The following is a 109212-nucleotide window of genomic DNA, read 5'->3' as shown; positions in this document are numbered from 1 at the left end:
GATTTGGCCTATGCTAACGAAGATTCTTCTTTGGGTGGCAAATATCCCGCTTCTTTGTTTCATTACTTGGGAGAATATTTCTCTATCTGTGTCGTCTAATATTCCCACAAGATTTTTTCCGTCAGCATACATTTTAGGCACTAGAGTCCTCAATGTATATTTATTACTTGGGGCATAATCATTGTAATAATAATCTCCTTCATCTTCTTTGATTTCTTCGTTTGAAAGTTGTAATTTTCCTCGATTATTTGAAAAAATCGGATAGTCAACAAATGTGCTAGGTTCTTCAATAATCATATTCTGCACTTTACCATCGTATTTTTTCATAATTGTATCGCCGATTAAAATGAGTAAATCATCGAAAATTATCTTTTCAATTTGTGTTTTGGTTTTAGACCTGATATAGCGGTAATTTGATAGCAAACTGTTTTTGTCTTCACTCCATTTTTTGAGTTCTTCTATCCGATCAGAAATGATTTCTTCAGGAGTTTCTTTTTGGTACGTGTCTTTTAAAGACGGTGCTCCAAATTTAGAAAAATAATCTTTAAAAAATTCATATTCAGCGAGTAACTCCTTGGGTTTTTTGGAGGATGGGGATTTATAGTCTTTTATTGCGCTTTTAACCCAGCGTTTTTTAGTTTGATTTATTCTTTTACGATTATATCTTAAAGTTTCCTGTATATTTGCGTTTTCGTTTCCAAATGAACTGTCAAATACTCGTTGTACTAAAGAAACTTCGTTTTCAACGTCTTTGCAATAATATAAAGGATCTTTATCAAGATAATTCAGTTTTTCAGTAAAACTGTTCCATATTTGCATTATGAAGTACTTTGGTAATTTATTCTTCATATAATCACCACCATTATCTTTGATGTATCTATAAATTGATTGTATCACAACGATAATTGTTAATATAGAGACTAGGGAAGGAATAAGGGCAACATATTAAGAAAAAAATAGAAGAAATAAAATAAAATTTTTTTATTTATATATATAATAAAAAAATTGAAATATGATTTTTAGAGAAAGAGGGTGTTATGTTTGGGAAAGAGATTAATTTTCAGTCTGGTTTCAGGATTTTTACTATTGGCCGGATGTACTCATATAACGAGTAATGATCAACATTCCACTAGAGAAAAAGATGTTTCTAAAGAATCTTTTAAAGATTTAATAAATCAAGTGAAAAAAATAAGAGAAACAAATAAATTAGACAATCTTAAAAATGTGGCTTATAAAAATTCTCCATATTTTAATTACGTCAGTTTTCTAATAAAAAACAAAAATATTGAATCAGGAAAGACAAGTGTTAAATTTTCTAATTTTAAAGTCGTTAAAAAACAAAACAATATCGGAGTTGTTTATGTGGATGAACATATGGTTACAGAAGGGAAAGGTTCAAATTTAGATTCAGATGCAAGTTATTACTACTTCTTCAAAAAAGAAAATAAAGAGTGGAGAATTTATGATTATCTTCCATCTACGGCAGTTAATAATATTGATGATTTAATCAAACGATATCAATGATAAAAAAATAAGAGGCTTAAGAGCCTCTTATTTATCTAAGAAAGAATTAAATTGCCAGATGCGGTCTTCGAAATAAGTAATAATGCCGACAAAGAAGTCTTCTGAAGCAGGATCATTAGCAGCGTCCGCTAATTCGATGCCTTTTTTTAATTCTTGCACAAGTTGAGTATAATCTTTGACTACAGATTCAACCATACTTTGAGCATCTTTCGCTTCTTTTTGATCTTCTTTAAGAGTTGTTAACTCCAAATACTCTTTTAGAGAAGTTACTGGTTTACCTCCAACTTGCATCAAACGCTCTGCAAAATCATCAACTAAACCAAAAGAGTATTTGAATTCTTCTCTTAATTCGTTATGAAGAGTGAAAAACGAATTCCCTCTAACGTAGAAATGATAATGATGGAGCTTTTCAGTTAAAACTGCAAAATTTGCTACTTGTTGGTTTAAAAAAGAGTGTAATTCTTTAGACACAAAACATCACCTCGTATTTAGAAAACGTGTTAAGAGTATAATCTATAATCATAAAAATTGAGAAAAAACAATAAATAATATTTACGCTGTTTTCACAAACCTTGTTGCTTTCTGATATAATTTAGAAAAATCTATGGAGGTGTCCATTGTTGTCTAAGTGTGTAGAAGTAGATGGTAATTGGAAGAAATTCTATGAAGCTGATCCATCAGATAAATTGCTGTTATTACACGCTACGAGTCTAGAAAATGCGAAGCAAATATGGGAAAAGGGTTTCGAAAGAACCGACAGCAATTGGTTGGATTCAGAAAATGGATATGTTTATTTAGCGGGTAGCCGATATAATTTAGGTACATACCTTCGTTATAATGATAATGCGATCATTAGAGTTTCTGTTAGGAAGGAGTTACTATTACCTGATGATAATAGTGTAGACTGGAGGGAATATATAAAATTACATCGAGATGAATTGAAGAACGAAAAGATTAACATAAAAAAACCATCTGCGTTTGATACTTTCAAACATATCGGTCAAGTTAAGGCTAGAATTGAAGACATTGAAATTATTGACTATATAAAATTGTAGGGTGCTCGAATCAGAGTACTTTTTTTAATATTTTTTTGCAAAACAACAATCTTTACGAAATTAGCCAATATTAAAGAATTATACTCTTAATGGTAGTAAATAAAGAAACACACTTCAATTGAGAAGTGTGTTTCTTTATTTAATTTATATACTTTCCTAAAATGATACGATCGTATATGCCTTTCCAGCTTTGGAAATTTTGTTTCACTGCTAAAAAGTCTTCATCTTCTATTTCTTTGAGATGGTTAAAGAACTCTTTATCTGCACAAACACCTTCATCTTGCTCACCGATGAATACAAATAGTGCGTCAGGATTAAATTTATTGAGTGTTTTTAAAGAATTATAAGTTTCGCTTCCTTTGTACGGCCAACTAATTATAACTACATCGACTTGAGAAGCGTATTTTTCGACAGCTTTTACAGCATCTATTTTCTCGATATCAACTAATGTATCATTCCATTTAGAGTGATGTTCGTGCCAAGAAAAATTGTCTGTTGCGATTATATTAATGTCTTTTAAACTTAAAGCGTAGGAAAGCCAACCGCGTCCAGCCATTAATTCTAAACACTTTCTTCCGTTTAACCATTCGGCAAATGGGTTAATCCATTTCCAAGAAACAAAACCGAACATTCCTTTTTTTATATATGCATCGCGTAAAGTAAGCTCTTTTGTAAATCCTAATGGATCCCAATTATCGGAAGTCGGAATATCCACCCAAAACTTAGGCATTTCTTCTGGAACTTCTATAGAATTCAAATCAAAATTTTCTTTTAAAAATAAATTGAGATCAAATGTTTTAAAGAGGTTTTCTATGGTGTCTTTCACTCTAGGTCTCCTTTTGTTGCTTTTGTTTTTCTAAATTATACACTAAGGATAGCTTAACAAAGAAAAAGACTCCAAAAAACGGAGTCTTTATGATTATACGACAATCGAACCTATTGCTCTAAACTTGTTATATCTGTGTTTGATAATATCTTCTTTGCCCATTTTTGAAAGTTCGATGATTGATGATGATATTTTATGTTTAATGTATTCGGATTGAAGTCCGACGTTTTTGTGAGCTCCCCCCAATGGTTCCTGTATGATTCCGTCGATGATTCCTAATTCAAGTAAATGGTCAGGAGTTAGCTTTAGGGATTCAGCTGCGATTTGCGCTTTGTTGGAATCTTTCCAAAGAAGGGAAGCGGCTCCTTCGGGGGAGATGACACTATAGTATGTGTTTTCTAACATATAAATATGATTTCCAACACCAAGTCCTAATGCTCCACCGCTTCCTCCTTCACCAATTACAATACATATAATCGGAACACTGAAACCTGACATCTCGCGCAAATTACGAGCAATTGCTTCCGACTGTCCTCGTTCTTCGGCTTCTTTCCCAGGATAGGCTCCGGCTGTGTTAATAAAACAAATGATTGGCCGATTAAATTTATTTGCTTGTTGCATTAACCTAAGTGCTTTTCTATATCCTTCGGGGTGAGGCATACCAAAGTTTCTTCTGATGTTTTCTTTTGTTGTTTTTCCTTTTTGGTGGCCAATAACAGTAACTGGTATGCCATCGAACAAACCAATTCCTCCAATTATTGCTTCATCATCTCCGTACAATCTATCGCCGTGCAGCTCAGTGAAATCGGTTATTAAGTGTTGAATATAATCAAGAGTAGTAGGTCTTTCAATATGTCTCGCCAATTGAACTTTATCCCAAGAAGATAGGCTTTCTTGAGAATTTTTCTTTAGTGCTTCTAATTTTTGTTTTAAAGCGAAAATGTCATCTGATAAGTCTAAATTTTGTTCTTTTGAAATACCCTCTAATTCGGTGATTTTTTGCTCTAATTGTTCAAGTTCTTGAATAGTGTTTTTCTCTTTAGATTTACTCAAAACAAATACCCCTTATTAAGAATGAATTTTTAAGATTTTAGATAATGTGTTTTTCATTTCTTTTCGATGTACGATCAAATCTAACTGGCCTTTTTCTAATAAAAACTCTGCTGTCTGAAAATCATCGGGAAGATCCTCTCTGATTGTTTGCTCAATAATACGTCTGCCGGCAAATCCAATCGTTGCATTTGGTTCAGCGATATTGATGTCTCCTAATGAAGCAAAGCTGGCGGACACACCACCGGTAGTCGGATGGGTTAAGTATGAGATAAATAGTAGGCCTTCTTGATTCAATTTTTCTAAAGCGGCACTCGTCTTTGCCATCTGCATTAAACTGAGTACACCTTCTTGCATTCTCGCTCCGCCAGAAGCGGTAAAAATAATGATGGGGTACTTTTTCTCAATGGCTTTTTCTATTGCTCGTGTAATTTTTTCGCCAACTACTGAACCCATACTTCCCATTCGGAAATTCGAGTCCATAACTGCGATAACAGCAGGGGATCCGTTTATTGTTCCTTCTCCGGTTTTAACTGCTTCATTCATTTTGGTTTTCTTAATGTCTTGTTTGATCTTTTCTTTATAGCCTTGAAATTCTAAAGGATCTGAAGATGAAAGTTTAGCATCATATTCTTTAAACGTTCCTGGATCAATTAAGTAATCAATTCGTAGATTTGCTGAGATAGGAATATGAGCGTTACATTCCGGACAAATAAAGAAGTTGTTTCGTAATTCTTTAGCAGTTTTGATGGTATTGCAAGAAGGACATTTTTCAAATGTACCCTTTGGAATACTATCAATAATCTTTGATTTAACAGTCTTGGTTGTATCTTTAATATACTTTTTAAACATAAAAATGCTCCTCGATAAAAATGAATGATAATCCACTTTTACGGTTCGAAAAAAAAGTGCGAAAACCTTTGTGGGATAAGTAAGGAAAGAGGACTGAAACGGTGGAATTGATTAAAAACGTAATAAAAAGAACCATATGAAATGGTTCTTAGAATGTTATAAATGAATTATGTGTTAGATTGTAATACAGTTTATTTTAATGGCTAAATAAGTTACCTCCGTTAACGAAGTGTTAGAGATAAAAGCAACCCGACCCTATTTCTTCGCAGCTAAAGCCGCTGTCTATGTCGAAATGGTATTTCTCGAGATATTCCTTGCATTTTTCAATAGCGAGTTTTATATTTTTTTCTTCGAAAACTTTTAGAACCTTATCATCTACATCTGTAAGATAGTAACATTGTAAATCATTATTTAATTTGTGAACAATTAATTTGTGCTCATTATGTTTTTGAGTGAATTTCTCAGCTTCCCTCAAAGAAGTGAAAACAATTTCTTTTCCTTCTAAGGAAAGCGGGGGAGGGCTGAACAGTAGATCTATTGGATTTCCGTTTTCTCCTGTGCTTTTCCCTCTTACTACATATTGTTCATTCATAGTATCGCTCGCTTTCATTTATATTTAATTGATTGTTGATTCCTTTAAATATGTAGGGTAACCGTGTTTATGAAAATATATAATTTTTCCTAACCATAGTGGTTCCAAACATAATAAATAAAGCAAGAAGAATCAACTAATATTGATAAACAGGTGACAAATAGAAGTAAGCCAAAAACAAATTTTTCAAAACGTTTTTTTGTACTGAAGAAACCATAAGTAAAAACGCCTAAAAAAATGATGCCAATGACAATTCCAAATAAATAAAACATATGTATTTGGCCTTTCTAGGATTTTTATTTTGATCTTATTCTACCTTTTCTCTTAAAAGATCATCAACTGTCATATTTTTTGCATTTTCTATTTCTGTAGAAAAAGTTGTGAGGAATTGTGATAAATCTTCATCAATAAGTTGAAAGAAATCACCTTCTTTTGTTTCAACAAATTCCATTTGATTGGCGAATGCGAAATCTGACACAACTGTTGAGTCGGTAACCCAATTAGAAGGTGTGGCTAATTCATTTTCGTTGTTTTTCATCTCATTATAGTAAACATTTGTGTAGCCAGCTTGAAACGCTACTTTGCTCAAGAAAAATTCATTAAATAACATAAAGAGATCGCTCCTATCCTTTTTTTATTATTATATGAGATAAAAATTAATAGAAGAAAAAAATCCAGAAAAAATATAAACGCTAATGAGAGGGACAATAAAAAAAGCCCCTTAAAAAAATTAAGGGGAAATAGAAGGATAGAGCATTTGAAAAAGAAAAATATTCACTTTTTAAAAATAACATAAATTTTCCTTTGAAACAAATGGAATGTCAAAAAAATAAATATTTTTGAATGTTTACTAAATACTTTACGAATCCATCTGTCTTCACCTAAGTTTTATCATAAGTTCAACAGAACACCTTGTGACTTCAGTCGTGGAATGAATGACAAACTATCGATTTGTTGAGTTCATATTAAGGCGCTCTTGTATAAACAAAAGAATATTCACTAAGCTTTCTTGTTTGTATATAGAAAATTTCTGTCTTTTGAATTCGCCTTTGGAGTGATAATAAATGATCTCACCGCTATCATCTATTTGATTGATCAATAAATAAAATGAGAGAGGAGTTGCTAAAATTGATCCGTCATTATCGCGATAGATAATCTGGCATAACAATTTCCCATCCTCGTCATCATATAAAAAGTCATAATGATTGGATCTTGAAATGTCTTCAATATATTTTAGCATTATGTTTTTAATTGAATTGGTATGATCCATTTAAATCTCCTTTTTTAGAAAAGACTGTCCGTATTATATGATTATTTGGAGTGAAAAAACATCGCAACAAAGAAAAAAATCCATCTTAATGATGGATTAATTTTTTTTCTTGCAGCGGAAACCGCATTTTTCATTGCAATCTTCGCAATCGCACAGTAAAGAATCGCAAAATGTTTGGATTTGTTCTTTGTATTTAGCGCTTAATACAGTTACTGTAATGCCAGTAGCAAGACCTAAAAGATATTTTTTCATACAAACACCTCCTCTGGGGACAGTGTAAATAAAAAATAAAATATTGGAAGAAAATTTGCGTTTTTTATTGTTCTGTTTTCTAAATGATAATTGTAAGGGATCCAACAGGAGGAAAAAGAAATTAATATTAAGGTCAACATTTTTTTGTTTTTTTTCAAAAAACCTGAGTTGTCCTATTAGAATATGTAAAACCAAAAGAAAAGGATGATTAATATGTTAATAAAAGCTATGGATATTTGTGAAGAATTTGCGAGCATAAGCCATTTAGATTGTGGGAATTGTCATAGCGAAAACGTTGTATTGACAGGTGCATATAAGGTCGGTAAAACAAGCTTCTATGCTGAAGTGAATTGCAAAAGTTGTGGAAAGACATCTGATTGTGGGGATGGAGAGTTTCTTACTGAAGTAGCAGCTTTTGATGGAGAGCGTTTTATTCCAATTGTTAAAGAGAAACAAATTACAAACATTCAACGCCGAGTCATTGAAGTGATGGGTGAATGGGATAATGTGAGACTATCTAGAGAATTTGAAGGATGGGTAGTTAATTCATCAGAAAAAGAACTGAATAATCGCTTCTTTGACGATGTTGCTACTGAAGAAGAATATCAAACTGGAATTAAAAATGGAGAGATAAAAAAACGCATTATAGATGGAAAGGAACAGTGGGAGGCGTCTAGATTAATGGACGAACTTAAAGTTTATTTCTTGAATTCTTCCGATGAATATTTAGAAAACCTATACTTCGATGATATTGCTACAGAAGAGGAATACCAAAAAGACAAACTGAATAAGTAAAGGGGATCTAAAAAAACATAATGAAACAAGACATAACTGTATTAATAAGAGAATTAAGGAGCGAATATATAAAAAACGGATTAGCAAATAATTATGAAGAAATTAATTGTGGTTTGTGCAATGATTTTGCTGAAGAAATTGAGTATCGTTTTAATGGTACAGTTGAAATATTGTCAAATGATCATTTCGTTGAAGAAAGGGAAGGATTAGATGGATGGAATGGAGATGAACAAGACAAATGGGTTAAGAAATGGCTGAAAGTGTATGATTCTATGCCACCTTATCCTTTGACTGTTGAGAAATTAACTGATGAAATTAGAGGTTATCATTGTTGGGTTTATTCCGATGGATTGCACTATGATGCAGAATGTCCTGAAGGCGTCAAAAATATGTTTGACTTACCATTTTTCCAAAGATACTTAGCTTGTGAACAATAAAAGTTTATAAAAATATATAAGTATGAAAAACACAGGAATTCCTGTGTTTTTTTATAAAACTGCATTGTTTTACCTTTAAAAACGTTCATATGCAAATATATAATATCTAAAATAAAAACAAATATTAGGAGTTGTTTCTTTTGGAATTTGAACAAATTAAAGAATTAATTGGTGTAATAAATAATAGTGAAAAAATCGAGGAGTTTTCATTAAAAAAAGGGCAAACAGAAATTAAAATAAAAAAAGTATCCGAATTAGTAGAAGGAAAAACAGAACGTACCAAAACATCGCCTGTTGTTTATGTTCCGGAACAAAAAACTGATAGTGAGAGACAAGTTGTCGTTGAAAAAAAAGAAGAAGTCCAATCTAATTTGAAAGAAAATCTGTATCAAGTTACATCGCCTATGGTAGGTACGTTTTATGCTAGTCCTAGTCCAGAAGTAGATAATTATGTTTCTGTCGGTTCAAAGGTAAATAAACAGTCTGTTGTATGCATTGTTGAAGCAATGAAGTTATTCAATGAAATACAAGCTGAGGTAGACGGAGAGATAGTTGAAGTTTTAGCGGAGAACGGGCAACTTGTGGAATTCGGACAACCTTTATTCTCAATTAGTTTGAATGGAGGAGCAATATAATGTTTAGTAAAATTTTAATTGCTAATAGAGGTGAAATTGCAGTTCGGATTATTCGGGCTTGCAAAGAATTAGGTATCGAAACAGTAGCAGTTTATTCAGAAGCTGATAAAGAATCGATGCACGTTCAATTAGCAGATGAGGCATACTGCATAGGGCCTACTTCATCTAAAGATAGTTATCTCAATGTGACAAATATCATTTCAGTCGGAACATTAACAGGATCCGAAGCAATTCATCCTGGTTATGGATTTTTATCTGAGAATGCTGATTTTGCGGAGTTGTGTGAGAACTGTGGCATTACATTCATTGGACCGCATTCGGATGCAATCAGAAAAATGGGAGACAAAAACGAAGCAAGAAATACAATGAAACAAGCAAATGTTCCGATTGTGCCTGGAACAGAAGACATCATTACGGATATTGAGGAAGCTATTAAAGTTTCAAAAGAGATCGGTTTTCCGGTTATTATCAAAGCTACAGCTGGTGGTGGAGGTAAAGGGATGCGTGTGGCAAATGATATTGAAGAATTGAAAAAATCAATTGCACAAGCACAGAAAGAAGCGGAAGCAGCTTTCGGTAATGCGGGAGTTTATCTAGAAAAATATGTTGGATCTCCTAGACATATTGAAATTCAAATTATGGCTGATAAGCACGGGAATGTGATTTATCTGGGTGAGCGTGATTGTTCGATTCAGAGAAGACACCAGAAGCTGGTGGAGGAAGCGCCATCGCCAGCTCTGTATGAAGGATTAAGAAGACAAATGGGGGAAGCGGCTGTGAAGGCCGCTAAGGCAGTTAATTATCACGGAGCTGGAACGATCGAATTTCTGTTAGATAAAACTGGTGATTTCTATTTTATGGAGATGAATACGCGAATTCAAGTGGAGCACCCAGTTACAGAAATGATTACAGGTGTGGATCTCATTAAGGAACAAATATCTGTGGCGTATGGAAATAGATTGTCTATCCGTCAATCAGAAGTGAAAATTGAGGGACACGCTATTGAATGCCGTATTAATGCCGAAAACCCAGCGAAAAACTTTATTCCTTCGCCAGGTTCAATTGAAATGTACTTGCCGCCCGGTGGTAATGGCGTAAGAGTTGATGGTTTTTGCTATAGTGGATATAAAGTCTCTCCATTTTATGACTCGATGATAGGCAAGTTAATTGTTCACGGAAAAGATAGGGAAGAGGCAATAGCAAAAATGAAAAGAGCTCTTGAAGAATTTGTGATTGATGGAGTTAAAACAACGATTCCTTTTCATTTGCGATTAATGGATAATGCGCTATTTAAGTCTGGAGAATTTGATACCAAATTTTTAGAGAAACATAAAATCGAAAATAGATGAATAATAGAAAACAGTGTAATCATAGATTACACTGTTTGTTTATTTAAATGTATGTAAGGTGAAAAACTAACCTAAATGCATTAAGGTTGATCCATCTTCAGCTAATTTGGCTGTATATAATTGCTTGTCTCCGTCAAAAGTTAAATCAGTGGCAATAGTGTTAATATTGTCGTCAACTAATGTAGTTACACCTTTAGCATCTTTTTCGATCCAAATTCCATATTGAATAGATAATTTTTCGAGTTCTTGTAAAAAATCAGTAATCTTCTTTTCCATTTTAAAATCATTCCTCTCCTAATTTGTTTCCAAATAAACTGAATATATAATAATGCGATTTTCGCAAAATATGTGAAAAAAATAAAAAAGCAGCTGCATAGTAGTGCTGCTCTTGTTTAGATTATTTGTATTGCTTTGTTAGGACATCAACAACATACATCAGATTTTCTTTATTGAAGGAAAGATTAGAGAACACGGTTTGGTTATTGCGGCCATCAAGTATGGTGGTACCACTTAGCTAATGGGTCTTCTTGAATCCATAGGCCGTGTTTTGCTGAAATCTTCTCAAGATCGTTATAATATAAATTAACAATTTATTTGGATTAGAAATAACCTCTAGGATAAAGTTCCCAAGTCTTGTTTGTTGTTAATTGGAAACGAAAAATAGACCTCCCTTGAGATTGAAAGCCTGAAGGGATAGGTCTATAATGAATTACTTATGAGCAGATGGCTCATAGGCAACTTTTTACCGGGGTGCTACCAACACCCTAGTTTTTTAATATGCTATACAATGTGTACAGCATCGTTATAAACAGATTATAACATATCTCCAATGAAATGCAATTCACACTTTTTTTAAAAATTAAAAAGATAGTGTACCATCTAATTCTTTCATTAAGTCGGTTTCGAATTGACTGCTGGATGATGAATGTTGTATGAGTTCTAAAATCATATAAGTTACAGCTTTTGTGGTTAATTGACGTTCGTTGAATAAATCTTCACCTGATATTGTTCTTTTAAGATCTTTTTGATTTGTATCAGGAAGTTCGATGTCTACTTTAACTTTAACATCTGTGACATTTTCATAAGAGAGGTTGACGGTTGTGGGGTAGATGAGACCGTTGAAAACAATTTCTTTGGTAAAGGATTTTGTTGATTTCCTCAAATTAATACACTCCTTGTATGTGATATGAAGGAATTATATTATCGAAGTCAATAAAAAAAGAAGAGAAGAATTAAAAAACAAGTAGGTCACTTGTTTTTTACTAGCTTAAGCCATCTTTATAATGCTTTGGCCAGTTTTTATCTCCAATATGCTCTACTTCTTCGGCAGTTTTTTCGAGTTCTTTGATTAACAATTGTTTTAGTTCCGTAATTGTTGCAAGATAAGCGGCTTCTTCTTTGCTGTTTGGTTTGATGCCGCACAGTGCATTCATAGCAGTAAGCCTACGGTGATAATCTATGGAAGTGTCAATCGATTCTAAGTAATGAGATATAAATTTTGCTAATGGTTTATATTTATCAGGAAAACGATCATAAAGTTCTTGTATCTTTTTGTGTTGCATAAAGTATTTTCCTCCTTTTGAAAATCAAAATATAAGAAGTTATATCTTGAAATAAAAAGAAGTCAAATATTTTTGAAGAAATGCTAAAATAAATCTAATAAATGAATGTTTACTTGATCTTAGAGTGAATTTAGGATTTGTTTTATCAATTTTTTTAAAAATATATTATAATGTTTGTAAAAGAAAAGGAGGTTATATTTTTGAAGGTTGTAAAACAATATGAAGATAATTGGGATATAATTTTAGATGGGAAGACAGTGGGTCGTATAGAAAAATACGGTTTAATCTCACCTAGAAAAACCCTATATGTTAAAAATAAAAGTGTAGGTCAAGTTTTGAACCAAAAAGATGCAATCCAAAAATTAAATGAATTCTTTGAGAAAAATAAGAAAGATATCATTGAACTTGAAAAAAATATTAAAGAATTAGAATTGGGAATATCACAAGTTGAATATCAAATTTGTATTGATGTATTGAAAAAAGAAAAAGACAGGTTAAATGAGGAGTTATTAAATCTAAGATCTTACGATTTGATTTAATGATTTTTAAGACTAAACTTAAGTTAAAGGAGAGAAGAAAATGGCGAAGAATGATTGGTTTGACAATGATACTGGTACATATTTTAAGGTGGGAGAAACAGTTACTTGGTATGGTGATCCAGAAGAAACTAAAGGAGAACTAAAAAAGATTGAAGATGAAAAATTTGTGGTCTTATGGGAGGATGGTCAATATATTGATTATCCAAATGATCATCAAGAAGCAATCCGAAAATATTAAATTGAATATTTACGAAAATTAGGTTCCTAATCGTGCAGAAACCAATGGTTCTTGACCGCGGGAAATTAAGAAAAATTAGTAAATAAACGCTGTTTTCGTACAGAGTGTTTTTCGGTAAATTTTCCATCGGATATGTGTTGCTGTTTCAACTTACCTATTAAAGCGACAGAAGATGTTAATGAGTTAATGCCATTAGTAGATAAGTGGATAACTTAAAATATATAACAGAAGAGGGCTTTACGCCCTTTTTTTATGCATTAGTTCCACATTTCCGCCGTAGAATAGTTTGACTTTGTAATAAAAGTTGTCTCACACGTGAGATCATATAGGAATTATTGAAGAAGGTATGACATTTCTAAAACGTCAAAAAAGTGTCAGTGGGGGAAGTATAGATATTTTAGCCAAGGAATCTAAGGGGGGCGCTTGTGTTAAAAAGAGAAGAGAGGCGCTAGACCTAGTGCTAAAACAAAGATACTAAGAGAGGCAGACTTGAAGGTCTTAAAACGGCATAAGGCGTCAATTTAAATCTCTTGCTTAAAGAAGGAATCGGCGTAAAAGTTATTAATATGACATTATTTATGACATCATTAATGAGAGTCGCCCTGAAGTGAAAAAGCCATACAGAGGGCAATACTACTTAGAGGATCTTAGTATAATGGTAGTGTTTGAACACAAAAATACAAAAGCCTGTATGTACTATGAAAAATAAATAGACTGCCCCTTATTACCTGAAGATTAGGAGGCAGTCTATTAAATTATTGGTATAGACCTTCGAATCCAAAAATTAGGCTTCCGACGACTCCAACAATAATAAGACACAGCGCGAAAACATACCATTTTTTCCGGCTCATATTTTGACCCTCGCTTTAACCAAACTTAAGTTCCATTTAAAATATGCTAGTAGGATATTTACAAACACTCTGCCTAAATCCCAACCAGCTCTCGCAATAAGCGCGCTTAGTCCAAAAACAAGAGCCCAATTGAAAAAAGCGGTAAGAAAAGTAGTGTGGGTAAAAACAGAAAAAGATACTGGGATACCGATTAATCCAGAACAAATCAAACTGATTATGATACCGGCAGCAAGAATTGTTGGGGAAAGAATAAGGAAAAAGTTGATAAAACTAATACCTATAATTACATTAAGAATTTTAAAGAACCTAGTAAATGAAGCTTTCTCTTTAGAGTTTTCAAGTAAGTAATCAGCCACAAGTGTTTTGGCCAAAGATTTTGGGGAGCCAAGATGTCTAGATACGATGTGGTTATCGCGGCCATCCGCTTCCCCCATATCAAAGACTTCCTGGATATCATCGATGATATCTGCTCTTTCTTTTTTTGGTAGTGACTTTAGTTCGTGGTTCAGTTGCTTTAAATAAGTATTTTTCAACATTAGCTAATCCTCCTTTATTAGTTCAAACACTTGTTCTGTAAGATTCAGCCATTCTGTTTTGAGCTCTCCATAGTGCGCTCTCCCAGTTGATGTTATCTTGTAGTATTTGCGTTTTGGCCCTTGAGGAGATAGAGCTGTGTATGTACTAAGATATTGATTTTTGGTTAATCTTCTTAAGATCGGATAAATTGTTTCTCCGGTGACTGGGAAGCATTTAGAGATTTTTTTAATAATGTCATATCCGTACCAGTCTCCTTTCTGAATTAGTGATAATACACATAACTCAATTGCACCTTTTCTCATTTGGCTATTCATAATATCATCCCATCTGACTTTGTTAACAACTATAGTGTAATACACAGTAGTTGTGTTTGCAATTGTTATTTTCAATTCCGAGGTTGTAGGAGACAAGTATGCTGCTATGCAAATAAATAAGCTACCCCGCTTTTTTAACACGATAATCTGCTATAATATGAAGAGTTAATTTGATTAAATGTATTAAAATCACAAAGGAGAACTGCACTTTGAATTTAAATAAACAGATCTTTGAATTTTCATTAACTAACGGAAAAAGAGCAAAAATAAATGTGCCGGCTTTGCTTAATAAGACAGACATTCAAATTTTAAAAAACCAATTGGATGTTATGGAATTGCAAACAAAAACGAAATCGGAACAGGATCAACGAAATGAACTAAAAAAAAGAAGACTCAAAAAAGTCGCTTTAAATCGAATCACTATGTAATTAGAACATCAAGTCAGCTCTTATTTATAAGAGGAGTTTCCTTTCCTAGAATTTACATATATTTTTTGCTGGAGGAATTAATTAATGTTAAAAGAAGAACGATTAATCGAAGTGTTTGATAAATTCATTGATAGAGCAAAGCGATATAAGCTGATGCTATCGAGAGAGAAGATGAATTAAACATAGCTCAATATAGAGGTGAGCAAAAAGTCTTGCAAGAGATTAAATCATACATTGCAAAAATATCTGAAGAAGATATTTAATATGAATAAATGGAATAAATCGGAATCCGATGATGGAGCAGAAGTCTTTTATAAGATTAATGATCCTGATGCAAATGGTGACATTAAGATTTATTTCAAAATTGAACAACCAGAAGGACCTGCAAAGGAATTTCAGTTATACGATGATGAGTTAGCGCGAGTGTACAATCAATTACAAGAAATGAAAAACAAAATATAACTCTGATAAAGAGCATTTTTGGGAAGTCCGGCTTGTTAGATGAGAACAGCCCTTGCCAGTACCCTTGTATTAGGTATGATTGCAATTACTATTTTTAATTCTAAGGTTGGGGGGGAGAAACTTGCTACATTACAAAAAGAACTCTTTCAACATATTGAGAAAAGTATATGGGTTAAACGAAAAAGGGCACTTGCAAATAACTGATTACAAAGAATGCGAAGAAAAGGCAAAAAGTGAGTTACTTTTAGACAGATAGAGAAATTCTATGTGGCCTTTATTTAAAAGTGTGTTATAATGGAATCGAATTCAGCAGTGTAACTTTACAACAAGTAAAGTGTGTGCGGCAAAAAGAAATGACCCGGGTGCGGACGGGCCATAAAATGCATTGTACTATTAATTAGACTTATTCTTTGGTAATGGGGTAGGTCGATCTCTTAATACCAAGGATAATTAAAGCAACTAATGCTAAACAACCGAATGTAAGTAACAGATGAATAGCTTGATGGTTGTTGATAAAAACGCAGATTAATTTTAATCTGCGTTTTTATTTTTTTTAGATGGAATTTTTTTAAATATCACGAATGGTAATTGGATTATGCCGAAAACAATATTGTACATAAATTCTCTAACTCCACTTGCATTTATATAGAAAGAGAATAATTCTCCGTTGTCTTTCCAATTTGGTATAAGTCGATGTCTAACTTTATCGAATAGACCGATTTCTTCTAAATTGTTTGCGTGCCAAGTAAAATGAATCTGGTCATAGAATAGGAGTTCGATTTCATCATCGAGATCAACAAACAAATAACCTAAAGAATACTTATCCTGATATTTTAATTTGAAATTTTTAAAATCAACTTTTTTTGTTTTAGGGAATCTAATAATAATATATCGTCTATTCTCGATAACATTTCCATTCATATCAAACCATTCCATATGATCTTTCCGAATTTCCTTGGTTATTTTTACATCGCTATTATGATAAATAATAAGTTTTCTGTTGTCAAAGCAGGTTTCAGTAAAATTCAATACGGTTTTCAAATTATCTCTCCTTTTTAATGATTTTTTTACAGGGAAACAAATGATCTTTATTTATTAACATTTTAATATGTGATGATTCTTAAAATGAAAAAAGTTATTTTTATGTTATTGAAAAAAATGAAGTATAATTTAAAAAATTTGGAGTGATTTGATTCATTAGAAAAGGAACTTTAGAAAGGGCTGATATTATGGATTTAGAGATCTTTAACAAAGTTGATGAATGGGCTCAAAAGGGATTGTATATTGAGTATTATATTGTAGATCAGGTTGAAAATGGCTACGAAAAAGAAGTTGAAAAGGGGGAAATTAACCCTTTTACATATACGATAACTGTTGTGGATACTAAGAAGGGTGTAGAAATTTTTAAAAAAGGAATGTATGACAAACTTGCTGTAGGAATGAAAGAAGCGCTTCAAATTTTAGAAATAAATAGCGAATCTCCCCACCTAAATGGGTAAGCACTCATTCTAGATAGGGGGTATTCTAGGTTAATCTGAACCTAATGATCTGAAGTGGGTCGAGATATAAACTGGGTTCCGGAGATTTATGATTTATATAAAATTAGGCTGCTACAATGTTTTGTAGGAGTTAATCTAGAATGTTTTTTCTGAATTTAAAGGAAACGCGAATTGAAAAGGTAATGGTATATTGGGAATAACAAGTTTAGAGTTGTGTAGCATTAAAAAAGAGCCTATCCAGGTTGCGTCTGGGAAGGGCTCTTTTTGTTTTTTAAACTTCATTAGTCTAAGGATATAGATTCTATGGAGAGATATCTTAGAATTCCTAATTTAATTTGTATTTCTTTCTTTGAACTATAGGTTCATCTATATAAGAAATTATTAAAGATCCGCCTTTACATTTAAAGGAGGATCAGTTTTTTTTGTTAGACGCTCAGGACCGTATTGGTAATGCGATTGCTCTAAAAGCTGGAACAGAACGAGTGAGAGCTGAAGAATAGATGAAGCGATTGGTGGATTTATTCATCTATCTTCTTTGTTATGTGATGATACCGCCATAAACTATAAAAAAATTCGTAAAGATGAAATTTACACCACGAACCTGTTAATGAAAGGCAGAAGCAACGAGTAAAGGAAAATCTATCAAAAAGAGTGCTTCTGAGGGCAGAAGGGAGAGAGTAACCAAAATATTTAATTCTTATTCCGTTTTAAAGTGTGGTAGCTCAAAATCTATTTAAGGAAATTGTATGTTCTTATCTAACAAATATTATAGAAGATAATATTCAGCAATTGGTGTGAGATAGGGGTGTTGGAATGAAGAAAAAAGCAATTATAATTACATCTTCCGCTCTGATTGTAGCAGCGGGTGCAGGAATTACTGCTTACAATGTATTGAACAATCAAGATGGTTTAGAAACAACTTACTCTACAGAAGTGAAAAAGGGCGATATCCAGGTTAGTATTACTGCAAATGGTGTAGTAACTCCGACGACAGTTAAAAATATTGTACCGGCGAAAAACGGGACAATTAAACAGAATTTTTTAGAGGATGGAAAATTCGTTAAAAAAGGTGATCTTCTAGTGGCGTTTGAAGGAGAAGATGTTAGTCAAGATTTATCAAGCCAAGAAGGAAGCCTAGAAAAACTGAACATCGATCTTATGACTTTACAAAAACAATTAGAGAAGTACCAAAAGGACTTAAATATTTATTCAAGATATAACGGAACAATTGAAGAGGTATTGGTGAAGACGGGTGATAGCGTAAAAGACGGCCAAACCGTGGCGAAAATTAATGTTAACGGTGATATTAAAAATATTGAATCAAAGGTGTCTGGCGAAGTTCAACAAATAAACATTGAGAATGGCCGCTTATTAAGTGAAGGGGCCCTTATCCTAAGTATGAGTTCTAATGGGGAATTAGAAAACCAAATAAAAAAACAAAAAATAGATATTGAGAGTGCAAAAGAGAGTATTGCCTCACTAAGAGAAAAGGGCAAGATACCGGATGCTATATATGCTCCTTATGATGGGGAGGTAAAGGTGTCAAATGAAGCAGCTGTAGGGAGCGAAATTAATCTAAATTCAGTGCTGGGCACTATAACTAACTACTCTCAATTTAACCTTGTATTATCCATAGATGAATTGGATGTTCCTAAGTTGAAAGTGGGTCAGTTGGTTACAATATCGGCAGAAGCTTATCCAGGAGAAACATTCGCGGGAAAAGTGGCTCAAATTGCGAGTCAAGGAGATATTACAAATGGTGTTTCCACCTTTAAAGTTGAGGTCTCTATTGATGATCCTAAAGATTTAAAGGCTGGTATGACTGCCAATGCAAAGATTGTTGTATCTGAAAACAAGGAAGCATTGACTGTGCCGGTTGAAGCGGTTACGGAGAGCGGGAATAATAAATATGTCACTATTTTAGATGGTGAAGAAAAGAAAAAAGTGAAGGTTGCTACTGGATTAAATAATGAGAACAATATCGAGATTAAATCAGGCTTGAGAGAAGGGCAAAAGGTTGTTTTACCAACGACATCTGTTAAAAGTGATAAGTCTGTTTTAAGTGCAGTAAAAGTAAGTAGGGGAAATGATAAATGATAAAGTTGAATAATATAAATAAACATTATCCGATAGGTGATGAAGTTGTTAAAGCATTAGATGATGTGTCTTTGACTATTGATAAGGGAGAATACATAGCGATAGTTGGCCCTTCAGGTTCAGGAAAATCAACATTAATGAATATACTAGGGTGTCTTGATACACCTTCTTCCGGAATATATGAATTAGATGGAAACACAATAGAACAAATGAAAGAAGATCAGCTGTCAGATATAAGGAATGAAAAAATAGGATTTATCTTTCAAAATTTTAATCTTTTGAGTAAGTTGACCGCTTTAGAAAATGTTGAACTACCATTGATATATAGAGGGATGAAAGCATCTGAGAGAAGAAAAGTGGCAGTTGAATCTTTAGAAAAAGTTGGACTTGCTGATAGGATAGATCATTTGCCATCTAAGCTGTCTGGTGGGCAGCAACAGAGAGTTGCCATAGCTAGAGCTTTGGCGGGGAATCCGCCAATTTTATTGGCCGATGAGCCAACTGGGGCATTAGATTCTAAAACCAGTAAAGAAATTATACAGTTGCTAAATGAATTGAATGAGTCCGGACATACGATCATTATGATTACTCACGATCGAGAGGTAGCCGAAGAAGCTAAAAGAGTAGTGCAAATAAAAGATGGTAAGCTAAATCAAGTGGGTGATCAAACTGAATAGTATAACTGCATTCAAAATGGCCTTTAAAAATTTGGCCGCTCATAAATTGAGGTCTTTCTTAACGATGCTAGGAATTATAATTGGAATTTCTTCTGTTATCACTTTGATTTCAATTGCACAAAATTCAACAAAAGCAATTACAGATCAGGTGAAAGAATTAGGGTCTAACCTCATTACAGTAAGTATAAATGGGAGAGGAAATACTACTTCGATCGATTATAGGGAAGCATTAGAATGGGAAAAGAAACCTGGGATAGGTAAAGTGTCGCCAGTGTTATCAGGGGAAGTTGAAGCAAAATTCAATTCCCACAAAGAAAATATGTCGATAGAGGGTATTACGCCGAATTATGAAAAGGTGCAGAATTTCCGTATTAAAACTGGCCGTTATGTTCTGCCGCTGGATGTAAGAACAAGGCAAAAAGTTGTATTGCTTGGTACGGAAGCGGCTAAAACATTATTTAAAAATGAAAATCCAATAGGTGAAGTTGTCAAAATTAACGGTATGCCCTTTACAGTTGTTGGCTTACTGGAAAACAAAAGTGATTCTCTAATGGGTTCTTATAATGAAAAGATATTAATGCCAATCAGTACAGCTGAAAAATTACTATTAACTTCTGGAGTTAAAACAATAAGTGTTCAGGCTGATAGTTCAGAAAATGTAAAACTTGCGATGGCATCTATTAAAAGAGTGTTGAATGATAAATTCAATAATGATAAGGATAGTTATAGCATTCTAAATCAGCAGGAACTACTTGAAACAATGAATATAGTGACGCAAACAATGTCATTCTTGTTGGCTGGTATATCAGGTATTTCCCTATTGGTCGGCGGAATAGGAATAATGAATATAATGTTGGTGTCAGTAACAGAAAGAACCAGAGAGATAGGAATAAGAAAAGCCATTGGCGCAAAAAGAAAAGATATACTGATCTTGTTCTTAATTGAATCAGTATTCTTAACAACAATAGGTGGAATTATAGGGATCATACTTGGAGTCGCCGGATCATATGGTTTATCCTCACTAATGGAAATTGAATCTTATGTTTCTCCAACGGTCATCGTTTCAGCTTTCTTATTTTCAATGTTTATTGGCGTGGTTTTTGGGATATTCCCGGCTAATAGAGCGGCAAAATTACGTCCGATTGATGCATTGAGAGTTGATTAACAAAACTCAAAAAAACTGCCTAATAATAGGCAGTTTTTTACTTGAGAAATAAAAAGTCTACGAATTCTTGAATATGTTCATATTTGTAATACTTTTTGTTGTTAATCGTTACAGAGTCAAGTTCAAAACTAGAAAGTTGTATTTCCAAATCAGGTCTGCTTTTACAAAAAGAATAAAGCTCTTGCTTGCTAATTCCTATGTATATTTGAAAATCATCTTCAGAAATCAAAAGAGGTCTAGGGTTTCTTATCGAAATCTCAGATTTAACTCGAAGTCGATGTTTTTTCTTATCTTCTTTAAACAATTTGTTTTCCGTTTTAGTTGTGTCTTTATCTTTATCTTGAACATCAGATTTCTTTTTGCCTTCTTTATTGGAATCTATTTTCTTGAATTCTAATAAATAATAACCGGCTACAGCAACTAACGCCACCATCCAAAAGTTGAAAATTTCCAATCTAATCACCTCCATCTAAACGGTTCCATCATACTTAAAAATGTTGTTTTTACAAATGAAATGTTCAGGAATGTATTTAACAATCGTTATGTTAATCGCTTATTTGTTGATAAATGAAAAATTAGATAGGAGATAGAATCAGAAAAACTAATGTACTAAAAAACAATTATAGGATGTGTTTAAATGAAAAATACTAATGAAGAAGAGTGTGGGCATCACGGTCACCACCATCATCACCATACAAACAATAAAAAAATTTTACTTTTAGCTTTTATTGTGACGATGGCATTCTCGGTATTAGAAGTGGTATATGGGGTGTTGTCTAATTCTTTATCCCTTTTATCTGAAGGTATACATATGGTAGGGGATGGAGTATCAATGTTAATTGCATTGATTGCAGTTATCTTATCTTCAACTCATAGTAAATTTAAAAAGGCTGAATCCCTAGGAGCCTTTATAAATGGAATTGGCCTGATGATAGTACCTGTGTTTGTTATTTGGGAAGCAATACATAGAATGATGTCGGGAACGAGAGATATTTTATCAACGGAAATGTTTGTTGTCGCAACTATAGGATTGATAGTAAATATAATAGTTGCTTTCGCATTATCTAAGGGAGATAAAGAAAACATAAACGTAAGAGCTGCTATGCTACATATAATTGCGGATTTACTGAGTTCGGTAAGTACGATAATGGTTAGTTTGATTATAATGTTTTTTAACATTTCACTTATAGATACTATTGTAAGCATCGTTATTTCGCTCGTTATATTGTTCGGGGGAGTAAGAATTATAAAAGAATCTTTTGATGGCTTATTAAGAAAAAATGAGTAAAGTTAATATAAGAGAGAAAAGTTCGTAATTTAGTTTGCTCTAGTAGAATATAAAAAAGAGGCACAGAAATGTGCTTCTTTTATTATTTAATATGGCTAAACCAAAGTGAAATCTCTCTCTTGGCGCTTGATACAGAATCTGAACCGTGAACAACATTGGAAGCTTTTGAATGAGAAAAGTCTCCTCTAATGGTTCCTGGTTCAGATTTTAATGGATCAGTGGATCCAATCATTTTTCTCGAAATGCTCACAACGTTTTCTCCTTCCCAGACCATCGCAAAAACTGGTCCAGATCTAAGAAAATCAATGAGTTCATTGAAAAATGGTTTATCTTTATGCTCTACATAATGTTGTTTAGCTATTTTTTCTGAAACGGTAAAAAACTTTGCTTCTTTTAACGTGAATCCTTTGTTTTCAAATCTCTTTACAATATCTCCAATTAATTTTCTCTCAACACCATCAGGTTTCACCATAATAAAAGTTTGCTCCAAAATAACACCCCATTTTGTTTTAATTCTATTAAATATATTGCATTATATAATGGGTTTTCCCTTTCAAATCAAAAAAATAAAAGACCAATATGGATTGGCCTTTTTCGCTTATTTATAATTTCATACTGTTACTTGTTTCTTGATCAATTTTGCTAAGAATTTTGAAACTTTATAATCAACTGCATTCTTTAACATTTCAAAAATGCTGGTTAGACTACCGACAAAATTAAAATTATCAGGTAAATTAAACAGACGGGCTGTTTCTCTGACTGTTAGATAACGATTGTATTCCGGATGAATAAATGCATCATCTTGAACGTGTGTAATCGTAGGAGATTGCCCATTCAGTTGTAGTCGTTGACAATAGTTCGTAAATTTCTTATTCGGTGCCCGTAAATGAGTAGGGACGTCCAGAATATTCCCGCCTGGTGGAATGTGAATGATACGATCCATCATTTTAGGAGTAGGCTTAAAACCCAAATCTTGCTGCGGTGCGTTTTCAATCCCTTTCCAAGCATCTGAAACAGTACGGTATTCTGATAAATGTGGAATGTTTAGTTCTGGAATTCCGCAACCATCTTTAATTCCGAGAATAAAAGCTCTTTTTCTTTTCTGAGCAGAACCAAGATCAGTAGCATCTATGACTTTGCTTACTATCTTAAAATTCGAAAAGAATTCTTTAAATCTATTAAGTATTGCTCCTTTTTTTACTGTGAGAAATCTTTCAACATTCTCGATTAGGAAAGCCTTAGCTTTACTCCACTTAATGATATTTAAAGTTTGCTCAACGATAGGGTGCAGGATCGAAGAACTGTCGCGGAAGTTGTTTTTGGTATTTAAAGCGCTGAATGTAACACAAGGTACGCCAGCAGCAACAAAATCCACTGAAGGAATATCATCCTCTTTAAAATCCATCACGTCTTGCATAATAATGTGATCTCCGATGTTTTCTCTATAAGTTTGGATGTGGTAATCCCTTAAGGCCTTCTTTTCAAACCGATCGTTAGCAAAAACTATCTCATAACCTTCGTCAAGAAAACCTTTATCCATTGACCCACAGCCTGAAAACAATGAAAGCATTTTTAACGCTTTTGTCTTTAAGGAATTGGGGACTTTCCCATTGGATTTAGATTTAGAAAAACTACTCGGTGAATCTGCTTTAAAGAAATCAAAAATAGACAGCTGTTCAAATCCTGAAGCTTTCGCTACTTCGCGTACACTGGCTGCATAAGTTACTCTATGATTCGAATTTTTTTCTTCTTTGTAAGAAACAAAATCGATAGTGTTATCAACTGATTTTGATTTTGCTGATTCGTGTACGGTGAAAAGGATTTTTCCTTTGTGAATTTCAATTTCGATATGACTGTGTTTTGCGAAAAATTCCTTGATTTCTTGTCCTTTAATATCTATGACAGGAACGACATTTCCCGTCTTTTGTGTTGTTTTGGCAACGTGTTTAGATGCCTTTCTCGTAGGCAATACAGTAATCCGTTTATTTTGTTTGTCGATTTTATATTTAATTGGAGTGCCAATTCCGAATCCATATTCGGATAAATATTTTGCTTCTATATATAGTCTTTCCTTTAATTTATATAAACGTTTACGAATATCAAGTTTCATCAGTATAATCCTCCGTTATTGTGATTTCCTGAAGATTATAATTTCAAAAAAAGAAAAATGATAAAAAAAATAAAAAAGAAGAACTTGCATATAGACAAGTTCTTTTAATTTTTGTAAGCATTGGATAAAAAGTGATTAGATAAAGTTAAATAATCTTCTTTTGAAAATTTAAATGGTTTCTTTGAAAATAAAGGTTTCTTTAATTTGAACCAATGTTCAATTTGTCCGAAATAAAATAAATCGTGAATAAACGTATAAGACTTGCCTCTATAATCAAATTTAAAAATGAAGGATTTTTGAGGTCCGAAATTTTTTCTTTCAAACTTAAGTAATTGTAGTTCTTCTAATAATTTTTTATCCATTTTAAAAATCACCTCATTGTTTTTTTGTATATATAATGACAAATTTAAATTTATCAAGATCAAAATAAAAAAATGTTTTTTTACACAAAAAATAAACACTTGATAATATATATAAAACAAACGAGAAAAGAGAGTGATAACGATGGAACAAGTAATGAAACAATACATTGAAAGAAACGGACAAACTTTAAAAGTAGGGGTTTATTACGATCTTGGAGGATGTAATCCTTTCACTTATAAGAATGAAATGAGAGGCTATTATATATCGGTTATTCCAGTAGAAAGAAAAATTAAAGACGGATATACTTCGGAAAAATCTAAAGCATACAGTGGTATTAAAAAGTTGCTGGTTGAAGTGAAACGAAAGTCGAAAAAAGCTGAAACACAAGCATTAGAACTAGCTACGGAAGAGTTAATTGAGGAATTAATTGCACACGTTTTGAAAAAGGAGGAAGCAACTGTTGCCACCGTTTAAATATGTGTCCTATATGATAGACTCAACAGTGAAAAAAATTTTAATTCAGATGAACAAACTTAGAGGTGACGAAAAGCAAATTAAAAATACTCTGATTGCAAATTGTCCGTTCGAACTAACGGAAGTAAGTATTATTCATTCAACAGGTTTCGGTTACGAAATAGAACTTTATCGAAGCAATAAGGATGTGTGTTCTGCAAACCCAAAAAATATTATCTATATCAAATTATAAAAACAAAAAAACCTTGCCGATTGGTCAAGGTTTTCTTTTTGATATTTGTCCTAAATTTTGGATTTTCTGTATCCTGCTTTAACTGCTTGTTTTTCATTCTTAAAATAATCAACAGGTTTCACTGAATAATAAAGTCTACCTTCAGGAGTATGATAAATTTTTTCTCCTTTAGAATTTATATTTGCTTTGATTGGAAAAAATTTTGTTTTGTAGGAAAACATCAATTTTTTAAACATATTGATCACCTCGTTGTAAGTTTTCTAGCATACTAAAAATTAAAAGTCACGGAAAATGCAACAATTTATTTGGATTATGCCGATAAAATATATAGAAAAGCGGAGAATTTGTGGTGTTTCTGCTTATAATAAATAGTGATATAAATATAAGAATGAAGTGAGGAGAAAGAATGTTAAAAGCAAAGGCTATTCTTGCTATAGTGTGTTCATTAGGAGTTGTAGGAGGGGGAAGCTATTATGGCTATAAAGAGTACGTTAAAGCTGACTCAAAAGAACAATCTGTAGCTTCTGTAAAAACTAAACAAGCGAAGGAAGAAATAAGTAATAAAAATTCAGTGAAAGATTTAACAAAAGAAGAAGCGGAGGAAGTATTGAAATCTAATATTGATTCAATTTTTGATACTTTTGATAAAGCTGCTGAAGAAAACAACTGGAATGAAGCAAATCCTGTTAATTTTGGAAAGGTAGAACTCGAGATTGAAAAATATGCTACAAAGAACTTTGCTAACGGGAAGTTGAAGGGCACATTGGAAAACTCATTTAAAAATATGGATAGTTCTGCAAAGCCAAATTACAACAGTGATATCCGTTTTGAATCAGAATTAAACAAAGATGGAAAAACACTAAAAATCAATACGATCCAGTCTCCATCAGATATTGATAATATGGGTTATCAATGGAGCTTCGAATTAGTAAAACAGGATGGAAAGTGGAAGATGAACGATTGGGATCAAACATCTTTGGATAAATTAAATGTTCAGTTCACCAAAGAAGAGGCTCAAAAATCAGTTTTAATCTCAGATGGACAGACATTAAAATTTGTTAAGGAATATAATTCTGATCAAGCTGATGGAAAAGCATATTTGTTTCAAATAAAAGAAAATGATTCTTACATTGCTGTAAGTTCTAAAGATTTGAGTAAAGTTACAGATTATGAAGTTAAATCTGAACTTAATACAAACAACGATTCAACTGATAACAGTGACACTACGGAGAAAAAAGCCAATACTGAAAGTGGTCAGGACGAAACAACTAGTAATACTGAATCTAATAATGATTCTAAGAGTGAAACGAAAAAAGAAGAACCTAACAATACATCTAAATCTAATTCTAATGAGACCTCAAATCAGACGATTGATGATAATGTAAATCTAAATAAAGAATTCTATACAAAATTGCACTTTGGCGAAAATAAAGATACTTTGGTTAAAGAATTTGGCAGTCCTAGCGCTATAACCGAGACTTCTCAGGGTACTACTCTTAAATACGAAGATTCTATTTATACTTTATCTAATGGAGAAGTATCGAAAGTGGAGATCATCGGTGAAAAGGCGTCTCGTTTGTATCATAATTTTGATGAAGTGATGAAAGAATATTTTCCGGATCCGGTATACGCGGAATATGAGGATAAACGATCTCACGATAGTGAAGGATACAAACTTGTTTTGGATGATGGATACTCCAAAAAACACACTTTTATTTCTGGTAATAAAAACGGTGATCCGATTAAAAAGATAATTATCGAGATGTATTCTCCTCAATAAAAAACTCAAAATATAAAAAGCTTGTCTAATTGTAGACAAGCTTTTTTGTATTGGCTCATTCTGCTGTATTTTAAATTTGCTGGATTAATTCAAAAGATCATTTAGTGATTCAATTAAATGTGTTGCTTCAGACCAGGAGTTAACAGTGGCTCCAGAAGCAAGAGGGTGTCCTCCACCATTGAATTGATATGCCACGTCATTAATAGGTGTACTTGCTGATCTAATTCTGACTCTTATTTCTCCGTTTGCGTATTCAACAAAGAAAACCCAAATTTCATTTCCTTCGATGTCTTTTAAGGTGTTAACGAGGTTTGCTGCTGAAATTTCATTTACATTAAAAGCAGATAGGACATCTCTTGTCATTTTGAAATAAGCCACACCTTTATCTGTAACTTCAAAATCTGTTAGCACTTTGCCTTTAAGCTTGGCGATATCTCGACTTGTTTTGTAGAGATTCGTATAAATCTCTTGTGGATCAAAGTCATATGTTAATAACTCTGATGCGATTTCCAATGTTAAATGACTAGTATTGTTGTATAAAAACCGGCCAGTATCACCAATTATACCGGCGTAAAGCAATCTTGCAGCAGAATTAGTCATAGTAAGTGAATCGCTGTATTCTAAATACAAGGCAGACAACATTTCGCTTGTAGAACTGTATTTAGTATCTACCCAGGATAAGTCGCCATATGGTTCTCTATCGGGATGATGATCGATTTTAATGATAAAAGAGTCTTCTGGAATCATCTCGCCGTAGCTAATTCGTACTGTGTCGGCTGTGTCACATACGATGACCAAAGCATCTTTATAAATATCGACTGTTTGCTTGTCCATCTTGTTTAAAAAAGTTAGACCTTCGACTTCTTCTCCAACAACGTACACTTTTTTATTTGGAAACGAAGATTGTATGATTTTTTGCAATCCTCCTTGGGAACCCAAAGCATCGGGATCTGGATTGATATGTCTATGTATCACTATATTATTGTATTCGTTGATTTTGTTTAAAATCTCTTGTTGTATGTTCATTTTTTATTCTCCCATCATTTGTTTATATGTATTATAAATTATATTTAATATTTGAAACAAATATTTTTTTGAAAAAGTCATTTATTTTTATGTTATTATTATTTTTATCAAAAAACATATAAAGGAATGTTGGGATGGATCAAATTTATAGAAATTTAATTGGCCTTGATGTCTATGTAATTGGAACAAAAGAAAAAGGTGAAATCATAGAAATTTACGAAAATGATATTGAAACAGTTTTTGTAGTCTCTACTAAAAACAATGGAGTTATGAATTTAAATATTGATCAAATTAAGGTTTTGGATAACTGTATAAGAGAAAAGAAAGAACAATTGGTTTCAAAAATAAAAAAATTACAAGATCAAAAGAGAATTTTAGAGATGTTCCAAGAAATACACGTATAAATACATAATGAGCGTAAAAGGATGTAGACATATGGAGCAATTATTCGAATTCAAAAAGATTAAAGGATATTCACTTGAAGGAATTTATCCGAAGTTCGGAGATGGAGAGTTTAAAGTTTTAATGCAAGACGGAGATTTTTATGGCGAATTGATTGTTTATCACGGAGGAAATATTCTAGGATGCAGTTTAATTCGATCTGTTGCTGATTCTTTAGAAGATGTAGATATGATTATTGATATGAAACGAACAGAAAATAAAAAACACGCTATAGTTAACGAAGAAGGATACTTAGAGGGTGTGAGATTGCTCGACTCTAAAGGCGATGATTTAGTAATTGAAGATACTGATTTTAACTCTACCATTGTTGGTATTGTAATGACTAATTATGAATTTAGACAAAATTAAAAAGTTATATATGAAAAAGTAAAGCTTAAGGAGAAAACACAATGAGAATAAGAAAGTCAGATCTTGCTAGGGTTCAGGATGGAAGAAAGAATGGATTAATGGTTGCAATGGGAAATGTACTAGAACCGGTTCGTACAGATTTAAATAACGAACTAAGCAATTATTTTAAAATGAAGGTTCCGAATTTTCATTGCACATTTAGTGATGAGGATGGGGAAGATATTATCAATGGAATTAACGAGTATTTAAAAGATAATGAAATGAAAAGACAATTGGAATATCCTCTAGGTGGTGGAGAAGATACATATCTAATTCCTATTGGAGAACGTCTAAATTTAGATGTAATTGTTGTTGATGAGTACTATGGAGACGGAGAATATAATAGATACGTAGAAATTAATAACTTTTTAATTGATGAACATACCACAACAAAGGATGTAGACCTATTAGTGGATTTCGTAAATAAATATTTAAAATAAAAATGTAAATAGTAAGGCGGAGATGGTTTGCTTTAATGCCCTCTATTACGGAAGACCATCTGAACACGATGTTTTACTTGGATGATGCGCTGGAAGCCCGTAGGTTGATCGGATTCGGTGGTATTTTAAAGGAGATAAATAAAGAACTGAACCTTAGTGATGCGTAGGACGGGGATCTGGTCAAGAATGAGGAATAAGATGACTTGCAAAGGTCGTGGCTTGATGGCATCCTGGCATTAAGAATTATATAATCAAATAGAAAAGCAGATTCTCTTCTAGAATCTGCTTTTCTTTATCTTTTAAAATGGGACTGATGCTCCCGGTAATACTTTGAATTTGCTATTATCAAGTGAATAAGCAGTTCCTTTAAGGGTTGCTGTTCCACCCTTATTTTTGTTCATTGTTACATAACCGCTATCACTCATACCTAAAGCGCCTAAACCAAAGATTGGTGCATTTCTTTTATAATCAGAATAGTAGCGTAATGCAATGTGTCCTTCGAATGTCCAAGGCCAAGCTGTTGCAGGTTTAACCGACCAATAAATAATTCTTCCGGAATTCCCTGCATCAATTGTTACCTTTCCGACCGGGACAATAACTGTTTTAGTTGGTTTGAATAGAGGAGCTCTTTCAGTAGACACGATTTCTTCAATTGGTGTAACACTTGTTGAGCTTTCCTCAATCTTTTTAGCTATTTCAGGGTCATTTTCCCAGTGTCCAACAGTGATTTCATCATCCTTATAAGTTATTTCAGCTTTCGATAAATCTAAGTCCAAATCATCGTTTTTCTTTGCATAAGTAGACTCAGCAAAACCCATAAACAAGAGAGTAACTGCGACAAAAGTTAGTATTTTTCTCATAAACACTATTACCTTCCAATTTTGGATATAATAATATAATAAAAGATTATTTAGAAAGAGAAGGAGGAAATCACCAATGGATTACGAAGATTACTTCAAAACAGCTATTAAGTCATACTGTAAGCGTCATAATATGTCATCTCAAAAAGCGAGATTTACAAAAAGTGATGGCTTCGTAACTATAAGTGTCAAAAATTACTCAGAAAATGGTCTAGATATAGACTGCTTTAAAGTCCTAGATTTTATATTGAATATAATTGGGCCTAGAAAAATTGAATTTCGCCAAACAACTTTTATGTTTCCGGACTATGAAAAAATAGATAAAGTAAATATTTCTTTTGGAGAAAAAGATTACAACGCCTTAAACGCATTGTTCTCTTAAAAAATCAGACCTTTATGGGTATGCTTTTTTTGTTCCGTATCGTAATTAAGAGCACAATAGTCAATGTGTGTAATACCTATTGTGAAAGTAATTTACTTTGATGCCCTTAGTATTGCTTGAAAAGGAGTGTTGGCCCTGCCCAGCCAAAAATAAAATAACGCATTGGAATTTATGCCAATGCGTTATTGTTTATTTTAAAGAGAAAGAAGCATTTTTGGAAGTGGGAAGAGGGAATCCTTGTTTAGACATTAGAACTTTAATTGTATAAGTTCCACTTTTAAATGAAGAGTTTGTTTGTAAACCGACAATATAATTACCGCTTTCGTTTGTGTATTTAGTGTCTTTGTATACTGTTCCATTAGGGCCTAAAACAGTTATATCAAATCTAGCCCAAGGAACTGCTTGATTACCATTGTATCTAGAATAAACGCCTATATATACTTTTGAGCCTTTAGAGTAAGAAGAATAAGTTGAAAACACATAAGTATCTAATGTTTTATTTTCTTGTTTCAAGGTTGAGACGTTCAAAGATGACGGGGAACTTGAACTGCCATAGTTTCCAGCTGTCACTGTATAATTATAACTTGTTGATGAATTCAGATTGGTATCAGTGAAACTTGTTGAATTCCCTTTATAAACAACTGTGCCGTTTCGTTTTACTTCATAGTATGTAGCATCATTAGAAGTGCCCCAACTAAGAGTAACTGAATTCCCTGTAATGTTATTCGAAGAGAAGTTTGATGGGGAAGATGGAGTTGGGGGGTAAGAAATTATTGCTGTGCTTGCGGGTTTTATCGAGACATCGTTTCCGCTGTTAGCATAGAGCTTGTATTCATAATAAGTGTGGGGAGTTAAATTACTATCGACAAAGCTATTGCTGGACCCAGTGTAAATGACTGTACCGTTTCTTTTTATTGTGTAACTTGTAGCGTCGCTTTGGGTGCTCCAATCCAATCTAGCGGAAGTGGAAGTTACATTAGAGGCTTTGATATATTTAGGAGTAGATACTTTGATTGGAGGAGCTTGTACTAAACCATATCCGAAATAAGAATCTCTTCCGGCGGTTCCGAGATCAATTACATTTTGATCTAGTTTTGAACGTAATTCGCTAACTGTGGCATTTGGGTACTCTTGTTTCCACAGTGCTAAGACGCCGGTAACAAAAGGAGTGGCCATTGATGTCCCGCTCATATTTTTGTATCTAATGCCAGGAAATAAACTAATAATGTCTACCCCGGGAGCGGACACTTCGACTTCAGGTCCTCTGTTCGAAAAAGAAGCTAAATTTTTATTTTGATCCACCGCAGATACTGCTATTGCATTATCATAAGCAGCTGGATATAAAACGGATGAGGCCTCATTTCCAGCAGCGGCAACAACTAGAACTCCGCTGTTGTAAGCTTTTTGTATTGCTGTTTCTAAGACAGGAGAGTTTTCATCTGTTCCAAGACTAAGATTGATGATATCCATTTTGTTTTCAATGGACCAGTCAATTGCTGCTACAATACTTGAAAGGTAACCATCGCCTTCGCTATCGAGGACTTTTAAAGCGAAGACTTTTGAATCTGGAGCTGTACCTACGATTCCTATAGAATTGTTTTCAGCACTTACAATACCTGCGACGTGGGTTCCGTGCCCATTGTCATCTGAATAGGAGGTTGTATAATCTACGAAGGATTTGCCTCCAGCAATAATTAAATCACTATGATTGGCTATTCCGCTATCTATAATTGCAACTCTTACATCTTCACCGGTTAAGCCATTATTCCAATCGTTTACTGTGTTTAAAAGTTTAGGTCCATAAGTAATTGTTTGTTGGGGAAGACTGTAATACTCGGCAGTGCTTAGTATAGTATCTTTTTCAATTGAAGAAATATTAGGATTGTTTTTTAACTCATTAATTGAAGAACTGGGGGCCTCTAGTGAAACTGCATTAATATTTTCGTATGTGTGTTTCACTTCTCCTTTGCTCTCTATTTTATCTTTGGCATATTCAGTTGTGGTGTTTTTATATGTTATTAATACGCGTTCTTCTCCTTTGTCCGGAGTCTCTATTGTTTTTAAAGATAATTTAGTGCTTGCGTTTACGTGGTTTATAATAGCTGGAAAAATAAAAGAAGCGGATAAAGTGAGAATAGCTGTATTAAGAATTTTGCTTTTGTAAGTCATATAAGGATTGCACCTCCCTGAGTTGGTTTTTTAAAAAATAATTTAATATAATATACAAAGACATATTGTCATTATAATTAAACGAATTTTTTTTGAGAAAATTAAGGAAATAACTAAAGCTGACAGGGGACTAAAAATGGACAATAATATTAAGTATAGAGTTGCTAAAAATTACAATGAATATTTAGAGATTTGCAAAGAGACGTTCCTTGGTAGTGAAGGGAACGATTCTGTATTTCAAGAACCAGACTCTTGGTTTGATTTTTTCGGAATTTATCAATTTAGAGATGAGAAATACGATGATGTGGACAATTGGGAAGACATAATTAGTGGATTTAACGGAGAAATGGATCTCAAACCAGACGAAGAAGAATTTCCTGTGTTGGTTACATACTGTTTTGATAGCGGATTTGACAGGTTAGGAGATATGAATATTCAAATGTGGGATATGATTTCACTCAAAGAGTTGAATTTGAGGCCTTATTAATAATTTCTTATTTTTTAGTGAAGAGAGTGATGAATTTGAAGTGCTTGGTTTACGGTGTAATATTGGCGATCCTAGAGGGGATAGCAGGATATATCTTTAACATACCTTATCTAACCATATTCGGTACTCTTTCTATTGTTTTTATTGTCTTGGCTGTTCTTATATCGGGGTTGGCAGTTAGTGGGGATAGACAAAGAGCTAATTTTCATTCTGAGACAAAACAAGAAAGGCGATTTAAAATACAAGGAACCTTAAATATTTTAATAATGGCGTTGCCAACTGTTATTATTTTTATAATATTGCTAATGATAAAGTGAAAGCTCCTTAGAAATGGAGCTTTTTTGCTTAGTTAAGATCGTAAGACCCCTATTTTTTCTCGAGGTAATACTCGAAAACCTTGATATATCATAGTCTGACTTAGTTTTGCCCTGAAAGTTCGGGGCAAAACTTTTTCATTTATAACATATCCATAAACAGAGGGAATGTGAAATCGTGTGGCAGCACGATTTTTTGTTTTTTATTTAAATTTTTCCAAATCTATTATATTTATTAAGGAGGTGATGCGTTGACTTTAATTGTTGAAAAAGTAGTTATCTTGAAAGAGATTGAAATAGAAGATACATACTAAAATGGCCTTTACCAAATTCAATTTTATTAAACAAGAGATTGTGTGGCGTGGCTAACAAAAATGTAGAGATTAACACGGTGTATATGAACTTTAGCTTTAGAAACGCCGCTTATTGTTTTTACAGCCATAATTATGTTTGTGGAGGGTTTGCTTGTTCATACACTGGTTTGATGATGGGTTACGTTAATTTTGCTAAGGCCAAAAGGTTATTAAGTGATACAGAAATACAAAAAATTAAAATTGATCCGTTTACGGGTCAGAAGTATATTCCATTGAAAAAAGTTAAAAGGATTCCATTATGGCCTTATACATATGAACAATCAGAATTTAAATATAAAATGAATCAATCTATTTGTTTTAAAGAATTTGATAAAGACATAGTAAGACCTGATTATTTAGATGAAGAATTTTTCTTTGCTTTATTGGAATCAAAAGGGCTCGATGTTAGTGAAGTTCGATGGTATTACGAATAATTTAGTTAGTTTGAACAAAAAAAGAAGGAGAAATTTGCCTTCTTTTTTTATAAATCCCCATCATCGTTTGTGTTATTAGTGCCTCCAATTGACCTCTAACGACATTATTAACCGCTTTGCAAAACCATCGAGGAATTTCTTTTGGATCGCTAAATACGTTTTTGTAGAGCGTTAGAAACCCTTTCAGTTCTAGAAGTGAAGGTGTTCATTAGATTATCTAGAGTGGCTCCAGAAGGGATGTAGGAAAACATTTGATAAATAAGGTGCTGCATCCTATACGAGAGTTCTTTTTCATCTTGGATTTGCTTTTCTAAATCTCTTTTTTCGTTTTTTAAATGGTTGATATCTTTGTTAGCTTTCTTTAAGTCGTTTAGTAATCTATGGATTTGTTTTTCCATAGGGATAAGAAAAGTGGATAGCTCTTTCTTATCTGAAGCATATTTATCTAGTAGGTCTTGAACATTGACAATATCTAAATTTTGACTTTCTGATAAAGAGAAACTGGTCATTTTAATGAAATTGAATTCGTCTATTAATTCTCTGCCGATTCCGTTATTTCCGGCAAGCACAAACATTATCGGATTTTCTTCGGTTTCATTCATCGATTTCATCGTCAATTTCCACAATCTTTCCATCAGGGTATTCTTTAAACATTTTGCCGTTTTTCATATATACGATGTAAGTATTAGCGATTTTCGCATCAATTCGCGCTAGATCTCCTGTTGTTTCTAAAAACTTTTCTACGGATTCTCGTTTTAATGCATTCTTAGCAACATTCCTCCGATTTTCTTTTTGATTATCTATTTTCTTCATTATAGTCAACTCTTTCTTTTTAGAATAAAAAAATAAATAAATCAAAGCATCTGAATATGTGTTTTTATATAGTTCTATTTGTATTATATACATTTGGGAATGAAAATTCCTTGAGCTAAGAAGAAATGGAAAATATCGATTTAACTTGTTTTATTTATATCTTATAACGCCTTTTATGATGAAGAAGGGCAAAACCTTTAAGATTTAAGATTTAAGTACCAATGGATTGTTATGCCCCCCACCCGTAGGTTAAGGATAGGGTTTCCCCAAACAGTTGTTTTTTTAACAGGGTGGGGTGGATAAGCAGGATTTTTTTTGAGAGTAGCGGTTTTCGTTAGCGGGACAAACAAACAGGAGACACAAAAAACAGTTCACTGAACGGGGTCGCCAAGACAGGTGTGAAAATTAAGTTCTGATCCTGTCACTAGTGGGGGACACACCACGAGCAGGAATAACTGATACCCCAAAGAGAATATCTCGGGCTTAGATTTCCCAACAGTAATCGTCCATATATATAGCGATCATCCTATTTTAAATCTAATTAAATAAGTGCTGTAAGCAAAATAAACAGTGTAAATGAAATTTTAGTTAAAAAATCTATTCAAATCTAATTTTTTTCTTTCTATGTCCGCAGCCGATTAGACATCTGTTATGAAAATAAATGTAAAGCCATAACAGTTAAATAAGAGGCTTAATTGTCTTTTTGCTTTAAGCAACTATCTTATCGTTACACACTATCCTAAAACCTGCTAGATTCGTATAATTCGTTCTTTGGCTATGCAAACAGTACCGTGGCGAATTCTTCGAATTCGTATGGCTTATAAATGAACACTTGGGGTCGGGGTTGTGTTATTAAATATAAAAAGAAAAAGAGCCTAGAGCTCTTTAAAATTTATATGTAACATTAATGTTAGATGTAAACGTTATGCTATCCAGATCAAGATGGAAGTTTTGTTTTAATGTGTGTAAAAGTTCTTTAGAAATGATATTTTCAATTTCAACGATATGTTTTGTTTTCGGGTTCCCAAGATGAACTTCGAATGAAGCCCCTTTTTTTGTTGTTCCTTTGTATTTAATATAAACGAGTACTTCGAATCGATTTAATATCTCTTCAGTTATATCATCGGTTGTTTTCTTTATATCCTCATAATGAAATACTTTCCCATCTATATTGTGTGGTGAATGTTTCGTCATATTTTTGTATGGTGTAATGATAAAAAAATAAACGATACCTGGTATAAGAATGATACATATTAACAGAGAATTAATTGCTTCTGAGTCGCTATTTAATAATTGGTTTCCTACGCCATAGGTCGATAAAAGAATTAATGAAACTGCAAAAATAGAAGACAATACAAATAAAATACTTGGCCACAAGCTAGGTTTTTTCTTCGCTTGAATAAATTCCATAAAACAACCTCTCTTCTTTTGATAATACATTAAGCTAAAATTCTTCTAAAAAAGAGTCTGGGCATCCCTGTACAGTTTTTTTGGGAGGGTAATAGAATGAAATTAGAACACTTAAAACTACATATAGGTTTAGTAAACAAAAAGCGACGTTTTTATATTGAAAACGTTGCTTTTTACATTATTATTTCATCGTGAACTAATCTCTGATTATAAAATCTCGATTAAATTCTTCAATACTAAAGTAATATTCCGTCATACCTTCATCTGGTACTATAAAGGTTACTTTCTCTCCATTTGTTTCTACGTATCCTAGTTGACCTGTTTTTAGATTTGTAACAGAAAAGTCCATATCTGTTTCAATATCCATATCTTCCAATCTGTTTTTTTCTACCTCATTTTTCTTTAGTTTTTCAAAATTTGACATTTCATTTCCTCCTAATACAAATTTTCTGTTTAGCGTTTTTATAACTCTTTAATTTTACCTTGTTTTTTTGTTTCTTGAAAAAAATTATAAAAATCAACTCTTCTTTATATTATAAGCTAAGGGTTTTTTCTGAAAAAAAGAGTCTGGTATTCCTGTAAAAGTTAACCTCTCAGGAACAAAAGGCAAATAAATCACTAAAACCAATAGGTAGTAATTAAATTGCAAACAAAATGCAACGTTTTTGTGTGGGAAACGTTTTTTTCTAACATTATCATTTCTTCGTGAACTAATCTCTGATAATAAAAATATCGATTAAATTCTTCAATACTAAAGTAATATTCAGGCATACATTCATCTGGTACTATAATTCCATTTATTAATTTTCTTATGTTTTTTCTCTTTTTTCAAATAATTAGTTAGAATAAAAATAATAGTAAATAACAATCAAAATGAAGTAAAGGAGAAATATCTTATGATAGGTTATCACGCAACTTCAATGGAAAATCGAGAGTCAATTTTAAATGAAGGGTTTTCAATAGAAAAACAAGGGGAAAATGAAAGTCATTTAGGTAACGGTATCTATTTGGCAAGTACAAAAACATTGGCCCGGCAATATGGAAAATATTTAGTTACTGTTGAGTTTGATGAAAGTAAATTATTTCACTTAACAGATTGGATTAAAGAGTACAGGGAAAAATGTAGAGAGGTGTTTAACAATGGTGTCGATGAAAGAGGTGTAAACAAAGTAGTTGGGGAATACTATAAAGAGTTTTATACTTCTCAAGGCTATAACGGTCTTATTATGGATGGCATCGTAGGGACATCAAAGGAAATAGTTATATACGATATTAAAAGCATTAAGAATATATATTAGTGAAACCATTTGGATTCAAATATAATACTATTTGGATTCCATATAATACTGTGAAAGAAATAGGAGGATATTAAAACTTATTTTCTTTGGTATGACATATAGAAATTTTACAAAATGAGAAGAGACACTTTTGTCTCTTTTTTTATTTAGAGGGTACTGTCGAGTGCTGTAGAGAAAAGCGTAAAAAAGGTACAAAAATTCATAATTACATTAAGCGGTACGAATGGACAAGGTTATAGAAAAAGGCGATGAAATTGGACTGCATTCCAATTTTCGATATTCTTCGAGTAAAAGGTAAAGCCAAAATTGACGCTGAACAGATTGAAAACGATTTGCTGGAGGCGATGGATGGAACAAAAAACTGCTCTTGAAAACTCTAAATACCGAGTCAAAGATAACGATGTTGTGTGCGGTAATAAAGGTGGCGGAAGACTGATTATGGCGTATTACATCCTGGAATTAAGGAATTACATAATTAAATGGTTTCTCCTATTTGAAATCTGATTCATATGATAAATACATTCAGTATCGACGCTTATTGTTTAATCATAGCCAATAATGGTAAAATGATACTGAAAAGGAGTGGGATCAATTGGGAGGATTTTATTTCTTTGGCGGTTTGATTTTGGCGTTTTTATTAGGTCTCGGTTTATTGTCTTTTGGAGTTTTTGCGCTTTGGAAGCTTTTTAAAGCGTAAAGGTGGAGGCAGATTCGTTTGAGAGGCTGCCTTTTTGTATTATAGATATCTATTTGCTTCACAAAAACTTTTTACAACGCCAACATCTTTCCACTTCTTGCAAGCTGATGTGACGCCCCAATTATAAAAATCCTCAGTAATTTTAGCGGCTAATTCCCATCCCACAAAGGCAGCTAAACCTGCTAAAAATGCAACAACTGCTACAGGAAGAAATTTTACTGAAAAGTCGTCACCTTCTAGTAATTTTGCAACTGCTGCAAGTTTTTCGGAAACGACATTCTTGAAAAATAAGTTGTTTTGGTTGATTTCACTTTTGGTTAACTGACCATCTGTTTTATCAGTGTCAATTTTATATGTCCCGTTCTCTATAACTAGGGATTTTTCAATTATTTCTTGTTTTTGTTTGAATTCTGTTGATTGAGGATCTACATTGGTAGCTTTGGCTGAAGAAAGTGAAACTGAGATAACTAACGCAAAGGCCATAAGGAACGCGATTTTCTTAAAATGTGTTTCGATCAATTTCATTTTTTCATCTCCTTAGTAGATAAATAGTTTTGGTATACAAATCCTACGGTATCACAAATGATCCTTTAGAATCTTGCCAAGTTACTCCTAAGATAAGATTTTTTGGTTGCGGCGGCTTATATGGGGTACTTCTCGATGCTGTAGAAAATGGTATGTAAAAACACAGAAATCCTAGAGGTTTCCCTCTAGGATTTCGAGTGCATTGCTGTGATTAAATTGTGCTAAGTAATTATATAATACACTATGTATTATTGCAAATTGGTGTGATAAATATGTCACACTTGGTGGTTACTGGTTCTTACAATCAAGAGCAAAGGAATTGTTTATATAAAAAAGGGCCATTTTTTATACTCGGCTTATATGGGGGTGATATGTTGTCTGGTAGAATAAGGGAAAAGACTAAGTGAGGAGTTGCTACCAATGAGTGAACAAACAAAACAAGAATCTATTGGATATATAGTGAAAGGGATGATGGATTCTGCTATTCCAGCTAAAGCAGTGAAGAAAGCTATAGATCTGCTGTGGGTGATGGTTCCAGATCAAAAGGATATTACGAACTATGATACATCGAACTTTGCTGTTTTTGTTTGTGAAAAATTAGAGTTGGATAATGAGTTGATTCGTGATATTAATTCATCTGTATATCGGGCTTTTGATGATACGCCTGTAGAAGGAGCAGGAGAATACTTTAGAAACTTTGTTTCTTTGGTTATGCCGTATAGAAATTTTGAAAAATGAAAAGAGAAAAAAGGGGTCATTTTTTTTTAGCTTATATGGGGGGTACTCCTGGGCGTCCTAGAAAAAAGCATAGAAGCACACAAAAATCCTAGAGGTTTCCCCCTAGGATTTCGAGTGTTTTGCTGTGTTAAATTGTTGCAAAAAAATATGGTTGAGTTAATTATATCCTACATTACGTATTATTGCAAAATGTATGGGTGTGACATATTTATCACACTTATTAGTTAGCCGGTTTTCAACAGCGGAATTAATGAATTTGGGTTTTTGCTCAAAATCAAAGATTTTGAATTATAATCTATTCAGCAAGGAAATAATACGACTGCCTTGCTGTTAAAGAAACCTTGCCGTTAACAGAACGGATTTAAAAACTCGACATTTGCCAATATCAATTTTTAAATCCTTCTTCGTAATGTCGTAGAATTGATCATCAATTATTGCCCCCTCGTCAGGGGCTTTTTTATTTCTGTTTTTACTAGGTGGTCACTTTCTTATTTACATCATATCTATATAAATTATGGGGGTACTCTTGGGTGTTGTAGAAAAAGGTCCATAAACGCACAAAAATCCTAGAGGTTTCCCCCCAGAACTTCTGTGCACAGAAAAGATCTTAATAAGTAGGCTGCCGCCTACTTACGGTTACAGAAGAAATGAAGAAACACGCAGATGGTGGTTGTTGTAAAGAACCTGTATGCGCTGAATGTAAAAGTGAATGCTTCTTTGAAGGACAATAAAAGTAGTAAAGTTGAATAAAACCGCAACTTCAATATGTTGCTTTTTTAATACAAATTGAATATTGAATTTTTTAAAACCCCCGCGAGTTTCCGGAAAATCTTTCGATAAATCACCTATGATATAATTGTCAATAGGTTAAAGGAAAACACTTGTAAAAAAGTAGGTGTTTATTATAAAAAATCTGAGTTTTGGAGAAACTATTCGCTTTCTTAGAAAAGAGAAAAAGAAAACAATAGAAGAAATGGCTGCTGTTATAGGAGTTACCCAAAGCTATCTTTCAAGAATAGAGAGGAATATGCAAAAACCATCAATTGAAATAATTGAAAAAATTACTTATTATTTGGACGTTCATAAAGCATTTTTGTTTTTTAATGAGGGAAACCAAGATCATTTATTTACTCTGAAAAGCATCTCAATAGACGAGCTCAAGGAGTTAAATATAGTACGCGATAACGGGGAGAGATTAACAGAAAAAGAATTGCAATGGCTTATTGACTCCCTGAAACTGTTAAAGGATTAAGGGGTTGCCGTAAAACATACTTGAACTAAAAAAGTGCATTGAGATATAGAATTATCTTCATAATTGGATTTTGAATTAAATAAAAAATCCTTTTTTTATTTAATCCAAAATTTTGGTTATAATGTAATCAGAAATAAAAACAGAAGGGTAATGATAATATGAGTGAAATTTTAAATTGTAAAAAGATCGAAACGGCTATTAGTAGAGCAGAGAAAAAACTTATTACAGAAGCTAAGGAAAACGGATTATACGAAAATTTTGGACAAAAAGAAATTAGAATGATTAGGGATAAGTTTATTAACATCTCAGATTATAGTAATGAAATGAATGCTAAAAGAAATATGTTAGAAAGCTTTTCAAAATGGTGCCGGAGTGTAAGCCTTTCGGAAATCAAAAGTTATCCCCGAAGAGGAAATGGAGGAAGGGATGCGTAGGATAAGAGAGAAAATCGGAGGATATAACTCCCACAGACGCGATGATACAGAAAAGAGATGTAATAGATGAGTTGGGGGGTATCGCCAGATGCGACAAATAAAGAGAAATTAAAGGCTGAAATGGCTGATTACTTAAATGGTTTAAACTCAACAGGAGAAATAAGTTTTGAAGTATATAGTGAAGCATTTGATTTCTCTATGAAATTACTTGACAAAATGTATGACTTAGGAAAGTTTGAAAAACGAATAGAAGGTGGCGGAATTATGAATACATATTTTTATTCGCACAAGGGCTTTGATTCTGATGGTTGTTACACTGTCCTAGCGAAGGCTGAAAACCAAAAAGATGCTTTTGATATTATCGGGGAACGTGTTGGTTCTAGTGTGAAACGCAATATAAATATTGATGATATTCAAGTGTTAAAATTCGATGATGACAATGCATTTGTTATTGATTGAATCTGAATAAAACAACAATTTTATACATATTGGAGGAGGGTGGAGTGATGTGGAAAAGTGGAAGTGTCTATCTAACAAGTAAAGACAGAGAAGTAATTGACGAATTAATTCAAATGTACTATGTCGCTATAAACCCCGAAGAGGAAATGGAGGAAGGGATACGTAGGATAAGAGAGAAAATCGGAGGATATAACTCCCACTAATAAAATTTTGAAAAAGACCCGATTTCTAAATCAGGTCTTTTTTTATTTTCAGGATTTTTTTAAATATTTATGTTGATGTGAAATTTGCCTGTTCTCAACAGAAGTGACCTATGTTAGACTCTTGTTATAAAAATTTCCAAATAAGGACGTTCACATTCCTTTAAAGAGGCCGAGTGAGAAATGTTGTGTAGTATTAAAGAAATAAGGGGGGTATAGAATATGAATAAATTTGGACTGTTTTCAATTCTTACTGTATTGAGTAGCATTTTATTATTTTTTATTCTCAGGGGATCAAATGCTGATTTATTTTTAATCATTGTCATTCAAGGTTGCCTTTCATTGCTTGGAATAATATTTGCAGTTGTTTCGAAGAAGCGGGTGCCTGGAATAATTGGAGTTGTGTCTAATAGTGCAGTGCTAGTCTTTGCATTTTTCTTATTGTTGGCCAAGGGAATTGGTGGTTAGCTTTCACCTTGAAAACAAAAGGACATATAGAGTTTTTACTTTTTGCAAAAGAAAATAAATAACCTGTTTTACATAATTTATATGCTTGGTTTTCGAATAAAAAAGAATCCTTTACGTTGAAGTAAAGGATTTTTATTTTTTTACACTTGTTGAAAAAATGGGCTTAAAATATTTAAAACTGTTTTGAAAGGGTGGAAAAAATGAATCGTACCTGTTATGCAGTGATAATGGGTAGAAAACCTGGCATATATAAAACCTGGGATGAGGTATTGGAGCAAACTCGAGGTTTTATGGGTGCTTCTTTTAAGAAGTGTTGTAATCGAGAAGAAGCTTTGAAAGTAATGGGGATTTCAAATGAAAAAGGGTTTAAGGAGCTGGAGGTTAGACAAGCGGAACTTCTTTCGGAGAGGCTAAACCTTTCGAGTATTTATGTGGATGGAAGCTTTGATTCCAAAGCGAATATTTATGCTTATGGAATAAAGGTTGTTGAAAGGGGAGAGGTTGTTTATCAAGATAGCGGAGCTGAGCAAAACGTTGAAATTGGGTTGACGATGGGGAGTTTAGCTGCGGAGCTAAAAGCTTCAATGAAAGCTTTGCAATATGCTGCGAATTATAACAAACGAAATATCATTATTTATTATGACAATTTAATGATACATAGATTGTTGGATGGATCCACTTCACCAAAAAACAAATATCAACAGCAATATATCGATTTTGCTAGATCATTAATTGATAAACATCATATTAGAGTTGACTTTTCTAAAGTGAAGGCACACAACGGAAATAAATATAATGAATCCGTTGATAAACTTGCGAAACAGGCTATGAAAGAAAAAAGAAGTGAACTAAGAGGTTATCCTAGTATAGATGATTTGTCAGCAATGGATAGAACTATAGTGTTAAGTCTTTATTATAAGAACATACAGCACTATAAAAATTGCGGCTGTAACTTCAAGACGGTTAAAAAGAGAATGAATGAAATCGTCTCGAGTACTTTAAACCAATCACAAGAAAAAGGTATAGCAATCAATAAAGAACAGATAGAGAACTATATTAATCAAAATGTGCGCTATATAAAGGCCAAATTTAAAAAGTTTAAGCCTTTGAATAAGCCTAAGTCAAAGGAAAAGAAGAAAAAAGATTACTTTGTTGAGTATGCGTTGAAAGAAAAAACAATGTTAACTTGCTGGTGTCATCAATTTATCTTTGAATATAAAGAATTGAATTTTAATTTTAATAAAGTGATAAGAAATCTCTCTGTAATTGCAGACAAAGTGGTAAACAGGGCATCTAAGGAAAAGATCAAGGTACTTAGATCTCGTATTATGTCATACATTATGGAGAACTATGATACGTTTAAGAAAAAGTATGAAGAATATCAAGGAAATCCAAATCGAAAAAAGAGAGATGCCATCAACTTAGTTGATAAATCAAAAAATGACATTATCAAACCAAGCAAGAATAACTGGGGATCAAAACATATTGACGAATTAAATCAAAAGGAGAGAACAACAGTTTCTAATGTAGGCTACGGTTTAGTGTTTACGTATTTAAATGCGGGGAACAAATTAAAACTGACTACGAAAAAGAAAAAACAATATGTAAATGAATTCTCTAAAAAGTTAGTAATGGATGCGAGAGAAAAGGGTATTAACATTTCTATACTATCCGCAAAAGACTTTTATAAAAATAAAATAGAAAGAATTAATAAAGCTTATAAAAAAAATCTGAACAATAGGCTTCGGAGTATTGTGGTTTAGTAAACTATATTTTGAAAAAAGTCCTCATAATTTTTGAGGGCTTTTATTTTTTACACTTATATATCACTATCAAATAAAATTAAAATAAGGGGGGATAAATAATGTGTATTGAATACAACAATCAAAGCGATGAAGAGTATGAAAACTTAAGACCACCGGCAAGAGGAATTATGCCTCGAGATATTTGGGAATCCAAACGGATAAAGGAAATAAAAACAGCTATGGACAGAAAATTATCCGCAAAAGAAAAGATCCCTCAAGAATGGATAGAGGAATACAATGATCTTATTAATCGTGTGAATACAAAGGAGAAAGAAATGAATAATCGATTTGAAAAAACAGTTGAGGTTTTAGAAGGTGACAATGTAAGCAAAGAGATGAAGTTATACTTTTTATTAGATTTATTATACAACGATGAAATAAGCCTTAATAAGGCTAGAGAGTATTGCACTAAAATTGGACTGTTTTCAGATCATTGGGTCTCGCTCGAATTAAAAACTGGAGATTTGCTGAACGGTTGTATTTCAACAGAAAACCAACAAAACGTTAAATATGAGTGCTCTGTATGTAATTCGATGTATACAGAATTAGAAAAAGCTAACGAATGTTGCTGGGATTACTTACATACAAACGGAGAAAAAATAAAAGAATTATTGAATCGAAATGCAAAAAGTTGGGGTAACGTTTCGATTAAAACATTTGAGCAGGATATTAAAACTCTAACAGATTATGTGAGAGTCCAACAAGAATTAATCAAGAGGATTGTTGGATAGGAATTTATTTATTTGTCAAAAAAAATGTAGTATTCCATTTAGAAATAAATTCGGATAATAAGAAAGGTGTTATACGTGGATCAAGATCAAATCCTTAAATTATTAAAACAAGACCAATTAATTGAGATTATTGAAATTCAGCAACAAGAATATGAGGAATTAAAAAATGCTGTAACAAAATTTATACAAAAAAACTTTTCGCCTGGACGAAAAAGTGATAGAGAAGACTATGCACAATTGGTCAGTTGCAAGGATATTTGGGATTTAAAAAAGGCCATTGAAAAGGGATAAAAGAACTTGGAGGGATCTTCTTGGAAACAAATAAGTTATCAATAGAGAAAGTAAAGGGATTAATCAGTAAAGAATCTTATGAAAAATTAGCAGCTGAAGGTTACGAAGTGGTTAGTCTTTCATATTTAAAAGAGCAGCAAGAGAAAATTGAAGAACTAGAAGCAACAGTTATAAATATGACGATGAGAGCTAGAACGAATTTGAGTGCTTTTCGTAACGTATCGAAAGAGAATGAAATTTATCAAAACTTCGCAGAGTCTCTAAAAAAAGTTTTGGAGATCAATCAATTTCATCAAAGCTTTGAGGTAGATGAAGAATAGAAAGGGGGTAACTAATGACCCTGCTGCCTGATGAAGAAAGTAAAGGTATTCATAGATATAGTGCATTTCCTTTAAATCATAGATCTAATGTAGACAAATATAAAGAAGCTTTAAAACAGATTGAGAGATACATATATGAAAGGGATACCATCCCTACAGAAGATCGAGAAGTTTTGCAGAGATTGATCGTGTTAGCGTTAGAAGATGAATTGTACAAATAGATTTAAGTGTGAAGTCCTTATTAACGAAGAGGAGAGATAAAATGAGTATTAATGTAATTACTGGAGCTACAGCAACAGGAAAATCATCATATTTAAAGAACAAAATCGATTTTTTTCTAGGAATAGGAGAAAATAAAGAAGTGATAGTCTTAGAATCATTTTTTGAATATGTTGAATGGTTGCAAGAATACGAAAATCAAATTGTTGACATTGATTTAAGCAGGAAACCTAATATTTTTGAACTTCGTTTCGATGAAGAGGTTTCTCAGAAACGACGTCAAAAAGAATACGAGGAACATTTGAATGATCTTAAAACTTACATTGAATATGTGTGTTTTGGTGGTAATCATTTGAATAAATCTGAGGCCGATGCGAATCGATCGGACATAATTATGGAAATTTTAAAGACGATGTATGAAAATCAAGGTGATTCAAGAGAACTCTTAACTTATATAGACTTTTTTAAAGTTGCAGAAGAAATATTAGTAAATCAAAAGAAAAACGAGACTTTATTTGAAAAAATGAAAGTTAAACGAAATAAATTTAAAAACGAGAATTTATTAGAAGAGTTATTTATCTACGGAACAAAAAAAGAATTTCCACAATTAAATAAAAAAGCAACGATTATCAATATTAATCCGAATGCGAGAAATAAATATGATGATGCTATTTTCTTTATGTCAAAGTATTTAAAGAACGAAGTGGAAAAAAAGTTAGCTGATAATAAAGACTTAATGATTATATTTGATGAAGCACAATGGATGGATGATCTAGTGAGAGATGTATTTATAAAAGGTGTAATGGATAAAGTAGAAATATTTATATCTTGCCACCAATGGGACTTCAAAGAAAGTTATAAAAATATTAAACACAATGTTTATAGAATGCTGCGTCCAGTGGTGTAACCTTCTAGTTAAAGAAGTTGTTGACTAAAGGATCGATAACATAAGGAGGTAAAACAATGCCTTTGAAAATGGTGGTAGGGGATGCGCGTAGAGGTAAAATAACATCTTATCTTAAGAAACAAATAGAACTTGTTTACAAAACAGAAAAGGAAAAAGAAATTATTGTTATTGATCGAAAAAGAGAATATGTAAATTGGTCAAAGGGATTTGATAGCCAGATCATAGAGGCTGATATAACCAGGAAACCTAATATTTTTGTATTCAAACCCGTAAGTATGAATCAAGAGAAATATGAAAAGGAATTCAGCGAACACATAGAAGACCTATGTGAGTTTATTTATGGGTTGATATGTAAGCACATACCCCTCGATAGGGGATTGAAAAAGTTAGAAAATGAAAAAAAAGAGACGATTAAAGAATCGTTATTAAATATATATAAGGATATAGGAGAAAGTGGATCATTAACATTTGAAGTATTACTTGATGCCATTGCTATAAGGGATAAAGAACTCTATAAAATGATTGAAGAAAAATCCATAAAGATAAAATTTGAAAGTATATTGGAAGAAATTTTTTTATACGGCCATCCATATGAGCTGCCTAAGTTAAATAAAAGATTGAACGTTATAACTGTCTGTGATAAGAAACCTAATTTTTACTCCTCTTCCATATCAAGATTTCACTTAATGCAACATTTAAAAAGAGAGATTAGGAGAAAAATCGAAAGGAATAAAAACTTAGTAATTGTATTAGCCGATTTAGGTGACTTGAGTTTGGATGGATTATTGTTGAATGACATTTTAAAAGAGAATTTAAATCAAATAGATGTTCATATAACTTGTAGTGACTTAGAAAGATTCGAAAATTCAAATAAAGAATTAAATGAAAAAATAATGAGATATTGTTTATTAGATTTTCGATCAATAAATGGATCTAGATTTCAAAAACAGATCAAACTAGAACCTGAAGACTTTGAAAAAGGGGTAATCTCAGTTAGGAATAAAACGAGGGATTTTAGATTTTTACAATTAAAAAACACAGGACGAAGAACGAAGAAAATTTTAAGAATTGCACAGTGGAAATCTAAAATGTATTTACTGAAATTGAAATATCCCGAAATGGGCTACTATGAACGTATGTGTAGAGTTGCTGGGTATTCTGAACAAGACATAAATGATATGGTGAATGAGGCTATTAATACTCTTGATTATGATAAAGATGATCCAAGTATTCGGGAAGAAATATGCCAAGATGAAGTAAGCTATTGGGAATGAACTTAGTAAATAATTTCTTATTTGCATTGATGTGTAAGTGGTCAGGTCACATTTAGCGCTTTATGAGTACTTTTTTATCGTATAAGAGGTGGATGTGTTGAGTAATTTTTTAAATCGAGTTGAAACACCGTTTTATATTATCGAAACCTTTTTGGATGTGGAAGAAACATCTCAGTATGCCTATCAAATTCACGGAAAAGTTGTGTTCAAAGATGAAAATTTTAAGAAGTATGTTATAAGTTTTGAAAATATGGACTCTTTGTATATAGGTTATTCATACCACTATGGAAGCATTGTGATTGCCAGGGATGATATTTGGCGTGCAGATACATATATCGTTTATCAAAAATTAAAGGATATATTTGATGGTAACATATTTGTTGGAGCGGAAAATTATAGAGAAATCAAAAAGAAAAACAAACAATTAATTAGGGCATTGAATATTCATTTAAAATATAAAATGAAAAAATATAAACGAATTTTGAAATTCAAAGAAACAAATATAATATAAAAAAACAAGACCGAATAATTTTTGGTCTTGTTTTTTCGTTATGTAGATATGGTTAGCTAACGGAATCGTTGCATTCTTTGCAAAGTAAAACAAAATCCATCGTTTTCACTTTGAAATTTTGATTATGTAATTTAGGCTGAAGCCCTTCCTTTGTGCTAACAAGGACAATTTCTAATTTGTTAGGGTTTTCCGGTATGTAACCACAAGTTAAGCAATGAACATTAACGCCTTTTTCCATAGGGGTCAAAGTCATTGATTCTTCTTTGGCCATAACTCCTGAACGATTTCCGTTGCTATTAAATACTTCTATAAGTTTCATTTGTCTAACTCCTTTGTTTCAACGAACTAAAAAAGATTATACACTCATTTTTTAAAAAAATATATCTTTTTTTAAAAAAATAATTTATAATCAAAAACAAACAAAGGAGATGAAAATAATATGGTTATTACAATATTGCCTGTGGATTTTAGTAATCGAAATTTGTATTATAAATCGCGTCCTATCAATAAAGAGAAGAATAATAAGGTTATCGAAGGATCTGATTTTAAAAGTGTTTTACAAAAGGCAGTGGAAAGAGTAAATCCCAAGTAAAAAGCATTATTTCAAACATATTTTAAACAATGAATACATAGGAAATAAGTTTTTTTATTTTTCAAGATTAAATATTTAATTTAAATTATACTCTTAAAAAAGAAAGATAAAGGGAGATAAAAAATAATGAATATGAATAATCTTGAAAAATTAAATCTAAATGGAATTGCACAAAAAATTATTAAAGTTGCAATGGAGCACTCTGAAGAGGGTAGTGATCTTCAGAAAGAATTGTTATCTATCGTTGAAATGGTTGACAAGGAACAGAGTAAGGCTGGCGAAATTAAAAATGCTTTTTATTTATTGTTAAGCAAAATGTAAAAGTACAACACATAAAAATGGAGCGTGTAAGATGAATACTTTAAAATTGCTAAAAGTTCAAATTGAACAAATTGTGTATGTAATGCCTTTATCCTGGGGAAAAGAATATGAGCCAATTAAATATATTGTTACAAAAATTGATGAAACGGGGATTTATGCCCGTCCATTTGAAACATTAGGAAATGAGAAGCAATTTGACAAAGATACTTTCGCATACAAAGGGCTATTTGATGATTACAAAATGTTTCTTAATAAGGAAGAATACATTGAGTTTTCTAATAAAAAGGTGTTTGAAAGAGAGTTTAATCAATGTAATGATGATCGAAAAAAGATCCGAGAAGATATACAGGAGATATTAAAAGGTATTAATACAGAGGAATTAAGTAATTTGTTGGGTGCGATTCGATAATTTTGGATCCTAATAATCGAGATTAAGCTGCAAATTTAATTGCAGCTTTTTAAAATTTTTGATTAAACTTAAATGTATTTGTCGTATTAATGAGTACAAAAATAATTTTTTATCTTCTATAATGAAAATAGAGCTTAATTTATCGTTTGAAAAATAGTAGTTTATAGGAGTGTTAAAGTGGAAAATGAAATTGACATTATAAAAGAAAGTGGATTTACTAATGTAAAGTGGTATGATGAAGATTTAGATTATACATATTATGATGCTAATCTAAACGATGCGCAAGTAGAGGTAAGAGTTAGTAACGAGAAACTTGAATGGCGTTATCTTGGATATAAACACTTAGATGATATTGAGTGGTATGGGTTGCGATCGAGTGCAGCAGAAAAAGATAACGATATCAATATCAAAGAAGAAAGTTGTGCTTCGATGGATTTAGAAGATACTGAAGTTGTTATAAATGAAGAGGATTACTTTGATAATACCAATGAAATTGCTGACGAAGATATTAAGATTAACATATTGGTTAATTTTTAAACAATAAATGTAATGGTTGTTTGTTTTTTAAAATTAGACAGATATACACTATAAAAAACACGACCTATATACAGGGCGTGTTTTTTATTTTAAAATTTTTGTTTAGTTAAAAATAACCCACTTTAACAAGCTTATATGAGGAATCGTTGAAGTCTACGAATAGTTCTTCGTTCTTTCTATATATAGCCTTAGTTTTCGCTCGGATCCTTTAGTAATTTGTTGATCTTTCAGGGGTATTCACTCATTAGATGATCTATTTTCTCGGTTAGTATAGTGAACGGATGTATTAGCTTGGTGTTTTTTTGTTAGACTTAATCATTATACGTTAGGACGTTGATGAATCAACGTCTTTTTTGTGTAGTCGTATTCTTTCAAATGGAATGTGCCCTTAAGACCTTTTTATTTCCTGATTGTGTAATCCATATTGAAATTATAATCAAAATTGGTATAATTATCCCTATGATTACTGATCTGAAAATTGAATAAATTTCATAAGGAGACTTAATGCAAATATGAACCCTTTAATTAGCGTTGTGATACCTGTATACAATGGAGAAAAATTTTTAAGAGATTGTTTAGATAGTGTTTTGAGACAAACTTTAGAGGACATAGAAATTATTGTGGTGAATGATGGTTCTTCGGATTCTAGTGCAGACATTATTGGACATTATGCAAAAATAGACAACAGGATTATTCCGATAAATCAAGAAAATCAAGGTCCCGCAACAGCAAGAAATAATGGCATTAAAAATTCAAAAGGAGAATTTATTGCTTTTCTTGATTCTGATGATTGGGTTGAACCTCAAACATATAAAGAAATGTATGGAGCAGCCGTAAAGAGTCAGGCGGATATCGTGTTTACTGATATTGTCTGGGAATATGAAGATCAAGAAAAGTGTCGTATACATAGTTATTCTGTGAATGCGAATAGGCCGATTAATAGAGACAAGATCAAAGAAAAAATCTTGATTGATTTTTTATATAATGGTTCTTATGGTGGTGTGTGGAAGTTATTTAGGAGACGTTTCGTTGAATCTAATGATATTAAATTCCCAAAGGGGAAATACCTAGGCGAAGACTGGCTGTTTAATTTAGAAGCTTTCACATATTGCGATACTGTATATTATTTAAATAAGCCATACTATCATTATAGGCAAATAAATCAGACTAGTTTGATGAGAAAGCACATACCAAATCTATATGATTCATATATAAATAGCGATACTTTAGAATGGTACGCGAAAAAATGGGGGATTTTCAATGAAGAAATTGAAGTAGATCTTGCAAGAAGGAAATGTTATATTGCGGTCAACGGTTGCATACAAAATGAATTTAAACCGGGATGCAAAAAAACAGTGAAACAAAAATTAGATGTAATATCTAAAATTGTGAATCACCAAAGCGTTAATAAAGCTGTTGATATTTCAATGCAGAATGAGAAAAGGTTCTCAAGAAAGTTTTACTTAATGCTTATAAAGAAAAAAATGGTTGTAATCTTATTCTTGATTGGCAAAATATTGTCTTTGAGATCTTGAATATCTAAAATGGAATTTCAACGATTCCGTTGAACTGAGAATAAAAAAGTCACTTAATTTAAGTGACTTTTTAATTTTAATTCAATATTTATAGTGTCTAAAACTTCTATAAATTGGCTTAATCACAGGAATCATAGCTTTTGTAAACAATTTTTCGTATGTCTATTCTTGATATGTATGTTATCGTGCTTCATAAGATGAAATAGATAATCGTTTAAGTCATCATTAAGCGTCGGGTGACTTGCAGAACTTCAGTATGTCATTCTCAGGTCATATCGTACTTACGAGAAAATACCAAAGTAGATCAATAAAATCGAGTAACAATAAAAGAATAGGCTAATTAATGAGAATATTTCATATTTAATCCATTATTTACTAATGGAATCGAAATACGGCTTTCTCTATGATTTTGTTTTAATCCTTATACACACTTTTTATTAAAAAAGAAGAAAAAAACAACAAAGATCAAAAAAGGCACATATTTTCAGATAAAAAGAAAATCCAGAATATAATAATGAAAAAGAAGTATTGAAGGTGACTTAGTTGAACAAAGAAGAATTCGTCAAAAGATTAAAAATGAAAAATGCAAAAGGATATTTGGTAGGGGGGTATGTTCGTGACAAGATCATTAGTGAATTAGAACAAAAAGATTTCCAATACAAGGATAGAGATTATGCTGTTTCTGGACTTACTGTATTGGAATTTGAAGTATTATTCCCAGAAGCGAAAAAAATCGGTGCGGAATCTTTAATTCACAAAAACGGTGAGATTGTTAAGGAAAAAACACCGGTCTATTTATTAGAAATTGATCAGGAAGTTTCTGAAGTCGCATTGGTAAGAAATGAAATCAAATCGGGCAATGGGCATAACGGTTTTTCTTTTGTGTATGAAAAACAAACAACGATAATTGATGATCTGAAAAGACGGGATTTTACAATGAATGCTATGGCGATTGATTTAGATACAAGTGAATTGATTGATCCTTACGGAGGAAAAGAGGATATACAAAACAAACTAATAAGAGGGATATTCATTGAGGAAAAGATTGAAGGCTTGCAAGAGAATGAAATTAAAGTTGTTAACGGAGAATATTGTATTGAAATGGACGGAAAAACGTATTCTTGTAAACTTCCCCAGGATCCATTAAGAGGGATTAGGGCTGGAAGATTTGCTTCAAAACTAGGTTTTACAATTGAGCATAATACATTAAAATGCTTAGCAAAATTACGCAAAGAAATTGATTACCTGCCAATAAGTAGAGTGTATGAAGAAACAAAAAAAGCAGCGATTGGTAAGAGGCCTGATTTGTTCCTTCAAACTATGAAAGAGTGTGGGTTACTTGAAAAAATCTTGCCAGAAGTGGGTCGATTAAATGAATTTGAACATTCACCAGGAAAGCATCCGGAAGGGAATGTTTTTGAGCACACTAAGCAAGTTACGTTAGCTGCTTCCATATTGACAAAAAAAATGCACCCGAATTATTCTAAGGGACTAGAAAATAATGTGGTATCAGCAATATTTCACGATGTAGGAAAAGCCGTTACTCAAACATTCGACCAAGATTTAAATAGATACAGATACATTGGCCACGAAAAAGAAGGGATCCCTATTGTTAAAGAATTCTTAAAACGATGGAACATCAACCATTGGAAAGACCATATGGAAACTATAACTGAACACCATATGATGATGCATCTTAACTTTAGAAAGGTTAAGCCGGCAAAACTTTTGTATAAATTCTTAGGCGGCATAAAGAAAAAGCAATTTCAACAAGAAGAAATTAAATTGTATGAAGAATGTTTTGTCACTTTGCAAGGGATAAAAGACAATATGAATGACTTGGACTCATACGTCTCTTTACTGTTGTCTAAAAAATATGTGGTGACAAGATTATTTAAAAACTTGCCTCTTAGATTTAAAGAAGAGGTTAGGAAGAAAACGATAGACAAAAAAGAATGGAATCTTATTAAGAATTTGAGTAGTGATGAAAAGATAAACTATCTTAAAGAAAAAGCAATTCGTTCTGGTATGTTTAACACATATTATTATTACTCAAAAGATGCAGGAATTAACGATAAGATGGACTTATCGAGCTTTTTAATTGTGTGTGCGGCCGACTCAATGGGAAGGCTAAAGAATAAAGAGAGTGTTGTTCAGGTTTTTGAAGAGCTGGCTAATATATATATTTTAAATGCGGTTGAAAATAAAAATAAAATAGAAAAAATGGTTTGTTCCTTGAAGGAAAAGTATGATCTGCTTGATACTTATGTAGAAGATGTTGAGTTATTACTGGACAACGATCGTTTAATAAGAGAGTTCTTTAACAACAGAGAAAACATCCAAGCAACTGTATCTAAAAAGGAACTGTTTAATCAAGGATTGCAAGCGGATGATGTAGAGTATCATTATCAAGAAAACATCAGAAAACAAGAAATACAAATATTTAAAACGATTTTGAAATTATCGTGAATATATTTATAAGGTGAGGCGTTGCGCCATCACCTTATTGTTTTTTCTAATACAGAACTAACTTTCTGAAAAGATTTAGGCATTAAACATACCTAAAAGATTCGCTTAAATGAATTACCTCGCGGAATCCGTCGTAAATTGTCTTACCATTTACAGAGATGTCATTTATGATCTTTGAGAAAAATATCTCTAATGTATTGTAATAAAAGTGGTTGCTCGTGTAATTGAGATTTTTTAGAATTTCAGTTGAAAGTAGTTGATTTAATTCTTCTTTTAAGAGTGCATTTGTACAGGCATTGATAGAATTGATAGCGTTTTCAAAAGCTTCGAAGCTTAACATACGATTACCTCCAATTTTATATGTAAATATTTAATGAAAAATGAAGCTATTAATATGCTTCATTTTTTTATGTTGTTTTGAATCTTATTCAGATTTTGTTTCAGTAGTCGATTCAGTTACTGGTGTTTCTACAACTGTTTCAGTAGTTTTAAGTTTTTGATTTGATCTGCTCAATGCAAGTGATCCAGCGATGATAACCAAAATACTTGGAACTATGAGAGAAATATTAATTACTAAAGTAATAATACCTAAAGTAAGCAACCAAATTCCACTGTTATGTAGTGATTTTTCTAGGTTAGAAGGAATACTTTTGATTAAAGTGAGTATGAATGCTGCTAATGTGATCGCACTCTGTACGAAAGCGAAGAAAACTCCAAAACCGATAGCATCGTCAGATAATGAGCCTGAATAGTCATAACCCATTAATCCATCATAAAATCCTGCCCAAAATCCTGTTCCAGTTGCAAACCAAGTGAGGGATCCAACGAGACCTAGAATTGATCCTATAAGTCCTAAAACAAATATTGATGTATGCTTTTTCATTTTGTCACCTCTTTTTCATAAACTTTTAAATTATAGACTGTATTTTTCACAAGTCAATAAAAGTAAAACGAAAATGAGAATTACTAATATGTAATAATGGAATGTGTTCGAAATTTAGGATTTAAACAAAAGAAGAACGCAGATTTTAAAAAACGAAATCTACGTTCCTATATTGTTCAAAAGTGAACGGGATACGAGTAAGATAAAGAATTTTTGTTTTGTTTGTATTCTTTGTTGGGTTTTATAATGACTTCTTTTACAGACTGTTTACTTTGGAATTTAGGATCTTTGCTTCCATCGTAATATATTGGGTTGGCCATATTTATCATCTCCTTGCTTTAAAATTATTTGTATTATAACGACAGAAATGAAATTTGCTATCAAAATGTTTAAATTTAAGAAAGCATTAAAAAAGCGAATTGAATTTCAATTCGCTTTTGTTTTTATGAAATAAATTCGATTCTAGGTTCTGCGTCAGCTCCGGAGATGGAGAAAATACCTTCTAAACCTAAATCTTCTTCTAAAATCATTGCAAGTGCTGATTTGCAGTCGCAGCCCGAGTTGCTCATATCCTTTAAAATTTGGTTTTCTAATTTACTTGTCATATCATTTAAAGATATGAAGTTTTCGCTATAGTGTTCTTTAAAAGAAGATAAATAATCATTTAAATTTCCTCCTTTAAATTCTTCGCCAATTGTAACTGTCCAAGAATGTTCTGGGTCAGTTAAAGTGTAACAAAAGTACTCACTGATTAATCCTTTTAAAGATGAATCTAACATATCAAAAGCAATTTGTGCGTCATTTTGATTTCTTAAATTCGCTTGGAATTCCTCGGATAATATTTGTTCGAGAATTTCGGGACCTTCAATTGTTCTTTTTAGGATCTTTTCGAATTTTTCGACAACCAATTTTCTGTCCATTGTTAATCATCCTTTTCTAATGTTTTTTATAAGAAGACATAGCATAGTGTGTAGGTTGATAATATGTCTTGTTTTTAATTGTTTAAATCTTAATGATCTTCGAACCAAGAGTCGCCGTTCGTCCAATCGATATTATACAATTCTTTGAGTTTTTCTTTTAATACATTGGGTTTCTCAAAAATATAAGTCGTATCGGATTCATCAGGTGTTCGGCTTTCAGCAATACATTCTGCAATAATTTGCTGATAACTGTCAGTGCCGTATAAATCCATTAGATTCGTAATAGAACTATAACCAAATGGTTTAATTTCGTTGAGAATTTCTACTTCTGAAAAGTCATTAAGGTTAATGTTATTTTCTTTGATGATATATCCTCCATAGTTAGGATCAACTTCGACAATAAGGAACTCACTTTCTGATTTTACTTCAACCCATTGTGGTACCAAACCGTCATCTGTAATAAAAAATTTTTGCTCACTATTGATTGTTTGATTCATTTTTATTACTCCTTTTCCTGGTCTAAATCTTTGATATAATCAAGTGCATAATGATTAGTGCTAGAAACCATATCGACTTTAAGGTCTGGATCTCCGCCAAACTCATAATCCTCTAATACCATTTCATTTGAAGTAATTGAAAATTTTTTGGCTATGCTTTCCTTAATGAGGACAACGTCAGAGCCAATTAAGTATTCTCTTAAGACTTCCCAATCTTTTTCTGGAACGATTTTCGCAATTGCCATAGTACAACAACTTCCTTTCGATTTTTTTATATTATAATTCTAATTTTTAAAAACGGATAAAAAATTTTTTTTAATTATAATTCAGATTTAGAGCTAAAATAAAAACAAAACAATTATAAAGGGGTAACAGAGAATGAAAAAAATATCAGAAAGAGAAAGATTAATGCAAGAAGCAAAAGACTTTGTGTCCTTTCCGCCTGTAGATTTAGAAGATATGACGAATGAAGAAATTAGGAAACGGAACGAAATAATAAAAAAGACGTTCGAGATGGCATTTGGAGAAGAAGGGGGCAACGACGATATTTAAAGTTGAAAGCAGACGTAAGGTATTTGACCTTGCGTTTTTTTGTTAGGGATAATCCAATATCTTTAGATAGCTAATTCGGTTAAGAAGGAGGTGTTTTTAACACAGACATCAAATGTAATAAGAAAGAAAAATAAAAGGGGCGTAGAACAAATGAACATAAGAATTTTTATGTATGGAAATAAAAACCTTGCCTTTTCAATATTAAAAGAAGACGTTGTTTCCGAGTGGGATAAAGTAGCAGTATGCAATCTGATCGAATTGCTATTAAAAAAAGGGGGCCACAAGGTAAACTATTATCAAGAAAAATTAGATGAAATTCTAAAAACAACAAATTATAATCCGATTGCTTTCAGAGTGGTTAATCAGAATTTGGTTTATTTCGATCCAAGTAAATATTTTGAGTTAATGGATGATCTGTCTAATGAAAATTTCAAAGAGATTTTCGAAGAATATTGCAAAAAAGATAAGATAAAGTAGATAAAGGTTTTTGTTTTTTTTTAGATGACTTGACTGAGATAAAAAGTGTATAATACGATTGTATTAACAGTCTATAATGTAAGCTGCTATTGGAATGAACAATTTGGCTGAATGTTATGCTGTTTTTTATTATGTAAATTAAAGAACAAAGCCAAGTAAAAGGGTGGGAGCTTTTTCTTGGTATGTAAGAATTGGATTTCACTAAGTCTGATTTTATGGAGAGGAACGCCAAGATGTAGGAGTCTGGGGCGTTCTTGTTTTTTTATTAAACTGATTGATTTTCAATGTGAAAAAATGTATATTAAAGGTAAGCTTCTATTTTGTGATATGCAATGATCTTGTAAACCTTTGATCACTTAAGGGTTAATAATTAAGATTTTTGCATAAAATATAAAAAGCCAGAGTGGTGCCACACTCTAGCTTTTAAAAATTGAAGCTACCTATAATGTCTTGTCGGACGGATATTTCGTTTATATCTTTTATACGGCTTATTCCTCCGTTGTTGACACAAACAGACTTTAGACACTGCAATGTCTTTTGATTTGTTTGTGTCTTTCTTTTTAAATTATTCTTTAATCCTTAGCGGGCGTTGCTAAAGCTTGTAGACTCTGAATAGTTCTCGAGGCATTTACCTAACGAATTTAACCCAGTTACATTCAGTCTGGTCTGAGCAATTAAAATATGCCCTTGTTTGAGAATATCATTATCGAATTTGACGAATAGACTTTATTCCTTAGGTCGGGGCTCATAAGGAAAGGTCTTTTTTTATTTTTTTAAAAAATTTTTCATAAAACTCTAAATTATGATTTATAATTTTAAAAATCGTAATGGAGGGAAATAAAAATGAATAATATTGTAATTGTAATTAATGATGGAAGCATTGAAGAGGTCTTGACAGATAAGAATAAGTTACCTGTTACAGTAATAGATAAAGATATTGAAGGGTTAGATGAAGAACAGATTAGTCTTGTTGACGAAGAAGAATGTTATGTCTGGAATGGAATTAAAGAAACTGAAGTTAAACCTGATAAAGTTGAAAAGATTTTTGAAGAGTCTTCTCGTACTCTTTTAGAAAACAATGAAGAAAAGATGAGAGATTATACAATCGAACTTTATTTACAAAAGTATTTAGATCTCCAAGGCGTGGAACTAACAGAACAACAAAAAGAAGAAGCTAAAAATGGAATTAAATATTGGTTCCAAAACACAATTGGTGATGCATTATCAGATTCTGTGCAGTCTGTGATTAAATAAAAACAAAAAATAGACATCTATTAATTTAGATGTCTTTTAATTTAAACGCAAAGAGATTAGATATAGCATATTGTTGTTGTAGATGAAAGATTGAGTAGGTGGAAAAGATCTGAATATGATCGATATAGTTATGTTTTGTTATAAGAAAGAGAAAAGAAATAATCAATGGATATGGTTGAGATAAAAGGGGATTTAAAGACAAAAAAAGAGACAATTTTAGTCTCTTTTTTGAAAGGTTTAAATTTTAATTAAAGATTGCCTCTTGTCCGTTAATAATACATTCTTCTTCATATTTTTCGCAAAGATTATCAATTGTTTCCTCGATCTCTTTTTCTGTTTTTCCTTCCATTTTCATTTTGTTTACAAGATCTGAAGTATCCTCGTAATTATAATTATGTAGATAGTCAAAAAAAGTCATATTCAACACTCCCTTATTTTTCATATTACAAACCAAAATCTGAAATTTGGTTAAATTAATGAATTTATGGTTAGCCAAATTGCAATTCAATTTTTAAAGAATCGATTTGCAATCTTACCTTTTATTGAAACGGCAATGTACCCTACGGTAAACAAGAAAAGGAGAGATGAAATACTCACTAAAAGAGTGATATGAGGATCCACACCTTCTTTTGCTCCGGAATACATTAATAAGCCGAGACACGAAATTAGAACAAGAATTCTTATGACATTTATCATCTTTAAAAACTCCTTTACAATGTTTTTAAAAATTATATTTTCATTATAAAAAAAATCAAACTGAAATTGGAAAATAAAAAAATATTTCAACAATGAAAAACCACTACTCAAGGCAGTGGTTTATTTTTTATCAACTTCGTTGCTCTCATCGAAATAAATGTTTTGTTTATTTATATCATTTATTACTTTATCGTAACTACTTTCGTATTGAGTTTTAATAGAGTCAAACCCCCAATCTATTTCGTTCAAAGCTAGTGAAGTAATTGATTCAATTTCATTTCTGAACTTACTGTCCTCTAAATCAATTGGTCCGCCGAACAAATGGATAATTTCATAAGCTGAGACATCAATTCCTAATTCACTCGAAAGAGTTAGAATTTGGGATATATCTTCTTTGTTAAATTGATTATCGTTTATATAGTAATCAATTTTGTTTACTTTATTATTTTCAAGATCTACGCCAACAAAAAAGTATGCCTTGAGCAAATTAAAGAGTCTCCGTAATTTATCTAATTGAATAGATGTATTTGTTTTTGACTTATCTCGAGGTTTACCAATAGAACTCAATTGTAGAGTGATGTTACGTTTGTTCTTGGCGAAATAAGAATAAAGTACATCTTTAATTGTTTTTTGCTCTGGTGCTTTTAGGTCATAATGATAATGATCGTATATAGGTGTAAGATCGTGAATGAACAAAGAAGGATAATGTTCTTCAAATGTTTCGTCTATAAATGTTTGCACTTTGTCCCAATCAACTTCTTTTTTTATCTCAACAGTCAATTCAAATCGCTCCTTGGCTGTGATTGTCGTCGATAATCTGGACTAAATCACGAGGAACTAAGACCTCAGACTCTTTATTATCAAAGAAAGTTAAAACATCATCTGCATTCACTTTACCTTTCAAGACAACGCCATTGCTTTCGAAGCGTTTTGCAAACCAATCTGCAATATCATAGTTTGTTGTCCAGCTATATCCCTCTTTATCGCTGCGATGGGTTTCGCCTCTATAAATGGTAATCTCGTTCCCAAACTTTTTTTTCAATAATTTAATATCGTTTTGATTCTGTTCCTGGCAAAGCTCTTTAATATCTTCCCAATTTAGAAGATCAAAGTTATATTCGGAACTTGAGTAAATGTCTTTAAACACTTTATAAGCTTGGTCACCAGGAATCTCGTTCATATAAAGATCATATATGGCGAATTTAAGTTGGTTAGACATCATATAAAAAATCTTAGTGTAGCTATTTTCTTGTTTAAGTTTACTGATGTCATTTTTGAGTTTTGTCCATATTCCATTGTATTGATCGAAAACCTTTAAGTCTTCGCCAAGTGTTAGTAATTCTAAAGTTGTAAAACCTCCATCCCATAGCAAATAAGGGCTAAGAAAGTTAGATGTTAGATAAAGTTCCTCGATATTAGCTCCGACATATTCCATTGCTATTTCTGCTTTTTTTCTTTCTTCAGTTCCTTCTGCATATGTATCAACAAACGATTTCATTACAATTACCTCATTTCAAACCTTTTTTTGTTATCATACCTTATTTCATTATAATAGGGAGACATATTAGGAAAAATACTTGTCTGCAAATTAAAGAAGACTTCAAAAAAAACTTAAATCTTGTGCTAAAATATGTTTGGAAAGATTATGGCGATTTAAGAAATTAAGGAAGGTTGTTGCTATTTGCTTTGGATTATTATTTCTGTTGGTATACTCCTGTTTGGATTTTATATGTTAATCAAAAAGAAAAAAAATAATCAAATTGAGACAGGATTTGCATATCAAGTTAGCGCCACCGGCCTAACATTGATTACTTCTTCTTTCGGAAGTGGTATGGATAAAATTTTTGCATTGTTTTCAAAAGAAACAGAGTCAAACAATATGATACAGCTAATAGCGGGTTTTGCCCTTTTATTAGTAGGTATGTGGATGGGGTACTACGTAAAAAACAAACTTTGCGTAATCAACCTTTTAGGTACCAAACAGAGAAGAATTGAAGACTTTAGAAAAGATATTGGATTAAACCAGTTCGAATATAAAGAACGTGAGATTGATTTGAGTGAGTTTTTTCTGAAGATGGACCGGGAGTGTTATGAAAAAGCCACTGATTTAATTAAAAAAAGAATGGAAACCTTTTATTCAGAATCTAAAGAGGTGAATAAAGGCTATACAGGTGAAGCGCCGATACCACTTATTATGTTTGCGGGACAATGTGATAGAGGGGCGCCAATAAAAGAATATTATGAATACCAGAAGTTTGAACAAAGGCTTACAAAACTAGAAAGTTGTCAAAAGAAAAGATGGCCAACAAAAAAAGAAGAATTTCCCGAACTGAAACTCAAAGAGTCTTTAGATAGTTTGAATTTAGAAGAGGCTGAAGAGATTGTTTTGGGAGTAAGTGTTACGATGGAAATAAAAAAACATCAAGTGCAACAGTTTAATGCACCTTTTATTGAACTACAAGTAGATGAACCGAAACACAATGCTATTCAATTCAAAGAGCAGGTACATAATTACTCTAAAAAGATATTCGACTTAATAATTGAACTGAGTAATGCATATCCAAAGTTGAGAAAAATCCACCTGGTTATGTCGTGTCAGAGCTCTCTAGCTTATGAATTGGGAAAAAAAATAACTCCAGAAACTTACTTAAAGGAAACAATTATTTATCATTACAAAAATAATTCTATACCAGCTTATAAGTGGGGCATATCCTTTAATGAAGAAGGAACCAAATACGTTGAATGTTAGATCGTTTTATAATCTTTCCGTTATAAATATTAAAGACTCGTTTAAATAAACGAGTCTTTTTATTTTGGAAAATTTCATCCAAAAATACAAAAAATCATTATATTATCAATGGGCTTAAATAAGACCAAATAAAAAGGATGAAATAGGGTACAGAAAGGATTTGATGTTATGTTATACAAAAACAAAAATAACATTTCTACAAAAAAAGATAGATTTAAAAGGATCTTATTTATGGTTTTAGTCGTGCTATTTATATTGAATACTTGTTCATTTATCAAAGAATTAAATGATGTTCAAAATGATAGCATAGTTGTGCATACTGATGAAAAAAATGTTGAAACTGAAACAAAGGAAGTTGAAAAAGTAGTTAACGGAAAAACCGAAAAAACAAAAGAAGTAAAAACCGTTGAAAAAACAGATGAACCAAAAGGATTTATTGATCGAATTAACAAGTTGTTTGACCAAAAAACTGTTGATGGAGTATGGACGAGAAGCATTTTTCGATATTTTGTCATCCTTATTGGTTATTGGATGTTAGCAATCACAGTTAAAGGAGTAGGGAATGTAAGCTTCTTAGGGTTCGGTGTTAGCTCAGGGGCGGAAAACAACTCTCAAACTTTAGAAAAAATTGATAACCAAAGAACAAAATTAGATATCATTAAACATTTTAGTACTTTGGGAAATCAAAAGAAATTCTCCGACAGTGTTGAGGATAAAACTCTTTTAGGTTATTTAACAGCAATGTTCAAGCAGATGCAAAATATATACGATGAACAATTTCGTTCTGCATTTGATTTTGAAATTTTAACTTTGGATGAATTTTTAAATTCGAATAAAAAAAGCATAGTGAAAAAATCAATTGCAGCTGTTAATGATTATGGATGCGGAGTAAGCATAGGGAAAGAAGAGAATTTGCCATTCTATCAAAATTATTTAATGTATAAAGTAAAAGGTCTTGCTGGTTATGAAGAAAAGGAATATGTTATTTTGCTAAGCAGCTATAACTACGAGTTTGATGAGGATGATGAAATTGTAATTGCTACATTGTGTTCGATTGTTGCTACAGTGCATAAAACGTATACTCAATCTATGGTATTACTTGAATTTAACCGTCGATTAATGGAAACAACACAAACAATGCAAAGTGAAAACCAACTTAGGAATGGAACAATACAGGAATAGAAAAAAAGTGATAAAGAACGAACATCTACTCAAGGGAGAGGGAAAAAGTGAGAAGTGGTTCAACAAACAAATTGATAGGTGGAGTGGAAATTTCAAGTATCATTAAAGAGGCACAAGAGTTTGTTAAAAATGATTCGGATAAAGAACAATTAATCTACCGAAAAAGAATAGGAAAAGTTGCGGAAATTAGCCCAAACCGTATACCAATCTATTCTTATAAAAAGCGATAAAAAATAAAATAACCCAGTTTTATATTGGGTTATTTTTTTAAGCTCAATTTTATAGATTAAATTAATTTAATGTGAAGCCTCTGACTATTATACAGGGTATCACTCTTTAACTCGATTAATCAGACGCTCGAGAAGGTCTTCCGTTATGTCTTCTTTTTTTTTGCAGCTTTTTGAGTCTGTCAAAAGCTGTTTGGATACCTCGAAAATAGCCTTTATCGTGATAACCTTTGGCTATCACATCGGAGAATTCAGTTTCTGTAAGATTCGCCAAAAAACCAACGGGATTTATTTAAAAGGATTTAATTCTGAAGAATCTGTTCCAAACATAAATACAGAATAAGCAATACCGTGAAATTCTGCTTCTGTTATATCGAATATTTGTTTGAAATCCTCTTTTGTCATACTCTTGCCGTCAAGATTTCCTTTTTCCATCAATTCAATATAGCATTCGCGAATCCAAAATAATTTTCTCATATACTCTAAATCATTTTTTAATATATTTTTCTCCATAAAATATTTATCACTTAAGTTGGAATTGTAGGGGGTCTGATGATATTTAGAATCCCAATTCGATTCAAACATAAATCTCCTTTTAATAGCATCTAAATGTTGGATTCCGAGCTCATTTAATATGGGGTTTTTATGTAGTTTATAGTCTAGTTCTTCAATTGTTAGTTCCTCTGCCTTTGCTTTGTCTGTTTCGAAATCAAGTTTGCTCACTTTTTTACCGCCTTCCTTGTTTAATTAATTCTAGGTGCAATGAAGTAATCCGATTTCCAATAAATGATATCTTCAGTGCGTTTTAATATTTGGCCTTCAGCAAATTCTAATCTGGATGGGGAACTGTTCATTTGTGTAATTGTGATCTGTTCTTAAATGATTAAGAATTGTCGCTGTCCCGCTTTTCGTGTAGAAAAAAAACGGGCAAGCCTTTTAAGTTGTTAACTGTAAATCTTTCTAAAACGAAGGTTATGTGCTGACAGGTTTACGTTCTTTTTTTTCTTCCAGGATATTTGAAACTTTCTGGATTGGGATTAGGCTTAACGAAGTCTTTTGCTTCTTTAACAACTTGCTGAAGTAACTTATCATCGATTTTTTTTTCGTTCGGATTAGACATCGAATTCCTCCTTGGTATAAAAATTTATGTCTTAATATATTCATATTTAAATTTAACAGTACTTCTTATAATTTTAATTTAATGAATGTGATAAAGCAATTACCAAGGAATTTTCCTTATATATAAAGAAAAACCATTCGCAAGGAATGGTTTGTGTATGTATGTTTATTTAGTTAACAACGACTTTAACTTTAGTGCCATCTGGGTATTCGCTTAATTTGTGGCTAAACCAGGAACCTGCTCCGCGGTTATCAGAAGGGGAGATATACATTATGTCTGCACCAGTTCCACCTTCGGCACACATAGCCATTGGCCACTCATCACGATCATAACCTTTTTTAGTTGGAATGCCTTCTAAAGATTCCTTTCGATTTTCCTCGGATCCGTCTCTATCGATTGTACATACATTTGATTCTCCTTTTTTTATTGCTTCTTTGATATGTTCAGCTGTCTCTGGATATTTATCTTCAGGGAAGTCGATTGTTATATCGTATTTAGATTTGTCTTGCTTATTAACCATTTGGCTGTTGTTTTCAACAGATTGATTTCCTTGGTATTCGTGGTATCCAAAATAAGCGATAAGTATTAGAATAACTAAGCTGATTACTTTTTTCACGTTTTTCTCTCCTTAGAATTTCTATTGTTATTAACGACTTACATATTATATATCTAAAAAGTGCAGTGAAGATTAAAAAAAGAAAAACTCATTAGGGCAGATCAGAGTTTTTCCAGCTTGGTGTAAAAAAAGAAGAAATTAAAAAGAGTAGGATTTTTCCCACTCTCTTTTTATTTATAATCTTAATATGGTAAAGGGCTGCTTTCTGAGTTTTCCCAACTTTTTTTGCACTTTTTGCAGAAGGCTATCCAGAAAGGAGTCTCATCATACATAGGTGTTACAATTCCTCCGCATTCACATTCACCTGAATAAAATCCGTCTTCATCTCGTTCCATATAAGGGTAATTTTCTTCGTTTTCTTCGGCTTCCTGATCCTCATTATTTGAACTAAATTCGGGAGCATCCCACGGGTATTCATACGTTTCATTTTTCATTTTAAAGTCTCCTTTTAACTAATCAATTTTTATATGCGATAACAATAACCAATGCTAAGCAATGTTGTTGTCAATACGAATACATTCTATATGACGCTGCACATTCATATCTGATAATAACGTTGTTGTCCTGGATGCCTCCATACATAGGTCCATAAAGTCCTGGGAGTTTCGGTTGTCCTTGCAGTTCAATTCTGCGGCTAGGATTTAATTCGGAATCAGTAGGTCTAAACGTTTCGAAAAATTCATCTTTTGTATATAGTTTTGCGCCGTGTCCTTCTGTAACAACTTGATAAACTGTCTCCATTTGATATCCCTCTTTTTCATTTGTTTTTCCGTACTATAACGATTTTTTTTATGTATAGGGGATAAAATTATTTTTTCTTAAGAGAAAAGTTTGGATTATAATTATCGTATATTAGATTAAGAGAGAAGGACAAAGATGGGCCACTGGATTATAAGATCGTATGAAAAAGGTAGATACAACTATATCGTTTATGATTTTGAAACGAAGGAAATCACGATTGCTTTGAGTGAAAATTTTGCAACAGTTTTTACAACAGATTTTAAAAACAAAGGATTATCAAAAGAAATTTTTAAAAAGGCTGAAGATATGGAGTTACAAGGTCTTGAATGGAAAAAAGTTCAGCTAGGATTGATCTGTCCATAATAAGAAAAGACAACTTATGAATAACTAACAAAAAACCGCTCATTAGCGGTTTTTCCTATAGTATCGTTAATAACTTACTCCCGAATAAGGCCAATTCTGAATAAAACTCCAAAGATAAGATATATATGATTAATCCGGCATAGATATATCCGAGCATACGTTTATTAATTAAAGAATTTTTCAATTGGAACACCTCGTAATATATATTAGGTGTTTAAAGAAAAATCCTCATTATTTTTGTAATTGGTTTGATGGTGGGTGGTAAAGAAAAAGACTGCTACAAAACGTTGTAGCAATCTTATTTTATGTATTTTGAGTATCGTAAGTTTAAATTTCATAGAATCCAAATATACAAATTCTTTGTTATGAGTTCTTTTTTTGGTATCTAAATTAGATGACCATTTAACAGCTCTATTTTAATTTTTCATAGCTCTTTCGTGGGCTATTTTGTAACCGGTATTGTCATTTCTGCGTTGAAACTCTGAAGCACATACCTCTGCTTTCCAGTGATCATCGTTATCTAAGGTAAGGCTATTGCTCCAAGCTGCGTTTTGAATATTTATTTTCGTTTCGGAAATCAAATCTGATTTAGTCATTTGCGTTAGTTGGTTAACATAATTCGCTTTGTCTTTTTCAGTCATTAATCGTGGCATCCTAAAACTCCTTTTGTTGTTGTTCGTTTTTGATATTATAACTGTTATTTTCTTTTGTAAAACGAAAAATCTTTAATTGTTCGTGTTGAGAAAGAGAAAATTAAGTAGAAAGAGCCACTGAAGTGAATTACAAAAAAATCTTGTTTTCATACAGAAATCAAGTATACATTTTAATGAAAAGAGGTGATAAAAGTGAAAGCATATAAATTTAGTTTTTTAGAAAAAAGTTTGTGCCTAACCCTTGGGATCACATTAGTTATGTTAAATCCAGTGTTAGTTTCCGCAGCATCTTCAACTCAAACTTTTAATTTTTCCGAAAGTACTAGTCAAAAGCAGACTAAAACGTTTAGTTTGCCAATAAACTTCGATTCGGTTGGTTCTATTTCTTCCGATAATGGGGACGTTTCATATGATTTAGATGATGGTCAAATAAATATTACAGTTGATAATGGCAAACCGACAAGTAGTTCAGTTGTATTTAATCCTCAAAAGTACGAAAAAAAAGCTTCGTTGTCTTCGTATTCAAATGACGGTATCTTTTCCAATACTCAAGGATACTCAGATGATGAAGGGTACTCAGGAACTCTTAATTTGAATGGATCTCCATATGTTGTAAGCGGTACTTATACACCGGCGTCAAGTAAAACAATAACAATAACTGAGGAAAGTGATTCTCCAAATAATTTTATTGATTCAATTAATTACCGCTCTGATGGGTATTCAGGTGTATTACATAAGTCAGGGAACATATCTTATAGTGATGACCCAGACAGAGAAGAACATATGTACAAACAAGAATACAGTGGAACTGTAAACAGTAAATCTATAGACACAAGGATATGGAGAGCTGATTATACAGGAACTGTTTTTAAAGGGGGGGACGAGAAAGGTGAAGAAACGTATACTTACAAAGTGACTCTTAAATATAAAGTAAAAGACGTCTCTACATCGAATTGTTCTTACAAAGGAATTTCTCCGACTTCGAATACAATTAAAAATTATGTTCCTAAATGTTTAAGTGTAAAAAATAACTCCAATAGTTTATATAAATTAGTTTATGATTTTAATGTTACCGGAGTCTCAAATGCAGGTTCATAAAAACAGCCATATTATAATGGCTGTTTTACTTTGGTATGAATCCAACTTCCAAGTATGCTTTCTGATTTAGATTTTCTGTTTAAGTAATTATTATTTTCGGTAAGCATACAATGTAAAGTGAAATAAGATGAGTACATTTACACTGTGTTTTAACTAAAGAGGTTTGATACAATCGATGTGTTGTTGCTTACATCGACTGGATAAAATCATTGATTGAAATGTGCATAATGACATTTATAAGAATAATCATTTGAAGGAGGGTGTTTGAATTGTTTTTATTCGCACCTCTTGGGTTAGGAGCTCTTATTGGCATCATCATAATTGTTCTTTCGATGACATTGAAGAAAAAATCAGCGTCTTCAGCTAAAGTGCCCGCTTATGCAGGGGTAATCATCTCAGTGATATTGTTTTGTATTGGATATTTTATTGTTAGAGGATTCGAAGGAGCTGCTTACAGTATTCTAGGGATAATAATCTTTATCTTTACAATTTTCGCCTTCTTTGTTGCTCAGAAAAAATAACCCCGTTTTCGGGGTTATTTTTTTGCGGTAGTTCTTTGTAAAACGGATAATCTCGCTAGAGATTAAAGTTTAAACTCGAACTAGCATCTGCAATTTTTTTTGCGCGGGAAGTAGGCCATTAAGATTGCGTGAAGAACAGGTGGTGCATATCTCCAGTTCAATTTAGCGCAACTTTTCAACTGGCAATCGCATCCGCAATCGTTTGTTCCAAATCGATCCCAGCAACGATCGTGAGCTCGGCAGCAGGAATCATATGGATCTCTAGGAGTTCCACCGCCATAATCACCTTTATCTCCGCAGTTTTTCCCACAATGTCTATAAAATGGGTAACAACCATCACCCCAATTGTATGAAGGGCTAACAGATGTGAGAGATTGTCCTTCGACATAATCATCGTTGTTTGGGAGTCCTTCGGCGAAATCTTGAACAGATTCTCCGGCGTGTTCAAAGTTTTTTGTTTCAACAACTCCGTTATTTACGATGATTGAAGTCAATTCCTTGTCGCTCTTCTGAACAGAACCCATCAACGCTTCGGACTGTTTTCCATCTGTTGTTGAAAGCTGATAATTAATAAAAGCTTTTCCGGACTTAATGACAAGTCTAGTTACAAAAGTTGGAACTTGTACATCCTCGAATAAAACTTCGAATTTGTGAGCTGCTAGAAATTCAATGTTATTTTCTGAGAAGTCACTTTCCTTTGCGATTAGTTGATACTCCTCGTTTTGTTTCACCTTATTCTCGAACACCGATATTGCTTCTTCGGCAGTTAGTTTTCTACCGAACTTTACATCAACGATCGGAATCATAATAGAATCCTCCTTTTTATATTGTTGCGCAACTTGTGTTAGCCGCCAGGCATTTACTAAAGTGAAAGAGTCTCCTCGAAACTAAAATAAAAGTAAAAAAACTTGAAAAAAAGGATGAAATTAATGGATGAAGGGTCTGAAGATTCTAAAGTAACCAACGTCTTTAATTTTTCATTGTTTTCTTGTTTTCTGTTCAATTGCAATGTATATAGTTTAGGAAAAGAGGTGAGATAATTATGCCTAGAAGTAAACTTATTTATATGAAAAGGGTTATATATGCAACACTAGGTATTTGTTTAATTACAGCAAGTCCAATCACCGCTATGGCGGCCACATCGAAAAAAACAATAAACTTTCCAGAGAGTTCTGATCAGAAACAATCACAAACAATCAACTTGCCATCGGATTTTGATAGTGTGAATTCGATCACTACAAACAATGGCGATGTTTCATATGACGTGAATAACAACCAAATGGATATAACCGTTGATAATGGGTCTCCCACAAGTAGTTCAGTGGTATACAACGCTACCAAGTATCAAAAAGAGGCTTCTGTCTCTGAATACTCTGATACAAATAGTTTTCCGAACACAACAGAATATAGTGATCCAGATGGATACACGGGTTTGTTGAATTTGATTGGTTCTCCTTACATTGTGAGCGGTACTTATACACCTTCGTCCAGCAAAACGATAACCACTAAAGAGCAAAGTAAATCTCCTGATAATTTTTTAAATACTATCGCTTATAATTCAGATGGATATGTAGGGGAGTTAAGCAAAACAGGAAGTCCTCAAGAAGAAATTATAGATGGAGGAGTATTTCAAAAAGATAGCAAAACGGTTACTTCTCAAAAAATACTTCCGTCTGATAGATCAGATGCTTATCAATTTAAATTTGATGGGGGAACTTATGTTCAATTGCCAAACAGTTTGACAAGCTTTGGTAAAGGATCAAACGACTTTACATTTGAAGGGTGGATTTATTCTACAAGCGGAGATACGAGGGCTAATTACTTTGCTAAAAATAGTGAGATGTCAAACGGTGGGGTAAACAACCTTCTGATGGGGGAAAGCGGAAGTTCTAAGTATGCTATGAGTACAGGAGATGAGAATGGATCAAATGCTGGAAGTTATGTATCAGACGAGACAGCCACTAAAAAAGAAAAGGTTCATATTGTTTGGTCCGTAAAAGGAAATGTAATGAGTTTATATAGAAATGGCCATTTAATTAAACAGCAATCCATTAATGCAAGAGCTGATTGGGACGATTCTCAAGCTCCTCAATTAGGTATGGATATAGATGGTACTTCGTTGAGTGACTTTTTCCGAGGGTATATGTACGAGGTTAGGCTTTACAACCGCTCTTTAAATTCAACTGAAGTAACAAACAATTATAAAGGCAGCGCTTCTAGAACAGGTTTGCTTGCGGAGTATTTGTTTAATGAAGGTAGTGGGGAGATAATCAAAGATCACAGCGGTAACGGAAATGATGCAACTATAAAAGGAAATGCTGTGTGGGTATATACGTCAAGCACTAGTGAACCTAACTTCCCAAGCACTGTACAATATGATGACGGGGATTACAAAGGAGACTTGAGTCAAACAAATAGAACTTCTTCTCCCAAAAACAGAATGAATTTTGATGGGGAAACCTATGTAAAGTTACCAAATACGTTAAGCAGCATTGGCGACGGTAATAGCAGTATGACTATAGAAGGATGGTTTGAAGCAACTCCTAAAGACGGAGTGAATGCCGCAGTATATGCTTTGAACGGAAATACACCAAAGTATGACAATAACATATTAGTTGGTATTTATAGCAACAGGCAAAACCTTGATATTAGACCTGGGGATACTAGAGTTAACGGAGGAACAAATACGATTGAAAGAGGTAAGAAAGTACATCTCGTTTGGGAAATCTCTGGAAACACTGCGAAGCTTTATTTAAATGGGAAGCTCATAAATACACAGTATATTCAAGATAGAACTTACACTTATGACACAACTCCTCAACTGGGTATGGATTACGATTCAACCGATACAACTTCTTTGATTCCAGGCGATTTTTGGGAAGGGTATATGTATGAGGTCAGAATTTACAACAGAGCACTGTCAAGTTCAGAAGTAAATGATAATATGAATGGTAAAGTATCTAAGTCAGGATTAAAAGGAGAATATTTATTTAACGAAGGATCGGGGTCTATTATTAAAGATCATAGCGGAAACGGCAATGATGGGACAGTTGTAGGTAACCCAATCTGGGAAAAATACAATGATGATTACACTCAAAATTATTCTGGAGAAGCGGTAAAATATATTAATGCGACTTATTATGTAACAAATAAAACAAATAGTTTTGCTAATACTTATCAATACGAAGATAATGATGGTTACAGAGGAACTTTGAATCAAGATGGAAGTGCGTCTCTGAATGAAGACGGTTTGTATGAACAAAAATATTCTGGAATTGCTTATAGTGCTACATATGATAATCGGCAGTATATGTATACCCAAGAATATAGCGGGACTGTGACTAGTAAGCCTGTTGATTCTAGGGTGTGGAGAGTTGATTATAGTGGAACAGCATATAAAGGTGGAAATGATGAGACAAACTTTAAATACAGCTATACAGTTACCTTAGATTACGACACGAAATCAATTGAAACTTCTACATCAAGTAATTGCTCGTACAAAGGGGTTTCACCAGTAACAACTACGGTTTCTAACTACTTACCTAAGTGTGTTAGTGTAAGCGGAGATGCAAATAAGCTTTACAAATTGATATATGATTTCAAAGTAACCGGTATTTCAAATGCAGATTAAGAAATCAAAGAAATTACAACAAAAACCTAATTAACGATGGTTAGTTAGGTTTTTTTATATGATAGTGATTAGAAAAATCCGGATCAATTAATGAGCAAATTCAACACAAATACAAATTAAGAAGTAAAATGATAATGTAAATCAATAAAAAGAAAAAGGAGATCAAAATGAAGATCTTAGATTGCTCAACAGTAGAAAGTACACACCAATCATTAGCAGACATTTTTCAAACTGATATAGAGGGTGTTAAGCATTTTGTTAAAAAAAGCGAAAATAAATTTGTGAAATATGAAGGTATGAAAACAGAAGATCTTTGTATTGAAGATATATTAGATTATTTCAAATTAGAAAAAGAAGAAGTGTTGCCTGACAAATTGGTTTTATTCCATTTGACTAGTGGATTAGATGACAGAGGGTTTAGAAAGCACGGAATCTTAAATTTGGAAAATGTAATTAAAAAAGGATTGCTAAATAATTTTTTTGAACAGAATGGAATTTCTATTATTTGTAAAGAAAATAATAAACCTATAATAAAGCATAACAATAAAGAATATGTGGACGAAAGGTTGTTTTGGAGATTTAGTGCAGATAATTGTATTAATGGATTTTTAGTCAGAGAAGAAGCGGAAAACAATAACAATGTTAAAGATTTAAGAGAGTGTCCAGAATTTATATCCGATATAAGTAGGTTGCTTGGGATGCCAGAGTTGGTGTCGAATTGGAAGACGAGTACAAATGCAATGGTCTTGTCATTAATTGTTGATTTTAAAGAGGTTAATGATTTTGATCCCAATAGGTTTATTATTGGAGCAGTAGAATATCTGGCACTTAAAAATAAATCCTCCTGGGGTTCCGAGGACAATAAAATGGTCTTTCTAAGTGAAAAGGCTAATATTCCACCTTCAGACATTTTAAAAGTTGAAACAAAAAGTTATTCATTATAAATGAAAAAGGCCTTTATAGGGCCTTTTTTTGTTGTTTTTTCCTTATAGATGTGAATTCAAAATATAATATGTACAAGTCGAAAAAAAAGGATGATGATTATATTGGATATCAAGAATTTAATGATTAAAGCCAAACCATTAACTAAAGAAGAGCTTAAAACTCGTAAAATTTCAAGGTATAAAGAAGCCCAAGAGAATCCAGAGAATATGTCATACTGGTTTCCAAAACTCAAGGAAACAAATGATTCAGTTTTAAAGTTACCAAAAACAGAGATAGTACAACTGGATTTTGAGACCTGGGACTGGTTAAACTCGGATAGTTATACTGAGGATAAAATACAAGGCTTTAACCAATTCCTATTGAAAGAAATTGAAGAAACCTTAACAGAGAAGAAAACTTTGTTTATGAAGACTGGGATCTTTAGCAACAAATTCAATTTTGCTATGACGGTTATAGGAAACAAAGAAACAATAGGAAGGCAGCTGTTAGGCATCTATTATGAATCTATGATGTTAGGAGCTGATAATACAGCAGAAGTCGTTTTTAGAGAAATGATCCCGGACAAAGAAGGCAGAAAAAAAATTTACAATGGAATGCCGCTTCATACAGAGTTTCGCGTATTTTATGATTTTGATGAAAAGAAAATTGTGGGTGTGGCAAATTATTGGCATCCTGATGTAATGATTAAGAGTTTAAGAGGAGACGACCTTCAGGCTTATGAAAGTGAAATGGGAAAGATTAAAAACGATTATGAAATCAACAAATCTAGAATTACTAATGAAGTGAAAAAATTTATGAGTGCGTGCGAAGGCTTATCCGGTAAATGGTCTATAGATATAATGAAGAATGGTAATGATCTCTGGTTGATTGATATGGCACGTATGGAGAAAAGCGCCTTAGCCAATCAAATAGAGAGAGTAGATTAATTGCTCATTTTCTTTCTTTTTTAACGCTATTTGCGTAGACATTTTATTCTCATAAAAACGATCTTATAATTGTTTTAGAGGGGGGAAGATATTGAATAATGATTTGAATAAAAGATTGATAGAAGAGATCGAATTAATGAGTTCGTGCAATGACAGTTTGGAACGGAATATAAAAATCCAAAGCATAATAGCGGTCTTATTTGGGATCTTCGCACTTGGGTTTCCACTAATTCTATTTGTGTTGATTGCAATTAGATGACTAATCAATAATTTTGTAATGTAAATATAAATCAAAACCCGGATGATTGTTCGGGTTTTTTTCTTTTTTTAAAGAATACAGGGAAATATGATGTACTATTTTAAAAAATGGAATGGGGTATTCAAATGCTAAAACAACTAAAAGAAAATTACTTAAAAGCAGAAAATAAAAGTTGGATTACTGAAATTATTGAACCACTTGGTGAAGAACTAGCGAAACGTTATGGTTTAAAATTTGAGATCTATGGACCGTTTGGGTTAAATCATAGAACGTCTATTTATTTATTTGAAGACAAAAACAAACGTATTACAGAACAAAAAACTAAACATATCACAATCCAACCACGTACTTTATCAAATGAAGAAGTGGTATTAAGCTATGAAACAGGAAAAAAGAAAAATGATATGGAGAATGTCTCCGCATTATCTACTGCCGGATTAAATGGGTTTGATAATGAAACTAAAATTTTGCCTGATAGCATTGAAGAGATTATGAGTATTATCAATCAAATAGAAAAAACAATGATCAATCAATAATAATTTTAAGGAGATAATACAAATGATAATCAAAACAGATTCTGACTGCAAAGCAATGAAATTAAACATTGAAGTTACAGAAAATGCAGGACCTCTTCATTTACAAGTTATGATTGTTAGTCTTGATGAAGAAAACATTATGGTTACAGAATGTAATTTGGACAATGAATATCAAAAAGCATTTATTGTTAGCAAATCGGATGAACAAGAGATTGCTGAGATGTTAGAAAATGATCTATTTGCTTGTTATCTTTATGATAATATGATCGACGAAATTCACATTAAACAAATAGCTGCTAGTATCTCGGGAATGATTCTATAAAAAAACAAAAGACCTTCATATAGGTCTTTTATTTTTTTCGCACATTATTTCTACTTCTTTTATGTTTAAGCCCAGATCTTCTTTTGCAATATCCAATATCATATTCTTGTATCTTGAGTCTAACCAATCGGACTGAAATTGATCATAACTGTATACAGTTAATTTTCCAGCCATAAAAGAAGTGGTCAAATTAGAAAACCATTGTTCATACGAAGGTTTGGAAAGTTTATTTTCAATAATGTTAGTGATCTGTGACCAAATTTTTGTTTGATTAGCCTCGTCTAGAGAACTTGAAGTAGCGTCAGAACTAGAAACAGAGGCTTTTATATATTTATAATCAGCTAGCTTAATATCGGAAGTTTCAAATATGAGGTCTGCAAGGTCCTTTCTTCCATCCTTTAATGCTTTCTCAATTCTTTCTTTGTCTTTTTTGGCAGTATGGGATTTCACTGTTTGTTGAAGAGATTGTCCACTATACTCCAGAAAGAGTTTATCAAAATCATCTAGAGATAAGTCTGAATACCGAAATAATGTAAAAGCGGAAACAAAGTCATTCGCTTTAAATGCTTTTGAAATTCTTTCTTTATCAATGTTTATTTGTTTTTCTTCATTAGTCAATGATATCACCTCTTAGATATTCTATAATTGTTGTAAAGAAAAGTAAAAGGGTTAACAATTACAGATGCAATTGGTGGCCATATGTACTAAGAGTTTAAATGCTCAACTTAAAATAGAGGGGGGAGAATCACTTATGATACGAAATGGGATCAGTGTTTTTCTATACTTGGTATTGCTGTTTGATTTGCTCATACTGATATTGACCTCGAATAATTATTTCTTTATTTTCTTAAAACCTACAGGAATTATTATTCCGAGCGTAATCACATTGATTTCCCTTTATCTGTTTGCTCGGGAACGAAAAGTGAATAATTATTGGATAATAGGTGGAACAGTTATAAGTGCGGTGCTATTAGGGACTCTATGGTTAGGGGATGCTATAACAAATAGTTCTTATGATAAGATTACGTCACAAAAAAGGGATATAACAATAATTATTGAACACAGAGGCGCTACTTTGGGCGAGACTAGTCATTTTTATAATTTTTATCAGGTTGAAAAATTTCCAATAGTTATAAAAAAATTAAATTCAGACACGCTTAGAATTATAACAAGGGGGACTAATACCGACAATTTGGGAGTGTTAGGAGTTAACAATGCTAAATGGATAAATAACAAAATCATATTCACTTCTTCATATAAGGGTGAAAAGATTTGAAGTAAACACCCACGACTAGATTGCATCTAAAATCAAACTAATATCAAAAAAAATTGAAAGTAGTTTCGATAAGGAGAGGATAAAAAAACAAGCATCTAAGAGATTTGCTTGTTTTTTTATAAGTGCTTGTCTTCGGGTAACCCTAACTGAATTATTAACATTGATAAATTTGTTTTAAAAGAAGAGTAATCGAAAGAATTGCCGTCTTTAAGCAATTTCACATCAGATTGAATCTTCAACCAATCTTTAATTAAACCTGGAGCAATTCTGTGTTCATTTTTGCGTATTAATTTTAATGTATCTAAGTGAAATGAGAGAAGTTCGTCATAAGTAACATTTAATTTTGTTGTTTTTTTATTTTTAACTGGTGTTTTTTCTTCATCTTTTTTGACTATAAAAGAAGGGGATGAAGGTGTGAATTTTTCGTTATTAAAAAAGCTGAATTGATGTTTTCTTATTTCGTCTAATTGTCTATTTAACAGTGGTAGGTTGATATCTAGAAAGTGTGATACTTCTTGGTTATCAAACTCATCGGGTATTATTGGATCGGGGAAATTTTTTTCGTTTATTTTTTTTGCTATTTCTGCTTTCTCTTTGGGGTTGAGTTTTTCAAACTGGAATTTTTGATCTCTGTTCAAGTTTTCAAATACAGATTTAATCATTTTCTTCGTTTCATAATCTTTTTTTGCTCGCTTAAGGTCATTAATTTGTCGGTCTGATAAAGGTAATCCTAGTAGTGATTGTTTAATAATGGTTTTAACTTTGCTTGATTCTTCTTTTAAATAAATAAAAGGTTTAATGTTGAATATATCGTTGTCAGCAAACTTTTTTAGGATTTCGTCTCTTTCAAGATCAATTAAATGAAATTCACGAACAACATCTTTAATAATTTGGGGAGATAAACTTGTATAGTTTGTTAAACAAGTCTCTCCTAATTTGTAAGTTTTGTTCTTACCTTTGTGTAAAACAATATATTGCTTATTAAGAGGGCGTCCGCATTCACATTTAAAAGGTAATGTGCCAGGAAGTCCGATAAGTATATCAATAAGCACCCAATTATCTGTTTCTAAATCGTTAACTTCTTCTGCTGAGAACTTTGATATAGCTCTTTTGTGTGAAAGGGCTTCTAACCATTTGCTTTTTTTGCTTTGCTTCGAGTTTTCAAATAAGAAATCACGTTGATTTTCAGAAAGTGCGTTAATTAGCTGATGAACCTCATCCTTTGTTAATGGTTTGATCATATTGATCACCTCCTATAAAAAGGATATCAAATATCAATTAGTGGAGAAAGGGTAAGATGGAAAAGAAAGTTTGATTAGATAAATAACTTACCCGTTTGGGAAAGGGAAATTAACACTTTTTTTCACAGGATTGACTTCGAAACCGAAAAGGCGACTCAATAGATAATAAAAATAGAACCTCTTTGAGGCTCTATTGTTTGATTTAATACAACTACTAATTTGTCAAATATAATGCGATCTTAAATATGTTGTATTCGCTTTGAGCATTATAATCAATTTGATGTTTCGTCTGCTAACTGTAGGTCTTTAATAAACCATTTTTCACCCAGTGATATTTCTCCTCCATTGACAGAAGGATATGATTTTTTATCCCAATTGATTTCTGCATAATTCATTTCTGTAGAAGGATATATCCATATGACTTTTCCTTTTGCTCCGATTGCAGATGAGGATTCTTTTCTAGGTTTCACTCGATCTCCTTTTTTAATCGTTGTATCCACTTTGTTTTTCCCTCCTTCGTAGAGATTACAGTTGCTCGTTATTTTTAAGAAAATTGTACCATTTTCAAAACAATATTTCATTACGATAATTAGTTTTACTCAGTTAATAAAAAATTACTTTTAATTTTAAGGTATTTATCTGCTTATAGTTGTTCATAGCGATAATGTATATACATTTCAAAAACTCCTTTAGTGGTTTTTAATATTCTAATGCCTGAAATTCTAATATTGAAAATTAAATTAAAAAGATATCATTTGGGAAAAGTGATCTTATTTAGATTGCAAACAAAGACTTACAGTGGCTTTTAGAGATAAGGGGTAAACAACGTGTAAGGAGATAGTAAGTAAAGTATTATGAAATATATATAATAGTTCAATGAAGGGAGAGTAACTTATGCATTTCTTAGGGGACAAGTTAAAACAACTAAGACAGTCAAAACAGTTAACTTTAAGAGAATTGGCCAATAAACTTGACTTATTTATCTAAGGTTGAAAGAGGGGGCACCAATCCATCTTTAAAGATAACATTGGGGTTGTCTGAAATTCTCGGAGTGGATGAGTCCTATTTTCTAAAAAAGAATGACAAATTAGAATTGGAAGACCTTTTAAGAGAAGGGGTTTATAAGGGAAAAAAATTGTCTGATGAAGAAATAAAAATGTTGCTGGGAGTTTTAGATGATTACAGAAAGTCAACAAACAGTCGGATAGAGACAGAATAATATATTGAGAACAATAGCTTATAAAGGAGAATAAAGTATGAAATTCTCGGGAGAAAGATTAAAAAGTCTTAGGAAAACAAAAGGCATCACGCTATTACAATTAGCTGAAAAAATTAATGTAACTAACAGTTATTTGTCAAAAATAGAAAGAGGGAAATCAACTCCTTCGATTAAAAGAATGCTTCAATTGAGTGATTACTTCAATGTAGATCCATCATATTTTCTAACGGATACTGAATTGGAAAACTTGCTAAAAATATGTACTCATCGAGGAGAGAGTATAACTGAAAGTGAAGTTAAGATGATTATAGAGTTTCTTGATGATATAAGGAGAATAAAAAATAAGTAAAAAAAGACCAATGACTGGTCTTTTTTATATTTTACGATTTTATTTCATAATAACTTGAGTCAAATAAACGTTTTAAGTTGTCCTATCACTTTGTTCTCGTATTTTGTGTTGAGATGATGCTGCTCAACAAAAATATCCGTAGTAGAGGGAACCCCGTTAGATTTAAGAAGTTCGCACATTTTCTTTAGTTGAAATAGTCCTTTTTCAAAAGGATCAAGTGCAGGATCCCCAAGAATATTAATTTGTTTATCCTCTTCATAATAAATGAAGCGGAGGGTTGAATCGTCATCGTAATACTCCAAACCTTTTTCGCTCAAGCAAAAAGAATGATGGTAATCATTCATCTCGGCAGTGAGTTCATCATAGTATTCAATATATCCATCTTTAGAAATGATACCAATAAAGGGGATACCTTTCTCAACAATAAAATCTTCTTCTGAATTGAATGGTGCAATTGCAAACTTTTGAGATAAAATGTTAAGAATCTTTTTCGCTCCGTCTTCAGAGGTTTGTTCTGATAGAATCAATCCACATTCGTTCTGGTTGATTTTCAATCTGAGTCCGTTATTTGTTTGTACTTTTGAGATAAACCAAGTCATAAGATTTCATCCTTTTTTAGTATGATTGAAATTAAATATATGAACATTATAGGGTTGTTTTTTTGAAAAAAAATAAAAAATAAAAAAGACTTCCCTTTAGGTTACTAAGGGAAGTCTATCTAATGGTTCTTGATAAGAAGATTATACAACCTTTTGGGTTGGATTGTGTGAATGTGCTCATCATTCAATACCGGATCATTATATAATCGCAAAGAAAAAAAGACACTATTAAAGTGTCTTTCAGTTTTTATAAATCTTTCGAGTCTCAAAATCTTTGGTATAATCTAGCAGGTTTGTTTTGATTTTTTCGTATTCTGTTGAATTGATACCCAACCGTTTAATTAATTCATCATTAGCGGATTCAAATAAAGTTGATAGTAATCTATTTGAATTTTTTAATGGATGGTCTACTTTTTCTTTTTCCTTGATATTGATAGACGTAGTTTTAAAATCTTTCCCCAAAGAATCGAATATTTCTTCATATACTTCTAAAGCAATTTTATGTTCTTCGGCGTTGTTACACCCAGAAACCAATATTACTGAATTCATATAAATGCTTATTTGTATGTTATCTTTGATAATTGAGAAATACCGAACTGAAATAGGATCATAAAAGCTAATGAGAGAGAGAAAATGATCTGCCGTTTCTGCTGCTTCTTCGTCAGAGCGTTCGATGCCGTATTTTATTTTGCGCACAAAACATTCTTCTTCGTAATCGTCAATAGCATCACAATCAAATACAACTCTGTACAGTTCACCGCTTTTGTAATACTTTTTAAATATCTCGGTCATATCATTAATGGGATATGAAAAGTAATTTGCTTGTTCGAATCCTTCTAAAACACCTATAGTTTTTAAGAAGAGTTTATTGTCTTCTTCGCAATGCAATAATAACATTTCGCCATTATTCACATTCCATAGGTTATTTTTGTTTAAATAGCTGCCTGTAACCTCTACGGTAGGTTTGTTGAACGGAGTTTTGGGGATAACCAATGAATAAGACATATGTACACAACCTTTTCTTTTTTATTTTTATCCTTGCTTTTTAACGGTGTAGTAGGAGAGGGGCGTGTCTCCGTAATCGATACATATTTCAGTTTCTTTCTTTTCAGAATTTATAACATCTGAAATACTTTGAGGATTAAGTTTTGAATACTGACCATCATCAAGTTTTTTGGCGCTAAAATCTTCAAAAATAACGTATCTGTCTCCATCAGTTGATAAAAAAATGCCGATTTCAAAACCGTTGAATTGATCTTTGACCAAGTTATGTTTCTTGAAATAACCTGTAATAATGTCTTTATGGTTTTTTTTCTTTAGACGAAAATCATCGGATTCATACATTGCAATACTATTACTGTATGGGGCTATTACGTAATTGTTCATAAACTTTTCCTCCTGGGTTTAGGATGAGTTTGTTTGTCTTCTCTAATATGATATATTAGCAATTGAAACTATGGTAAAAAAAGTGAGAATTTTAGATTTTGACGAATGAAAAATTGTGATATGAGAATGTCTTTCTATCATAGATTGTAACATTGAAATGGAGAGTGGCATTGTGGAAGAAGTTAAAAATAGCAGAGTGGGCGAACAAGTCACATTGTCTGATGGTCGTACCAAAAGAGTATTAAAGGAAGACCAAAAGGGACAATATGTTATTAAAGGTGGAATCAAAAATTATGTATCTATCCATTATCCAACTAATACATTTCGAATGACTGGTGAATGGGATCACAATAATTCTTGAATGGGAGAGGTTGTTACAATTCCTTGGTCAAGCACCGAAATGAAGAAAAACAGGAGGCTATATTTAGCTTCCTGTTTTCTTAGTGATTAGATAATTTGCGAATTCTTTTTTTCGACTATCGGTTATATACTTACAAGTATATCTTTCTCGTAATTTTTCGGAGTAAAGAGCGAATCTATAATGGAAAATGCTTTTATCTTTAATAAAAGCGTGTTGAAGATTGCTTGTTGTTTGGACATATCTTTTTAATGTAATTAAAGTAGTCGTTTTAAATTTGTTTGCATATCTAATGGTTATGTAATTCTCATTGAAACCAAAGGCAGAATATCTCCACTTACAATAGCCGTGCATTAGTGTGACAGGAATCAACAGTGTAAGTAACCAAAAGAACTTAACATTGAGAATAAAACCTAACAATAAGGACCCGATTATCAATTTGCTGCTGTATATTGACGATACGAAAAAATTAGGCATATACTTCTTGCTAGGTCTCATCTGCATCTCTTGCTCGCTGAAAGAAGGAAGATGTTTTTGTAAAATCGAATCAATCAATTCAGCTTTAATAATTGGATATAGAAGAACCGAAGACGAAGATCTTTCATTTAGGCCTATGTTATCTACTTTTAATTGGACATAACCGGTTCTTCTAAATATAAACGGCTGTATAATTCGAAGTGAACGAATTTGTTGTTTGGGAATAATATAGTTTTTTCCTTTGAGTATTCCATATTTAATTTGTATACCTTTATCAGAGCTCGTAATAGAGAAATTGCCAAACGTTAAAAATAGATATACAAACACAAATAGGTAAGTGATACACAAAAGAATAACTGCAATTATCGAAAAGGCTAAAATGAATTCTGGATCTATTATGCTATTTATAAATACTTTGAAATTAGAGCCTGTTATACCTGGATCATCTGTGTTTTCCCTCGGATTTAACAACTTTAAAAAGAATGAAAATAGAGTTAAAGAAAGAGACAAAGCCGGTAAAAAAACTTGCGGGCTTGTTAGAGACAATAGTAAATACTCGATTATCGAGAATTTGTTTATTTTTGTTTTTTCCTTTGTTATTTCCTCATTTGCGAACATTGATTTTCGCAATCGATCAACATCTTTTTTTCTAAGAACAAAAACAACCTTATTGCCACCAATCAATTCAATGTTAAAATTACAAATCCCAAAAATTCTTTTCAATAATGAATCTGATATATTGATTGATTTTATCCTATTATAAGGAATATCGTTTTGGAATTTCTTAAATACACCTTGTGAAATCCTTATGATTTCGCCGTCAAATTCGTAAACTTTATTGTACCATTTAAGTAATGAAAACAAGATGATGACTCCAATAAAAATATAAAAACCAAGCTTTATATAAGGGGTTAAGTGATTTTTGGTACCTAGAGTAGCTATGATCAAGGTGAGTAAAGGTAAAATTTGATCTTTAATATAGCCTAAACCGTAATAAACGAATTCAATAAAGTTATCCCTTCTTTTAGTCATCGATTTCTGCACCTGCGCTCATCAGATAATTTGTTATATTATCTTTTAATTGATAGGAAATGTTCTTATTTACATAACCAATTGTGTGAGTGTCCCCAGCGGTATATATATTAATTTCATACAAATTAAAGAATCTTGAAAAGAAAGATTGACTAACATCGACGTGTTGAATTCTTTTTAAAGGAACGGTGGATTCCTTTAAGAAGAGAGAGCCTTTTCTCAAGTGAAGAATATTTTCATCTAAGTCCAAATTGTATTTGTGGTTTTTGTAATCAAAGGGGTTGAGAAGCAAATCCCAAAACAAGTATAGTATTCCCCCAGCTACTATCAAATAGTATGCTTTTTTGATGAATTCATATTCTATAAAAAAATAGAATACGACTGATGCTATAATCAACTTGAATGATATTGATGTTATTGTTTCTAGATTCCAAATAACTATGCTCTTTTTGTCTACGTTTCTCATATAAAACTCCTTAATTTTTTCTGTTAAAGCCATTATATACAAAAAGGGGATTGAATTAAAATAATGAGAGATTAAGGCGCCCATAGTTTTTTGAAGGAAAATGTTTATTTTTCCTCAGTTTTAAAAAAACGTTGTATAATCTTCCGGCGTTAGAGAAATGATAACGGAGGAAAAACAATGCGTCATAACAAATTTATATTGAGACAAAAACTAAATGAAGAGTTTAAGAAAAAAGGGATCTACTCGATTGTTGATAAAAGGCGTATTCTTAGAGATGCGTTAGGAAGTGCACCAACTTTTAGTTCTATGATTGAAGAAGAATTTCAACGAGTAATTGATTATTTAAAGCAAAAGAAAAGCGAAGACCTAAAGTCTAAGATTATTGCTTGGGTACATATTCTTGAAAATGGTGAAGGAATGAATAAAAAGAAAATCAAAATGATGATCGATTTAATGCCCAGTGACATTGAGCTGATTCCCTTTAAGCTAAAAGAGGCGGACACCGCCAATATGAAAGCTATCGGATATATTAATAAGGATTTCTATGAAACGCGATTAGAAATGATCCGGGATATATTAGCTGCAATTTGTAATAGCTCTTTAGTTCAGGGAGAAGACGTTTTCGAATTATCTGACGGTTCACAAATAAAAGTACTTTTTTAATAAAGAAATTACCCCTTAACCTACTGGTAGAGGGGTTTTCTAGCTTCTGAATTTTAAATAGTTATATGGAAATTAAATGAGAGAAAGAAATCATTTGTTTATAATGAATGTATATTAAGAATTTTGTTTATCCAAAAATCTTGTTGGAGAGGGGAAAGAATAATGAGAGAAGATAATCAAATGAAGAATGAAACCCCAGGTCAAAGAAAAAGAAGGGAAATTAGAGAAAAACAAAGAGCCAGAGAAAAGTCTCCAGAAGCAATAGAGAAAAAGAAAAGATTAAGGCAAGAAGAATTGAATTCAATGAACAATGTGAGGCCGTCCCTTAGCAAGAGTAGCGAAAAAACAAGAAAAAGATTTGCAAGAAAGGGTAAGTATACAACCGGGACAAGCAAAGAACAGAAAAAATGGGAACAAAAAAGAAAAAACAAATACAATCAAAGAGTTTGGAAAGGATGGGGAGAGAAAGACGATCAGGTTGCACCAGTTACTACATACACTATTGAAGATTTAGAAAAAATGAAAAATAGTGATTCTAAATAGCGGGACTTAGTTCTAATATAGAATATTTCGTTTATATAGAATAAATATCTGTCCTATAGTTATAATTTTTTCTGTTTTATAAATGAAAAGCAAGGAATGCTCCTTGTTTTTTTGCTTTCTTTGTAGAGTGCTAGGAGAGCGGTGGCTTATTTTTTTGCGCTAGGAACGAAACATAACATCAGTAAAATGAAAAAAGGGTATGGTTAAAATATGATAAAATATAAAAAATAGGAAATTGATCTTACTCTGTGTGAGTAGGATCATAAACCTAAATCTTTTATGTGTAGGAAAGGCGGTTTTTTTAATGAAAAACAATCGTAAAATTTTAATGGGAGTGTCTACAGCATTGTTAGCTTTTTTGGCTGCTTGCGGAAATTCATCTGAGGATACTAATTCCGCAGTGAAAAAAGAAAATGAAAATGCTAGTTCGACGCAAAATACAAAAAAGGATTCTATTGAATCAGATTCTAAAGAGGATGCTTCGAAAACAGTTAACACTGATCCAAGTTCGGATGAAACTGAAAAAAGCGTTACTAAGAACAAAGTAGATACATCAGATACATCAAACAAGGAAAGCAAGAAAGAAGAAGTTTCAAAAAACAAAACAGTGAGTTTGAAAGAAGAGTATCTTAAAAAATTAGAAGATACCAAGAAGAATACGGACCAGATGAGAAACAACCCAATTGATGATACAACATTCGCTTTGAAAAAAGTAGAAGGAGATGTATTTGATACTTGGGACGGAATGTTAAATGAAATTTATGGAGTTTTGAAGAAACAGGTTTCTTCAGGAGAAATGGAACAACTAAAAAAAGAACAACGCGAATGGATAACTCATCGAGATGAAACAGCAAAAGAAGAGTCTTTAAAATATAAAGGCGGTACGGCAGAACAATTAGAATATGTAAAGGTTGAAAATAATCTTACTATAGATAGATGTTTTGAGTTAGTTAAAAAATATATGAAATAAAACTGTCTCTTCGAAAAAGAATGTTTTATAAGATAAGAAAAACCAAAGAATTGCTTACAACGTATTAGGGGGGCAATGTTGAAGAAGCTGGTCAGTACAATCTTAAAAACAGTTATATTTTTTATAGGATGGGCCATTTTAATTTCTTTTACGCCAGATTTATATACGAATAATCAGGCACTATTGAGGTTATGGTGGGAATTTACGCCGCTCGCGGTAGTGGTTTTATTTTCTCTTCTTTTCATATTTGTGATAGAAAAGGGGGAAATAACAATCCCGTTGGCTTCAAAATTCTTTAAAAACTCCGTAAAGGGTTTGATTATAGGTGTTTTATGGATAGGAAGCGTGGTCGCTGTCTTTTGGATTACTAAGTCTTTAAAGATACAAGGTCAAAACCACATTGATTACATATGGATTTGGATTTTAGCATCACTACTGAATGTTGGAATGCAGGAATTGTTGGTAAGGGGTTATTTATATCAGTTATGGAAGCAGAAATATAATGTGATTGTGGCTGCCGTTTTAACAACTGTTTTGTTCGCTGCGATGCACGGTGGTGCATTTGAATCCGGTATTATTCCTGTTCTCAATGTCATTTCGATGAGTATATTTGTTACATTGTTATTAGAATACACAGGAACCATAGTGGCCCCGATAATTGCTCATTTTATTTGGAATACAGTTGGAGCCATTTTATTAGGTGGTGTTTCCCTAGCAAATGATTATCCGCATTTATTAGAAAGTGTGTTTCAAGGGAACACATTAATATCAGGCGGTATATATAAAATGGAAGGCAGTGTTATCGTACTGATTGTTAATTTGATTCTAGTTATATCTTTATACGTTCTGAATAAAAGAAACAGTTATAATTGAATAAAGACAAACATTAATTATTAAAAACCTCTCAAGTTAATACTTGGAGGTTTTTAAATTTTACGAAATTAATTTATTTACGAAAAAATAAGGGGTGCGGAGCAATGAATGAATTTTATAAGGCGTTAACATATTTGAATAAAATTTTTTATGAACCGAATGACTTAACTATAAAAGCTATTCGAGAAGAACTTCAAAATTCGGATTATGGTGCTGGTATGTTTCAACTAAATTCAAAATCGGTTAGATTTAGAGTCGCAAAAATAACACCCAACAAGATAGGACAGTTTGTGGCCTTTTGGGAAAAAGATGGAGATAATAAAAACCAAGCCTTTTCATATGAAAAGGCTACTGATTTATTGGTTATCAATACTTTTACTAGTAATAGCAATTTTGGTCAATTCGTCTTTCCAAAAGAGGTTCTTATGAAACAAAATATCCTTAAAACGGCCACAACGAAAGGGAAAATGGCAATTAGAGTTTACCCTGGGTGGGAAGCTCCCACTAGTAAACAAGCTATTGAAACACAAAAATGGCAGTTAGAATATTTTGTTGAGTTGGAAAATACAAATAGCTTTTCAGCCCAACAATTATTAAAGCTATATATCAGCTAAGTTTGATAGACTTAATTAAATCTTGTCGTGAACCCTATGTTCTTCCTTCGATGGAAGACATTTTAAAAATAGCTGGAAGTATACATTTCTCATAGGTTAAGCTTATGAGGGTATAATGGTTCCTGGATATGGTGGTAGGGTAGGGCTTATTAAAAAATATGTGAGGAAACTCTAAATCCGGAAAACTAAAAAAAACAAAGAAAAAAACCGCGAAGAAATATATTCTTTGCGGTTTTTAATTCTTCTAAATTAATGACATATATCGGAGTTTGTAGAGTTTATATTAGTTCTTCGATTTTTTTTCATTTTTTTGAACAAAAAGATGTAAATCAAGTTATCTTCATTAAAGAAGGAAAAAACTCAAGCGAGGAGCGTTATAAATGAATAAAGAAAAGTTATTTTCATTGATGCCAAAAGAGGTTGTAAAAGAAGAAGTAAGTAAAAAAATCGAAGAACAGAGAGGAATTGTTAGCGCGGGAAAAAGATACGTTTCTCATCTGTCAATCAATCGATATTTGTCTAAACAACTTTCAGACTTTGACATCGAAGAAATAATCGACTTATTTGACGTCATAAGATGCGCGGGTTTTATTATAAATGAAAATCAGTTTAATTTTGATTTAGATATAGAGAGTTTTGCTGCTATCCTAGAATACGATTTTAACTTAGATGATATGTATGAGTTGGATAATGTATATATTGAAAATCTTTTAAACGGTAGAGATATAACAAAGGAAGTTATAAAAGTGAATGATGAAAAAATGAGCTTTGCAGATGTTCTTTTAAGATTTGTGTTTCAGTCGATGGGAGTGTTTATGGGGGATACACCGCCCCTTATGAGGATGCTCGTGGTTAAGAAAGCGTTACTTGGAACTTACTTGGCAGAGAAAAATGTTGAGTCACTGTTAAAAGGAGAAAGAGAAATTTATGATATTTCAATATTAATGTAAGTGTCTTTGAAAAATAAATATATAAAGAGTAAGTAGAGACTTCGATATGAGGTCTCTTTTGTTTATCGCTTTGTAACATTGGGTAACGGGTTATGTTTTACGATCAATTAGAGCCTTTTGTACATAAATTGATGTTTCAATATTAATTCCATATATAATAGTCAAATAAATAGACCACCAATTCTTATAGGAATGCGGAGGTCTATTTTTCACAGATATTATTTCAAAGAAATTACAAATTAATAAAACTATGATTTAAACGCAACAGAGAGTCCGTTGAGTTTAAGTTCATTGTTTGCGATCTTATCTAAATGCCACCACCATTCTGAAATAGGGTGATCAAAATTCTTTGATTGATAAATTCTTGATAAATGGGTAGAGATTGCTTTTGAATTTTTAAGTACTTGTAAGTCGATAAAAAGTAGTTCGATTTGTTCGTCAATATTCATTTCAAAAAAAGATTCTTGCAATGCACTTCTTAAGTGTAGAGTTTGCATCATTTCAAAAGGACTAATTTCCAAGTCGAAAATTTCATTACCGTAAATTTTAATTTTTTCTAAAAATGAAGACGTCATAATATACCTCCTAAATTGATTTTAAAAAGAAACGGGTAACCGTTTCTTTTTTATATTTATATAGAATATTAAAGAGTTAATTTGCTGGAACAAGCTCATACCTCTTTATTACCATTTCTCCTCTAGAAACTTTGTCTAGATGCCACCACCATTCTGAAGTAGGGTGTTTAGATTCTGAGAAATCGTAAATTTTTCCAATGTGTTCTACAATTTTTTTCGAGTTCTTGATTACTTTTAAATCAGCAGTTAATAATGCGATTTTTTCTTCTTCGCTCATTGATGTGAATTGTTTTTCTAATTCTGAGCGTAGAAATAACACTTGAAAAATCTCAAAAGGGCTGATATCAAATTCGAAAATGTCACTCTTATATACTTGGATACTTTCCATAGTATTCATAGTTATTATTCCTCCTATAAGGCATCTTTTCCTTGTTTTTTATAAAAATCTCTCAATCTACCCAGATATAGATAGTTGAATTCCTCAGCTAAATACTCTTTGTAATTTTTACCGTATTTTTCTTTTTCAACTTTAAATGCAGTATCAATAATTGCTTCTTCTGAAAAAATAGCAATCCAACTAGTTTCTGGATTTCCGAACACATAATAGTCATCTTTATAATTATAGTATAAATAAACTTCGTTATTTTCACCATTCAGCAATTCCAAGATTATATTTTCATATTCTTTTAAAGAGTCTTCGCTGCTTATATGATTGTGGCCTATTCTTCTCTCTATGTGCCTCGTTCTATGGTATTCACTTTTCCATATTACTCCTTCTGTTTTTACTTTTTCGCATATCTGAATCACTGTATTAATTTTTTTCTTCAAATGGAAAATGCCTCCCTGAAAATTGTATATCGAATGATGCTTATAATGGAAATTTTATAAGCGATTAGATAATATTCGAATTTTCTTCTTTTAGTGAAAAAAAAATAAAATCAAAGAGAAATATAGAATGGGGATTTACTTGAAGAGTATGAGGGTTTCAGAAGATATTTTATTCATTGGCTTTGTTGTTTATTAAGTTCGGTAACAAACTTAATAAATAGATGGCTTAACTTTAAAAAATTTTCACTGAAAATATTATTTATAGTAGAGATAAACAAAATTACATTCTAATAAATAAAAATATAATTTTCTTTATTAGGTTTATTTTTTATGAATAATAAATTATTTTTCTCTAGTAACTATTTTTTAGAGATCAAAAACAAGAGGCTAGAAGTGTTCAAAAAATGCAAAAATAGTATTCCGAAAATACATATTTTCGGTACTTCGTGATTCAATGATTAATACGGAATAAACCCTTGGGGCTGTAGGGTTAACGACAATTACATTATAAAATAAAAAAAATTGTGTTTTTCCATCCTTTTTTTTATAAATAAATGGGCATTTTTTAGATCAAGTTCAGAGGATTAAATTATTCAGGGGTTCTAATTTGCACAAAAAGTGGTCTAAAAAGCATTTTTGTGATTATTAGAGGTGAATTGGTTTATCGAAGATGTGAAAATGTCATAGATCGAGTATGTTTTTTGCAAGTTTTGAGAATTTATTCACTAGCAGAGATAATTGTTTTTTTCTCTGGTATAGATAACATTATTATTCTATTAGTAAACAAAATACATTTTTTCTGTTGTAAAATACAATACTTATTAATTCTAGTAGAGAAAATAGCAAGTAAATCAAAAATAAGAAAAAGGCCTTCCATTGAGGCCCTTAAATTTATTCATAGTCTTCGGATTCTGTAATAGTTTTACCTTCGTATTTTAAAATCTCTTTATATTTTGAATCGATTTTGTTAATTTCGGATTCGCTAATTTCCACGTATTCACCTGGTTGATAGGAATAAACAGATCTATTGTGGGTAATTGTTCCATCAGTGTGATAGGTTTTTAAAACACTGCTTAATTCGTTTGTGCTTTTATCAAATTCATAAACTCCACCATATTTAACGTGTGTCATAAAAGTAGTTGTCATATGTATATCTCCTTATGTATTAGTTGGATGTTCAGTCAATTTGTTCTCTTATAACCTCTATAAATTCATTTTCATTATTGCAAACTTTTAACCAATCAACATTTAAGATGTTATCGGCGTGATATTCAATTTCTGTATTATTCATAGTTGGGTACATATCTTTAATCTTTGATTTAATCTCATCAAAGGTATATAAGCAATCCAATTCGCTAATATCTTTCCCTTCTTTCAAAAGTTTATGATTGATTTCGTATTTGTTCATAATAAACTTCCTTCCTATGTTTTTTAAATTATATAACATCAAAAAGAAAGCAAAAGTAAAATTTCAAAAAAATCCGTTAAGTTAATTTTTAAAGGAAAAATGTTTTGCTGGTCGTTAATAGGAGATAAAAAGTGAACTTTTGACTTTAATTCGAGGCTTGGCTCCACAATCCAGAGAAAGACTAACCTACAACGTGTGATCTTCTCTTTTTTTGCGTATATATTCAAGACAACTAAAGGGTTTCGCAGGTCTGCTGAAGAACTCTCTTACAAGAACTATAAAGCCATATGTCTTTAGGAGAGAATTGATAATGAACGAAAATAAAAAGAAAGAAATACAAAAGAAATATAGAGAGAAGATGAAAGAAAAAAACCAGTGGAAAGAAGAGGATATTGGAAAATTCACTTTAGAGGCAATAATTGTAACAGCGATTATAGTGATCATTATTTTTTTAAACTATGTTATTAAAGGATTTTGAGAACTAAAAATTAATTTCTAAGAGTGCATTGTTGCGTTGAGATTAGCTTCATTACTTTACACGTTATAATGTATGATGAAATCACTTCTATTTGTTAATTATTAGAGAGGTTAAAGAATGCTGGGGGGCATTCTTTAATTATGTATATCGTTACTTCTTAATATATGCTAACCATAGGGAGAGACCGTTTTAGATTTATATTTCTAAAGTGGTTTGTCCTTTTTGTCTGTTTAGAAGAGAATGAACTTTAAAAAATTAATAGTGAAATAAAAAAAGCCCCAAACTGGGCGAAATTAAAAAGGCGGGAGGGATCACACTCTAAATAAATGTTGCCGTATAAAAAGGAACTAATCGCTCCATACGACCTGCCGCCTACTCATAAATTTATCATTTCAAGTTTCTATTGTCGATTTGAATTTAAGGTTTGTATTAGGAGCGGAATATTATTAAGGATATACATTTTGTTACTACTCGGTTAATATCCAGTATTAAAATATGGCGTGTTTTGAAAAAAGTGTTTTTCTCTTGAAAATAGAAGGACAGAGGATATAAACTTATAAATAGAAAAACAAACAACAGTCAAGCCGACGTGATAAGCTATCGCAGCTTACTAAAAAGCCCTAACCGCTTTTCCTTATTGGAAAGGCGGTTTTGTATTATAAAAGGGGAGTTTAAATTTCATTTTAAAATGAACATTCGAGTAACTGGGCATAAAAACCACAAAAAAGATCTTCTAGAAGTGAAAAAAATATAAACTTTAATTTAAGATTTTCTCAACCAGAAAAGTAGAATTGATATAAAATCTTAAAAAATAAAAATTCAAAGGAGATTAAAATGATACTCAATGAAAATCAAAAAAATATATTAAATCGCCTTAAAGAAATGATTGATTTAAACGAAAAACCAACATCAAAATTTGTAATGGATGTTTGTGCTGCATTTGATGGCCACATACTTACTAGTCTACACGGTATGGGAGGAACACGAATTGTCATCTCTCATCCGACAAAAGATGATATGGTATTGAAAATTGCTTTTAATAAAGATGGGATTGAAGGAAATAAAGATGAATACGAGGCTTATGTGAATGCTCCAGATGATGTTAAAGCATTCTTGGGGGAAGTTGGGGACTTATTAGAGGAGTCAATCTTACTTGAAATGAAATCATACGAGTCAATTTCTGATGAAGAATTCGAAGATTATAGTCATCAATTAGAAAACATTTTAAGTAAAATAAACTTCATCTATTATCAAGATCCACCTTATTTCCATTCGTTTGGTCTAAATGAAGCTGGAGAACTGGTATTAATTGATTATGGAGAAACAGAAAAATTTAATTTGCGTTAACAGACCAGGTTAAGTCTAGGAAGGGTAAAAAGGGAGTTTGAAACCGATGAGTACAATTGAAAAATTAATCGAAACATTCGATGATAAATTACAATCGATAGGTGTTCCCGGTACGCCATTTGATTTATCGGATTACATATACGGACGCTGTCACATATTTGCGTTGGCCTTACAAGAAGAACTAGGGTATGAAATGGAATTCCTATGGGATACTGACTATTGGTTTGATGGGGAGGATTTTCCGTCTAAAGTGTTGGTTCACGCATATTGCATCTTACCTAAAGGAAAAGAATTTAAAGGGAAATACTTAGATGCTAGAGGACTAGTTTCTAAAAGGATGATCGAGCTTGAATATGATTGGAATACTAGGTGTTATGAATTAACTTCAATAGAACAGTTAAAAGAAATAATAAATAATTTTGTGTTGGAAGCCCCGGAGAAAGAAGAAATCCAGGCAATTAGAAAATTCATAAGAGAAAACCGACATATATATATATTTAACCTTCTTTTATAGAAGGTTTTTTGTTTTTGGATCGTATTGTATATTTTGGCGAAACAAAAAACGAACTGATAATAAAAATACTTGACCTATTTAAAACAAATCTATTTTAATTTTTTTAATAATTTACAAAAAAATATATATTATAAATATAATAAAGAAAAAACAAAAGGATGATGAAAGATGAGACAGAGACAAAAAAGCCATTCAGAATTCTACAAAATGACGGACACAGATAAAAAAGATTATGTGAATTACATCGAAAGAAAAATAAAAAGAGAAAAAATGAAAAAACCTTTATTTTTCAAAATGTATCAACTAACTAAAGAAGTGATCAATCATTATCAAACAGATTTTTTTGTTCACGATTATAATAAGATGACAATTGAGTCGGATGGTACGGCAAAGTTTCTTTGGATTGTGTATGATTGTGGTACGCAAATGGTTAACCTAGAAAATAATTTTATTGAAGAACTTGACGATAGATATGAGTACTTTCAAATCTTGAAAAACAATTATAATGACAAAACAACAAGACTATTTATATTGGATACGGATCAAGAAACCCTAACAGAAACAACCTATTCTGAAGTCAATAAAAACTCATTCACGCACAAATATGGAAAAACAGAAGATTACTTTACTAAAAAAACAGCTGAAATTGGATACGAAAACTATCAGGAAAAGAATAAACAGTTTAAAGAGCTAATGGAGATGTATAGAAATCATCCTCCAAAAAAAATAGTTGATGATATTATTAACGAAAAAATTAAGTGTGCATAATACGATAAATTATATAAAGACGCTTTCACATAAGCGTCTTTATAAGTTCTAAATAATAGTAAATTCAACCCCAGAATGTGCTCAAAAAGCAAAACCAGCATACTAAACTGTTATAATCATAATATATTCTTAAGAAAATGGATTTGATAAGTCATTCTTAACTTCGAATATTTAAATATAATGAAACAGAAAAAGGAGAGATAACAAAGTGATTATTAAACTGAAAACGATTAAAGAAGAATGTGGTGGTTGCCCTACATTATTTGAAGGTTTCACAGATTCTGGCGAATTGTTTATTGCTAGGTTAAGGCACGGATTTATGAAAATAACATTAAATGATATTGATCTAGTCGAGTGTTATCCCGATGGACTTGATGGGATATGTAGGTTCGAGGATTTCAAAACTCAAGCTGCACTAAGAGGTTATTTCATTGATGATAGCAAAGCAGAATATTCGTCCCGGATAGATGAAATAGAAGAAGCAATTATTGAAACGTTTAAAGATGTCATAAAAGTGGAATTTTTAGTTGATTGCGAGGCAACCGATTCCGGTGCTAGATATAAAAAAGGAGAAACCTATAAAGCTAAAATCGAGATTGCAGAATTGTTAGTGGAAAAAGGTCTAGCTGTGATCAATGATGATACATACGAAAGAAAAAAACAGCTATTCATAAATAAATAAAATTTATAAAAAATAAAAAACCTCTTATGACGAGAGGTTTTTTATTAATTAAGGTTTGTTTTTTCTTATGTATTTATTAGTTACCCTGATGGCTAAAAATTGAGGGATCAAATTCAAAACACTAACCAATATTAATAATTGAAATGGGGTTAACGGTTTGAAATAACCATCCCATTGTTCGTTTCCTGCCATTCCATTGATAAAATAAAAAGAAATCAATGCAGATATAACATTACCTATAATTAGCAATAATGAATTACTAAAGACTTTCACAAGGAAAGCAAATAGCGAAGTTGCTACAATCATTATTAAGTAACCGAGCATTGAACGATTAACGAAATCTTGCTGCATTGAAAAATAAACAAAAGGGAAGCAGTAAAAAACAATTATTATTAAACCGATTATTATTTTCTTCATAGTTCGTCACCAACTCTCTTAAATAACTTCTAACGTTAAGACGTTTGTACATTTAATCGGATGTAAATAAACTGTTGCCGAGCTTATAACTACTCAATAACTGTTTTGAACTCTTGCTATCATAACACCTTTATATCTTAAGTATGAAAAAATTTGATGAGATGATGACTACGAAATATAGATAGTTGTTAATCAGATCCTCTGAAGATTTTTTATTTTTTTATGGATTTTTTTAAAAAATGAAATAGAATACTAATACTAAAAAACGAGGATAAGGTGATATTAATGACTATGAGTTTAGAAATGATAGTTAACCCTAAATACAACGGAAAAATGTATCATTTGCTAAATGAAGAAGAGCAACGCATTGTAGATGAAAAAGCCCCTGAAGAGCCAGAGATTATTTATGAGGCTTCTCGTGATTGGGATATTTATAATTTTTTCAGAGAACAATGTGATGTAATTGAATCAGATGAAGGTGGAACAATTATGTTTATCAACATTGATAAGATTGGGAATGTCATCTTTGAACTTAAAGAAAAAATAAAAGGAATTACAGGAAAAATGGATGTTTATGATCACGAAAATTACGGTGATGACAGTGAGGCTTATGTATGGACGAAGATTTTTGGAGCAATCAAGAAATACTTCAAACACAATGATATGACTCAGAATTACCTTATTATTCAAGCTACTTGGTAAGTAAATATAAATCATAAAAGGCCGCAGAATATAACTGCGCCTTTTTTATATGCAATTTAAGCGAAATGGAACTTTGCACACCTTTCTATGGCCGTTTGATTTTATAAAGCAATTTGAGTGTAGCGATAAGACTTACGAATTGATGGTCTCTTGCAGATAATTGAGGGTGAGGGTGTTAAACCAAGAGGGTGAAGATCAAGAGGGTGAAGATCAAGAGGGTGAAGATTTTGCTCTTTTTTATTTTTTTTTAAATATAGGGAACTTTTATTTTATAATTTTAAAAATAATATATTAAAGGAGATTTTAAAATGAAGTATGCTTTTGATTTTACAAAAATTAATTCGATTACGAAATATCCTAGTATTCTTACTTACCACCAGTTAGGACAAAAGGGGAGACTCCAAGAAGATAGAATCGATACATCTATTTTTGCCGATGATGAAGTGGTTAATTTATATGAAAAAATCGATGGGGAGAACTCTCGAATTATTTTCCTTGGGGATGGAGAAGAAGTTGATTATTTAATTGGATCCAGAGAAGACTTACTATTTGCAAAAGGGGATAGAATTGGAAACCCGACCGGTAACATTGCGAAATATTTTGAGCCGATCGCTCAAGAAATGTCAAATAAGTTAAAAGGTCTCAAAGGTTTGTTGGTTACATATTTCGAGTCATATGGAGGTAAAAAAACACGAAAATCCAAAGAGTATACGATTGATCATACTCAATACGGCAGGCTTTTCGATTTATTTTTTCTTGATATAGACGAGTTAGAAGACCTTTTAAAATTACCCCTAGACAAAATTGCATCTTGGAGGGATAACGGGAAGCAGCCATTCTATGATTGCGATAATCGGTCTGAATTTGTTAAATTGTATGGTTTGCCGACATCTCCGCTACTGAAAACAATCCAAGGATCAGAAATGCCTAAAACCATTGATGAAACGAATTTATGGTTGCAACAATTCAGTGAAACGAAAGTGGGAATTAACGCAACTGGAAAATCTGAAGGAGTAATTGCTCGTTCGAAAAATCGAAGTAAAATTACAAAAATCAGATTTGAAGATTATGAAAGAACAATCAAGTTTTTATCTAGAAGTAAATAAAAATAAAAGCCACAGATAACTTATTTCTGTGGCTTTCTTAAAAAAAATAGAGTTGAAAAAATATATAAGTGAAAATTAAGCAGATCGCTATAGATGCAAATCCAAGGAACATTTTAAGAATAGAGGGGGAATGGTAATGGTTACTATGACTGTCTATGTGGAAGTTAAAGTGTATTGTTTAATAAAAAACTGTTTAAATGATATAGAAGTGTTTGAGGGAGAAGAAATACAAGAGGCATCTTTAAAGAAAACAAAGGAACATTTTATTGAAATCCAAGTGCCATTGCAAGTTACTGGACAGTTTGTGAAAAAGAATAAGACAACAATTAATTTAGTAGAGTTAGAAAAACTCATTTCATAAAAAGGTTATTTAATGAATGTATATATAGCTCACTTAAAGCAATATGAATTTCGGAATAAATTGTAATGCCTTTTTAGGATTGCGATGATATAAATATTGTATTGTCACACGAACACATCAATTATCTTTATAGTTTCGAAAGACTTTCTTAACAATAGCTGTTCGTTAAGAGTTGATCCTCGTGAATTTTTAATGTTTTAGCTGCTTGTGTTGTCAGTATTTTCTATATATGGATATAAAAAAAGTCTCACTGAGGTCCGCATTTTTCATTACGAAAAAGAGGCGTGTGAGCACTGTTGAATATATATAACTATGTAATAAAAGATAAGTCAATAAAAAAGTGCGAAAAACGTACGTTCCAAAAAACGAGAAAAAAGTGCTTCGTTATAGGCGGAGGGAAATGGAAATAAATATTCTGAAAAAAGAAGAAAGATAAATATAAATCTCTTCTTAAAAATGTTTTTTTAACTGACTTTCAAAAAAACGATATAATATAAGTGATCTATTTAAATTCAAATGAAAGCTGGAATTTATTATGAAACTCAGCTGATCACAATTAAGTAATCCTGTAAAAACTATCCTTGAATGAGTTGATATGACAAGTGAAAATACAAATTAGAAATTGGTAATAATGCTTTGTTTATATTTAATTAAGGCCTCTCCTTTAGGCATTTTTACAAATAAACAAAAACAGATACAATTTTAATAATCAAAGGTGATTAAACAATGAGAAAAATAAAAGATAGCAAACTTATTACAACTTGTATCGAAAATAGTTATCCCACTTGTTACATTGTAAACAGACCTGAATTCAGACGGATTGTAAGAAGAATAGCAAAAGAAACTGGGTTCGATATTTGTTATGATGGCAAGAAGGATGTAATATTTAACCCTATTCCTATTCGAGAAAAAAACGGTATAGAATTCAGCGAATATCAAGAGTTTACTATATATGATTTTTTTAGAATTGAATTCGAAACAAGAAATGAAAATAGATGTTTTTTTGGTTATATTGAGGGTGTAGAAAAATTATATGAGTTAATGGGAAGTTTTGAGTATTTTACGGAATTTTATAAGTCTTTCGAAAAGTTTTGCGGGAAAATCACGAATGCATTTAATATTCAATGGAATAGTAGTGCTATTTCAGAAATGAACCATTTCGTTTCAATTTATGAATTATTTAAAGAGTTGAGAAATGTGTCGAATGAAGTATTCTATAACTTCGAAAAAAATGAATTTTATATAAAAGATTTTTCAAAAGTTATTTCTTTTGGAGATCCAGAAAGAGAGTGGGTGCAAAAGAAATACGACTACGTTTCTAAAACAACAGTTGAAGAAATCCCTTGTGGATTCTATATAAAGACAAATTTAAAGGGTAAAAAACTGATAGAAGAACTATATAAAGTGAATTTTTTTAATCAATTTAATAAAGTGGGAAAACGCGAAGAAATAATTAACGTTAAAAATAATCAAGATTTAAAACGTTATATACCTTTTCAAGTTAAAGAGGAATTCAAAAACGTAGAAGAGATATTACAAAAAGCATTGCCCGGAAATTTATTTATAAATATGTTTACAAGCATTAAAAATAAATATGTAATATCATTCGGTCCATATGGGAATGCTGCGAAATTTAGATTATATTATTTCAAATGTGAAGCTGGATATTACACTGCATTCGAACATAAGATTTATTTTGCGAAAACAAAAAATGAACTAATCATAAAGATTTTAGATATAATTAAAAGGAAAATATAAATAATAAATTTAAACTTACTGGCACTAAACAAAAAGGCTTTTCCTGAGTATTACCGGAGAGGCCTTTTTGTTTTTGTTTGTTATTTATTTTTTCGATTTAAGACTTATGAATCTTTCTAAATTTAATAAAACTTCCTATTCTCCATACACTTAAATAAGCGAATGCAAGTGAATAAGCAAGAATTAACATTTCGTATTGATTAAGGTCTTTAAAATACTGTGTAAGCGCTAAGCGTATGACAATAATAGCGATAATAACGTATTTAAAGTTTTTATTGGGTTTAGAGTAAATAAGTCCGTCTTCTCGTTTTTCATAAAATGTTTGTGTGATCATAATGTAACCAAATATCAAACCTAAAACAGCAGCTATTAAGATTTCCCATATGGCCGGAACAACAAAATCATTTCCAGCAGTTGCAGCCATTTCATAGGTGATGAAACCGAATAAAACGAAGAATATTGGGATTGGAGCTAAAATCCCATAGCCATTTCTTTTGATCGGCTTGTCTTTTTGTTTTTTTTTGTACCGATAAAAAAGGGCTAAAATAACAAGATAAATAAGTATTACAGTAATAAATCCGATGATGACCAAAAAACAAAACATCCTTTCTAAAAATAAGTAAGAGTAGTCAGGTAGACATTTACATAAAACTTACAATTTTCCTCCTTTGTTCTGCCTCGATTTAGAACGAAAGAAAAAACTCGTTTATACTTTTAAACGAGTTTTATAATTTATTCATTATAATTAGAATGATTAATTGGTTATTTCTAAGTAATAATTATAATTTCCTCTTGCTCTTGTTTCATTGAATGAAACACCAATTATTAACTTATGAAATCAAATAGAGTCATTTGTACGGGTTCTTTCGTTGACTCAATATATTCGGTTTCAAAAGGGATATCAACTAAATTAACAATCTCTTTTTTTGTATGTGATGTTTCAGTGTTTACTGAATATAAGTATTCTGCGATAGGCTTGATGATTGCTCTAGCTAATTTCACTGGAACCTGCTTTCAACAGGATTTAAAAGACAAAATTTTAATTTTCATTTCGTTTATCAGTTTCCCTTCCTTTTTTTAAAAAATAAGAAGGAATCTTTATTTTGTGGAAAAATAAAAAATAAGTGTTTTAAAAGATATATATTTTTATATTTTTTATAAAAATTTCAAATGTTATATTTTACAATGTTTTTTTTGAGTGGATTTTGTTGTTTTAAATAAAAAAACATAGTATTCTATAAAAGGTTTTTGTTTTTTACATAGGTTTTTAAACAAAAAATGAGGAGGAAAAAACAAAGAATGAGGAAATTTTTATTACCTGTCTTGTTCTTGGCAATAGCATTTTCTTTTGCTATTCATCATACAAAGGCAGAAGCATCCGAAATAACTACTATTAATTACGTAGTTAAAGATGGTGAAACCGTCAATATTATCGCTAACAGATATCAAATGGGCTCGGATGAGATAGGTAATGTCAACCCAGGCGTAGATATTAACCAATTAAAAACTGGGCAGACAATTAAAATTCCAGATTTATCAGAGATTAAGAGTTTGCAAAACGAAGTCATTCGTCTTACTAATATAGAACGACAAAAAGTCGGGATTGCGCCATTAACTTACGATTGGAAACTAGGTAGGGTAGCTCGTTATAAAGCTAATGATATGAGAGACAATAATTATTTTTCTCATTATAGCCCAACTTATGGTGATCCGTTTGTTATGATGCGTGATTTTGGAATTTCATTTACTAAAGCAGGAGAAAATATAGCAGCAAGACAGACAACCCCAGAACAGGTGGTACAGTCTTGGATGAACAGTGACTCTCATAGAGAAGCAATGCTAAATCCTGATTACACACGAATAGGGGCAGGTTATTCAGAAGGTGGTTACCTAGGGTATTACTGGGTTCAAATGTTTGCAAATTAATAGTAAAAGGACACTTAATAAAGTGTCCTTTTTTGTTTGGTGAAGAACGCATTAACCATTAAAGGTTAAACTTTCTTCAGCCGGAGTATATTCGTAAGATTCGCTAGGTGGGAGAAGTTCTTCTTCGGGAGAAGAAACTTTATCCGTTTTTTCTTGATTATCTGTTTTCCCCGAGTCATAAGAAGCGCTCGGAGGGGCATCTACTTTTTCGTCATTTTCGACAACCGGTGAATCAGACATTTTCTCGTCTGAAACGGCCGGTTTATCAGTAGTTTGAGGAACAGAAGGTGCTTCACAGTATTTTTTTATAGGAACACGTTTTGGAATTTCTACAACCTCGCCATTTGCGTTTTTCTCAAAGGTAAGTATTGTTTCATACTCCACGTAATAACCATCTTTCTGACAAGTCGCATTCATATCAATGTCGCTATTTGAAGGTGGTGTTACTGTAGGTGTATCATCTGGCTCGTTTGGATCAACAGAAGGCACCTGAATATCTGATGGTGGTGATGGGGGTGGTGTTTGATTTTCCGATTTGTCGGAATCATCGTCATCTCCCCAAGTGTCTGCTCCTACATATTCATCTTTAATGCTTGGAGTTGATATAGGATTTTCATCGTTTGTCGAATCATCGTCTTTTTCATTGTTTTTTTGATCGTTGCCTTTTGTATTATTATTTCCGGGATTCGCAGTTTCTTTATCTTCTGCCGGTTTTTTAGGGATATCGTTGACAGCAACCAAATCCCCAGGTTTCTCAGGTGAAAGGTTGTTATTGATGACATCCTTGGTTTTTTCTTTGTCCTTGTTAGGGTGAACAATTTTTCTAGAATTAGAAAACCGGTCTTCACTTTCTGAGTTTCCAAAAGCCAGTTCGATAGGTTTCAATATATCTCTATCAACAGTTGGGCGATTCGGTGATTGTTGATCAACATCTAATGAATTATTGGTTTTGCCAACAAAAGTTTCTTTAGGGAATGTAACAAATGTTTTCATTGATGAAAAATCAGTGTATGTCAACAAACCTTGCTCTTCGTTTTTGACGTATTCATTTTCATCTTCGGAATTGTAACCTTCGTTACCCAGTAGGGGAACATTGATATCGGAGTTTGACTGTTCGTTATCATACATTTTCTCCGTATCAAGAACTTCGTTTGCAGTCGAAGTAGTTTCGATTTGTTTTTCTGGTTGTTTTTCGTTTGCTGAATTCTCTTCAGATTGTTTCTCACTGGTATTGTCTTTTGAGCCAAATGCAACTATATTCTTCCCGATATGGCTTTCGGCGTTTTGATCATTCCCGAATACATCAAGTAAAGATTCAATCATTCTATTAATTTGAGCTTCCTTCGCGAAATCGCTATGTACTGCCGAAGGGAGGAACATTAACATCATAATTGCTGTTGCTAAACCTGTTGTTACATAACGAGGGAACGTGAATTTCCCTAATTTATTCAAGAAACTGATTGTTTTAGGCAATATGATATCTGATTCGTGAAACCAAATTTCTTCTCCGATTTCACAAATGATACCGTCTTTTCGGACTTTTAAAAACTCACCGTTAGGCGTTAGTACTGCTACGCTGCTTCTGTACATTTCTAAAACAACGCCGTTCTTCATTCAACAGCCTCCCAAAAAATATTTTCTCATTTCAGTGTAGGGACCACAAATAAGCAATGTAATAGCAATTAAATAACTTTTGTTTTTTTTCAGAAACTTTTTCGGGACTTCCAACTGTTGAAGAATGAATTCAATTGGTATTCCTTTGTCGTTCTGGAATGAGTTTTTTAAACTCGGATCATCAGATATCAGTTTTGCAATTTCAAGTGCTTGTTCTATTTCTTTAGTTTTTTTCGGTTTTTGAGAAACAAGAGTTGCAATAGACAAATTAAAGCGAATCAATTCCTTTGAAAAACTTTTAATTTCTTTTTGTCTGTCTATAATAGCCTTATTGTATTCTCGGTTGTCTTCTGCTGCTAAATCTTCTTTGCTGATTTTAGAGTGCGTTCGTGAAGTTTTAGAAGGTGAAGCTACCTTTTTTTGCATAAGGTTATCAAAGATCATAGCCTTCCTCCTTTCTAACAAACAAGCAATATTTTCTCTTATTTCTGATATAAATACAATGCTTTTTGAAAAAATTTTCTTAGGAAATTTTATACACAGAAATCAAAACGCTTTAATTATCATTTATGGGAATTATAGGTCAATTATCTTGTTTTTGAACCTTACCCTTGAGAATTAATTTCATACAAACTACAAACTTCACTCTGTTTAAATTTAATTTTATTTTTTCCATAAAAATAATTTTCTCATATAAAATGTTTAAGAAAATTAAAAAGGAAGAAGGAGAAACAATGACAGAACAACAAACAGCAGTTACATTTTTAATGGCTAGAGAAATCATAATAGATGTGATGAAAGAACACGAATCTGAGATCAATTCAGTTGAAGATCTGGCCGATTTGTTGCTTAGAGAAGAAAAAAGAGAATATTTATTTGTAGACGGGTGGGATAATAACGTAGATAAAGAACCATTCGATGGAAATAAAATTAATAATAAGGGTTAAAAATAAATAAAAGGCCAATATCTTTTAAGATATTAGGCCAATTTTTTTATGTATAAATCTATATAAGTTCAATTAATAATGTAATTGGTTGATTTAAAGAGATGTAACGCGATGAAATATAAAATTTATCTTTTTTGATATTCCAATCGTGAACAATATCCTCTATAACAGCGCCTTTAAGGTGCTCTAAATCAGCGTCTAAAAGGTCATTCACTTTTTCTCCTGTTATAGGGTTGTAAGGGGAGTTTTCTAATACAAGTTTTTCGTCATATATTGTCCAAACTCTAGAAATGTCATTTTTCTCTTTTACCCCTTCAATTTCAGATAGATGCATAGATGATCCATTTTTCATATTAAGAATAATCCGTTTATCCACTTCTTATCTCTCCTTTTGTTCGCTATGTATTTATTGTATCGTGGATTCCCTTTATTGCAAAAAAAACCTATTTTAAATATGATATAAAATGAATCGTAGGTGATAGTGGATTTGAGATAAAAATACTTTTTTATTTAGTTGATTATTATTAAAAGTTAGGTACTATACCAAAAGAAAGGAGTGGGTGTTTTATGATTAAAAAAGTCAGTGCAGCATTACTAGGTTGTGTATTTGCGGTGATTCCGTTTAATGTTGTTAATGCTGAATCTTTTACTTACACTCTCACGGTCGAACAGCCGGTTTTAGCTGTTGCGGTAACAAGCACTGCTACAGAGACCGAGCATTCGTTGAAAATTGATCGGAATAATCCTGTTTATACATTAGATACAATTAAAATCGAGAATACAGGTGAGGTTGATGCTATAACAAGCACAAAAGGGACTTTAACAAGAACTGATGGAGGAACACAATCTTTAAAATTAGTTACCTCTCCGTCTGATTCTTTATCTTTGGGAGCGTTTTTCTATCAACCAGGAACAACCACGCCGTATCAACAAAGCGGAAGTTATCTGACAACAACAGAAAGAGATGCTTTCACAGTAAATAAAGGCCAGTCTATAATGTTTGATTTAGGGTTAAAATTCGATCCAGACTTTAATTCAGCGTTTACTTTAAAAGCAGAGTTTAATTCAAGAGCAAAGTAATGGAGTTACGAAAAGATCTTCTAGAAAGAAGGTCTTTTTATTTTGCTGAATTTTGTTTTGGAATTCTTTTTACTAAGTTTGTTTGAAAAAACGCAAAATCTAAATAAAATATCGAAAGATAGGAGTTGATATCTTATGTTTAAAAAGATTGGAGTTACACTATTAGGATTTGCTTTTGTATTCACCCCGTATAGCACTGTAAATGCAGAGTCGTCATATACATATACCATACAAGTGGAACAACCTACATTAGACGTCTCTATGACTAGTCAGCACCCTAATAATACATTGAATATGAAAGCTGAGAGGAATGCATCGGGTTACTTTGACACTTCGGTAATTGATACTTACACGTTTACAAATGGAGGGGAATCCAATGCTCATATCTGGGCTCAAGGAACGACTACTAGGATAGACGGAGGGACAGATCAAATTACTTGGAGTTACGGTGGCACAAACAATAATGGGTTGTATGTATATTTTTTTAATGCAGGGACGACAACAGCAACTAATTATTTAAGCGGACCAACTAGTAAGAATATTTTCGACTTAAATGCTGGTACTTCCAAAATGATTGATCTCAAATTAAGAATGAACAAAAACTTTGATGCTGAATTCACATTAAAACTTGATTTTTCTTGGACTGCGATCTAAACCTAAATAATTAATATTTAGGTTTTTGTTTGTAGAGGACCTAAATGGAATGTGTATTATCAGATAGGAATGTTAAAAACAAAAATGAATTCAATCTAAATAAAAGGGGGTACATATGAAGAAATTAATAAATTCACTGTTAATCGTTGTTCTTTTTATGGTCACAAGTAATAATGTACAAGCAGCCGAGACGATTACAACTCACTTAAGAATGACGCCTGGTAAAGTTGTCATTAAAGAACAGGTTAAGCCTGGGAAGAAAATCTATCTATATCGGTACTATGTCAAAAATGCTAGTACAAACACAAAAGTAGTACACTTATCATCTACCGGGAACTTAATAGTTAAAGAAGAAAGTGTCACCATAAAACCACAAGAAAAATATTATTTTGATGTTTATTTAAAAGTGCCATACAGTGAAAAGAAAAAAGAAAGATCAGATTATGTAGTGGCACAAACATTGCATAATGAAGATGACAGTATGAAATTAGAAGCTAAAGTGGAATATAAAATAGTTAGCTTAAAAACAACGATATTAAATGATTCGATTTGGTTTTTTGTGGGTGCATTTGTAATTTTGGTGTTGTTAATGATTATCATTTTGAAAAAACATAAAAAGAAAAAGGCTGATGGGAACAAGAAAATCAACATAGAAACCAATAAGGTTCCGGAGGAAAAAGATGAATCCGAATGATTAAACAGAAAAACCCTACGGGGTTTTTTTGTTGTTTTTCATCTTAGCGAGAAATTATGTTGTATACTTTCGAAAATGAAAATAAAGGAGATTTTAAAATGTTGAATAGAAATATGGACTTTGAAAATCTTAAAAAGCACCAAAAAGGATTTATCCAAGGAATTATTAATGATCGGCTTGATAGGGATGAACTCATTGAGCCAATCAGAAAATTTTATGGAAATCGTTATATTGATGAATACTATGTGATTACACCTGAAATTATCATATCAAAACAAAGAGGAATTGGTAGTTCGGATGAATATTTTTATGAAGCATTTATTAACGGAAAAAGAGTTATTGATACAGGTGCATATACACTTGATGGTGCGATTATTCTTGCTATTGCAGCCAAAAATGGGGATGCAAGAGCTGGTCAATATGCGGCAAAAATGATGGGTTTGGAAAACGTTTAATAAATAATTTAAAAGCTAACATTTAATGGTTAGCTTTTTTATTGTTTTAAGAGATAAATTTATTAAAAGATGGGATACGTAACTTACCGTTGCTTGTCCAGTTTCTAAATTTCACATTGCATTTAATCTTTTTGTTAAAAAAAATGAAATTATCGTTCTCAGTTATTCCGGTATTTCTGATTTCATTATATATAATTTTTCTCTGTTGTATTGGCACAAATTCCATTGATCCTATTGATTGACCATCCAAAGATTGAAGTAAAAAAGATTTTCTGTTTTTTGATATTCCCATTAAATAAACGTCAGCATATTTATAATTAATAATCTTTAACCAATCTTTAGATCTCTTGTTAATCTGATATTTAGATTCAATCTTCTTTTGAACTATGCCTTCCAGATCTAATTCTTTGACTACATTAAAATAAGGAGTGCCGTTCCCAGTTAACCAATTAAGGTATACAACTTTATCTGTGAATTTGATTTGAGATAATATCTCTTTTCTACTTATAAGAGGATAAGATGAAATGTTTTTACCTTCGAAATATATAATGTCGAAAACACAAAATTGGATAGGGTGGGTAGATTTTTTACTTTTAAACCTCTCCATTAAAGCTTCAAAATCGGGGTGACCATTTTTCCCTGGAACAACAATTTCTCCGTCTAAGACTGTGCCGTTGGGAATATTTAAACCTTCTAATATGTCATCAAATAAAGATGTTATCTCGTTGTTATGTCTTGAGTAAAGTCGCATTTTATTTTCAAATTTGGTAAGTATTAATCGAATACCATCAAGTTTAAGTTCTGTTATATAATCATCTGTATTTTTAGGTTCTTCAACTCGTTCAAGGAGCATAGGGCTGACAAACATATCTTTCACCTCATACCTATACTAACAAAGATTAAAAAGGACGTAATTATTAAACGAATGGTTGTTGAGTTAAGCTTTACCAATACGGTGATTCGTGTAATTGAAGGCAGTTTATATATGAAAAAAATCAACTAGTTAAACCGTGAATTAAAAGGACCAATTCTTAATAGTTTATTTTTTAAAAATTTTTTTCTAATAAAAGAGACAACGATATATAATATGATCAATCCTGACTTAAATAGAAAGCTGTTTCGGTCAAAAATATAATTGGAGAGATAGATAATGACAAAAATGTATCAAACTGAATTAGATGGAATGAGAAATATTTCAACGGTGGACCAAGTAGAAGCACACGATTATGTTTTTATTAAAGATGGTATTTACAAGGACGATGTCACTTTATTCAAAAACAAAAAAACTGATGGTAATAAACTGGATTTGAAATTAGTAAAGTTAGCAGAGATTCGGGTTTTATCTAAAGATGAATTCGAGAAATTTAAATTCAATCAATTATACAAAGTAGGCGAAGTGGTTTTTGCAGCGCAAACTAGACTGAGTAAAAATCAACTCTTACAGTTAGGTGAACGATTCTATGTTGTGGACGGCATTATAAAGCACAAAGATCGTCCTCAAGAATTAGAGTTAACTCAGATCCCGTATATCATTGCAACAAATATGTACGGGGTATATAAGCGTAAAAAAAACGATACTGAAAAGAAATTATACAAAATGTGTTCAAGTTTTGGAGAAGCATTCGGTTTAGTATTGAAATTAAGATCAAAAAAAGAAGAGTGCTATTATAGCTTGTAATAATAAGATGAAAAATATTGAGAGGTGTCAGTGATGGATAATAAAAGATTTCAATTACTTGAAGCGCAAAGACAAGAAATGATGGATAACTATGGTTGGGTGACAGACTATGTTTTCCCGACAGAAGAGGGAGAATTAGCGAACATACATACCCACGGGGTTAAAGAAAATTTCAATCATATGGATTTTCAAATCGTTTTAACGTTACCACCAGAAATGATTCAAATACTGCTTGCTAATTTGGTTGAAAGGGT

Annotated in this window: 154 protein-coding genes and 2 pseudogenes (2 of these 156 only partly in view); 92 read left to right on the top strand and 64 right to left on the bottom strand. The window is 31.9% G+C overall.

The genetic code is table 11. From position 1 onward, the window contains the following. Window positions 1-849 carry the 5' portion of a hypothetical protein gene (locus AAGG74_RS16765; RefSeq protein ID WP_429676346.1) on the bottom strand. 591 nt of this gene lie to the left of the window's left edge, so 849 of the gene's 1440 nt are visible here — the first part of the coding sequence; its start codon is at window positions 847-849; its stop codon lies beyond the left edge, outside the window. Window positions 850-1041: 192 nt separating this feature from the next. Here AAGG74_RS16765 and AAGG74_RS16760 point away from each other — a divergent pair, with 192 nt between their 5' ends. Then, window positions 1042-1524, top strand: coding sequence for a hypothetical protein (locus AAGG74_RS16760; protein WP_429676345.1), 483 nt, complete (start codon window positions 1042-1044; stop codon window positions 1522-1524). 27 nt (window positions 1525-1551) lie between these two features. On the opposite strand, the gene AAGG74_RS16755 is transcribed toward AAGG74_RS16760, so the two are convergent. Further along, window positions 1552-1995, bottom strand: a complete 444-nt coding sequence (locus AAGG74_RS16755; protein ID WP_429676344.1) for a Dps family protein — start codon at window positions 1993-1995, stop codon at window positions 1552-1554. 149 nt (window positions 1996-2144) lie between these two features. Between AAGG74_RS16755 and AAGG74_RS16750 the strand changes: the two genes are divergently transcribed. After that, window positions 2145-2579, top strand: coding sequence for a hypothetical protein (locus AAGG74_RS16750; protein WP_429676343.1), 435 nt, complete (start codon window positions 2145-2147; stop codon window positions 2577-2579). Between the two features lie 139 nt (window positions 2580-2718). Here the strand turns inward: AAGG74_RS16750 and AAGG74_RS16745 are convergent, their stop codons facing one another. From AAGG74_RS16745 to AAGG74_RS16715, 7 genes are all read right to left on the bottom strand, one after another. Next, window positions 2719-3405 carry a hypothetical protein gene (locus tag AAGG74_RS16745; RefSeq protein ID WP_429676342.1) on the bottom strand — a complete coding sequence of 229 codons (687 nt, stop codon included), beginning with the start codon at window positions 3403-3405 and terminating at the stop codon, window positions 2719-2721. 93 nt (window positions 3406-3498) lie between these two features. Next, a complete protein-coding gene (gene accA, locus AAGG74_RS16740) occupies window positions 3499-4458 on the bottom strand; it encodes an acetyl-CoA carboxylase carboxyl transferase subunit alpha (RefSeq protein WP_429676341.1) in 960 nt (319 codons plus the stop codon). 15 nt (window positions 4459-4473) lie between these two features. Next, the gene (accD, locus tag AAGG74_RS16735) at window positions 4474-5307 is read right to left on the bottom strand and encodes an acetyl-CoA carboxylase, carboxyltransferase subunit beta (RefSeq protein ID WP_429676340.1); all 834 of its coding nucleotides are present in this window, start codon (window positions 5305-5307) and stop codon (window positions 4474-4476) included. A gap of 232 nt (window positions 5308-5539) precedes the next feature. Further along, window positions 5540-5899, bottom strand: coding sequence for a hypothetical protein (locus AAGG74_RS16730; RefSeq protein ID WP_429676339.1), 360 nt, complete (start codon window positions 5897-5899; stop codon window positions 5540-5542). Window positions 5900-6206: 307 nt separating this feature from the next. After that, window positions 6207-6509: a hypothetical protein gene (locus AAGG74_RS16725; protein WP_429676338.1), complete on the bottom strand. Its 303-nt coding sequence runs from the start codon at window positions 6507-6509 to the stop codon at window positions 6207-6209. A gap of 333 nt (window positions 6510-6842) precedes the next feature. Next, entirely contained in the window at window positions 6843-7169 is a 327-nt protein-coding gene (locus AAGG74_RS16720; protein WP_429676337.1) for a hypothetical protein, read from the bottom strand. 96 nt (window positions 7170-7265) lie between these two features. Then, window positions 7266-7421, bottom strand: coding sequence for a hypothetical protein (locus AAGG74_RS16715; RefSeq protein WP_429676336.1), 156 nt, complete (start codon window positions 7419-7421; stop codon window positions 7266-7268). A gap of 213 nt (window positions 7422-7634) precedes the next feature. Between AAGG74_RS16715 and AAGG74_RS16710 the strand changes: the two genes are divergently transcribed. The 4 genes from AAGG74_RS16710 to accC all read left to right on the top strand — a co-directional run bounded on the left by AAGG74_RS16710 (window position 7635) and on the right by accC (window position 10637). Beyond that, a complete protein-coding gene (locus tag AAGG74_RS16710) occupies window positions 7635-8216 on the top strand; it encodes a hypothetical protein (protein ID WP_429676335.1) in 582 nt (193 codons plus the stop codon). A 20-nt stretch (window positions 8217-8236) separates the two neighbouring features. Further along, window positions 8237-8653 (top strand): hypothetical protein, encoded by a 417-nt coding sequence (locus AAGG74_RS16705; protein ID WP_429676334.1) that lies wholly within the window; start codon window positions 8237-8239, stop codon window positions 8651-8653. A gap of 131 nt (window positions 8654-8784) precedes the next feature. Further along, entirely contained in the window at window positions 8785-9288 is a 504-nt protein-coding gene (gene accB, locus AAGG74_RS16700; RefSeq protein WP_429676333.1) for an acetyl-CoA carboxylase biotin carboxyl carrier protein, read from the top strand. After that, window positions 9288-10637, top strand: a complete 1350-nt coding sequence (accC, locus tag AAGG74_RS16695) for an acetyl-CoA carboxylase biotin carboxylase subunit (RefSeq protein WP_429676332.1) — start codon at window positions 9288-9290, stop codon at window positions 10635-10637. The genes accB and accC overlap by 1 nt, the downstream gene beginning before the upstream one ends. A gap of 66 nt (window positions 10638-10703) precedes the next feature. Here the strand turns inward: accC and AAGG74_RS16690 are convergent, their stop codons facing one another. The 3 genes from AAGG74_RS16690 to AAGG74_RS16680 all read right to left on the bottom strand — a co-directional run bounded on the left by AAGG74_RS16690 (window position 10704) and on the right by AAGG74_RS16680 (window position 12199). Further along, window positions 10704-10913 (bottom strand): hypothetical protein, encoded by a 210-nt coding sequence (locus tag AAGG74_RS16690; RefSeq protein WP_429676331.1) that lies wholly within the window; start codon window positions 10911-10913, stop codon window positions 10704-10706. 583 nt (window positions 10914-11496) lie between these two features. Then, a complete protein-coding gene (locus AAGG74_RS16685) occupies window positions 11497-11799 on the bottom strand; it encodes a hypothetical protein (protein ID WP_429676330.1) in 303 nt (100 codons plus the stop codon). A 100-nt stretch (window positions 11800-11899) separates the two neighbouring features. Beyond that, on the bottom strand, window positions 11900-12199 hold the full coding sequence (locus AAGG74_RS16680; RefSeq protein ID WP_429676329.1) for a hypothetical protein: 300 nt from the start codon (window positions 12197-12199) through the stop codon (window positions 11900-11902). Window positions 12200-12399: 200 nt separating this feature from the next. On the opposite strand from AAGG74_RS16680, the gene AAGG74_RS16675 reads away from it, so the two are divergent. The 3 genes from AAGG74_RS16675 (at window position 12400) to AAGG74_RS16665 (ending at window position 13454) form a co-directional block, all read left to right on the top strand. Then, window positions 12400-12738, top strand: a complete 339-nt coding sequence (locus tag AAGG74_RS16675; RefSeq protein WP_429676328.1) for a hypothetical protein — start codon at window positions 12400-12402, stop codon at window positions 12736-12738. 40 nt (window positions 12739-12778) lie between these two features. Next, window positions 12779-12976 (top strand): hypothetical protein, encoded by a 198-nt coding sequence (locus AAGG74_RS16670; RefSeq protein ID WP_429676327.1) that lies wholly within the window; start codon window positions 12779-12781, stop codon window positions 12974-12976. A 325-nt stretch (window positions 12977-13301) separates the two neighbouring features. Continuing rightward, window positions 13302-13454: a hypothetical protein gene (locus AAGG74_RS16665; protein ID WP_429676857.1), complete on the top strand. Its 153-nt coding sequence runs from the start codon at window positions 13302-13304 to the stop codon at window positions 13452-13454. 369 nt (window positions 13455-13823) lie between these two features. Here the strand turns inward: AAGG74_RS16665 and AAGG74_RS16660 are convergent, their stop codons facing one another. After that, window positions 13824-14363 (bottom strand): HAAS signaling domain-containing protein, encoded by a 540-nt coding sequence (locus AAGG74_RS16660; RefSeq protein ID WP_429676326.1) that lies wholly within the window; start codon window positions 14361-14363, stop codon window positions 13824-13826. 3 nt (window positions 14364-14366) lie between these two features. Then, window positions 14367-14678 (bottom strand): PadR family transcriptional regulator, encoded by a 312-nt coding sequence (locus tag AAGG74_RS16655; RefSeq protein ID WP_429676325.1) that lies wholly within the window; start codon window positions 14676-14678, stop codon window positions 14367-14369. Window positions 14679-14887: 209 nt separating this feature from the next. On the opposite strand from AAGG74_RS16655, the gene AAGG74_RS16650 reads away from it, so the two are divergent. Beyond that, the gene (locus AAGG74_RS16650) at window positions 14888-15106 is read left to right on the top strand and encodes a hypothetical protein (protein WP_429676324.1); all 219 of its coding nucleotides are present in this window, start codon (window positions 14888-14890) and stop codon (window positions 15104-15106) included. A 264-nt stretch (window positions 15107-15370) separates the two neighbouring features. After that, window positions 15371-15568, top strand: a complete 198-nt coding sequence (locus AAGG74_RS16645) for a hypothetical protein (RefSeq protein ID WP_429676323.1) — start codon at window positions 15371-15373, stop codon at window positions 15566-15568. 531 nt (window positions 15569-16099) lie between these two features. Here the strand turns inward: AAGG74_RS16645 and AAGG74_RS16640 are convergent. Beyond that, complete coding sequence (locus AAGG74_RS16640; protein WP_429676322.1) at window positions 16100-16609, bottom strand: hypothetical protein; 510 nt, start codon at window positions 16607-16609, stop codon at window positions 16100-16102. A 188-nt stretch (window positions 16610-16797) separates the two neighbouring features. Between AAGG74_RS16640 and AAGG74_RS16635 the strand changes: the two genes are divergently transcribed. From AAGG74_RS16635 to AAGG74_RS16615, 5 genes and pseudogenes are all read left to right on the top strand, one after another. Continuing rightward, window positions 16798-17067 carry a hypothetical protein gene (locus AAGG74_RS16635; RefSeq protein ID WP_429676321.1) on the top strand — a complete coding sequence of 90 codons (270 nt, stop codon included), beginning with the start codon at window positions 16798-16800 and terminating at the stop codon, window positions 17065-17067. A gap of 428 nt (window positions 17068-17495) precedes the next feature. After that, window positions 17496-17709: pseudogene (locus AAGG74_RS16630) on the top strand (IS1595 family transposase); the annotation flags it as partial. A gap of 171 nt (window positions 17710-17880) precedes the next feature. Then, window positions 17881-19164, top strand: coding sequence for an efflux RND transporter periplasmic adaptor subunit (locus tag AAGG74_RS16625; protein ID WP_429676320.1), 1284 nt, complete (start codon window positions 17881-17883; stop codon window positions 19162-19164). After that, complete coding sequence (locus AAGG74_RS16620) at window positions 19161-19841, top strand: ABC transporter ATP-binding protein (protein WP_429676319.1); 681 nt, start codon at window positions 19161-19163, stop codon at window positions 19839-19841. The genes AAGG74_RS16625 and AAGG74_RS16620 overlap by 4 nt, the downstream gene beginning before the upstream one ends. Next, window positions 19834-21006 carry an ABC transporter permease gene (locus AAGG74_RS16615; protein WP_429676856.1) on the top strand — a complete coding sequence of 391 codons (1173 nt, stop codon included), beginning with the start codon at window positions 19834-19836 and terminating at the stop codon, window positions 21004-21006. The genes AAGG74_RS16620 and AAGG74_RS16615 overlap by 8 nt, the downstream gene beginning before the upstream one ends. Window positions 21007-21043: 37 nt before the next feature. On the opposite strand, the gene AAGG74_RS16610 is transcribed toward AAGG74_RS16615, so the two are convergent. Beyond that, window positions 21044-21460, bottom strand: coding sequence for a hypothetical protein (locus AAGG74_RS16610; protein WP_429676318.1), 417 nt, complete (start codon window positions 21458-21460; stop codon window positions 21044-21046). A gap of 183 nt (window positions 21461-21643) precedes the next feature. Between AAGG74_RS16610 and AAGG74_RS16605 the strand changes: the two genes are divergently transcribed. Continuing rightward, window positions 21644-22294 carry a cation diffusion facilitator family transporter gene (locus tag AAGG74_RS16605; RefSeq protein ID WP_429676317.1) on the top strand — a complete coding sequence of 217 codons (651 nt, stop codon included), beginning with the start codon at window positions 21644-21646 and terminating at the stop codon, window positions 22292-22294. Between the two features lie 82 nt (window positions 22295-22376). On the opposite strand, the gene ndk is transcribed toward AAGG74_RS16605, so the two are convergent. The 3 genes from ndk to AAGG74_RS16590 all read right to left on the bottom strand — a co-directional run bounded on the left by ndk (window position 22377) and on the right by AAGG74_RS16590 (window position 24766). Continuing rightward, on the bottom strand, window positions 22377-22784 hold the full coding sequence (gene ndk, locus AAGG74_RS16600; RefSeq protein WP_429676316.1) for a nucleoside-diphosphate kinase: 408 nt from the start codon (window positions 22782-22784) through the stop codon (window positions 22377-22379). Between the two features lie 120 nt (window positions 22785-22904). Then, the gene (locus AAGG74_RS16595) at window positions 22905-24404 is read right to left on the bottom strand and encodes a DNA cytosine methyltransferase (RefSeq protein ID WP_429676315.1); all 1500 of its coding nucleotides are present in this window, start codon (window positions 24402-24404) and stop codon (window positions 22905-22907) included. 104 nt (window positions 24405-24508) lie between these two features. After that, on the bottom strand, window positions 24509-24766 hold the full coding sequence (locus tag AAGG74_RS16590) for a hypothetical protein (RefSeq protein ID WP_429676314.1): 258 nt from the start codon (window positions 24764-24766) through the stop codon (window positions 24509-24511). 142 nt (window positions 24767-24908) lie between these two features. On the opposite strand from AAGG74_RS16590, the gene AAGG74_RS16585 reads away from it, so the two are divergent. Beyond that, complete coding sequence (locus AAGG74_RS16585; RefSeq protein WP_429676313.1) at window positions 24909-25241, top strand: hypothetical protein; 333 nt, start codon at window positions 24909-24911, stop codon at window positions 25239-25241. Beyond that, complete coding sequence (locus tag AAGG74_RS16580; RefSeq protein ID WP_429676312.1) at window positions 25228-25473, top strand: hypothetical protein; 246 nt, start codon at window positions 25228-25230, stop codon at window positions 25471-25473. Before AAGG74_RS16585 ends, AAGG74_RS16580 begins: the two co-directional genes overlap by 14 nt. Before the next feature lie 50 nt (window positions 25474-25523). Here the strand turns inward: AAGG74_RS16580 and AAGG74_RS16575 are convergent, their stop codons facing one another. After that, on the bottom strand, window positions 25524-25709 hold the full coding sequence (locus tag AAGG74_RS16575) for a sunset domain-containing protein (protein ID WP_429676311.1): 186 nt from the start codon (window positions 25707-25709) through the stop codon (window positions 25524-25526). A 170-nt stretch (window positions 25710-25879) separates the two neighbouring features. Here AAGG74_RS16575 and AAGG74_RS16570 point away from each other — a divergent pair, with 170 nt between their 5' ends. Continuing rightward, window positions 25880-27253, top strand: a complete 1374-nt coding sequence (locus tag AAGG74_RS16570; protein ID WP_429676310.1) for a hypothetical protein — start codon at window positions 25880-25882, stop codon at window positions 27251-27253. 84 nt (window positions 27254-27337) lie between these two features. On the opposite strand, the gene AAGG74_RS16565 is transcribed toward AAGG74_RS16570, so the two are convergent. Then, window positions 27338-28279, bottom strand: coding sequence for a DHH family phosphoesterase (locus AAGG74_RS16565; RefSeq protein ID WP_429676309.1), 942 nt, complete (start codon window positions 28277-28279; stop codon window positions 27338-27340). A gap of 134 nt (window positions 28280-28413) precedes the next feature. Between AAGG74_RS16565 and AAGG74_RS16560 the strand changes: the two genes are divergently transcribed. The 4 genes and pseudogenes from AAGG74_RS16560 to AAGG74_RS16545 all read left to right on the top strand — a co-directional run. Continuing rightward, window positions 28414-28683 (top strand): hypothetical protein, encoded by a 270-nt coding sequence (locus tag AAGG74_RS16560; protein ID WP_429676308.1) that lies wholly within the window; start codon window positions 28414-28416, stop codon window positions 28681-28683. Window positions 28684-28714: 31 nt separating this feature from the next. After that, window positions 28715-29089, top strand: a complete 375-nt coding sequence (locus AAGG74_RS16555) for a DUF5406 family protein (RefSeq protein WP_429676307.1) — start codon at window positions 28715-28717, stop codon at window positions 29087-29089. A 41-nt stretch (window positions 29090-29130) separates the two neighbouring features. Beyond that, window positions 29131-29568, top strand: coding sequence for a hypothetical protein (locus AAGG74_RS16550; RefSeq protein WP_429676306.1), 438 nt, complete (start codon window positions 29131-29133; stop codon window positions 29566-29568). A 44-nt stretch (window positions 29569-29612) separates the two neighbouring features. Next, a pseudogene (locus tag AAGG74_RS16545) lies at window positions 29613-29827 on the top strand (protein rep); the annotation flags it as partial. A gap of 40 nt (window positions 29828-29867) precedes the next feature. On the opposite strand, the gene AAGG74_RS16540 reads toward AAGG74_RS16545, so the two are convergent. Continuing rightward, window positions 29868-30428, bottom strand: a complete 561-nt coding sequence (locus tag AAGG74_RS16540; protein WP_429676305.1) for a hypothetical protein — start codon at window positions 30426-30428, stop codon at window positions 29868-29870. 76 nt (window positions 30429-30504) lie between these two features. Between AAGG74_RS16540 and AAGG74_RS16535 the strand changes: the two genes are divergently transcribed. Beyond that, window positions 30505-30810: a hypothetical protein gene (locus AAGG74_RS16535; RefSeq protein ID WP_429676304.1), complete on the top strand. Its 306-nt coding sequence runs from the start codon at window positions 30505-30507 to the stop codon at window positions 30808-30810. A gap of 189 nt (window positions 30811-30999) precedes the next feature. Here AAGG74_RS16535 and AAGG74_RS16530 read toward each other — a convergent pair whose 3' ends face one another. Next, window positions 31000-32979 (bottom strand): S8 family serine peptidase, encoded by a 1980-nt coding sequence (locus AAGG74_RS16530; RefSeq protein ID WP_429676303.1) that lies wholly within the window; start codon window positions 32977-32979, stop codon window positions 31000-31002. Between the two features lie 136 nt (window positions 32980-33115). On the opposite strand from AAGG74_RS16530, the gene AAGG74_RS16525 reads away from it, so the two are divergent. From AAGG74_RS16525 to AAGG74_RS16515, 3 genes are all read left to right on the top strand, one after another. Beyond that, window positions 33116-33466, top strand: coding sequence for a hypothetical protein (locus tag AAGG74_RS16525; RefSeq protein ID WP_429676302.1), 351 nt, complete (start codon window positions 33116-33118; stop codon window positions 33464-33466). Window positions 33467-33495: 29 nt separating this feature from the next. Continuing rightward, window positions 33496-33783 (top strand): DUF5316 family protein, encoded by a 288-nt coding sequence (locus tag AAGG74_RS16520; protein ID WP_429676855.1) that lies wholly within the window; start codon window positions 33496-33498, stop codon window positions 33781-33783. Window positions 33784-34141: 358 nt separating this feature from the next. Then, window positions 34142-34567, top strand: a complete 426-nt coding sequence (locus AAGG74_RS16515) for a hypothetical protein (protein WP_429676301.1) — start codon at window positions 34142-34144, stop codon at window positions 34565-34567. Between the two features lie 149 nt (window positions 34568-34716). Here the strand turns inward: AAGG74_RS16515 and AAGG74_RS16510 are convergent, their stop codons facing one another. From AAGG74_RS16510 to AAGG74_RS16495, 4 genes are all read right to left on the bottom strand, one after another. Beyond that, window positions 34717-35178, bottom strand: a complete 462-nt coding sequence (locus AAGG74_RS16510; protein WP_429676300.1) for a hypothetical protein — start codon at window positions 35176-35178, stop codon at window positions 34717-34719. Further along, window positions 35162-35380 carry a hypothetical protein gene (locus AAGG74_RS16505; protein WP_429676299.1) on the bottom strand — a complete coding sequence of 73 codons (219 nt, stop codon included), beginning with the start codon at window positions 35378-35380 and terminating at the stop codon, window positions 35162-35164. Before AAGG74_RS16505 ends, AAGG74_RS16510 begins: the two co-directional genes overlap by 17 nt. An 885-nt stretch (window positions 35381-36265) precedes the next feature. Then, window positions 36266-36790 carry a hypothetical protein gene (locus tag AAGG74_RS16500; protein ID WP_429676298.1) on the bottom strand — a complete coding sequence of 175 codons (525 nt, stop codon included), beginning with the start codon at window positions 36788-36790 and terminating at the stop codon, window positions 36266-36268. 196 nt (window positions 36791-36986) lie between these two features. Beyond that, window positions 36987-37214, bottom strand: coding sequence for a hypothetical protein (locus AAGG74_RS16495; RefSeq protein ID WP_429676297.1), 228 nt, complete (start codon window positions 37212-37214; stop codon window positions 36987-36989). A gap of 472 nt (window positions 37215-37686) precedes the next feature. Between AAGG74_RS16495 and AAGG74_RS16490 the strand changes: the two genes are divergently transcribed. Next, window positions 37687-38088 carry a hypothetical protein gene (locus tag AAGG74_RS16490; protein WP_429676296.1) on the top strand — a complete coding sequence of 134 codons (402 nt, stop codon included), beginning with the start codon at window positions 37687-37689 and terminating at the stop codon, window positions 38086-38088. A gap of 348 nt (window positions 38089-38436) precedes the next feature. After that, window positions 38437-38592: a hypothetical protein gene (locus AAGG74_RS16485; RefSeq protein ID WP_429676295.1), complete on the top strand. Its 156-nt coding sequence runs from the start codon at window positions 38437-38439 to the stop codon at window positions 38590-38592. A 232-nt stretch (window positions 38593-38824) separates the two neighbouring features. Here the strand turns inward: AAGG74_RS16485 and AAGG74_RS16480 are convergent, their stop codons facing one another. Then, window positions 38825-39310: a hypothetical protein gene (locus AAGG74_RS16480; RefSeq protein WP_429676294.1), complete on the bottom strand. Its 486-nt coding sequence runs from the start codon at window positions 39308-39310 to the stop codon at window positions 38825-38827. 420 nt (window positions 39311-39730) lie between these two features. Between AAGG74_RS16480 and AAGG74_RS16475 the strand changes: the two genes are divergently transcribed. The 14 genes from AAGG74_RS16475 to AAGG74_RS16410 all read left to right on the top strand — a co-directional run bounded on the left by AAGG74_RS16475 (window position 39731) and on the right by AAGG74_RS16410 (window position 48919). Further along, complete coding sequence (locus tag AAGG74_RS16475) at window positions 39731-40048, top strand: hypothetical protein (protein WP_429676293.1); 318 nt, start codon at window positions 39731-39733, stop codon at window positions 40046-40048. Window positions 40049-40943: 895 nt separating this feature from the next. Beyond that, on the top strand, window positions 40944-41300 hold the full coding sequence (locus AAGG74_RS16470; protein WP_429676292.1) for a helix-turn-helix domain-containing protein: 357 nt from the start codon (window positions 40944-40946) through the stop codon (window positions 41298-41300). 158 nt (window positions 41301-41458) lie between these two features. Beyond that, a complete protein-coding gene (locus tag AAGG74_RS16465) occupies window positions 41459-41734 on the top strand; it encodes a hypothetical protein (RefSeq protein WP_429676291.1) in 276 nt (91 codons plus the stop codon). Window positions 41735-41800: 66 nt separating this feature from the next. Beyond that, window positions 41801-42193 (top strand): hypothetical protein, encoded by a 393-nt coding sequence (locus AAGG74_RS16460; protein ID WP_429676290.1) that lies wholly within the window; start codon window positions 41801-41803, stop codon window positions 42191-42193. 47 nt (window positions 42194-42240) lie between these two features. Next, window positions 42241-42396, top strand: a complete 156-nt coding sequence (locus AAGG74_RS16455; RefSeq protein WP_429676289.1) for a hypothetical protein — start codon at window positions 42241-42243, stop codon at window positions 42394-42396. Window positions 42397-42615: 219 nt separating this feature from the next. Beyond that, window positions 42616-42861: a hypothetical protein gene (locus tag AAGG74_RS16450; protein ID WP_429676288.1), complete on the top strand. Its 246-nt coding sequence runs from the start codon at window positions 42616-42618 to the stop codon at window positions 42859-42861. A gap of 200 nt (window positions 42862-43061) precedes the next feature. After that, the gene (locus AAGG74_RS16445; protein WP_429676287.1) at window positions 43062-44624 is read left to right on the top strand and encodes a ribonuclease H1 domain-containing protein; all 1563 of its coding nucleotides are present in this window, start codon (window positions 43062-43064) and stop codon (window positions 44622-44624) included. 101 nt (window positions 44625-44725) lie between these two features. After that, window positions 44726-45397, top strand: coding sequence for a hypothetical protein (locus tag AAGG74_RS16440; protein ID WP_429676286.1), 672 nt, complete (start codon window positions 44726-44728; stop codon window positions 45395-45397). A gap of 75 nt (window positions 45398-45472) precedes the next feature. Beyond that, a complete protein-coding gene (locus AAGG74_RS16435; protein WP_429676285.1) occupies window positions 45473-45688 on the top strand; it encodes a hypothetical protein in 216 nt (71 codons plus the stop codon). Between the two features lie 20 nt (window positions 45689-45708). Continuing rightward, window positions 45709-46008 (top strand): hypothetical protein, encoded by a 300-nt coding sequence (locus AAGG74_RS16430; protein ID WP_429676284.1) that lies wholly within the window; start codon window positions 45709-45711, stop codon window positions 46006-46008. Window positions 46009-46022: 14 nt separating this feature from the next. Then, the gene (locus AAGG74_RS16425; RefSeq protein ID WP_429676283.1) at window positions 46023-46229 is read left to right on the top strand and encodes a hypothetical protein; all 207 of its coding nucleotides are present in this window, start codon (window positions 46023-46025) and stop codon (window positions 46227-46229) included. Window positions 46230-46270: 41 nt separating this feature from the next. Continuing rightward, the gene (locus tag AAGG74_RS16420; protein ID WP_429676282.1) at window positions 46271-47134 is read left to right on the top strand and encodes a hypothetical protein; all 864 of its coding nucleotides are present in this window, start codon (window positions 46271-46273) and stop codon (window positions 47132-47134) included. Between the two features lie 56 nt (window positions 47135-47190). Then, entirely contained in the window at window positions 47191-48408 is a 1218-nt protein-coding gene (locus AAGG74_RS16415) for a hypothetical protein (protein ID WP_429676281.1), read from the top strand. Between the two features lie 97 nt (window positions 48409-48505). Then, window positions 48506-48919: a hypothetical protein gene (locus tag AAGG74_RS16410; protein WP_429676280.1), complete on the top strand. Its 414-nt coding sequence runs from the start codon at window positions 48506-48508 to the stop codon at window positions 48917-48919. Window positions 48920-48971: 52 nt separating this feature from the next. Here AAGG74_RS16410 and AAGG74_RS16405 read toward each other — a convergent pair whose 3' ends face one another. Then, a complete protein-coding gene (locus AAGG74_RS16405; RefSeq protein WP_429676279.1) occupies window positions 48972-49238 on the bottom strand; it encodes a hypothetical protein in 267 nt (88 codons plus the stop codon). A 120-nt stretch (window positions 49239-49358) separates the two neighbouring features. Between AAGG74_RS16405 and AAGG74_RS16400 the strand changes: the two genes are divergently transcribed. From AAGG74_RS16400 to AAGG74_RS16375, 6 genes are all read left to right on the top strand, one after another. Further along, entirely contained in the window at window positions 49359-49511 is a 153-nt protein-coding gene (locus AAGG74_RS16400; RefSeq protein ID WP_429676278.1) for a hypothetical protein, read from the top strand. A 126-nt stretch (window positions 49512-49637) separates the two neighbouring features. Continuing rightward, window positions 49638-49832 carry a hypothetical protein gene (locus tag AAGG74_RS16395; protein WP_429676277.1) on the top strand — a complete coding sequence of 65 codons (195 nt, stop codon included), beginning with the start codon at window positions 49638-49640 and terminating at the stop codon, window positions 49830-49832. A 31-nt stretch (window positions 49833-49863) separates the two neighbouring features. Next, window positions 49864-50241: a beta barrel domain-containing protein gene (locus AAGG74_RS16390; RefSeq protein WP_429676276.1), complete on the top strand. Its 378-nt coding sequence runs from the start codon at window positions 49864-49866 to the stop codon at window positions 50239-50241. A gap of 177 nt (window positions 50242-50418) precedes the next feature. After that, window positions 50419-50778 (top strand): hypothetical protein, encoded by a 360-nt coding sequence (locus tag AAGG74_RS16385; protein WP_429676275.1) that lies wholly within the window; start codon window positions 50419-50421, stop codon window positions 50776-50778. 512 nt (window positions 50779-51290) lie between these two features. Next, on the top strand, window positions 51291-52313 hold the full coding sequence (locus AAGG74_RS16380) for a glycosyltransferase family 2 protein (RefSeq protein ID WP_429676274.1): 1023 nt from the start codon (window positions 51291-51293) through the stop codon (window positions 52311-52313). Window positions 52314-52856: 543 nt separating this feature from the next. Next, complete coding sequence (locus AAGG74_RS16375) at window positions 52857-54782, top strand: tRNA nucleotidyltransferase/poly(A) polymerase-related protein (protein WP_429676273.1); 1926 nt, start codon at window positions 52857-52859, stop codon at window positions 54780-54782. 424 nt (window positions 54783-55206) lie between these two features. Here AAGG74_RS16375 and AAGG74_RS16370 read toward each other — a convergent pair whose 3' ends face one another. The 5 genes from AAGG74_RS16370 to AAGG74_RS16350 form a co-directional block, all read right to left on the bottom strand. Next, entirely contained in the window at window positions 55207-55665 is a 459-nt protein-coding gene (locus AAGG74_RS16370) for a hypothetical protein (RefSeq protein ID WP_429676272.1), read from the bottom strand. A gap of 176 nt (window positions 55666-55841) precedes the next feature. After that, entirely contained in the window at window positions 55842-55985 is a 144-nt protein-coding gene (locus tag AAGG74_RS16365; RefSeq protein WP_429676271.1) for a hypothetical protein, read from the bottom strand. Between the two features lie 123 nt (window positions 55986-56108). Then, window positions 56109-56585, bottom strand: coding sequence for a hypothetical protein (locus tag AAGG74_RS16360; RefSeq protein ID WP_429676270.1), 477 nt, complete (start codon window positions 56583-56585; stop codon window positions 56109-56111). Window positions 56586-56674: 89 nt separating this feature from the next. Beyond that, entirely contained in the window at window positions 56675-57082 is a 408-nt protein-coding gene (locus AAGG74_RS16355) for a hypothetical protein (protein ID WP_429676269.1), read from the bottom strand. Window positions 57083-57087: 5 nt separating this feature from the next. Further along, complete coding sequence (locus AAGG74_RS16350; RefSeq protein WP_429676268.1) at window positions 57088-57327, bottom strand: hypothetical protein; 240 nt, start codon at window positions 57325-57327, stop codon at window positions 57088-57090. A gap of 133 nt (window positions 57328-57460) precedes the next feature. On the opposite strand from AAGG74_RS16350, the gene AAGG74_RS16345 reads away from it, so the two are divergent. The 3 genes from AAGG74_RS16345 (at window position 57461) to AAGG74_RS16335 (ending at window position 59365) form a co-directional block, all read left to right on the top strand. Then, entirely contained in the window at window positions 57461-57634 is a 174-nt protein-coding gene (locus tag AAGG74_RS16345; RefSeq protein ID WP_429676267.1) for a hypothetical protein, read from the top strand. Window positions 57635-57784: 150 nt separating this feature from the next. Beyond that, complete coding sequence (locus AAGG74_RS16340; RefSeq protein WP_429676266.1) at window positions 57785-58111, top strand: hypothetical protein; 327 nt, start codon at window positions 57785-57787, stop codon at window positions 58109-58111. An 843-nt stretch (window positions 58112-58954) separates the two neighbouring features. Continuing rightward, entirely contained in the window at window positions 58955-59365 is a 411-nt protein-coding gene (locus AAGG74_RS16335) for a hypothetical protein (protein WP_429676265.1), read from the top strand. A gap of 244 nt (window positions 59366-59609) precedes the next feature. Here the strand turns inward: AAGG74_RS16335 and AAGG74_RS16330 are convergent, their stop codons facing one another. The 3 genes from AAGG74_RS16330 to AAGG74_RS16320 form a co-directional block, all read right to left on the bottom strand. Beyond that, window positions 59610-59783, bottom strand: a complete 174-nt coding sequence (locus tag AAGG74_RS16330; protein WP_429676264.1) for a hypothetical protein — start codon at window positions 59781-59783, stop codon at window positions 59610-59612. A gap of 398 nt (window positions 59784-60181) precedes the next feature. Next, complete coding sequence (locus AAGG74_RS16325; protein ID WP_429676263.1) at window positions 60182-60841, bottom strand: hypothetical protein; 660 nt, start codon at window positions 60839-60841, stop codon at window positions 60182-60184. 1 nt (window position 60842) lies between these two features. Then, entirely contained in the window at window positions 60843-61559 is a 717-nt protein-coding gene (locus AAGG74_RS16320; protein WP_429676262.1) for a hypothetical protein, read from the bottom strand. A gap of 183 nt (window positions 61560-61742) precedes the next feature. Between AAGG74_RS16320 and AAGG74_RS16315 the strand changes: the two genes are divergently transcribed. From AAGG74_RS16315 to AAGG74_RS16305, 3 genes are all read left to right on the top strand, one after another. Further along, the gene (locus AAGG74_RS16315; protein ID WP_429676261.1) at window positions 61743-62810 is read left to right on the top strand and encodes an SAVED domain-containing protein; all 1068 of its coding nucleotides are present in this window, start codon (window positions 61743-61745) and stop codon (window positions 62808-62810) included. Between the two features lie 231 nt (window positions 62811-63041). After that, window positions 63042-63992, top strand: coding sequence for a hypothetical protein (locus AAGG74_RS16310; RefSeq protein ID WP_429676260.1), 951 nt, complete (start codon window positions 63042-63044; stop codon window positions 63990-63992). Window positions 63993-64039: 47 nt separating this feature from the next. Beyond that, window positions 64040-64222 (top strand): hypothetical protein, encoded by a 183-nt coding sequence (locus tag AAGG74_RS16305; protein ID WP_429676259.1) that lies wholly within the window; start codon window positions 64040-64042, stop codon window positions 64220-64222. 285 nt (window positions 64223-64507) lie between these two features. Here AAGG74_RS16305 and AAGG74_RS16300 read toward each other — a convergent pair whose 3' ends face one another. The 5 genes from AAGG74_RS16300 to AAGG74_RS16280 form a co-directional block, all read right to left on the bottom strand. Beyond that, window positions 64508-64942, bottom strand: coding sequence for a hypothetical protein (locus AAGG74_RS16300; RefSeq protein ID WP_429676258.1), 435 nt, complete (start codon window positions 64940-64942; stop codon window positions 64508-64510). A gap of 265 nt (window positions 64943-65207) precedes the next feature. Next, complete coding sequence (locus AAGG74_RS16295) at window positions 65208-65339, bottom strand: hypothetical protein (protein ID WP_429676257.1); 132 nt, start codon at window positions 65337-65339, stop codon at window positions 65208-65210. A gap of 169 nt (window positions 65340-65508) precedes the next feature. Then, complete coding sequence (locus AAGG74_RS16290) at window positions 65509-65859, bottom strand: NucA/NucB deoxyribonuclease domain-containing protein (RefSeq protein WP_429676854.1); 351 nt, start codon at window positions 65857-65859, stop codon at window positions 65509-65511. Between the two features lie 278 nt (window positions 65860-66137). Next, window positions 66138-66389, bottom strand: a complete 252-nt coding sequence (locus AAGG74_RS16285) for a hypothetical protein (RefSeq protein ID WP_429676256.1) — start codon at window positions 66387-66389, stop codon at window positions 66138-66140. Window positions 66390-66459: 70 nt separating this feature from the next. Then, on the bottom strand, window positions 66460-66696 hold the full coding sequence (locus tag AAGG74_RS16280; RefSeq protein WP_429676255.1) for a hypothetical protein: 237 nt from the start codon (window positions 66694-66696) through the stop codon (window positions 66460-66462). A gap of 135 nt (window positions 66697-66831) precedes the next feature. On the opposite strand from AAGG74_RS16280, the gene AAGG74_RS16275 reads away from it, so the two are divergent. Beyond that, complete coding sequence (locus tag AAGG74_RS16275; protein ID WP_429676254.1) at window positions 66832-67059, top strand: hypothetical protein; 228 nt, start codon at window positions 66832-66834, stop codon at window positions 67057-67059. Window positions 67060-67475: 416 nt separating this feature from the next. Here AAGG74_RS16275 and AAGG74_RS16270 read toward each other — a convergent pair whose 3' ends face one another. Continuing rightward, complete coding sequence (locus tag AAGG74_RS16270) at window positions 67476-67712, bottom strand: hypothetical protein (protein WP_429676253.1); 237 nt, start codon at window positions 67710-67712, stop codon at window positions 67476-67478. A 192-nt stretch (window positions 67713-67904) separates the two neighbouring features. Here AAGG74_RS16270 and AAGG74_RS16265 point away from each other — a divergent pair, with 192 nt between their 5' ends. Further along, entirely contained in the window at window positions 67905-68810 is a 906-nt protein-coding gene (locus AAGG74_RS16265) for a hypothetical protein (protein ID WP_429676252.1), read from the top strand. A 269-nt stretch (window positions 68811-69079) separates the two neighbouring features. Further along, window positions 69080-69331: a YesK family protein gene (locus tag AAGG74_RS16260; protein WP_429676251.1), complete on the top strand. Its 252-nt coding sequence runs from the start codon at window positions 69080-69082 to the stop codon at window positions 69329-69331. Window positions 69332-69411: 80 nt separating this feature from the next. Here AAGG74_RS16260 and AAGG74_RS16255 read toward each other — a convergent pair whose 3' ends face one another. Beyond that, entirely contained in the window at window positions 69412-70137 is a 726-nt protein-coding gene (locus AAGG74_RS16255; protein WP_429676250.1) for a phospholipase A2 family protein, read from the bottom strand. A 236-nt stretch (window positions 70138-70373) separates the two neighbouring features. Here AAGG74_RS16255 and AAGG74_RS16250 point away from each other — a divergent pair, with 236 nt between their 5' ends. The 5 genes from AAGG74_RS16250 to AAGG74_RS16230 all read left to right on the top strand — a co-directional run bounded on the left by AAGG74_RS16250 (window position 70374) and on the right by AAGG74_RS16230 (window position 75950). Further along, window positions 70374-72962, top strand: a complete 2589-nt coding sequence (locus AAGG74_RS16250) for a LamG domain-containing protein (RefSeq protein WP_429676249.1) — start codon at window positions 70374-70376, stop codon at window positions 72960-72962. Window positions 72963-73129: 167 nt separating this feature from the next. Further along, the gene (locus AAGG74_RS16245; RefSeq protein ID WP_429676248.1) at window positions 73130-73906 is read left to right on the top strand and encodes a hypothetical protein; all 777 of its coding nucleotides are present in this window, start codon (window positions 73130-73132) and stop codon (window positions 73904-73906) included. Window positions 73907-74008: 102 nt separating this feature from the next. Continuing rightward, entirely contained in the window at window positions 74009-74833 is an 825-nt protein-coding gene (locus AAGG74_RS16240; protein ID WP_429676247.1) for a hypothetical protein, read from the top strand. 384 nt (window positions 74834-75217) lie between these two features. After that, window positions 75218-75628, top strand: a complete 411-nt coding sequence (locus AAGG74_RS16235) for a hypothetical protein (protein ID WP_429676246.1) — start codon at window positions 75218-75220, stop codon at window positions 75626-75628. Between the two features lie 22 nt (window positions 75629-75650). After that, window positions 75651-75950, top strand: a complete 300-nt coding sequence (locus AAGG74_RS16230; RefSeq protein WP_429676245.1) for a hypothetical protein — start codon at window positions 75651-75653, stop codon at window positions 75948-75950. A 15-nt stretch (window positions 75951-75965) separates the two neighbouring features. On the opposite strand, the gene AAGG74_RS16225 is transcribed toward AAGG74_RS16230, so the two are convergent. Continuing rightward, window positions 75966-76568: a DnaA N-terminal domain-containing protein gene (locus AAGG74_RS16225; RefSeq protein WP_429676244.1), complete on the bottom strand. Its 603-nt coding sequence runs from the start codon at window positions 76566-76568 to the stop codon at window positions 75966-75968. Window positions 76569-76701: 133 nt separating this feature from the next. Here AAGG74_RS16225 and AAGG74_RS16220 point away from each other — a divergent pair, with 133 nt between their 5' ends. Further along, entirely contained in the window at window positions 76702-77226 is a 525-nt protein-coding gene (locus AAGG74_RS16220; protein WP_429676243.1) for a hypothetical protein, read from the top strand. A gap of 116 nt (window positions 77227-77342) precedes the next feature. On the opposite strand, the gene AAGG74_RS16215 is transcribed toward AAGG74_RS16220, so the two are convergent. Together AAGG74_RS16215 and AAGG74_RS16210 are read right to left on the bottom strand one after the other, a co-directional pair. Beyond that, the gene (locus AAGG74_RS16215) at window positions 77343-78467 is read right to left on the bottom strand and encodes a hypothetical protein (protein WP_429676242.1); all 1125 of its coding nucleotides are present in this window, start codon (window positions 78465-78467) and stop codon (window positions 77343-77345) included. A 272-nt stretch (window positions 78468-78739) separates the two neighbouring features. Beyond that, window positions 78740-78967 (bottom strand): hypothetical protein, encoded by a 228-nt coding sequence (locus tag AAGG74_RS16210; RefSeq protein ID WP_429676241.1) that lies wholly within the window; start codon window positions 78965-78967, stop codon window positions 78740-78742. Window positions 78968-79437: 470 nt separating this feature from the next. Between AAGG74_RS16210 and AAGG74_RS16205 the strand changes: the two genes are divergently transcribed. Further along, a complete protein-coding gene (locus AAGG74_RS16205) occupies window positions 79438-79686 on the top strand; it encodes a hypothetical protein (protein ID WP_429676240.1) in 249 nt (82 codons plus the stop codon). Window positions 79687-79723: 37 nt separating this feature from the next. Continuing rightward, window positions 79724-80035, top strand: a complete 312-nt coding sequence (locus AAGG74_RS16200; protein ID WP_429676239.1) for a helix-turn-helix domain-containing protein — start codon at window positions 79724-79726, stop codon at window positions 80033-80035. Between the two features lie 59 nt (window positions 80036-80094). Here the strand turns inward: AAGG74_RS16200 and AAGG74_RS16195 are convergent, their stop codons facing one another. The 3 genes from AAGG74_RS16195 to AAGG74_RS16185 form a co-directional block, all read right to left on the bottom strand. After that, window positions 80095-80634, bottom strand: a complete 540-nt coding sequence (locus AAGG74_RS16195) for a hypothetical protein (protein ID WP_429676238.1) — start codon at window positions 80632-80634, stop codon at window positions 80095-80097. A gap of 240 nt (window positions 80635-80874) precedes the next feature. Beyond that, entirely contained in the window at window positions 80875-81639 is a 765-nt protein-coding gene (locus AAGG74_RS16190; protein ID WP_429676237.1) for a hypothetical protein, read from the bottom strand. A 27-nt stretch (window positions 81640-81666) separates the two neighbouring features. Further along, window positions 81667-82020 carry a hypothetical protein gene (locus AAGG74_RS16185; RefSeq protein ID WP_429676236.1) on the bottom strand — a complete coding sequence of 118 codons (354 nt, stop codon included), beginning with the start codon at window positions 82018-82020 and terminating at the stop codon, window positions 81667-81669. A 172-nt stretch (window positions 82021-82192) separates the two neighbouring features. Here AAGG74_RS16185 and AAGG74_RS16180 point away from each other — a divergent pair, with 172 nt between their 5' ends. Continuing rightward, window positions 82193-82381, top strand: a complete 189-nt coding sequence (locus AAGG74_RS16180; protein WP_429676235.1) for a hypothetical protein — start codon at window positions 82193-82195, stop codon at window positions 82379-82381. A 63-nt stretch (window positions 82382-82444) separates the two neighbouring features. Here the strand turns inward: AAGG74_RS16180 and AAGG74_RS16175 are convergent, their stop codons facing one another. After that, complete coding sequence (locus tag AAGG74_RS16175; RefSeq protein ID WP_429676234.1) at window positions 82445-83887, bottom strand: PH domain-containing protein; 1443 nt, start codon at window positions 83885-83887, stop codon at window positions 82445-82447. Beyond that, window positions 83880-84353: a PH domain-containing protein gene (locus tag AAGG74_RS16170; RefSeq protein WP_429676233.1), complete on the bottom strand. Its 474-nt coding sequence runs from the start codon at window positions 84351-84353 to the stop codon at window positions 83880-83882. Before AAGG74_RS16170 ends, AAGG74_RS16175 begins: the two co-directional genes overlap by 8 nt. Window positions 84354-84530: 177 nt before the next feature. Here AAGG74_RS16170 and AAGG74_RS16165 point away from each other — a divergent pair, with 177 nt between their 5' ends. From AAGG74_RS16165 to AAGG74_RS16140, 6 genes are all read left to right on the top strand, one after another. After that, window positions 84531-85016 carry a hypothetical protein gene (locus AAGG74_RS16165; RefSeq protein WP_429676232.1) on the top strand — a complete coding sequence of 162 codons (486 nt, stop codon included), beginning with the start codon at window positions 84531-84533 and terminating at the stop codon, window positions 85014-85016. Between the two features lie 162 nt (window positions 85017-85178). Further along, window positions 85179-85559 carry a hypothetical protein gene (locus AAGG74_RS16160; protein WP_429676231.1) on the top strand — a complete coding sequence of 127 codons (381 nt, stop codon included), beginning with the start codon at window positions 85179-85181 and terminating at the stop codon, window positions 85557-85559. A gap of 304 nt (window positions 85560-85863) precedes the next feature. After that, window positions 85864-86529, top strand: coding sequence for a lysozyme inhibitor LprI family protein (locus AAGG74_RS16155; RefSeq protein WP_429676230.1), 666 nt, complete (start codon window positions 85864-85866; stop codon window positions 86527-86529). A 78-nt stretch (window positions 86530-86607) separates the two neighbouring features. Further along, entirely contained in the window at window positions 86608-87402 is a 795-nt protein-coding gene (locus AAGG74_RS16150) for a CPBP family intramembrane glutamic endopeptidase (RefSeq protein WP_429676229.1), read from the top strand. Window positions 87403-87506: 104 nt separating this feature from the next. Continuing rightward, on the top strand, window positions 87507-88016 hold the full coding sequence (locus AAGG74_RS16145) for a MepB family protein (RefSeq protein ID WP_429676228.1): 510 nt from the start codon (window positions 87507-87509) through the stop codon (window positions 88014-88016). A 380-nt stretch (window positions 88017-88396) separates the two neighbouring features. Continuing rightward, a complete protein-coding gene (locus tag AAGG74_RS16140; protein ID WP_429676227.1) occupies window positions 88397-88966 on the top strand; it encodes a hypothetical protein in 570 nt (189 codons plus the stop codon). Window positions 88967-89214: 248 nt separating this feature from the next. Here the strand turns inward: AAGG74_RS16140 and AAGG74_RS16135 are convergent, their stop codons facing one another. The 5 genes from AAGG74_RS16135 to AAGG74_RS16115 form a co-directional block, all read right to left on the bottom strand. Next, the gene (locus AAGG74_RS16135; protein WP_429676226.1) at window positions 89215-89541 is read right to left on the bottom strand and encodes a hypothetical protein; all 327 of its coding nucleotides are present in this window, start codon (window positions 89539-89541) and stop codon (window positions 89215-89217) included. Window positions 89542-89617: 76 nt separating this feature from the next. Further along, window positions 89618-89938, bottom strand: a complete 321-nt coding sequence (locus AAGG74_RS16130; protein WP_429676225.1) for a hypothetical protein — start codon at window positions 89936-89938, stop codon at window positions 89618-89620. Between the two features lie 14 nt (window positions 89939-89952). Beyond that, entirely contained in the window at window positions 89953-90369 is a 417-nt protein-coding gene (locus AAGG74_RS16125) for a hypothetical protein (RefSeq protein WP_429676224.1), read from the bottom strand. 891 nt (window positions 90370-91260) lie between these two features. Next, a complete protein-coding gene (locus AAGG74_RS16120; RefSeq protein ID WP_429676223.1) occupies window positions 91261-91515 on the bottom strand; it encodes a hypothetical protein in 255 nt (84 codons plus the stop codon). Window positions 91516-91546: 31 nt separating this feature from the next. Then, window positions 91547-91777 (bottom strand): hypothetical protein, encoded by a 231-nt coding sequence (locus AAGG74_RS16115; RefSeq protein ID WP_429676222.1) that lies wholly within the window; start codon window positions 91775-91777, stop codon window positions 91547-91549. Window positions 91778-92084: 307 nt separating this feature from the next. On the opposite strand from AAGG74_RS16115, the gene AAGG74_RS16110 reads away from it, so the two are divergent. From AAGG74_RS16110 to AAGG74_RS16090, 5 genes are all read left to right on the top strand, one after another. After that, a complete protein-coding gene (locus AAGG74_RS16110) occupies window positions 92085-92255 on the top strand; it encodes a hypothetical protein (RefSeq protein ID WP_429676853.1) in 171 nt (56 codons plus the stop codon). An 834-nt stretch (window positions 92256-93089) separates the two neighbouring features. Further along, window positions 93090-93602, top strand: coding sequence for a hypothetical protein (locus AAGG74_RS16105; RefSeq protein ID WP_429676221.1), 513 nt, complete (start codon window positions 93090-93092; stop codon window positions 93600-93602). 46 nt (window positions 93603-93648) lie between these two features. Continuing rightward, window positions 93649-94116, top strand: a complete 468-nt coding sequence (locus AAGG74_RS16100; RefSeq protein WP_429676220.1) for a hypothetical protein — start codon at window positions 93649-93651, stop codon at window positions 94114-94116. A 168-nt stretch (window positions 94117-94284) separates the two neighbouring features. Beyond that, a complete protein-coding gene (locus AAGG74_RS16095; RefSeq protein WP_429676219.1) occupies window positions 94285-94884 on the top strand; it encodes a hypothetical protein in 600 nt (199 codons plus the stop codon). A gap of 208 nt (window positions 94885-95092) precedes the next feature. Beyond that, window positions 95093-95566, top strand: coding sequence for a hypothetical protein (locus tag AAGG74_RS16090; RefSeq protein ID WP_429676218.1), 474 nt, complete (start codon window positions 95093-95095; stop codon window positions 95564-95566). Between the two features lie 48 nt (window positions 95567-95614). Here AAGG74_RS16090 and AAGG74_RS16085 read toward each other — a convergent pair whose 3' ends face one another. After that, window positions 95615-95983: a hypothetical protein gene (locus AAGG74_RS16085; protein ID WP_429676217.1), complete on the bottom strand. Its 369-nt coding sequence runs from the start codon at window positions 95981-95983 to the stop codon at window positions 95615-95617. A 285-nt stretch (window positions 95984-96268) separates the two neighbouring features. Here AAGG74_RS16085 and AAGG74_RS16080 point away from each other — a divergent pair, with 285 nt between their 5' ends. From AAGG74_RS16080 to AAGG74_RS16060, 5 genes are all read left to right on the top strand, one after another. Then, window positions 96269-96685 (top strand): hypothetical protein, encoded by a 417-nt coding sequence (locus tag AAGG74_RS16080; RefSeq protein ID WP_429676216.1) that lies wholly within the window; start codon window positions 96269-96271, stop codon window positions 96683-96685. 172 nt (window positions 96686-96857) lie between these two features. Beyond that, window positions 96858-96980: a hypothetical protein gene (locus AAGG74_RS16075; protein WP_429676215.1), complete on the top strand. Its 123-nt coding sequence runs from the start codon at window positions 96858-96860 to the stop codon at window positions 96978-96980. Window positions 96981-96993: 13 nt separating this feature from the next. Beyond that, a complete protein-coding gene (locus AAGG74_RS16070; RefSeq protein WP_429676214.1) occupies window positions 96994-97791 on the top strand; it encodes an RNA ligase family protein in 798 nt (265 codons plus the stop codon). A gap of 136 nt (window positions 97792-97927) precedes the next feature. Continuing rightward, a complete protein-coding gene (locus AAGG74_RS16065) occupies window positions 97928-98152 on the top strand; it encodes a hypothetical protein (RefSeq protein WP_429676213.1) in 225 nt (74 codons plus the stop codon). Window positions 98153-98878: 726 nt separating this feature from the next. After that, window positions 98879-99910, top strand: a complete 1032-nt coding sequence (locus AAGG74_RS16060) for a hypothetical protein (protein ID WP_429676212.1) — start codon at window positions 98879-98881, stop codon at window positions 99908-99910. Between the two features lie 97 nt (window positions 99911-100007). Here AAGG74_RS16060 and AAGG74_RS16055 read toward each other — a convergent pair whose 3' ends face one another. Then, the gene (locus AAGG74_RS16055; RefSeq protein WP_429676211.1) at window positions 100008-100502 is read right to left on the bottom strand and encodes a CcdC protein domain-containing protein; all 495 of its coding nucleotides are present in this window, start codon (window positions 100500-100502) and stop codon (window positions 100008-100010) included. A gap of 233 nt (window positions 100503-100735) precedes the next feature. Continuing rightward, window positions 100736-100912: a hypothetical protein gene (locus AAGG74_RS16050; RefSeq protein ID WP_429676210.1), complete on the bottom strand. Its 177-nt coding sequence runs from the start codon at window positions 100910-100912 to the stop codon at window positions 100736-100738. A gap of 297 nt (window positions 100913-101209) precedes the next feature. Between AAGG74_RS16050 and AAGG74_RS16045 the strand changes: the two genes are divergently transcribed. Next, window positions 101210-101836 carry a CAP domain-containing protein gene (locus AAGG74_RS16045; protein WP_429676209.1) on the top strand — a complete coding sequence of 209 codons (627 nt, stop codon included), beginning with the start codon at window positions 101210-101212 and terminating at the stop codon, window positions 101834-101836. A gap of 51 nt (window positions 101837-101887) precedes the next feature. Here the strand turns inward: AAGG74_RS16045 and AAGG74_RS16040 are convergent, their stop codons facing one another. Then, window positions 101888-103450, bottom strand: a complete 1563-nt coding sequence (locus AAGG74_RS16040; protein WP_429676208.1) for an anti-sigma factor domain-containing protein — start codon at window positions 103448-103450, stop codon at window positions 101888-101890. Beyond that, the gene (locus AAGG74_RS16035) at window positions 103451-103894 is read right to left on the bottom strand and encodes a hypothetical protein (RefSeq protein WP_429676207.1); all 444 of its coding nucleotides are present in this window, start codon (window positions 103892-103894) and stop codon (window positions 103451-103453) included. It abuts the gene before it with no gap. Between the two features lie 290 nt (window positions 103895-104184). Here AAGG74_RS16035 and AAGG74_RS16030 point away from each other — a divergent pair, with 290 nt between their 5' ends. Further along, window positions 104185-104397, top strand: coding sequence for a hypothetical protein (locus tag AAGG74_RS16030; protein WP_429676206.1), 213 nt, complete (start codon window positions 104185-104187; stop codon window positions 104395-104397). Window positions 104398-104455: 58 nt separating this feature from the next. Here the strand turns inward: AAGG74_RS16030 and AAGG74_RS16025 are convergent, their stop codons facing one another. Next, a complete protein-coding gene (locus tag AAGG74_RS16025) occupies window positions 104456-104773 on the bottom strand; it encodes a hypothetical protein (protein ID WP_429676205.1) in 318 nt (105 codons plus the stop codon). Between the two features lie 191 nt (window positions 104774-104964). On the opposite strand from AAGG74_RS16025, the gene AAGG74_RS16020 reads away from it, so the two are divergent. The 4 genes from AAGG74_RS16020 to AAGG74_RS16005 all read left to right on the top strand — a co-directional run bounded on the left by AAGG74_RS16020 (window position 104965) and on the right by AAGG74_RS16005 (window position 107280). Then, window positions 104965-105477, top strand: coding sequence for a hypothetical protein (locus AAGG74_RS16020; protein WP_429676204.1), 513 nt, complete (start codon window positions 104965-104967; stop codon window positions 105475-105477). Window positions 105478-105612: 135 nt separating this feature from the next. Further along, window positions 105613-106131 (top strand): hypothetical protein, encoded by a 519-nt coding sequence (locus AAGG74_RS16015; protein ID WP_429676203.1) that lies wholly within the window; start codon window positions 105613-105615, stop codon window positions 106129-106131. A gap of 115 nt (window positions 106132-106246) precedes the next feature. After that, window positions 106247-106825 (top strand): hypothetical protein, encoded by a 579-nt coding sequence (locus AAGG74_RS16010; RefSeq protein ID WP_429676202.1) that lies wholly within the window; start codon window positions 106247-106249, stop codon window positions 106823-106825. 98 nt (window positions 106826-106923) lie between these two features. Then, window positions 106924-107280, top strand: coding sequence for a hypothetical protein (locus AAGG74_RS16005; RefSeq protein WP_429676201.1), 357 nt, complete (start codon window positions 106924-106926; stop codon window positions 107278-107280). A gap of 46 nt (window positions 107281-107326) precedes the next feature. On the opposite strand, the gene AAGG74_RS16000 is transcribed toward AAGG74_RS16005, so the two are convergent. Further along, window positions 107327-108148 carry an ATP-dependent DNA ligase gene (locus AAGG74_RS16000; RefSeq protein ID WP_429676200.1) on the bottom strand — a complete coding sequence of 274 codons (822 nt, stop codon included), beginning with the start codon at window positions 108146-108148 and terminating at the stop codon, window positions 107327-107329. Window positions 108149-108430: 282 nt separating this feature from the next. On the opposite strand from AAGG74_RS16000, the gene AAGG74_RS15995 reads away from it, so the two are divergent. Both AAGG74_RS15995 and AAGG74_RS15990 read left to right on the top strand, forming a co-directional pair. Continuing rightward, window positions 108431-108958, top strand: coding sequence for a hypothetical protein (locus tag AAGG74_RS15995; RefSeq protein WP_429676199.1), 528 nt, complete (start codon window positions 108431-108433; stop codon window positions 108956-108958). Between the two features lie 33 nt (window positions 108959-108991). Next, on the top strand, window positions 108992-109212 hold the 5' portion of the coding sequence (locus tag AAGG74_RS15990) for a DUF4262 domain-containing protein (RefSeq protein ID WP_429676198.1). The gene runs 199 nt beyond the window's last position; only the first 221 of its 420 coding nucleotides appear in the window; its start codon is at window positions 108992-108994; its stop codon lies beyond the right edge, outside the window.

The organism is Bacillus mexicanus (assembly GCF_050445615.1).
Lineage (GTDB): Bacteria > Bacillota > Bacilli > Bacillales > Bacillaceae > Bacillus > Bacillus mexicanus.
The sequence above is the reverse complement of the archived record's forward strand: the minus strand, read 5'-3'. Positions and strand labels throughout refer to the sequence as shown.

Bases quoted from the DNA above. Each gene is read 5' to 3' on its own strand.
- AAGG74_RS16185 (WP_429676236.1), bottom strand. From the start codon at position 82,020: ATGAACAATTACGTAATAGCCCCATACAGTAATAGTATTGCAATGTAT.
- AAGG74_RS16460 (WP_429676290.1), top strand. From the start codon at position 41,801: ATGAGTTGGGGGGTATCGCCAGATGCGACAAATAAAGAGAAATTAAAG.
- AAGG74_RS16680 (WP_429676329.1), bottom strand. From the start codon at position 12,199: ATGCAACACAAAAAGATACAAGAACTTTATGATCGTTTTCCTGATAAA.
- AAGG74_RS16135 (WP_429676226.1), bottom strand. From the start codon at position 89,541: ATGACGTCTTCATTTTTAGAAAAAATTAAAATTTACGGTAATGAAATT.
- AAGG74_RS16645 (WP_429676323.1), top strand. From the start codon at position 15,371: ATGAATAAATGGAATAAATCGGAATCCGATGATGGAGCAGAAGTCTTT.
- AAGG74_RS16160 (WP_429676231.1), top strand. From the start codon at position 85,179: ATGAGAGAAGATAATCAAATGAAGAATGAAACCCCAGGTCAAAGAAAA.
- AAGG74_RS16555 (WP_429676307.1), top strand. From the start codon at position 28,715: ATGGAGCAATTATTCGAATTCAAAAAGATTAAAGGATATTCACTTGAA.
- AAGG74_RS16395 (WP_429676277.1), top strand. From the start codon at position 49,638: ATGAATATGAATAATCTTGAAAAATTAAATCTAAATGGAATTGCACAA.
- AAGG74_RS16345 (WP_429676267.1), top strand. From the start codon at position 57,461: ATGAAAAAAATATCAGAAAGAGAAAGATTAATGCAAGAAGCAAAAGAC.
- AAGG74_RS16010 (WP_429676202.1), top strand. From the start codon at position 106,247: ATGAAGAAATTAATAAATTCACTGTTAATCGTTGTTCTTTTTATGGTC.
- AAGG74_RS16040 (WP_429676208.1), bottom strand. From the start codon at position 103,450: ATGAAGAACGGCGTTGTTTTAGAAATGTACAGAAGCAGCGTAGCAGTA.
- AAGG74_RS16350 (WP_429676268.1), bottom strand. From the start codon at position 57,327: ATGGCAATTGCGAAAATCGTTCCAGAAAAAGATTGGGAAGTCTTAAGA.
- AAGG74_RS16020 (WP_429676204.1), top strand. From the start codon at position 104,965: ATGATTAAAAAAGTCAGTGCAGCATTACTAGGTTGTGTATTTGCGGTG.
- AAGG74_RS16525 (WP_429676302.1), top strand. From the start codon at position 33,116: ATGGACAATAATATTAAGTATAGAGTTGCTAAAAATTACAATGAATAT.
- AAGG74_RS16635 (WP_429676321.1), top strand. From the start codon at position 16,798: ATGGATTTAGAGATCTTTAACAAAGTTGATGAATGGGCTCAAAAGGGA.
- AAGG74_RS16250 (WP_429676249.1), top strand. From the start codon at position 70,374: ATGCCTAGAAGTAAACTTATTTATATGAAAAGGGTTATATATGCAACA.
- AAGG74_RS16715 (WP_429676336.1), bottom strand. From the start codon at position 7,421: ATGAAAAAATATCTTTTAGGTCTTGCTACTGGCATTACAGTAACTGTA.
- AAGG74_RS16560 (WP_429676308.1), top strand. From the start codon at position 28,414: ATGGATCAAATTTATAGAAATTTAATTGGCCTTGATGTCTATGTAATT.
- AAGG74_RS16290 (WP_429676854.1), bottom strand. From the start codon at position 65,859: ATGGTTAATAAGCAAGACAAATCTAAATACGATATAACAATCGACTTC.
- AAGG74_RS15995 (WP_429676199.1), top strand. From the start codon at position 108,431: ATGACAAAAATGTATCAAACTGAATTAGATGGAATGAGAAATATTTCA.
- AAGG74_RS16005 (WP_429676201.1), top strand. From the start codon at position 106,924: ATGTTGAATAGAAATATGGACTTTGAAAATCTTAAAAAGCACCAAAAA.
- AAGG74_RS16320 (WP_429676262.1), bottom strand. From the start codon at position 61,559: ATGAAATCGTTTGTTGATACATATGCAGAAGGAACTGAAGAAAGAAAA.
- AAGG74_RS16465 (WP_429676291.1), top strand. From the start codon at position 41,459: ATGAGTGAAATTTTAAATTGTAAAAAGATCGAAACGGCTATTAGTAGA.
- AAGG74_RS16660 (WP_429676326.1), bottom strand. From the start codon at position 14,363: ATGTTGAAAAATACTTATTTAAAGCAACTGAACCACGAACTAAAGTCA.
- AAGG74_RS16510 (WP_429676300.1), bottom strand. From the start codon at position 35,178: ATGAAATCGATGAATGAAACCGAAGAAAATCCGATAATGTTTGTGCTT.
- AAGG74_RS16565 (WP_429676309.1), bottom strand. From the start codon at position 28,279: ATGAACATACAACAAGAGATTTTAAACAAAATCAACGAATACAATAAT.
- AAGG74_RS16450 (WP_429676288.1), top strand. From the start codon at position 42,616: ATGAATAAATTTGGACTGTTTTCAATTCTTACTGTATTGAGTAGCATT.
- AAGG74_RS16155 (WP_429676230.1), top strand. From the start codon at position 85,864: ATGAAAAACAATCGTAAAATTTTAATGGGAGTGTCTACAGCATTGTTA.
- AAGG74_RS16235 (WP_429676246.1), top strand. From the start codon at position 75,218: ATGCTAAAACAACTAAAAGAAAATTACTTAAAAGCAGAAAATAAAAGT.
- AAGG74_RS16295 (WP_429676257.1), bottom strand. From the start codon at position 65,339: ATGTCTAATCCGAACGAAAAAAAAATCGATGATAAGTTACTTCAGCAA.
- AAGG74_RS16425 (WP_429676283.1), top strand. From the start codon at position 46,023: ATGACCCTGCTGCCTGATGAAGAAAGTAAAGGTATTCATAGATATAGT.
- AAGG74_RS16670 (WP_429676327.1), top strand. From the start codon at position 12,779: ATGGCGAAGAATGATTGGTTTGACAATGATACTGGTACATATTTTAAG.
- AAGG74_RS16190 (WP_429676237.1), bottom strand. From the start codon at position 81,639: ATGTCTTATTCATTGGTTATCCCCAAAACTCCGTTCAACAAACCTACC.
- AAGG74_RS16550 (WP_429676306.1), top strand. From the start codon at position 29,131: ATGAGAATAAGAAAGTCAGATCTTGCTAGGGTTCAGGATGGAAGAAAG.
- accD (WP_429676340.1), bottom strand. From the start codon at position 5,307: ATGTTTAAAAAGTATATTAAAGATACAACCAAGACTGTTAAATCAAAG.
- AAGG74_RS16165 (WP_429676232.1), top strand. From the start codon at position 84,531: ATGCGTCATAACAAATTTATATTGAGACAAAAACTAAATGAAGAGTTT.
- AAGG74_RS16175 (WP_429676234.1), bottom strand. From the start codon at position 83,887: ATGACTAAAAGAAGGGATAACTTTATTGAATTCGTTTATTACGGTTTA.
- AAGG74_RS16490 (WP_429676296.1), top strand. From the start codon at position 37,687: ATGATAGGTTATCACGCAACTTCAATGGAAAATCGAGAGTCAATTTTA.
- AAGG74_RS16105 (WP_429676221.1), top strand. From the start codon at position 93,090: ATGATACTCAATGAAAATCAAAAAAATATATTAAATCGCCTTAAAGAA.
- AAGG74_RS16095 (WP_429676219.1), top strand. From the start codon at position 94,285: ATGAGACAGAGACAAAAAAGCCATTCAGAATTCTACAAAATGACGGAC.
- AAGG74_RS16445 (WP_429676287.1), top strand. From the start codon at position 43,062: ATGAATCGTACCTGTTATGCAGTGATAATGGGTAGAAAACCTGGCATA.
- AAGG74_RS16485 (WP_429676295.1), top strand. From the start codon at position 38,437: ATGGAACAAAAAACTGCTCTTGAAAACTCTAAATACCGAGTCAAAGAT.
- AAGG74_RS16170 (WP_429676233.1), bottom strand. From the start codon at position 84,353: ATGAGAAACGTAGACAAAAAGAGCATAGTTATTTGGAATCTAGAAACA.
- AAGG74_RS16145 (WP_429676228.1), top strand. From the start codon at position 87,507: ATGAATGAATTTTATAAGGCGTTAACATATTTGAATAAAATTTTTTAT.
- AAGG74_RS16415 (WP_429676281.1), top strand. From the start codon at position 47,191: ATGCCTTTGAAAATGGTGGTAGGGGATGCGCGTAGAGGTAAAATAACA.
- AAGG74_RS16590 (WP_429676314.1), bottom strand. From the start codon at position 24,766: ATGGATAAAAAATTATTAGAAGAACTACAATTACTTAAGTTTGAAAGA.
- AAGG74_RS16335 (WP_429676265.1), top strand. From the start codon at position 58,955: ATGAATAATATTGTAATTGTAATTAATGATGGAAGCATTGAAGAGGTC.
- AAGG74_RS16575 (WP_429676311.1), bottom strand. From the start codon at position 25,709: ATGTTTAAAAAATTGATGTTTTCCTACAAAACAAAATTTTTTCCAATC.
- AAGG74_RS16605 (WP_429676317.1), top strand. From the start codon at position 21,644: ATGAAAAATACTAATGAAGAAGAGTGTGGGCATCACGGTCACCACCAT.
- AAGG74_RS16540 (WP_429676305.1), bottom strand. From the start codon at position 30,428: ATGAGAAAAATACTAACTTTTGTCGCAGTTACTCTCTTGTTTATGGGT.
- AAGG74_RS16015 (WP_429676203.1), top strand. From the start codon at position 105,613: ATGTTTAAAAAGATTGGAGTTACACTATTAGGATTTGCTTTTGTATTC.
- AAGG74_RS16420 (WP_429676282.1), top strand. From the start codon at position 46,271: ATGAGTATTAATGTAATTACTGGAGCTACAGCAACAGGAAAATCATCA.
- AAGG74_RS16400 (WP_429676278.1), top strand. From the start codon at position 49,359: ATGGTTATTACAATATTGCCTGTGGATTTTAGTAATCGAAATTTGTAT.
- AAGG74_RS16070 (WP_429676214.1), top strand. From the start codon at position 96,994: ATGAAGTATGCTTTTGATTTTACAAAAATTAATTCGATTACGAAATAT.
- AAGG74_RS16405 (WP_429676279.1), bottom strand. From the start codon at position 49,238: ATGAAACTTATAGAAGTATTTAATAGCAACGGAAATCGTTCAGGAGTT.
- AAGG74_RS16620 (WP_429676319.1), top strand. From the start codon at position 19,161: ATGATAAAGTTGAATAATATAAATAAACATTATCCGATAGGTGATGAA.
- AAGG74_RS16120 (WP_429676223.1), bottom strand. From the start codon at position 91,515: ATGACAACTACTTTTATGACACACGTTAAATATGGTGGAGTTTATGAA.
- AAGG74_RS16200 (WP_429676239.1), top strand. From the start codon at position 79,724: ATGAAATTCTCGGGAGAAAGATTAAAAAGTCTTAGGAAAACAAAAGGC.
- AAGG74_RS16690 (WP_429676331.1), bottom strand. From the start codon at position 10,913: ATGGAAAAGAAGATTACTGATTTTTTACAAGAACTCGAAAAATTATCT.
- AAGG74_RS16330 (WP_429676264.1), bottom strand. From the start codon at position 59,783: ATGACTTTTTTTGACTATCTACATAATTATAATTACGAGGATACTTCA.
- AAGG74_RS16535 (WP_429676304.1), top strand. From the start codon at position 30,505: ATGGATTACGAAGATTACTTCAAAACAGCTATTAAGTCATACTGTAAG.
- AAGG74_RS16455 (WP_429676289.1), top strand. From the start codon at position 42,241: ATGTGGAAAAGTGGAAGTGTCTATCTAACAAGTAAAGACAGAGAAGTA.
- AAGG74_RS16475 (WP_429676293.1), top strand. From the start codon at position 39,731: ATGAGTGAACAAACAAAACAAGAATCTATTGGATATATAGTGAAAGGG.
- accC (WP_429676332.1), top strand. From the start codon at position 9,288: ATGTTTAGTAAAATTTTAATTGCTAATAGAGGTGAAATTGCAGTTCGG.
- AAGG74_RS16115 (WP_429676222.1), bottom strand. From the start codon at position 91,777: ATGAACAAATACGAAATCAATCATAAACTTTTGAAAGAAGGGAAAGAT.
- AAGG74_RS16720 (WP_429676337.1), bottom strand. From the start codon at position 7,169: ATGGATCATACCAATTCAATTAAAAACATAATGCTAAAATATATTGAA.
- AAGG74_RS16595 (WP_429676315.1), bottom strand. From the start codon at position 24,404: ATGAAACTTGATATTCGTAAACGTTTATATAAATTAAAGGAAAGACTA.
- AAGG74_RS16045 (WP_429676209.1), top strand. From the start codon at position 101,210: ATGAGGAAATTTTTATTACCTGTCTTGTTCTTGGCAATAGCATTTTCT.
- AAGG74_RS16570 (WP_429676310.1), top strand. From the start codon at position 25,880: ATGTTAAAAGCAAAGGCTATTCTTGCTATAGTGTGTTCATTAGGAGTT.
- AAGG74_RS16100 (WP_429676220.1), top strand. From the start codon at position 93,649: ATGAGTACAATTGAAAAATTAATCGAAACATTCGATGATAAATTACAA.
- AAGG74_RS16370 (WP_429676272.1), bottom strand. From the start codon at position 55,665: ATGAAAAAGCATACATCAATATTTGTTTTAGGACTTATAGGATCAATT.
- AAGG74_RS16285 (WP_429676256.1), bottom strand. From the start codon at position 66,389: ATGAAAAATGAAACGTATGAATACCCGTGGGATGCTCCCGAATTTAGT.
- AAGG74_RS16730 (WP_429676339.1), bottom strand. From the start codon at position 5,899: ATGAATGAACAATATGTAGTAAGAGGGAAAAGCACAGGAGAAAACGGA.
- AAGG74_RS16585 (WP_429676313.1), top strand. From the start codon at position 24,909: ATGGAACAAGTAATGAAACAATACATTGAAAGAAACGGACAAACTTTA.
- AAGG74_RS16340 (WP_429676266.1), top strand. From the start codon at position 57,785: ATGAACATAAGAATTTTTATGTATGGAAATAAAAACCTTGCCTTTTCA.
- AAGG74_RS16705 (WP_429676334.1), top strand. From the start codon at position 8,237: ATGAAACAAGACATAACTGTATTAATAAGAGAATTAAGGAGCGAATAT.
- AAGG74_RS16655 (WP_429676325.1), bottom strand. From the start codon at position 14,678: ATGAATAGCCAAATGAGAAAAGGTGCAATTGAGTTATGTGTATTATCA.
- AAGG74_RS16270 (WP_429676253.1), bottom strand. From the start codon at position 67,712: ATGCCACGATTAATGACTGAAAAAGACAAAGCGAATTATGTTAACCAA.
- AAGG74_RS16380 (WP_429676274.1), top strand. From the start codon at position 51,291: ATGAACCCTTTAATTAGCGTTGTGATACCTGTATACAATGGAGAAAAA.
- AAGG74_RS16725 (WP_429676338.1), bottom strand. From the start codon at position 6,509: ATGTTATTTAATGAATTTTTCTTGAGCAAAGTAGCGTTTCAAGCTGGC.
- AAGG74_RS16310 (WP_429676260.1), top strand. From the start codon at position 63,042: ATGGTTTTAGTCGTGCTATTTATATTGAATACTTGTTCATTTATCAAA.
- AAGG74_RS16275 (WP_429676254.1), top strand. From the start codon at position 66,832: ATGGGCCACTGGATTATAAGATCGTATGAAAAAGGTAGATACAACTAT.
- AAGG74_RS16130 (WP_429676225.1), bottom strand. From the start codon at position 89,938: ATGAATACTATGGAAAGTATCCAAGTATATAAGAGTGACATTTTCGAA.
- AAGG74_RS16480 (WP_429676294.1), bottom strand. From the start codon at position 39,310: ATGAAATTGATCGAAACACATTTTAAGAAAATCGCGTTCCTTATGGCC.
- AAGG74_RS16035 (WP_429676207.1), bottom strand. From the start codon at position 103,894: ATGATCTTTGATAACCTTATGCAAAAAAAGGTAGCTTCACCTTCTAAA.
- AAGG74_RS16365 (WP_429676271.1), bottom strand. From the start codon at position 55,985: ATGGCCAACCCAATATATTACGATGGAAGCAAAGATCCTAAATTCCAA.
- AAGG74_RS16195 (WP_429676238.1), bottom strand. From the start codon at position 80,634: ATGACTTGGTTTATCTCAAAAGTACAAACAAATAACGGACTCAGATTG.
- AAGG74_RS16000 (WP_429676200.1), bottom strand. From the start codon at position 108,148: ATGTTTGTCAGCCCTATGCTCCTTGAACGAGTTGAAGAACCTAAAAAT.
- AAGG74_RS16085 (WP_429676217.1), bottom strand. From the start codon at position 95,983: ATGAAGAAAATAATAATCGGTTTAATAATAATTGTTTTTTACTGCTTC.
- AAGG74_RS16230 (WP_429676245.1), top strand. From the start codon at position 75,651: ATGATAATCAAAACAGATTCTGACTGCAAAGCAATGAAATTAAACATT.
- AAGG74_RS16080 (WP_429676216.1), top strand. From the start codon at position 96,269: ATGACTATGAGTTTAGAAATGATAGTTAACCCTAAATACAACGGAAAA.
- AAGG74_RS16360 (WP_429676270.1), bottom strand. From the start codon at position 56,585: ATGGACAGAAAATTGGTTGTCGAAAAATTCGAAAAGATCCTAAAAAGA.
- AAGG74_RS16530 (WP_429676303.1), bottom strand. From the start codon at position 32,979: ATGACTTACAAAAGCAAAATTCTTAATACAGCTATTCTCACTTTATCC.
- AAGG74_RS16280 (WP_429676255.1), bottom strand. From the start codon at position 66,696: ATGGAGACAGTTTATCAAGTTGTTACAGAAGGACACGGCGCAAAACTA.
- AAGG74_RS16060 (WP_429676212.1), top strand. From the start codon at position 98,879: ATGAGAAAAATAAAAGATAGCAAACTTATTACAACTTGTATCGAAAAT.
- AAGG74_RS16495 (WP_429676297.1), bottom strand. From the start codon at position 37,214: ATGTCAAATTTTGAAAAACTAAAGAAAAATGAGGTAGAAAAAAACAGA.
- AAGG74_RS16440 (WP_429676286.1), top strand. From the start codon at position 44,726: ATGTGTATTGAATACAACAATCAAAGCGATGAAGAGTATGAAAACTTA.
- AAGG74_RS16355 (WP_429676269.1), bottom strand. From the start codon at position 57,082: ATGAATCAAACAATCAATAGTGAGCAAAAATTTTTTATTACAGATGAC.
- AAGG74_RS16030 (WP_429676206.1), top strand. From the start codon at position 104,185: ATGACAGAACAACAAACAGCAGTTACATTTTTAATGGCTAGAGAAATC.
- AAGG74_RS16220 (WP_429676243.1), top strand. From the start codon at position 76,702: ATGATACGAAATGGGATCAGTGTTTTTCTATACTTGGTATTGCTGTTT.
- AAGG74_RS16255 (WP_429676250.1), bottom strand. From the start codon at position 70,137: ATGATTCCGATCGTTGATGTAAAGTTCGGTAGAAAACTAACTGCCGAA.
- AAGG74_RS16215 (WP_429676242.1), bottom strand. From the start codon at position 78,467: ATGATCAAACCATTAACAAAGGATGAGGTTCATCAGCTAATTAACGCA.
- AAGG74_RS16625 (WP_429676320.1), top strand. From the start codon at position 17,881: ATGAAGAAAAAAGCAATTATAATTACATCTTCCGCTCTGATTGTAGCA.
- AAGG74_RS16245 (WP_429676248.1), top strand. From the start codon at position 73,130: ATGAAGATCTTAGATTGCTCAACAGTAGAAAGTACACACCAATCATTA.
- AAGG74_RS16710 (WP_429676335.1), top strand. From the start codon at position 7,635: ATGTTAATAAAAGCTATGGATATTTGTGAAGAATTTGCGAGCATAAGC.
- AAGG74_RS16390 (WP_429676276.1), top strand. From the start codon at position 49,864: ATGAATACTTTAAAATTGCTAAAAGTTCAAATTGAACAAATTGTGTAT.
- AAGG74_RS16065 (WP_429676213.1), top strand. From the start codon at position 97,928: ATGGTTACTATGACTGTCTATGTGGAAGTTAAAGTGTATTGTTTAATA.
- AAGG74_RS16520 (WP_429676855.1), top strand. From the start codon at position 33,496: ATGAATTTGAAGTGCTTGGTTTACGGTGTAATATTGGCGATCCTAGAG.
- AAGG74_RS16505 (WP_429676299.1), bottom strand. From the start codon at position 35,380: ATGAAGAAAATAGATAATCAAAAAGAAAATCGGAGGAATGTTGCTAAG.
- AAGG74_RS16140 (WP_429676227.1), top strand. From the start codon at position 88,397: ATGAATAAAGAAAAGTTATTTTCATTGATGCCAAAAGAGGTTGTAAAA.
- AAGG74_RS16500 (WP_429676298.1), bottom strand. From the start codon at position 36,790: ATGGAATTTATTCAAGCGAAGAAAAAACCTAGCTTGTGGCCAAGTATT.